Origin of the sequence: Pseudomonas serboccidentalis (assembly GCF_028830055.1) — a bacterium.
Lineage (GTDB): Bacteria > Pseudomonadota > Gammaproteobacteria > Pseudomonadales > Pseudomonadaceae > Aquipseudomonas > Aquipseudomonas serboccidentalis.
The window spans coordinates 629,594-741,825 of record NZ_CP101655.1; the positions used below are offsets into that span (position 1 = coordinate 629,594).

Annotated in this window: 110 protein-coding genes, 2 tRNA genes and 3 pseudogenes (1 of these 115 cut by a window edge); 64 read left to right on the plus strand and 51 right to left on the minus strand. The window is 59.7% G+C overall.

The genetic code is table 11. The annotated features are described in order from the left end of the window. Positions 1-130 precede the first annotated feature (130 nt). Complete coding sequence (locus NN484_RS02825; RefSeq protein ID WP_215501498.1) at positions 131-1,258, minus strand: branched-chain amino acid ABC transporter substrate-binding protein; 1,128 nt, start codon at positions 1,256-1,258, stop codon at positions 131-133. Between the two features lie 352 nt (positions 1,259-1,610). Here NN484_RS02825 and NN484_RS02830 point away from each other — a divergent pair, with 352 nt between their 5' ends. Next, on the plus strand, positions 1,611-1,916 hold the full coding sequence (locus NN484_RS02830; RefSeq protein WP_127649662.1) for a DUF2288 domain-containing protein: 306 nt from the start codon (positions 1,611-1,613) through the stop codon (positions 1,914-1,916). A 293-nt stretch (positions 1,917-2,209) separates the two neighbouring features. Here NN484_RS02830 and NN484_RS02835 read toward each other — a convergent pair whose 3' ends face one another. Further along, the gene (locus NN484_RS02835) at positions 2,210-4,408 is read right to left on the minus strand and encodes a hypothetical protein (RefSeq protein ID WP_274658547.1); all 2,199 of its coding nucleotides are present in this window, start codon (positions 4,406-4,408) and stop codon (positions 2,210-2,212) included. A 197-nt stretch (positions 4,409-4,605) separates the two neighbouring features. Between NN484_RS02835 and NN484_RS02840 the strand changes: the two genes are divergently transcribed. Next, a complete protein-coding gene (locus tag NN484_RS02840; RefSeq protein ID WP_215501500.1) occupies positions 4,606-5,502 on the plus strand; it encodes an NAD(P)-dependent oxidoreductase in 897 nt (298 codons plus the stop codon). On the opposite strand, the gene NN484_RS02845 is transcribed toward NN484_RS02840, so the two are convergent. Together NN484_RS02845 and NN484_RS02850 are read right to left on the minus strand one after the other, a co-directional pair. Next, positions 5,393-7,675: a putative bifunctional diguanylate cyclase/phosphodiesterase gene (locus NN484_RS02845; protein WP_215501501.1), complete on the minus strand. Its 2,283-nt coding sequence runs from the start codon at positions 7,673-7,675 to the stop codon at positions 5,393-5,395. The genes NN484_RS02840 and NN484_RS02845 overlap by 110 nt on opposite strands. 148 nt (positions 7,676-7,823) lie before the next feature. Further along, positions 7,824-8,192, minus strand: a complete 369-nt coding sequence (locus NN484_RS02850; RefSeq protein WP_215501502.1) for a YkgJ family cysteine cluster protein — start codon at positions 8,190-8,192, stop codon at positions 7,824-7,826. 301 nt (positions 8,193-8,493) lie between these two features. On the opposite strand from NN484_RS02850, the gene NN484_RS02855 reads away from it, so the two are divergent. After that, a complete protein-coding gene (locus tag NN484_RS02855; protein WP_215501503.1) occupies positions 8,494-9,843 on the plus strand; it encodes a spinster family MFS transporter in 1,350 nt (449 codons plus the stop codon). 149 nt (positions 9,844-9,992) lie between these two features. Here the strand turns inward: NN484_RS02855 and rapA are convergent, their stop codons facing one another. Further along, entirely contained in the window at positions 9,993-12,839 is a 2,847-nt protein-coding gene (rapA, locus tag NN484_RS02860) for an RNA polymerase-associated protein RapA (RefSeq protein WP_127649668.1), read from the minus strand. Positions 12,840-13,080: 241 nt separating this feature from the next. On the opposite strand from rapA, the gene NN484_RS02865 reads away from it, so the two are divergent. From NN484_RS02865 to ccoM, 3 genes are all read left to right on the plus strand, one after another. Further along, entirely contained in the window at positions 13,081-13,422 is a 342-nt protein-coding gene (locus NN484_RS02865) for a hypothetical protein (protein WP_003222394.1), read from the plus strand. A gap of 126 nt (positions 13,423-13,548) precedes the next feature. Then, entirely contained in the window at positions 13,549-13,710 is a 162-nt protein-coding gene (locus NN484_RS02870) for a hypothetical protein (protein WP_164747860.1), read from the plus strand. A gap of 148 nt (positions 13,711-13,858) precedes the next feature. Further along, positions 13,859-13,972: a cytochrome c oxidase subunit CcoM gene (ccoM, locus tag NN484_RS27250; protein ID WP_003222396.1), complete on the plus strand. Its 114-nt coding sequence runs from the start codon at positions 13,859-13,861 to the stop codon at positions 13,970-13,972. 1,814 nt (positions 13,973-15,786) lie between these two features. Here ccoM and NN484_RS02875 read toward each other — a convergent pair. Then, entirely contained in the window at positions 15,787-17,262 is a 1,476-nt protein-coding gene (locus NN484_RS02875; RefSeq protein WP_127649669.1) for an inorganic phosphate transporter, read from the minus strand. Positions 17,263-17,636: 374 nt separating this feature from the next. Further along, positions 17,637-17,837 carry a hypothetical protein gene (locus tag NN484_RS02880; RefSeq protein ID WP_003222398.1) on the minus strand — a complete coding sequence of 67 codons (201 nt, stop codon included), beginning with the start codon at positions 17,835-17,837 and terminating at the stop codon, positions 17,637-17,639. 647 nt (positions 17,838-18,484) lie between these two features. Here NN484_RS02880 and pcaR point away from each other — a divergent pair. The 11 genes from pcaR (at position 18,485) to pcaC (ending at position 29,558) form a co-directional block, all read left to right on the plus strand. Beyond that, entirely contained in the window at positions 18,485-19,327 is an 843-nt protein-coding gene (pcaR, locus tag NN484_RS02885) for a pca regulon transcriptional regulator PcaR (protein ID WP_127649670.1), read from the plus strand. A gap of 294 nt (positions 19,328-19,621) precedes the next feature. Then, the gene (gene pcaK, locus NN484_RS02890) at positions 19,622-20,968 is read left to right on the plus strand and encodes a 4-hydroxybenzoate transporter PcaK (protein WP_096797042.1); all 1,347 of its coding nucleotides are present in this window, start codon (positions 19,622-19,624) and stop codon (positions 20,966-20,968) included. A gap of 262 nt (positions 20,969-21,230) precedes the next feature. Next, complete coding sequence (locus tag NN484_RS02895) at positions 21,231-22,088, plus strand: CoA transferase subunit A (RefSeq protein ID WP_003222404.1); 858 nt, start codon at positions 21,231-21,233, stop codon at positions 22,086-22,088. Continuing rightward, positions 22,088-22,867: a CoA-transferase subunit beta gene (locus NN484_RS02900; protein ID WP_274658548.1), complete on the plus strand. Its 780-nt coding sequence runs from the start codon at positions 22,088-22,090 to the stop codon at positions 22,865-22,867. Before NN484_RS02895 ends, NN484_RS02900 begins: the two co-directional genes overlap by 1 nt. Next, positions 22,864-24,069 (plus strand): 3-oxoadipyl-CoA thiolase, encoded by a 1,206-nt coding sequence (pcaF, locus tag NN484_RS02905; RefSeq protein WP_215501506.1) that lies wholly within the window; start codon positions 22,864-22,866, stop codon positions 24,067-24,069. Before NN484_RS02900 ends, pcaF begins: the two co-directional genes overlap by 4 nt. A 37-nt stretch (positions 24,070-24,106) precedes the next feature. Beyond that, entirely contained in the window at positions 24,107-24,811 is a 705-nt protein-coding gene (pcaH, locus tag NN484_RS02910) for a protocatechuate 3,4-dioxygenase subunit beta (protein ID WP_127649673.1), read from the plus strand. Between the two features lies 1 nt (position 24,812). Beyond that, entirely contained in the window at positions 24,813-25,379 is a 567-nt protein-coding gene (gene pcaG, locus NN484_RS02915) for a protocatechuate 3,4-dioxygenase subunit alpha (RefSeq protein ID WP_127649674.1), read from the plus strand. A 265-nt stretch (positions 25,380-25,644) separates the two neighbouring features. After that, positions 25,645-26,940 carry an MFS family transporter gene (locus NN484_RS02920; protein ID WP_127649675.1) on the plus strand — a complete coding sequence of 432 codons (1,296 nt, stop codon included), beginning with the start codon at positions 25,645-25,647 and terminating at the stop codon, positions 26,938-26,940. Positions 26,941-26,986: 46 nt separating this feature from the next. Continuing rightward, positions 26,987-28,351 (plus strand): 3-carboxy-cis,cis-muconate cycloisomerase, encoded by a 1,365-nt coding sequence (locus tag NN484_RS02925; protein WP_274658549.1) that lies wholly within the window; start codon positions 26,987-26,989, stop codon positions 28,349-28,351. 12 nt (positions 28,352-28,363) lie between these two features. Next, on the plus strand, positions 28,364-29,155 hold the full coding sequence (gene pcaD / locus NN484_RS02930) for a 3-oxoadipate enol-lactonase (protein ID WP_274658550.1): 792 nt from the start codon (positions 28,364-28,366) through the stop codon (positions 29,153-29,155). A gap of 10 nt (positions 29,156-29,165) precedes the next feature. Then, complete coding sequence (pcaC, locus tag NN484_RS02935) at positions 29,166-29,558, plus strand: 4-carboxymuconolactone decarboxylase (RefSeq protein WP_127649678.1); 393 nt, start codon at positions 29,166-29,168, stop codon at positions 29,556-29,558. A 104-nt stretch (positions 29,559-29,662) separates the two neighbouring features. Here the strand turns inward: pcaC and NN484_RS02940 are convergent, their stop codons facing one another. From NN484_RS02940 to emhA, 7 genes are all read right to left on the minus strand, one after another. Further along, a complete protein-coding gene (locus tag NN484_RS02940; protein WP_215501511.1) occupies positions 29,663-30,481 on the minus strand; it encodes a methyltransferase domain-containing protein in 819 nt (272 codons plus the stop codon). Between the two features lie 21 nt (positions 30,482-30,502). Continuing rightward, positions 30,503-30,880: a DUF1641 domain-containing protein gene (locus tag NN484_RS02945; protein WP_215501512.1), complete on the minus strand. Its 378-nt coding sequence runs from the start codon at positions 30,878-30,880 to the stop codon at positions 30,503-30,505. Positions 30,881-30,906: 26 nt separating this feature from the next. Beyond that, positions 30,907-32,097, minus strand: coding sequence for an NAD(P)/FAD-dependent oxidoreductase (locus tag NN484_RS02950; RefSeq protein ID WP_274658551.1), 1,191 nt, complete (start codon positions 32,095-32,097; stop codon positions 30,907-30,909). A gap of 188 nt (positions 32,098-32,285) precedes the next feature. Then, positions 32,286-33,545 (minus strand): OprD family porin, encoded by a 1,260-nt coding sequence (locus NN484_RS02955; RefSeq protein WP_127649682.1) that lies wholly within the window; start codon positions 33,543-33,545, stop codon positions 32,286-32,288. Positions 33,546-33,914: 369 nt separating this feature from the next. Continuing rightward, on the minus strand, positions 33,915-35,375 hold the full coding sequence (gene emhC, locus NN484_RS02960; protein WP_127649683.1) for an efflux RND transporter outer membrane subunit EmhC: 1,461 nt from the start codon (positions 35,373-35,375) through the stop codon (positions 33,915-33,917). Continuing rightward, positions 35,372-38,536 carry an efflux RND transporter permease subunit EmhB gene (gene emhB / locus NN484_RS02965; RefSeq protein ID WP_127649684.1) on the minus strand — a complete coding sequence of 1,055 codons (3,165 nt, stop codon included), beginning with the start codon at positions 38,534-38,536 and terminating at the stop codon, positions 35,372-35,374. The genes emhC and emhB overlap by 4 nt, the downstream gene beginning before the upstream one ends. 3 nt (positions 38,537-38,539) lie before the next feature. Continuing rightward, a complete protein-coding gene (emhA, locus tag NN484_RS02970) occupies positions 38,540-39,697 on the minus strand; it encodes an efflux RND transporter periplasmic adaptor subunit EmhA (RefSeq protein WP_215501514.1) in 1,158 nt (385 codons plus the stop codon). A 267-nt stretch (positions 39,698-39,964) separates the two neighbouring features. Here emhA and emhR point away from each other — a divergent pair, with 267 nt between their 5' ends. Continuing rightward, positions 39,965-40,597, plus strand: a complete 633-nt coding sequence (gene emhR / locus NN484_RS02975) for an efflux system transcriptional repressor EmhR (RefSeq protein ID WP_127649686.1) — start codon at positions 39,965-39,967, stop codon at positions 40,595-40,597. A 307-nt stretch (positions 40,598-40,904) separates the two neighbouring features. Then, positions 40,905-41,377, plus strand: a pseudogene (locus NN484_RS02980) (DMT family transporter); the annotation flags it as partial. A 7-nt stretch (positions 41,378-41,384) separates the two neighbouring features. Here the strand turns inward: NN484_RS02980 and NN484_RS02985 are convergent. From NN484_RS02985 to NN484_RS03000, 4 genes are all read right to left on the minus strand, one after another. Then, positions 41,385-41,834 carry a hypothetical protein gene (locus NN484_RS02985; protein WP_215501515.1) on the minus strand — a complete coding sequence of 150 codons (450 nt, stop codon included), beginning with the start codon at positions 41,832-41,834 and terminating at the stop codon, positions 41,385-41,387. Positions 41,835-41,992: 158 nt separating this feature from the next. Further along, positions 41,993-43,042 carry an alkene reductase gene (locus tag NN484_RS02990; RefSeq protein ID WP_215501516.1) on the minus strand — a complete coding sequence of 350 codons (1,050 nt, stop codon included), beginning with the start codon at positions 43,040-43,042 and terminating at the stop codon, positions 41,993-41,995. A 28-nt stretch (positions 43,043-43,070) separates the two neighbouring features. Beyond that, positions 43,071-44,237, minus strand: coding sequence for an MFS transporter (locus NN484_RS02995; RefSeq protein WP_127649688.1), 1,167 nt, complete (start codon positions 44,235-44,237; stop codon positions 43,071-43,073). A 5-nt stretch (positions 44,238-44,242) separates the two neighbouring features. After that, positions 44,243-44,563: an ArsR/SmtB family transcription factor gene (locus NN484_RS03000; RefSeq protein ID WP_025110729.1), complete on the minus strand. Its 321-nt coding sequence runs from the start codon at positions 44,561-44,563 to the stop codon at positions 44,243-44,245. A gap of 169 nt (positions 44,564-44,732) precedes the next feature. On the opposite strand from NN484_RS03000, the gene NN484_RS03005 reads away from it, so the two are divergent. Beyond that, positions 44,733-45,305: an acyl carrier protein phosphodiesterase gene (locus NN484_RS03005; protein WP_215501518.1), complete on the plus strand. Its 573-nt coding sequence runs from the start codon at positions 44,733-44,735 to the stop codon at positions 45,303-45,305. A gap of 82 nt (positions 45,306-45,387) precedes the next feature. Here the strand turns inward: NN484_RS03005 and NN484_RS03010 are convergent, their stop codons facing one another. Both NN484_RS03010 and olsB read right to left on the minus strand, forming a co-directional pair. Continuing rightward, positions 45,388-46,182 carry a lysophospholipid acyltransferase family protein gene (locus NN484_RS03010; RefSeq protein WP_215501519.1) on the minus strand — a complete coding sequence of 265 codons (795 nt, stop codon included), beginning with the start codon at positions 46,180-46,182 and terminating at the stop codon, positions 45,388-45,390. Continuing rightward, a complete protein-coding gene (gene olsB, locus NN484_RS03015) occupies positions 46,182-46,937 on the minus strand; it encodes an L-ornithine N(alpha)-acyltransferase (RefSeq protein ID WP_127649691.1) in 756 nt (251 codons plus the stop codon). Before olsB ends, NN484_RS03010 begins: the two co-directional genes overlap by 1 nt. A gap of 153 nt (positions 46,938-47,090) precedes the next feature. Between olsB and NN484_RS03020 the strand changes: the two genes are divergently transcribed. The 5 genes from NN484_RS03020 to NN484_RS03040 all read left to right on the plus strand — a co-directional run bounded on the left by NN484_RS03020 (position 47,091) and on the right by NN484_RS03040 (position 51,393). Further along, complete coding sequence (locus NN484_RS03020; RefSeq protein ID WP_274658552.1) at positions 47,091-47,972, plus strand: acyl-CoA dehydrogenase family protein; 882 nt, start codon at positions 47,091-47,093, stop codon at positions 47,970-47,972. 137 nt (positions 47,973-48,109) lie between these two features. Beyond that, complete coding sequence (locus tag NN484_RS03025) at positions 48,110-49,189, plus strand: serine hydrolase domain-containing protein (protein WP_274658553.1); 1,080 nt, start codon at positions 48,110-48,112, stop codon at positions 49,187-49,189. Beyond that, entirely contained in the window at positions 49,186-49,491 is a 306-nt protein-coding gene (locus NN484_RS03030) for an amidase (RefSeq protein ID WP_215501522.1), read from the plus strand. The genes NN484_RS03025 and NN484_RS03030 overlap by 4 nt, the downstream gene beginning before the upstream one ends. A 152-nt stretch (positions 49,492-49,643) precedes the next feature. Continuing rightward, on the plus strand, positions 49,644-50,234 hold the full coding sequence (locus NN484_RS03035) for a YceI family protein (protein WP_127649695.1): 591 nt from the start codon (positions 49,644-49,646) through the stop codon (positions 50,232-50,234). A 1-nt stretch (position 50,235) separates the two neighbouring features. Beyond that, positions 50,236-51,393: a phospholipase D-like domain-containing protein gene (locus tag NN484_RS03040; RefSeq protein ID WP_127649696.1), complete on the plus strand. Its 1,158-nt coding sequence runs from the start codon at positions 50,236-50,238 to the stop codon at positions 51,391-51,393. A gap of 103 nt (positions 51,394-51,496) precedes the next feature. Here NN484_RS03040 and bglX read toward each other — a convergent pair whose 3' ends face one another. Then, positions 51,497-53,788 (minus strand): beta-glucosidase BglX, encoded by a 2,292-nt coding sequence (bglX, locus tag NN484_RS03045; RefSeq protein WP_274658554.1) that lies wholly within the window; start codon positions 53,786-53,788, stop codon positions 51,497-51,499. A gap of 258 nt (positions 53,789-54,046) precedes the next feature. Here bglX and NN484_RS03050 point away from each other — a divergent pair, with 258 nt between their 5' ends. The 4 genes from NN484_RS03050 (at position 54,047) to NN484_RS03065 (ending at position 57,574) form a co-directional block, all read left to right on the plus strand. Further along, entirely contained in the window at positions 54,047-54,655 is a 609-nt protein-coding gene (locus NN484_RS03050; protein ID WP_127649698.1) for a LemA family protein, read from the plus strand. A 115-nt stretch (positions 54,656-54,770) separates the two neighbouring features. Further along, a complete protein-coding gene (locus NN484_RS03055) occupies positions 54,771-55,529 on the plus strand; it encodes a TPM domain-containing protein (protein ID WP_274658555.1) in 759 nt (252 codons plus the stop codon). A 33-nt stretch (positions 55,530-55,562) separates the two neighbouring features. Further along, positions 55,563-56,180 (plus strand): TPM domain-containing protein, encoded by a 618-nt coding sequence (locus NN484_RS03060; protein ID WP_127649700.1) that lies wholly within the window; start codon positions 55,563-55,565, stop codon positions 56,178-56,180. 176 nt (positions 56,181-56,356) lie between these two features. Further along, positions 56,357-57,574, plus strand: a complete 1,218-nt coding sequence (locus NN484_RS03065) for a class I SAM-dependent methyltransferase (RefSeq protein ID WP_215501525.1) — start codon at positions 56,357-56,359, stop codon at positions 57,572-57,574. A gap of 158 nt (positions 57,575-57,732) precedes the next feature. On the opposite strand, the gene NN484_RS03070 is transcribed toward NN484_RS03065, so the two are convergent. Continuing rightward, positions 57,733-58,623, minus strand: a complete 891-nt coding sequence (locus tag NN484_RS03070; RefSeq protein ID WP_127649702.1) for a DMT family transporter — start codon at positions 58,621-58,623, stop codon at positions 57,733-57,735. Between the two features lie 292 nt (positions 58,624-58,915). Between NN484_RS03070 and NN484_RS03075 the strand changes: the two genes are divergently transcribed. The 3 genes from NN484_RS03075 (at position 58,916) to NN484_RS03085 (ending at position 60,347) form a co-directional block, all read left to right on the plus strand. Continuing rightward, positions 58,916-59,497, plus strand: coding sequence for a DJ-1/PfpI family protein (locus NN484_RS03075; protein WP_123465380.1), 582 nt, complete (start codon positions 58,916-58,918; stop codon positions 59,495-59,497). 13 nt (positions 59,498-59,510) lie between these two features. Next, entirely contained in the window at positions 59,511-59,816 is a 306-nt protein-coding gene (locus tag NN484_RS03080) for a ribbon-helix-helix domain-containing protein (protein WP_127649703.1), read from the plus strand. A gap of 186 nt (positions 59,817-60,002) precedes the next feature. After that, positions 60,003-60,347: a YegP family protein gene (locus NN484_RS03085; protein ID WP_215501526.1), complete on the plus strand. Its 345-nt coding sequence runs from the start codon at positions 60,003-60,005 to the stop codon at positions 60,345-60,347. Positions 60,348-60,478: 131 nt separating this feature from the next. On the opposite strand, the gene NN484_RS03090 is transcribed toward NN484_RS03085, so the two are convergent. After that, on the minus strand, positions 60,479-61,363 hold the full coding sequence (locus tag NN484_RS03090) for a dihydrodipicolinate synthase family protein (RefSeq protein ID WP_274659274.1): 885 nt from the start codon (positions 61,361-61,363) through the stop codon (positions 60,479-60,481). Positions 61,364-61,385: 22 nt separating this feature from the next. After that, on the minus strand, positions 61,386-62,168 hold the full coding sequence (locus NN484_RS03095; RefSeq protein WP_274658556.1) for an aldolase: 783 nt from the start codon (positions 62,166-62,168) through the stop codon (positions 61,386-61,388). 106 nt (positions 62,169-62,274) lie between these two features. On the opposite strand from NN484_RS03095, the gene NN484_RS03100 reads away from it, so the two are divergent. Continuing rightward, complete coding sequence (locus tag NN484_RS03100) at positions 62,275-62,817, plus strand: helix-turn-helix domain-containing protein (protein ID WP_127649707.1); 543 nt, start codon at positions 62,275-62,277, stop codon at positions 62,815-62,817. Positions 62,818-62,918: 101 nt separating this feature from the next. Here NN484_RS03100 and NN484_RS03105 read toward each other — a convergent pair whose 3' ends face one another. Continuing rightward, a complete protein-coding gene (locus tag NN484_RS03105; protein ID WP_274658557.1) occupies positions 62,919-63,938 on the minus strand; it encodes a DUF4917 family protein in 1,020 nt (339 codons plus the stop codon). A gap of 153 nt (positions 63,939-64,091) precedes the next feature. On the opposite strand from NN484_RS03105, the gene yiaY reads away from it, so the two are divergent. Continuing rightward, entirely contained in the window at positions 64,092-65,240 is a 1,149-nt protein-coding gene (gene yiaY / locus NN484_RS03110; RefSeq protein WP_215501529.1) for an L-threonine dehydrogenase, read from the plus strand. Between the two features lie 149 nt (positions 65,241-65,389). Here the strand turns inward: yiaY and NN484_RS03115 are convergent, their stop codons facing one another. Next, positions 65,390-65,875 (minus strand): DMT family transporter, encoded by a 486-nt coding sequence (locus NN484_RS03115; protein WP_215501530.1) that lies wholly within the window; start codon positions 65,873-65,875, stop codon positions 65,390-65,392. 77 nt (positions 65,876-65,952) lie between these two features. Here NN484_RS03115 and NN484_RS03120 point away from each other — a divergent pair, with 77 nt between their 5' ends. Further along, positions 65,953-66,867: a LysR family transcriptional regulator gene (locus tag NN484_RS03120; protein WP_274658558.1), complete on the plus strand. Its 915-nt coding sequence runs from the start codon at positions 65,953-65,955 to the stop codon at positions 66,865-66,867. A 7-nt stretch (positions 66,868-66,874) separates the two neighbouring features. Here NN484_RS03120 and NN484_RS03125 read toward each other — a convergent pair whose 3' ends face one another. Together NN484_RS03125 and relB are read right to left on the minus strand one after the other, a co-directional pair. After that, complete coding sequence (locus NN484_RS03125) at positions 66,875-67,159, minus strand: type II toxin-antitoxin system RelE/ParE family toxin (protein ID WP_274658559.1); 285 nt, start codon at positions 67,157-67,159, stop codon at positions 66,875-66,877. After that, positions 67,149-67,388, minus strand: coding sequence for a type II toxin-antitoxin system RelB family antitoxin (relB, locus tag NN484_RS03130; protein WP_215501533.1), 240 nt, complete (start codon positions 67,386-67,388; stop codon positions 67,149-67,151). The genes NN484_RS03125 and relB overlap by 11 nt, the downstream gene beginning before the upstream one ends. Before the next feature lie 108 nt (positions 67,389-67,496). Here relB and NN484_RS03135 point away from each other — a divergent pair, with 108 nt between their 5' ends. The 6 genes from NN484_RS03135 to NN484_RS03160 all read left to right on the plus strand — a co-directional run bounded on the left by NN484_RS03135 (position 67,497) and on the right by NN484_RS03160 (position 71,632). Beyond that, positions 67,497-68,213 carry a PA3715 family protein gene (locus NN484_RS03135; RefSeq protein WP_215501534.1) on the plus strand — a complete coding sequence of 239 codons (717 nt, stop codon included), beginning with the start codon at positions 67,497-67,499 and terminating at the stop codon, positions 68,211-68,213. 4 nt (positions 68,214-68,217) lie between these two features. Continuing rightward, entirely contained in the window at positions 68,218-68,634 is a 417-nt protein-coding gene (fos, locus tag NN484_RS03140; RefSeq protein WP_274658560.1) for a fosfomycin resistance glutathione transferase, read from the plus strand. 60 nt (positions 68,635-68,694) lie between these two features. Next, the gene (locus tag NN484_RS03145) at positions 68,695-69,333 is read left to right on the plus strand and encodes a LysE family translocator (RefSeq protein WP_086792039.1); all 639 of its coding nucleotides are present in this window, start codon (positions 68,695-68,697) and stop codon (positions 69,331-69,333) included. A gap of 80 nt (positions 69,334-69,413) precedes the next feature. After that, the gene (locus tag NN484_RS03150) at positions 69,414-70,763 is read left to right on the plus strand and encodes a sensor domain-containing protein (protein WP_274658561.1); all 1,350 of its coding nucleotides are present in this window, start codon (positions 69,414-69,416) and stop codon (positions 70,761-70,763) included. Between the two features lie 117 nt (positions 70,764-70,880). Next, the gene (locus tag NN484_RS03155) at positions 70,881-71,039 is read left to right on the plus strand and encodes a KGG domain-containing protein (RefSeq protein WP_003222499.1); all 159 of its coding nucleotides are present in this window, start codon (positions 70,881-70,883) and stop codon (positions 71,037-71,039) included. 74 nt (positions 71,040-71,113) lie between these two features. Then, positions 71,114-71,632, plus strand: coding sequence for a DUF4142 domain-containing protein (locus tag NN484_RS03160; protein WP_215501537.1), 519 nt, complete (start codon positions 71,114-71,116; stop codon positions 71,630-71,632). A 91-nt stretch (positions 71,633-71,723) separates the two neighbouring features. Here the strand turns inward: NN484_RS03160 and NN484_RS03165 are convergent, their stop codons facing one another. The 3 genes from NN484_RS03165 to NN484_RS03175 all read right to left on the minus strand — a co-directional run bounded on the left by NN484_RS03165 (position 71,724) and on the right by NN484_RS03175 (position 73,422). Beyond that, the gene (locus NN484_RS03165) at positions 71,724-72,134 is read right to left on the minus strand and encodes a low affinity iron permease family protein (protein WP_127649718.1); all 411 of its coding nucleotides are present in this window, start codon (positions 72,132-72,134) and stop codon (positions 71,724-71,726) included. Positions 72,135-72,254: 120 nt separating this feature from the next. Further along, on the minus strand, positions 72,255-72,794 hold the full coding sequence (locus NN484_RS03170; protein WP_274658562.1) for an AidA/PixA family protein: 540 nt from the start codon (positions 72,792-72,794) through the stop codon (positions 72,255-72,257). A gap of 124 nt (positions 72,795-72,918) precedes the next feature. Then, a complete protein-coding gene (locus NN484_RS03175) occupies positions 72,919-73,422 on the minus strand; it encodes an inclusion body family protein (protein ID WP_215501539.1) in 504 nt (167 codons plus the stop codon). A gap of 374 nt (positions 73,423-73,796) precedes the next feature. Between NN484_RS03175 and tam the strand changes: the two genes are divergently transcribed. Continuing rightward, positions 73,797-74,567 carry a trans-aconitate 2-methyltransferase gene (gene tam, locus NN484_RS03180; RefSeq protein WP_274658563.1) on the plus strand — a complete coding sequence of 257 codons (771 nt, stop codon included), beginning with the start codon at positions 73,797-73,799 and terminating at the stop codon, positions 74,565-74,567. A gap of 125 nt (positions 74,568-74,692) precedes the next feature. Here the strand turns inward: tam and NN484_RS03185 are convergent, their stop codons facing one another. The 8 genes and pseudogenes from NN484_RS03185 to NN484_RS03220 form a co-directional block, all read right to left on the minus strand. Further along, positions 74,693-75,421 (minus strand): class I SAM-dependent methyltransferase, encoded by a 729-nt coding sequence (locus tag NN484_RS03185; protein ID WP_274658564.1) that lies wholly within the window; start codon positions 75,419-75,421, stop codon positions 74,693-74,695. A 149-nt stretch (positions 75,422-75,570) separates the two neighbouring features. Then, a complete protein-coding gene (locus tag NN484_RS03190) occupies positions 75,571-75,978 on the minus strand; it encodes a type II toxin-antitoxin system HicB family antitoxin (RefSeq protein ID WP_047292246.1) in 408 nt (135 codons plus the stop codon). A gap of 43 nt (positions 75,979-76,021) precedes the next feature. Next, positions 76,022-76,195, minus strand: a pseudogene (locus NN484_RS03195) (type II toxin-antitoxin system HicA family toxin); the annotation flags it as partial. Between the two features lie 265 nt (positions 76,196-76,460). Then, a tRNA-Gly gene (locus NN484_RS03200) sits at positions 76,461-76,534 on the minus strand. A gap of 158 nt (positions 76,535-76,692) precedes the next feature. After that, positions 76,693-77,577 carry an alpha/beta fold hydrolase gene (locus NN484_RS03205; RefSeq protein ID WP_215501543.1) on the minus strand — a complete coding sequence of 295 codons (885 nt, stop codon included), beginning with the start codon at positions 77,575-77,577 and terminating at the stop codon, positions 76,693-76,695. A gap of 316 nt (positions 77,578-77,893) precedes the next feature. Beyond that, the gene (locus tag NN484_RS03210; protein ID WP_215501544.1) at positions 77,894-78,586 is read right to left on the minus strand and encodes a pseudouridine synthase; all 693 of its coding nucleotides are present in this window, start codon (positions 78,584-78,586) and stop codon (positions 77,894-77,896) included. A 33-nt stretch (positions 78,587-78,619) separates the two neighbouring features. Beyond that, complete coding sequence (locus tag NN484_RS03215; RefSeq protein ID WP_127649726.1) at positions 78,620-78,850, minus strand: cysteine-rich CWC family protein; 231 nt, start codon at positions 78,848-78,850, stop codon at positions 78,620-78,622. Then, a pseudogene (locus NN484_RS03220) lies at positions 78,843-80,330 on the minus strand (sensor domain-containing diguanylate cyclase). Before NN484_RS03220 ends, NN484_RS03215 begins: the two are co-directional and overlap by 8 nt. 330 nt (positions 80,331-80,660) lie before the next feature. On the opposite strand from NN484_RS03220, the gene NN484_RS03225 reads away from it, so the two are divergent. Beyond that, positions 80,661-80,924, plus strand: coding sequence for a hypothetical protein (locus NN484_RS03225; protein WP_127649728.1), 264 nt, complete (start codon positions 80,661-80,663; stop codon positions 80,922-80,924). Between the two features lie 179 nt (positions 80,925-81,103). Beyond that, positions 81,104-81,502, plus strand: a complete 399-nt coding sequence (locus tag NN484_RS03230) for a hypothetical protein (protein WP_274658565.1) — start codon at positions 81,104-81,106, stop codon at positions 81,500-81,502. Positions 81,503-81,568: 66 nt separating this feature from the next. Here NN484_RS03230 and NN484_RS03235 read toward each other — a convergent pair whose 3' ends face one another. Continuing rightward, complete coding sequence (locus NN484_RS03235; protein WP_274658566.1) at positions 81,569-82,681, minus strand: enoyl-CoA hydratase/isomerase family protein; 1,113 nt, start codon at positions 82,679-82,681, stop codon at positions 81,569-81,571. A 133-nt stretch (positions 82,682-82,814) separates the two neighbouring features. On the opposite strand from NN484_RS03235, the gene ung reads away from it, so the two are divergent. Further along, complete coding sequence (ung, locus tag NN484_RS03240) at positions 82,815-83,507, plus strand: uracil-DNA glycosylase (protein WP_007963257.1); 693 nt, start codon at positions 82,815-82,817, stop codon at positions 83,505-83,507. A gap of 99 nt (positions 83,508-83,606) precedes the next feature. On the opposite strand, the gene NN484_RS03245 is transcribed toward ung, so the two are convergent. The 5 genes from NN484_RS03245 to NN484_RS03265 form a co-directional block, all read right to left on the minus strand. Next, the gene (locus tag NN484_RS03245; RefSeq protein WP_127649731.1) at positions 83,607-84,641 is read right to left on the minus strand and encodes an AbrB family transcriptional regulator; all 1,035 of its coding nucleotides are present in this window, start codon (positions 84,639-84,641) and stop codon (positions 83,607-83,609) included. Beyond that, complete coding sequence (locus NN484_RS03250; RefSeq protein WP_127649732.1) at positions 84,634-86,148, minus strand: tripartite tricarboxylate transporter permease; 1,515 nt, start codon at positions 86,146-86,148, stop codon at positions 84,634-84,636. The genes NN484_RS03245 and NN484_RS03250 overlap by 8 nt, the downstream gene beginning before the upstream one ends. A 1-nt stretch (position 86,149) precedes the next feature. After that, a complete protein-coding gene (locus tag NN484_RS03255) occupies positions 86,150-86,608 on the minus strand; it encodes a tripartite tricarboxylate transporter TctB family protein (RefSeq protein WP_215501551.1) in 459 nt (152 codons plus the stop codon). 58 nt (positions 86,609-86,666) lie between these two features. Then, positions 86,667-87,644, minus strand: a complete 978-nt coding sequence (locus NN484_RS03260; protein WP_127649734.1) for a Bug family tripartite tricarboxylate transporter substrate binding protein — start codon at positions 87,642-87,644, stop codon at positions 86,667-86,669. A 106-nt stretch (positions 87,645-87,750) separates the two neighbouring features. Further along, positions 87,751-89,043: an OprD family porin gene (locus NN484_RS03265; RefSeq protein ID WP_274658567.1), complete on the minus strand. Its 1,293-nt coding sequence runs from the start codon at positions 89,041-89,043 to the stop codon at positions 87,751-87,753. A gap of 237 nt (positions 89,044-89,280) precedes the next feature. Here NN484_RS03265 and NN484_RS03270 point away from each other — a divergent pair, with 237 nt between their 5' ends. Beyond that, the gene (locus NN484_RS03270) at positions 89,281-89,952 is read left to right on the plus strand and encodes a response regulator (protein ID WP_274658568.1); all 672 of its coding nucleotides are present in this window, start codon (positions 89,281-89,283) and stop codon (positions 89,950-89,952) included. Continuing rightward, positions 89,945-91,330: a sensor histidine kinase gene (locus NN484_RS03275; protein WP_127649736.1), complete on the plus strand. Its 1,386-nt coding sequence runs from the start codon at positions 89,945-89,947 to the stop codon at positions 91,328-91,330. The genes NN484_RS03270 and NN484_RS03275 overlap by 8 nt, the downstream gene beginning before the upstream one ends. A 154-nt stretch (positions 91,331-91,484) precedes the next feature. On the opposite strand, the gene NN484_RS03280 is transcribed toward NN484_RS03275, so the two are convergent. Then, positions 91,485-92,306, minus strand: coding sequence for an HDOD domain-containing protein (locus NN484_RS03280; protein WP_127649737.1), 822 nt, complete (start codon positions 92,304-92,306; stop codon positions 91,485-91,487). 34 nt (positions 92,307-92,340) lie between these two features. Next, positions 92,341-93,282 (minus strand): CAF17-like 4Fe-4S cluster assembly/insertion protein YgfZ, encoded by a 942-nt coding sequence (gene ygfZ / locus NN484_RS03285; protein WP_274658569.1) that lies wholly within the window; start codon positions 93,280-93,282, stop codon positions 92,341-92,343. Positions 93,283-93,432: 150 nt separating this feature from the next. Here ygfZ and NN484_RS03290 point away from each other — a divergent pair, with 150 nt between their 5' ends. Then, positions 93,433-93,687 carry an FAD assembly factor SdhE gene (locus tag NN484_RS03290; protein ID WP_007963266.1) on the plus strand — a complete coding sequence of 85 codons (255 nt, stop codon included), beginning with the start codon at positions 93,433-93,435 and terminating at the stop codon, positions 93,685-93,687. Beyond that, a complete protein-coding gene (locus NN484_RS03295) occupies positions 93,671-94,123 on the plus strand; it encodes a protein YgfX (protein WP_215501553.1) in 453 nt (150 codons plus the stop codon). Before NN484_RS03290 ends, NN484_RS03295 begins: the two co-directional genes overlap by 17 nt. On the opposite strand, the gene nadB is transcribed toward NN484_RS03295, so the two are convergent. After that, entirely contained in the window at positions 94,092-95,708 is a 1,617-nt protein-coding gene (nadB, locus tag NN484_RS03300) for an L-aspartate oxidase (RefSeq protein ID WP_127649740.1), read from the minus strand. The two genes, NN484_RS03295 and nadB, sit on opposite strands and share 32 nt — an antisense overlap. Before the next feature lie 558 nt (positions 95,709-96,266). Here nadB and rpoE point away from each other — a divergent pair. From rpoE to NN484_RS03320, 4 genes are all read left to right on the plus strand, one after another. Continuing rightward, positions 96,267-96,848 carry an RNA polymerase sigma factor RpoE/AlgU gene (rpoE, locus tag NN484_RS03305; RefSeq protein WP_003172477.1) on the plus strand — a complete coding sequence of 194 codons (582 nt, stop codon included), beginning with the start codon at positions 96,267-96,269 and terminating at the stop codon, positions 96,846-96,848. A gap of 30 nt (positions 96,849-96,878) precedes the next feature. Then, entirely contained in the window at positions 96,879-97,466 is a 588-nt protein-coding gene (locus NN484_RS03310) for a sigma-E factor negative regulatory protein (RefSeq protein ID WP_127649741.1), read from the plus strand. Between the two features lie 8 nt (positions 97,467-97,474). Beyond that, positions 97,475-98,437 (plus strand): MucB/RseB C-terminal domain-containing protein, encoded by a 963-nt coding sequence (locus tag NN484_RS03315; RefSeq protein WP_127649742.1) that lies wholly within the window; start codon positions 97,475-97,477, stop codon positions 98,435-98,437. Positions 98,438-98,647: 210 nt separating this feature from the next. Then, positions 98,648-100,078, plus strand: a complete 1,431-nt coding sequence (locus tag NN484_RS03320; RefSeq protein WP_127649743.1) for a DegQ family serine endoprotease — start codon at positions 98,648-98,650, stop codon at positions 100,076-100,078. Positions 100,079-100,158: 80 nt separating this feature from the next. On the opposite strand, the gene NN484_RS03325 is transcribed toward NN484_RS03320, so the two are convergent. Further along, a complete protein-coding gene (locus tag NN484_RS03325) occupies positions 100,159-101,592 on the minus strand; it encodes a M48 family metalloprotease (RefSeq protein WP_274658570.1) in 1,434 nt (477 codons plus the stop codon). Between the two features lie 98 nt (positions 101,593-101,690). Here NN484_RS03325 and NN484_RS03330 point away from each other — a divergent pair, with 98 nt between their 5' ends. Both NN484_RS03330 and NN484_RS03335 read left to right on the plus strand, forming a co-directional pair. Continuing rightward, positions 101,691-101,930, plus strand: coding sequence for a sulfurtransferase TusA family protein (locus NN484_RS03330; protein WP_007963279.1), 240 nt, complete (start codon positions 101,691-101,693; stop codon positions 101,928-101,930). Positions 101,931-101,962: 32 nt separating this feature from the next. Next, the gene (locus NN484_RS03335) at positions 101,963-103,033 is read left to right on the plus strand and encodes an AI-2E family transporter (RefSeq protein WP_127649745.1); all 1,071 of its coding nucleotides are present in this window, start codon (positions 101,963-101,965) and stop codon (positions 103,031-103,033) included. Positions 103,034-103,119: 86 nt separating this feature from the next. Here the strand turns inward: NN484_RS03335 and NN484_RS03340 are convergent, their stop codons facing one another. Both NN484_RS03340 and NN484_RS03345 read right to left on the minus strand, forming a co-directional pair. Continuing rightward, positions 103,120-103,593 (minus strand): peroxiredoxin, encoded by a 474-nt coding sequence (locus NN484_RS03340; protein ID WP_274658571.1) that lies wholly within the window; start codon positions 103,591-103,593, stop codon positions 103,120-103,122. A 10-nt stretch (positions 103,594-103,603) separates the two neighbouring features. After that, positions 103,604-104,164: a glycine cleavage system transcriptional repressor gene (locus NN484_RS03345; RefSeq protein WP_007963284.1), complete on the minus strand. Its 561-nt coding sequence runs from the start codon at positions 104,162-104,164 to the stop codon at positions 103,604-103,606. Between the two features lie 329 nt (positions 104,165-104,493). Between NN484_RS03345 and dapA the strand changes: the two genes are divergently transcribed. The 9 genes from dapA to NN484_RS03390 form a co-directional block, all read left to right on the plus strand. Beyond that, positions 104,494-105,372 carry a 4-hydroxy-tetrahydrodipicolinate synthase gene (gene dapA, locus NN484_RS03350; protein ID WP_274658572.1) on the plus strand — a complete coding sequence of 293 codons (879 nt, stop codon included), beginning with the start codon at positions 104,494-104,496 and terminating at the stop codon, positions 105,370-105,372. Between the two features lie 17 nt (positions 105,373-105,389). After that, positions 105,390-106,505, plus strand: coding sequence for an NlpB/DapX family lipoprotein (gene bamC / locus NN484_RS03355; protein ID WP_127649749.1), 1,116 nt, complete (start codon positions 105,390-105,392; stop codon positions 106,503-106,505). Between the two features lie 4 nt (positions 106,506-106,509). Then, complete coding sequence (locus tag NN484_RS03360; protein ID WP_127649750.1) at positions 106,510-107,271, plus strand: MBL fold metallo-hydrolase; 762 nt, start codon at positions 106,510-106,512, stop codon at positions 107,269-107,271. Between the two features lie 28 nt (positions 107,272-107,299). Further along, positions 107,300-108,013: a phosphoribosylaminoimidazolesuccinocarboxamide synthase gene (purC, locus tag NN484_RS03365; protein WP_007963288.1), complete on the plus strand. Its 714-nt coding sequence runs from the start codon at positions 107,300-107,302 to the stop codon at positions 108,011-108,013. 84 nt (positions 108,014-108,097) lie between these two features. After that, positions 108,098-108,187: transfer RNA gene (locus tag NN484_RS03370), tRNA-Ser, on the plus strand. A gap of 563 nt (positions 108,188-108,750) precedes the next feature. Then, positions 108,751-109,071, plus strand: coding sequence for an RNA-dependent RNA polymerase family protein (locus NN484_RS03375; protein ID WP_274658573.1), 321 nt, complete (start codon positions 108,751-108,753; stop codon positions 109,069-109,071). 4 nt (positions 109,072-109,075) lie between these two features. Further along, positions 109,076-110,218, plus strand: coding sequence for a TIR domain-containing protein (locus NN484_RS03380; RefSeq protein ID WP_274658574.1), 1,143 nt, complete (start codon positions 109,076-109,078; stop codon positions 110,216-110,218). A gap of 35 nt (positions 110,219-110,253) precedes the next feature. Beyond that, positions 110,254-110,838, plus strand: coding sequence for a hypothetical protein (locus NN484_RS03385; protein ID WP_274658575.1), 585 nt, complete (start codon positions 110,254-110,256; stop codon positions 110,836-110,838). Between the two features lie 137 nt (positions 110,839-110,975). Then, positions 110,976-112,232, plus strand: partial view of a hypothetical protein gene (locus NN484_RS03390; RefSeq protein WP_274658576.1) — the 5' portion only. 414 nt of this gene lie beyond the right edge of the window; the window shows 1,257 of its 1,671 coding nt (coding positions 1-1,257); it begins with the start codon at positions 110,976-110,978; the stop codon falls past the right edge of the window.

A 112,232-nucleotide genomic window follows, 5' to 3' on the forward strand; every position in this document is an offset into this window, starting at 1 on the left:
GAACCGCTGATGACGGTTTTGAGATTTTCAGGTGGGGAGACTGGCGGATCACGCCAGCGCGGCCCATACATTCGTAAAACAAAGCCCACGGCACGCCGTGGGCTTTATTGGCAGTCAGTCAGGGCGCGCCTTACTGAGGCGAAACTTCAGTTTTTGGTTTGCCGAAGTGCCACTCGTAAACCACAAATTTGAAGTCCTTCAGGTCGCCCTTGGCGTCGAAGCTCAGGTCGCCAGTCGGGGTCTTGAAGGTGCCGGCGTGAATGGCTTCAGCCACTTTGGCAGTGTCTTCGGATTTGGCCGCGGCAATACCGCCGGCAATCACTTCAACCGCCGAGTAGGAAGGGAACACGAACGGGCCGCTCGGGTCTTCTTTCTTCGCCTTGAATGCATCTGCCAGGGCAACGTTGGCCGGATCCTGGTCAAAGGATTTCGGCAGGGTCACCAGCAGGCCTTCGGAGGCGTCTTTGGCGATCTGCGAAATGGAGTCGTTACCCACGCCTTCCGGACCCATGAACTTGGCTTTCAGGCCTTTTTCCTGGGATTGACGCAGGATCAGACCCAGCTCCGGGTGGTAGCCGCCGTAGTAAACGAAGTCGACGTTGGCTTGCTTGAGTTTGGCGATCATCGAGGAGAAGTCCTTGTCGCCGGCGTTGACGCCTTCGAACACGGCGACTTTCACGCCTTTCTTCTCCAGGGTGGCTTTGACAGCGGTGGCGATGCCTTCACCGTATTGCTGTTTGTCGTGCAGCACGGCAACGATTTTCGGCTTCACGTGGTCGGCGATGTAGTTACCGGCGGCAGGGCCCTGGGCGCTGTCCAGACCGATGGTGCGGAAGACCATTTTGTAACCACGGGTGGTGATGTCCGGGCTGGTGGCAGCCGGGGTGATCATGATCACGCCTTCGTCTTCGTAGATGTCCGAAGCAGGCTGGGTGGAGCTGGAGCACAGGTGACCGACCACGAACTTGACGCCGTCGTTGACGACCTTGTTCGCGACCGCTACGGCTTGTTTCGGATCGCACGCGTCATCGTATTCAACGGCTTCGAGTTTCTTGCCGTCGACGCCGCCCTTGGCGTTGATTTGCTCGATGGCCATTTTCGCGCCACTGAACTGCATGTCGCCGTATTGGGCTACAGGACCGGTTTTAGGGCCGGCGATACCGATCTTGATGGTGTCAGCTGCGAACGAATGGCTGGCAACCCCGGCCAGAACCATAGCGGCAAACAGTTTGGAAATCTGCTTAGTAGCCTTAGTCATAGTGCTCCACTCTTACTGTTGTATTTTTTTTGAGTTCTGGCGCCGTAGCAGCAGAACCGGGTCAGATATCTTTGCGATACCCTCCGGAAATGCCCCCGGCAACTGTACCGGTACAGTGTAGAGCGCCGGTTGTTGGCCTGGGAAGCTGGCGCCAGGGGGCAAAACTTGTGGGTGTCGCATTTTTGAATGAAAAAGACAGAATTGCGGCGGGGCTTTCGTGGGGCTTATGCCCCAAACAGCAGCATTCCTTGGCGTTCCTGCTCTTTTCGTTCGGTGAAGCCATTTGCAACCGGGTTTTGCTGCCGGACCACCGACGTTATCATTCGCGTCGATTTCTTTTCCGGACAGTCCCATGAATCAAGAACCTAGCACCCTCTATGCCAAGCTGCTTGGTGAAACCGCATCTATTACCTGGAAAGAGCTGGAGCCGTTCTTCGCCAAGGGTGCCCTATTGTGGGTCGACCCGGCCCTGGATTTGATCGCCGCCGCCGAAGCCGTGGCCTCGGATGATGGCGAGAAAGTCGCCGCCTGGCTGGCCGAAGACAAGGTCGCCAAGCTGTCTGAAACGCGGGCGCTGGATATTTTCGAACGCGATCCCGCGCTGTGGGCGGTGGTGGTCAGTCCGTGGATTCTGATCCAGGAAAGGGCGCAGGTCTGAGCGGTTGCACCTTGATGGTGCGTGCTTCGTCTGTAGGAAAGTGTGTAGCCGAGTAGCGTGATGGCACGTTGCCGTAGAGAAACGCCACAAGCGTGGGTGGCATAACGGTGACGTAAACGTAACGGGCACAGTTTATTGAGCAGCCTAACGGCTGCTTAATTGTTTCTGAATGCTGGATTGGTGGGATTTGCGCGGCCTGAAAGGGCCAATCGCGAGCAGGCTCACTCCTACAATGGAAATGCGTTCCCCTGTAGGCGTGAGCCTGCTCGCGATTGCCGCGACTCGGTCTGTGATCAGACCGAGTAAGTCTTGCCGGTATGGTTATTGAGGGAAATAACCTTGGTCTTGCCGATGCGGTGACGGTAGATCTCGCGCAGGTACTTGATCGCCTTCTTCACGCAATCACGCGACAGGCGAATGTCGTTGATCGAGACGAACTTGTCCTTGTCGTTGATCAGCTCGCGGTATTTCTTCTCGTACATCGGCTTGATCGCGTACCAGTTGGTGTCGAGGATTTTCGCCGGGTTCTCGAATTCGTTGAGCAGGTCGTCGATGCGCTCTTCGTCGAAGTCTTCATGAATGATGAAGTCGAGAATCGAATTGTCCAGGGTCTCGTCGAAACGGTACGGAGTCTTCGCAAAGCAGCGCTTGATGAACGCCACGATCAACGTCAGGAAGTCGTCCGACAGGCACGGGCTCTTGGCGATCAGGGTGGTCAGCGACAGGTTGGCCGACGCACCGATCACCAGCGCATAACGCTTGAGCGTGGTGTTGGGGAACAGGCTGTTGAGGTGGGTCTTCAACCGGTTCAGGTCCATGTACGACAGCTTGTAGTCTTTGGGCAGCGAGACGATCGACACCACCGACGAGCAGTTCTTGAAGAAGTGCAGGTCGTGCAGGGCGGCAGCGTCATAGCCGGAGTTCTTGTACTGCTCCAGCGACGCGCGATAGCGCTTGGATTCGATCGGCAGCAGGCTGATGCCTTCGATCGCCTGGGTGACCTTGTTGAAGTGCGGCAGGTCGATCGAGCGGAAGAACAGGTCGTCGATGTTCAGGCGCTGTGGTTCTTTGTCGAACACCTTGAACTTGTCGCTGCTCGGCGGCGGGGTTTCCGGCACCACCGATTCGGCGTAGGCGATCGCCACCGGGCCGGCCAGGCTCATGAACAGGTCGTTGGCATCCAGGCGAATGGTTTCGCCGATGTCGATGCCGGCGCGGCGGAAGTAGTTCTGGTCGTAATCGGTGGTCACCGCCTGCGCGGTCAGGATGTTGAAGATCTGCTGCGAGATGTACTGGTTGGCGTGCTTCTCCATCGCATTGACATCAATGTTCTGGATGTTGCCGTCATCGCTTTCTTCGGCGTAGCGCATGATGTCGTTGGAGATCAGCATCATCGCGTTCCATGGGCGGATGCGGCCCATGACGCTGGCTTCACTGCTGTCTTCATTGGCGAAGTTGTAGGAGAAATCCCATTCTTCCGACAGGTATTTGCACAGCAGGCGTCCGGCGTTGATGTGCAGCGCCTCGGACATTTCACTGCGGTGGTCGGAAATGTTCGGCAGCACGCAGATGCCGCTGGTGAAGATCGGCTCGAACACGAACGAATGCCCGCTCTTGCCGTCATGCTCGTCCATCGGCTTGGTGTCGAACGTCTTGTTCATGTACGAGTGCTGCTGGGCCAGACCGAATTCCGAGGCCATGCCCGAACCGGTACCACCGCCGGCACTGAAGATCGAGAAGTACAGGCGCGACTGGTTGGCCTTGATGCCGCAGCTGTCGATCAGGTACGAGTGGATCATTTTCCAGTCGGGGCTGGAAAAACGCTGGGTGTCCTTGTTGAGGATGATCTTGGCCAGGTACTGGCCGAGGATCGGCGCGTTACCGGCGCCACCGGCGTGGACTTCGGACAAGTCCATGATCTTCATTTTGCTGTAGTCGCGCAGAAAGCCGCTTTTCTCGCCCTTGCGCGAAAAACGGATGCGCCCGGCGATGTCCTTGTCGAGGTCGCCGAGCATCACCAGCGGTTCCACCAGGAACACGGGTTTGCTCGATTTGTTCGGGCCGATGCGCAGGTTGTGCTTGATCCACTGCGCCGGGCTGTAGCCCTTGTCGGCCAGACGCCGCTCCGTCGCACGGTCTTCGTTGTTGAATTCGTTGAGGTAGAACTTGCGGGCGTTGTACACCAGCTCCGCGACGTCGAGGGCGATGTTCGAACCGCAGCGACCGAGGCCGATCAGGCACACCGACGGAAACTCCTGATCGTTGTGCTGCTCGTTGTCACCTTCCAGGTGCGGCGGGCGCGGGAACACCAGATCACGCAGGCCGTCAAGGTTGTCGAGGATGCGGTCAGTGTTGGTTTCGGTGTAGTACAGATATTGGTGAGTGCCCAGCGGGCGCGAAGGAGGCAATGGCTTCATCGGAGCCGGGCTGTTCGCCGCAGGGCTCAGGGGCAGATCGGATACCGCGGTGGCCGGATTGTTTTTAGAAGTCATTGTGCGCCATATACCTGGACAGGGTTGGCTCGGCGACCGTTGTCATCGAGCCTCACGGAAAGAGAATCTCGCGTCTTTGACTGCGCGTATTTGGCCCGGGCGTCAGGGGCTTGGCCTGATCGTCGCGCGGGGGAATCCTTTCCTGATCGTTCATGAATCGGCCATCATTCGGTGATCTTTAATCGAAAAGAGGCAAAATGATGTCAACGCTACCTTCGTTGGGATTTGCCGGAATCGGCTTGATGGGACTGCCGATTTGCCGCCGTCTGCTGGCGGCGGGATACCCGCTGACCGTGTGGAATCGCAACCCGGACAAGTGCGCGCCACTGGTCGAAGCTGGCGCCCGGCAAGTAGCGACCCCGGCCCAATTGTGCGAACACGCGGAGGTGGTGATGCTCTGCCTGGCCGACACGGCGGTGGTGCGCGAGGTAGTGTTTGGCGCCGGCGGTGTCGCTGAAGGTGCGAAAAAAGGCCAGTTGCTGGTGGATTTCTCCAGCCTGGAACCGACCGCTACACGTGAAATGGCCGCCGAGCTGGCGCAGAACACCGGCATGAGCTGGCTCGATTCACCGGTGTCCGGCGGCGTGGTCGGCGCCGAGGCGGGCAGCCTGGCAATCATGGTTGGCGGTGAAACGGCGGATCTGGACCGGGTGCGCCCGGTGCTGCTCAACCTCGGTCAGCGTGTCACCCACATGGGCGGCATCGGCGCCGGACAAGTGACCAAGGCTTGTAATCAGATGATCGTCGCCTGCAATGCGCTGGTGATTGCCGAAGTGGTGGCGCTGGCCGAACAGGCCGGGGTCGATGCCAGCCTGATCGCTGAAGCGCTGGCCGGTGGTTTTGCCGATTCGAAACCGTTGCAGATCCTCGCCCCGCAAATGGCCGAGAGCCGTTTCGAACCGGTGAAATGGCATGTGCGCACGTTGCTCAAGGATCTCGATACGGCGGTTAAATTCTCTCGCGAACAGGGCTCGGCCACGCCGATCAGCGGATTGGCCGCACAACTGATGCGCCTGCATGGGGCGCAGGGCTTTTTGCAGAAGGATCCAGCGACACTGATACAAATGTACCGCGCGCCAGACTCAACGGATTGACCGCGTGGACGTGTTTGCGTTGGTTGATTTCTTCCAGCACGGGGCGTAATTCGTCCAGCGGCACCGGGCGGCTGAGCAGGTAACCCTGAATGAAGTCGCAGCCCGAGCGCTCAAGAAACTCGTACTGCTCCAGGCTTTCCACGCCTTCGGTCACCACCTGCAGATGCAGGGTGTGGGCCATGACGATGATCGCCTGGACGATCTCCATGTCGGCGGTTGCCGTGGGAATGTCGAGGATGAACGAACGGTCGATTTTCAACGTGTTCAGCGGCAGGCGCTTGAGGTAGGCAAGCGACGAATAGCCGGTGCCGAAGTCGTCGATCGACAACGACACACCGAGGGCGCGGATTTGCCGCAACAACACCAGGGTGTTGGCGATGTTGCCCATCAATGCGTTTTCGGTGACCTCCAGTTCCAGCCGTTCCGGCGCGACCCCGGCGCTGCGCAGCGCGCTTTCGATCTCATCGGCCAGCTCTTCCCGGGCGAGGTTGAGTGGCGAGCAGTTCCAGGCGATTTTCAGTTCGTCGCAGCCATGGCGCGTCAGTTCGCCAAGGTCCGCGCAGGCCCGGCGCAGCACCCAATTGTCCAGCTCGGCGATCAGGCCGTTGGTTTCGGCAATCGCAATGAAACGGTCCGGGGCCAGCAGGCCGTGCACCGGGTGCTGCCAGCGGATCAACGCTTCGAGTTTGGTCACCCGGCCGGTTTTCAGTTCGAAAATCGGTTGGTAATACAGGGTCAGCCCGTGTTCTTCGCGCAGGGCCTGGCGCAGTTCTTCTTCCAGTTGCAGTTCCAGGCTGGCGCGGGTCTTCATGTTTGAACTGAAAAAATGCAGGCCGTTACGTCCGGCCCCCTTGGACTGATACAACGCCAGATCCGCGTGCTTGAGCAGTTCTTCGCAAGTGGTGCCGTCGTCGGGAAACAGGCTGATGCCGATGCTGGTGGTCATCACCATGCGCCGTCCGGCCAGCTCGATCGGCTCCTTCATTTTCAGCATGATCCTTTGCGCCATGTTGCGCGCTTCCTCGCGCTCATGCAGGCCGATCAGGATGCAAAACTCGTCGCCACCGAACCGTGCGACCACGTCATCATGGCTGCGCACCGAGCTTTTGATGTGATTGGCGATGACTTTGAGCAGGGCGTCGCCGGCGTCATGGCCGAGACTGTCGTTGATTCGCTTGAAGTGATCGATATCGAGAAACATCACCGCGAGCATACCGCCTTCGCTGGTTTTCTGGTTGAGTTTCTCGGCGAAGATCTGGTTGAAACCGCGACGGTTGATCAGGTTGGTCAGGGCGTCATAGTTGGCCACTTGTTGCAGTGACATCCGCGCCTGATCAAGCTGGCTGAGCAGGGCATTGACCCGGCGCAGGTCGTGCTCCTTGCTCTGCAGTTTCTTGTCGGCCAGCGCCGCACTGATTGCGCTACCCAGAATCAGCAGGATGATCAGCGCGACCGTCAGGCCCAGTTGCAGGTGATTGGTTTCGGCACTCAGGGTCGGCGCGGCGCCTTCGGGCAACACCAGGCGCATTGCGGCCATGCCGGTGAAATGCATGCTGATGATGCCGGCGCCGAGGATCATCGCAGCGGTGTATTTGAGCAATTGATGAAAACGCCCGCTGCCTTCACGCAAGTAACCGGCGACCCACAGTGCGGCGAAGCTGGCACCGACCGCAATCACGATCGACAGGCAAAACAACAGTGGCTGGTAGTAGGCATTGGCCACCGAGTGCATCGCCGCCATGCCGACATAGTGCATGCCGGCGATGCCCAGACCGATGATGATGGCGGTTTTCAGGTAGTGCACCAGGCTGGGCTGCGGCCCACTCAAGGTGTGCATCGCCAGCCACGAGGCGAGCAGGGCGATCAGCAGGGAAAACAGGGTGATCGCCAGGTCGTAGTGGATTTCGATCGGCGCCTGGAACGCCAGCATGGCGATGAAGTGCATGGCCCAGATGCCGCTGGCCAGGCAGGTGGCGCCGATCCAGCGCCACACCCGTCGCGAACCCGGATCTTCGGCGTGACCGACCCGCTCGGCCATGTCGAGGGTGGCAAAACTCGCGGCGCAGGCGACCAGATAGGCCACCAGCACCAGCAAGGGATTATGTGTGCAATCGAGAATGACCTGCCCGCTCTCCGGCAGCTCGGTAACAAACTGCAAACCAAGCCACTCCATAGCATGCCCCGTCTCTGAAGTCGTCCCTACTGCGTCATCAACGCAGGCGAATGAAAGCAGTATAGAGGCGGTTTTTGCCGTGCAAGCGATAGTGGCATATTGCAGTCAACGATTTCGGCATGAGCCTAATAGCGATTGGTGCTAAGCGTCAGGCGCTCTGGTCGTAATGGATCTGGTTCCATTCCGGGTCGAGAGGTGGCAAGCCGAAGCGCGCCCGGGCGGCGTCGCAGTCGACGTTCTGTTCACCGTTCTCCCACGACGCCTCGAACTCGCGGCAGGGGCTGGAGCGCTGCTCATAAATCGAGCACTGCACGTTGCTGCCCACTTCACCGACCAACGCTGTACAACGCGGTGATTTGCAGTCGGTGCCGTTCATCGCCACCCGACTGGGGGTGATCTGTGTCACCAGTTCATCGGGCACCGTACCCCCGGAGGATGAGCATTCACCCCAGAAAAAAGACACACGAAAATGGGAACAGCAGGCACCGCAATTCAGACACGGACTGACTTCGGACATTAGGGAGGGTATCAAAGGGGTTGATCGGCGAATCCGGACGGATCCGGCGGCTATTCTAGACTTCGCCATGAACTTGGGAAGGGGGGCGCGAAAGTATTTTTTTGTAGCCGGGTTTTGCCGTGAAAGCCCCGGTTTATGGGGGATTTCAGTGTTATCAAGGGCTTACGTTTCGTTACAGTGCCATGGCCCGTCATCAGGCTGACGAATGATCACAGACAGCCCCGTCAGGCGTGTCTAGATTGCAGGTTCCGGGCTCGGATGCGACGGCAGTGAAGCCCTATAACAATAAAGAGACGGACCCATGCAGAACTCGACCCAAGCGGCGAATGCCTGGCGCATTCTGTTCCTGTTGTTCCTGGCCAACCTGTTCAACTTCTTCGACCGCACCATTCCGGCGATCATCATCGAGCCGATCCGCATGGAATGGCACCTCAGCGACTTTCAACTGGGGATCGTCGGCACCGCGTTCACCCTGGTGTATGCGATTGCCGGTCTGCCGTTGGGGCGCATGGCCGACACCGGTTCGCGCAGCAAACTGATGGGCTGGGGTCTGGCGACCTGGAGTGCGCTGACGGCGGTCAACGGACTGGTCGGCAGCTTCTGGAGTTTCCTGCTGGTGCGCATGGGCATCGGCATTGGCGAAGCCAGTTACGCACCGGCGGCCAACTCATTGATCGGCGACCTGTTCCCGGCGCACCGCCGGGCTCGGGCCATGGGCATTTTCATGCTCGGTCTGCCGCTGGGGCTGCTGCTGGCGTTTTTCACCATCGGCGCGATGGTCAAGGCGTTCGACAGCTGGCGCGCGCCGTTCTTTATTGCGGCGGTGCCGGGGCTGATCCTCGCGGTGTTCATGTTCTTCATCAAGGAGCCCAAACGCGGCGCGGCAGAAACCGTGCAGGTGTCCCAGGAGAAAGTCGACAAGCCGATCCGCCGCGTGCTCGCCGTGCCGACGTTCCTGTGGCTGGTGATGGCAGGTTTGTGCTTCAACTTCGCCACCTACGCCTGTAACTCGTTTCTGGTGCCGATGCTGCAGCGATATTTCCTGATGCCGTTGCAGGAGGCGGCGGTGGCGACCGGGGTGATTGTCGGTATCACCGGGTTGATCGGCCTGACCCTCGGCGGCTGGATCGCCGACAAGATCCATCAACGGATCGCCAACGGCCGGCTGCTGTTTGCCGGCTTCAGCCTGATCATTTCGACCCTGTGCACCGCGTGGGCACTGCATGCCGGGCGCGTCGAGATCGGCGTGTTCGTCGCGGTGTTCAGCGTCGGCTGGCTGTTTGCCTATAACTTCTACACCTGCGTGTACACGGCGATTCAGGACGTGGTCGAGCCGCGCCTGCGGGCCACGGCGATGGCGCTGTTCTTTGCCGGGCTGTACCTGCTTGGCGGCGGACTGGGGCCGGTGGTGGTGGGCGCCTTGTCCGATCACTTTGCCCAATCGGCAATGCTTTCGGCGGGAGCGGAACAGATGACCGAGGCGTTCAAGGCCGTGGGACTGCATGACGCCATGTACCTGATACCGGTGGCGCTGTTCTTTACCATGGTGTTTCTGTTTCTCGCGGCGCGGTGTTTTGTGCGCGATGCGCAGCGGATGAAGGAGGGACTGGTGGCGGTGGTTGAGCCTGATGTTGCAGCGGCGACTGCTTAAGATCAAAAGATCGCAGCCTTCGGCAGCTCCTACATTGGAATGCGATCCTCTGTAGGAGCTGCCGAAGGCTGCGATCTTTGTTTTTTGCCCTGAACAAAAAGGCCCGCATCACTGCGGGCCTTTTCATTTATAGCGGTGGAGCAGAGGGCTTAACCCGCCACCAACACCCGGATCGCTTCCAGGCGCAGCGCCGCTTTGTCCAGCATCGCCAGACCCTGTTCACGCTGCTTGCGCAACGCATCCAGTTCGCTGTCACGCACGGTCGGGTTGACCGCTTGCAACGCGGTCAGGCGTGCCAGTTCTTCGTCGGTGTCGGCGGCCAGACGACGACGGGCCTCGGCCACGCGTTCGGCGTGACGCGGGGTGATCTTGTCTTCACCGGCGTTGATCCGTGGCGTCAGCTGATCGCGCTGGGCCTGGATGAACTTGTTGGCGCTGGCACGCGGCACGCTTTCGAGTTGATCGTTCAGGGTTTCGAACGAGACCCGTGGCGACAGGTCGTTGCCGTTGGCGTCGAGCAGGCAGCGCAGGGCGGCCGGCGGCAGGTAGCGGCCCAGTTGCAGCGAACGCGGCGCGACCACTTCGCTGACGTAGAGCAGTTCCAGCAGCACGGTGCCCGGTTTCAGCGCCTTGTTCTTGATCAGCGCGACGGCGGTGTTGCCCATCGAGCCGGACAGAACGAGGTCCATGCCGCCTTGCACCATCGGGTGTTCCCAGGTGATGAACTGCATGTCTTCGCGCGACAGCGCCTGGTTGCGGTCGTAGGTGATGGTCACGCCTTCGTCGTCGCCCAGTGGGAAGCTGGCGTCGAGCATCTTCTCGCTCGGCTTGAGGATCAGGGCGTTTTCCGAATGGTCCTCGCTGTCGATGCCGAACGCGTCGAACAGGGTTTCCATGTAGATCGGCAGGGCGAACTGGTCGTCCTGCTCAAGGATCGCTTCGACCAGCGCGTCACCTTCGCCAGCGCCGCCGGAGTTGAGTTCCAGCAGACGGTCACGACCGGTGTGCAGCTCTTGTTCCAGGCGCTCGCGCTCGGTGCGTGCTTCGTCGATCAGCGCTTGCCACTCGCCATCATCCGCTTCTTCGAGCAGCGGCAGCAGGCGTGGGCCGAACTGATGCTGCAAGGCGTTGCCGGTCGGGCAGGTGTTGAGGAACGCGTTCAGCGCTTCGTGGTACCACTGGAACAGGCGCTCTTGCGGGCTGGTTTCCAGATACGGCACATGCAGCTCGATGATGTGCTTCTGGCCGATCCGGTCGAGACGACCGATGCGCTGCTCGAGCAGGTCCGGGTGCGACGGCAGATCGAACAGCACCAGGTGATGAGCGAACTGGAAGTTGCGACCTTCACTGCCGATTTCCGAGCAGATCAGCACCTGCGCGCCGAACTCTTCGTCGGCGAAGTAGGCGGCGGCGCGGTCACGCTCGAGGATGTTCATGCCTTCATGGAACACCGTGGCCGGGATGCCGGAACGTACGCGCAGAGCGTCTTCCAGATCCATCGCGGTTTCGGCGTGGGCGCAGATCACCAGCACTTTGGTGCGCTTGAGCATTTTCAGCTGATCGATCAGCCACTCGACGCGCGGGTCGAATTTCCACCAGCGCTCTTCTTCGCTGGCGTCCGGCTGGGCCTGGAAGCTGACTTCCGGGTACAGCTCGGCGTGATCGCCCAGCGGCAGTTCGAGGTATTCGTCCGGGCACGGTAGCGGGTACGGGTGCAGTTTGCGTTCCGGGAAACCCTGCACTGCGGCGCGGGTGTTACGGAACAGCACGCGGCCGGTGCCGTGACGGTCGAGCAGCTCACGCACCAGACGGGCGCTGGCTTCGGTATCGCCATCGTTGACCGCCGTCAGCAGGGCTTCGCCTTCGTTGCCGAGGAAACCGTGGATGGTCTTGTGCGCTTCCGGCGACAGGCGCCCCTTGTCGAGCAGTTCCTGAACGGCTTCGGCCACCGGGCGATAGTTGTCGCTCTCGGCGCGGAACGCGGCCAGGTCATGGAAACGGTTCGGGTCGAGCAAGCGCAGGCGGGCGAAGTGGCTGTCCTGACCGAGTTGTTCCGGGGTGGCGGTGAGCAGCAGCACGCCGGGAATCACTTCAGCCAGTTGCTCGACCAGCGAATACTCGGGGCTGGCTTTTTCTTCGTGCCAGACCAAGTGGTGTGCTTCGTCGACCACCAACAGATCCCAACCGGCGGCGAACAGCGCGTCCTGAGCCTTCTCGTCTTCGACCAGCCACTCCAGCGCGACCAGCGCCAACTGGGTGTCTTCGAACGGGTTGGTGGCATCGCTTTCGATGAAGCGTTCTTCGTCGAACAACGCCACTTGCAGGTTGAAGCGGCGGCGCATTTCCACCAGCCACTGGTGCTGCAGGTTTTCCGGAACCAGGATCAGCACGCGATTGGCGCGGCCCGACAGCAGTTGGCGATGGATCACCAGACCGGCTTCGATGGTTTTACCCAGACCCACTTCGTCCGCCAGCAGAACGCGCGGCGCGATGCGGTCGGCGACTTCACGGGCAATGTGCAGCTGGTGCGCGATCGGTTGCGCACGCACGCCGCCCAGGCCCCAGAGCGAGGACTGCAACTGGCGGCTGGTGTGTTCCAGGGTGTTGTAGCGCAGGGAGAACCACGCCAGCGGATCGATCTGCCCGGCGAACAGACGGTCGCTGGCCAGACGGAACTGGATGAAGTTCGACAGCTGGGTTTCCGGCAGGGTGACCGCTTCGTTCTGCCCGTTGAGGCCGTGATAGACCATCAGCCCGTCGACGTCGTCGACTTCGCGCACGGTCATCTTCCAGCCTTCGAAGTGAGTAATGGTGTCACCCGGCGAGAACCGCACGCGGGTGAGGGGCGCATTCCGTAGCGCGTACTGGCGGGTTTCGCCAGTGGCCGGGTAAAGCACGGTCAACAAGCGGCCGTCCTGTGCCAGAACGGTGCCTAAACCAAGCTCTGCTTCGCTGTCACTGATCCAGCGTTGCCCCGGTTGATACTGCTGCGCCATGCTGCCTGACTCCCACCTTGAAAAAGCGGGCTATCTTAACGGAATGAGGGCCCGAGGCCAAAGGATTAGGAGCAGTTGCGAGCTTTTAGCTGCAAGCTGCAAGTCGAGGCAGGTGGCGGTCATGCGTCGGTTTTTCGAAGGCGTGCGGCACCTGTGAGTGCCAACCCGGTCACAAGTTTGCGACCAGCGGCTCAAGCCAGCTTCGCCCAAGCCGATAGCCTGCTGACAGGAGACCCTTTATATGCTGCCACCGATGCTCCCCTTGAGCGCTGTGCCGATCACTTCCCAGCAGGATCCGATTCGCCAGCGGCCGGACATCCCTCCGGTGGTGCCGGTGCAGGAAAGCTCCAACGAAAGCACGATCGACCTGCAAAAACGCGATCCGGAAGAGGATCGACTGCTGGCGCGCGAAGAACAACGCCGCCAGCAGGAGCGTGATCGCCGCCGACGCGAAGCCGACGAAGACCCGGAAGAACACCTCGCCGTGCCTGGCACCGAACTCAATGCCGACAACACGGTGCCGGTGGTGCCGCTGATGGAAGATCAGCCGCGTCAGGGCTTGTGGGTCGATATCGAGATCTGAATCGGTTCATTTACATGAATTGTTGTAGAGCGGTGGCTGGTCAGCGCTGACGTCAGGCGGCATGATTGGCGCAGTCCTGCCGGCGATGCGGCAGTTGTGATTTCTTCAAGCGATGCGCCCAACGCCATGAGCCAAGATGACAAACTGATCGACCTCAGCACTGAACGCGCCAAGCGTGTGCATGACCTCAACGAGAAACGCCTGAACGAAGTGCGCAAGGCCTTCGAACAGGCCATGCCGCTGGGAAAAACCCAGAAAAAGCCGAAAAAGAAACCGAAAAAGCGTTGATCTCCCTCCGCATCCGTTGATGCAGGTCAGTTATTTTCCCGCCTTTACCTTCTGTGTTGACCGGACTTGATCCTGGTCAATTTCTGCGCCTGCGTGATTGGTTAACTTAGTTCCATCGCAGCAAAGCAGGGGCCGGGAGGCCACAGTCATGTTTTTCGATAACGTGGTGTTTGCCGGGGTTCTGACCGTGGGGCTCATGGTTCTGTTTTTTGCAGGGTTTGGATTTTTTATCTGGAAGGATGCGAATAAGCGCAAGAAGTAGGTCTTTCTGGATTTGATGAGCACGCAAGGCATTTTGGGCAACTTCGGTTGCCCTTTTTTTTGTCTTCTTGGCGGCCTTTGGGCCGACCAGGCTCTTGGGGTTCTGGGTGAATATCCGTTTTTGTGGGTGTTGCTGATTACGGTTCCGCCCTTACGGCGGGTCACCTTTTTCAAACGCCAAAAAGGTAACCGAAAAGGCTTGCTCCTGCGTTCGGCCCTCGCAGGCTCGGGTTCCTTCGCTGCGGGATCAATCCGGGCGCAGCGGCTCCGGTTTGCTTCGCTGCACCTCCTTCCGCTGTGTACGACTGCGTCGTACGGTCGCTGCGCTCCCACGCCCGGATCAATCCCTCCACTCAGCCTTCCGACGTCGCCTTACAGATCAAGAGCTGCAGCCGAGCTTGCGCTCATCCTGTTGAGTGGTGAAGAGCTTGCGTTCGGCTTTTGATCTTCTGTAGGAGTGAGCCTGCTCGCGATGGCGGCCTACGAGCCGACCAATTTCTTGGCGCTGAAAAATCTCCTGTAGGAGCTGCCGAAGGCTGCGATCTTTGGGTTTTGATCTCATGCCCCTTCGGCACACCGTAGCTCGGGAACCCCGAGCCCCAGCGAGCGGGTCGTACGCTGGGGCTTAAGATCAAGAGCTGCAGCCGAGCTAACGCTCATCCTGTTGAGTGGTGAAGAGCTTGCATTCGGCTTTTGATCTTCTGTAGGAGTGAGCCTGCTCGCGATGGCGGCCTACGAGCCGACCAATTTCTTGGCGCTGAAAAATCTCCTGTTGGAGCTGCCGAAGGCTGCGATCTTTGGCTTTGGTTTTTGACCTTCAGCCCCTTCGGCACACCGTAGCTCGGGAACCCCGAGCCCCAGCGAGCGGGCCGTACGCTGGGGCCTTAAGATCAAGAGCTGCAGCCGAGCTAACGCTCATCCTGTTGAGTGGTGAAGAGCTTGCGTTCGGTTTTTGATCTTCTGTAGGAGTGAGCCTGCTCGCGATGGCGGCCTACGGGCCGACCAATTTCTTGGCGCTGAAAAATCTCCTGTAGGAGCTGCCGAAGGCTGCGATCTTTGGCTTTTGATCTCATGCCCCTTCGACACACCGTAGCTCGGGAACCCCGAGCCCCAGCGAGCGGGCCGTACGCTGGGGCCTTAAGATCAAGAGCTGCAGCCGAGCTAACGCTCATCCTGTTGAGAGGGGCGGCTGCGCCGCATGGGCTTACACAAATCAAAACTGTAGGAGCCAGCCTGCTGGCGATGGCGGCCTGACAGCCGACCAATTTCTGGCAGGAATGCTCAATCTTTGTGGGAGCTGGCTTGCCAGCGATGGCGGTCTACGCTCCGACCAAGCTCTAACTGAGCGGCCTCATTCCAACTGTGGGAGCTTGCTCGCGAAGGCGTCCAATCTGCCAATTAATCTCTAACTGAATACGTCCAATCCCATGTAGGAGCTGCCGAAGGCTGCGATCTTTTGATCTGCTTTGGCTTTGGCTTTTGATGTGGCTTTTGATCTTCAGCCCCTTCGGCAGGCCGAGCGAAGGTGTTCATCAGGGGAGAGGCGCGCAGCCGCATACATCGAGAGCAGGTGCAGCGAAGCAAACCGTAGGCGATGCCCCCTGATGGACACCGTAGCGAGGTGCCGAACGCCGGGGCAAAGCCTTTTGGGTTATTTTTTCGCTGGGCCGGCATTCCGGCGTTTGGAAAAAGTGACTCGCTGTAAGAGCAAAACCGCCAGCGGCAACACCCACAGCAACGGATATGCTCATAAATCCAAACCCAAAAAAAAGCGCGATCCTTAAGAATCGCGCCTTTCTCATGTGCTGCGGTTTATCAACTACCCAACGCCTTCGACGCCAGCCAGAACAAACCAGCCGACAGCGCCACAGTCGCCGGCAGGGTCAACACCCAAGCCAGCAAAATGGTGCGCACGGTGCCACCTTGCAGACCGCTCTTGTTAGCAACCATGGTGCCCGCCACGCCCGAGGACAGGACGTGGGTGGTCGACACCGGCAAGCTGAAGATGTTGGCCAGGCCGATCATGCTCGCGGCGGTGATCTGGGCCGACATGCCTTGGGCATAGGTCATGCCTTGCTTGCCGATCTTCTCGCCGATGGTCAGTACCACGCGTTTCCAGCCGATCATGGTACCCAGGCCCAGGGCCAGGGCGACCGCCAGAATCACCCAGAACGGGGCGTATTCGGTGGTGGTGGTCAGGTCTTTGCGCAGTTTGTCCAGGTCAGCCTTTTCACGGGCTTCAAGGCCTGGCAGCTTGGCGACTTTCTTCGCGGTGTCGTCCAGGCACAGCAGGTAGCGACGGACTTCGATGCGGCTGTCGGCCGGCAGCGAGTGGTAGTCCGAGACACCTTTAAGCGTGTGCAGCAGGGCGGAAATGGTCGGTTCGGTCTGCTGCGGGTTGCAGCGGAATTTCTCCGGCAGGTCGCCTTCTACGCTTTTGCCCAAGGCCAGGAACTCGCCGAGGGTGGAGGCGTTGCGCTGGTAGAACTGGCTCAGGTGCAGGGTCGCATCGCGAGTGCGTTCGATCTGGTAAGTGGTGCTGTTCAAGTCGAGGACGAACTGCGCCGGCACGATGCCGATCAGTACCAGCATGATCAGGCCGATGCCTTTCTGACCATCGTTGGAACCGTGCACGAAGCTCATGGCCATCGCCGACATCACCAATACCAGGCGATTCCAGAACGGCGGGTGCTTCTTGTCGTCGATCTTGCGGCGCTGTTCCGGCGTCTTGTGCATCTTCGACAGCGGGCGCCACCATTTCAGGCCGATCAGCACCAGGGCCGCGACCAGAAAACCGGCCATTGGCGAGAACACCAGCGAGGCGCCGATGTCGATCGCTTTCTGCCAGTTCACGCCGTCGGCCAGCGGAATGTCGTTGATCAGGGCGTTGGCCAGGCCGACACCGAGGATCGAGCCGATCAGGGTGTGCGAACTCGACGCCGGGATACCGAAGTACCAGGTGCCCAGGTTCCAGGCGATGGCTGCGGCGAGCAACGAGAACACCATCGCCAGGCCATGGCCGGTGTTCACATTGATCAGCAGTTCCACCGGCAGCAGGTGAACAATGGCATACGCCACGCCAACGCCGCCCAGCAACACGCCGAGGAAATTGAACACACCGGAGAAGAACACCGCCAGGTGAGGCGGCATGGCTTTGGTGTAGATAACAGTGGCTACCGCGTTAGCGGTGTCATGAAATCCATTGATGAACTCGAAGGCGAGGACAAACGTCAGGGCGAGCAAGAGGCTCACAAGCACCCAAGCATCCAGTCCGCTGAATAAATCGATCATGAAGGTTTTCTGACCCGGTCATAAGGGGGCGCGATTATGCCAGAAAAGACTGGAAATCGATCCCCTACCTGCTCATCGGTTGCCTACTTCAACGAATTAAATTGTTGCAAGGTGCAATGGCCGAGTGTTTTGCAGGGTTTTGCAAGTGACTGATTAGCTTATAAAAACAGCGATCGACCGAGGGTTTTGCCGAGGCCGGAGACGGCTCAAACGCTTGTGTGAAATATCTCTGAAACCTGTACGACACGCTCCATTACCGTGCAGGACGGGGAATTGGCCGCTGCCCGCGGGTAGCGGGCGCGCAAGGCATCGTCGCGTCACCGCGCTTGTAACCGGTGCCGACGCAGACCCTCGAAAAACTCAGGATCGCCCGTTCATGGCTCTTCGGTTTTGAGTTCTTCTTCCATCTTTTTCAGTTCTTGCTGGAAAACCTGATCCTGAACAGTGGGGCGTTTGCGCCATGCCTTGCGTTCCGGTTCGGGTTGAGCGGCGTAGGTGGTGACTTCCCCGCCGTAAACTTCCTTGTAACGTTGTTCCTGGCGCTCAAGTTCCGCGCGCAGTTCGTCTTTCGTCACAGTGCTACCTGTTTGAGTTGAGATAAATGTCTGGTGAAACGCACTGCAACGAATCGATTGAGCGAGTCCACCGACAGGCAATACCCGGACAGGCATTGGTGTTATCGGCAGGGCGATCAAGACTTCCATGTTGCAGGCGGCTACGGCACCAGATTAAAACTGACGCAGCATCAGTTTCCTGTTTCAGCGAGTGCTGGATTTGCATGAATCATGCGCGTCAGCGCTGGCCGGGGCTGTCGGCGATTGGCATCGCGTCGGCGGGTGGCGGTCTCGGCGAATAAACCGGGCGCCACTGAGATGCATTATAGCGGTCGATTCGGGAATGACTATCTTTGCCAAGTTAAAAACGGTTCCGGATGTGTGATTGTTTTGTGACTGACGTTTTTTATCGGTAGTTGCAGTCGGGCCAAACCGTTATTGGCCCGGTGTTGTGTTTTTGGCGTCATTAAGTCGAACAACTAAGGATCGATTCAGCGGCTCGACAAAGTTGAGAAAATATTTCCTGGAGGCCGAGCGCGGTCGCAGCAGGCGATTGCGATAATCGGTCGGCGGTTCGATAATCGCCCAATCTTGGCGCTCCGGCCCTTGTGCATCTGCCGGTGAGCCGCTTGTATAGCCATTGATCCGTGCCGGAAAAAGGACAAGAAATGAACGATCAAATGCGCAACTCCTTCACCTCCGTGGCGCCGCCGATCGTCGCTTCACCGGCCAAGCGTATTCAGGCGCTGACGGGCGACCCGGATTTCATGACCTCGCTGGCCCGTGGCCTGGCGGTGGTGCAGGCGTTTCAGGAGCGCAAGCGGCACCTGACCATCGCACAGATCAGCCACCGCACGGAAATTCCCCGCGCTGCCGTGCGCCGTTGCCTGCATACGTTGATCAAACTGGGTTACGCCACCACCGATGGCCGCACGTACTCGCTGCTGCCCAAAGTGCTGACCCTCGGCCACGCGTATCTGTCCTCGACGCCGCTGGCGGTTTCCGCCCAGCCGTACCTCGACCGCATGAGCGAGCAACTGCACGAGGCCTGTAACATGGCGACGCTTGAAGGCGACGACATTCTTTATATCGCCCGTTCGGCGACCACCCAACGGTTGATCTCGGTGGACCTGTCGGTGGGCGGGCGTCTGCCGGCCTATTGCACGTCGATGGGCCGCATCTTGCTGGCGGCGCTGGACGACACCTCGCTGCGCGAATACCTCGACCATGCCGAACTGGTGGCCAAGACCAGCCGCACGCTGCACACCCCGCAATCCTTGCTCGAATGCCTGCAGGAAGTGCGGCAGCAGGGCTGGTGCATCGTCGATCAGGAACTGGAACAGGGCCTGCGTTCGATTGCGGTGCCGGTCTACGACGCCTCGGGCCAAGTGGTTGCGGCGCTGAATGTCAGCACCCATGCCGGTCGCGTCAGCCGCACCGAGCTGGAACAACGCTTCCTGCCGGGCCTGCTCAGTGCCAGTCGCGACCTCAGCGCGCAGTTGTTTGCCTGAGGAAGCTGTTCGATAAACGCACAGTGTTGCGTTTATCGAATTGACGCTAAAACCCTCGGATCATTAATGTCGCGGCAGCGTCATCCGGCGCTGATGCGAATGAGCCTGCCGGATTGTCGACTCCCATAATAATGACAAGAGGCAACTCACCATGCGCATGCTCCCCGACTGTCTCAGCCCCATTCTCTGTTGCCGGATTCACCGCAACGCCTGATCCAGACCTTCTATTCTTGTGACCGTGCCGCTCGTTGGCCGGCCGCTGTTCGACTGCGTTTTTTGCGTGGAATAAAAATAATGAACCAGCCTCAGTCCGCTGTAGGTAACTGCCTCGACGTGCAGACCTTCATCAATGCCCAACCGATCTCGCGCTATCAGTGGCGGGTGGTGATCCTGTGTTTCCTGATTGTGTTTCTCGATGGCCTCGACACCGCGGCGATGGGGTTCATCGCCCCGGCGTTGTCTCAGGACTGGGGCATCGACCGCGCCAGCCTCGGCCCGGTGATGAGCGCCGCGTTGATCGGCATGGTTTTCGGCGCACTGGGTTCCGGCCCTCTGGCTGACCGCTTCGGGCGCAAAGTCGTGCTGGTTGGTGCCGTCCTATTGTTTGGCGCCTTCAGCCTGGCCTCGGCGTACAGCACCAACGTCGAACAACTGCTGGTGCTGCGCTTCCTCACCGGCCTTGGGCTGGGCGCCGGCATGCCCAACGCCACCACGCTGCTCTCGGAATACACCCCGGAGCGCAAGAAGTCGTTGCTGGTGACCAGCATGTTCTGCGGCTTCAACCTCGGGATGGCCGGTGGCGGCTTCATTTCGGCGAAGCTGATCCCGGCGTTCGGCTGGCACAGCCTGTTGCTGATCGGCGGGATCCTGCCGTTGATCCTCGCCGTGGTGTTGCTGTTCTGGTTGCCGGAATCGGCGCGCTACCTGGTGGTGCGCAATCGCGGCACTGACAAAGTACGCAAGACCTTGTCACCGATCGATCCGGTTGCCGTGGCGCAGGCGTCGAGTTTCAGCGTGCCGGAGCAGAAAACCGTCAAGGCGCGCAACGTGTTCGCGGTGATTTTCTCCGGCACCTACAGCGCTGGCACCTTGTTGTTGTGGCTGACCTACTTCATGGGCCTGGTCATCGTGTACCTGCTGACCAGCTGGCTGCCGACCCTGATGCGCGACAGTGGCGCGAGCATGGAGCAGGCGGCGTTCATTGGCGCGCTGTTCCAGTTCGGCGGGGTGTTGAGCGCGGTCGCGGTGGGCTGGGCGATGGACCGCTTCAATCCGCACAAGGTTATCGGCACGTTCTACCTGCTGGCCGGGGTGTTTGCCTACGCGGTGGGGCAGAGCCTGGGCAACATCACCTTGCTCGCAACCTTGGTGCTGGTGGCCGGGATGTGCGTCAACGGCGCGCAATCGGCAATGCCGTCGCTGGCGGCGCGGTTTTATCCGACCCAGGGTCGGGCGACCGGTGTGTCGTGGATGCTCGGGATTGGTCGCTTCGGCGCGATTCTCGGGGCGTGGATGGGCGCGACGTTGCTGGGCCTGGGCTGGAATTTCGAGCAGGTGCTGACGGCGCTGGTGATTCCAGCGGCTTTGGCGACGACGGCGGTGGTGATCAAGGGCATGGTCAGTCATGCGGATGCCACCTGATATCGCGGTGTAAGCCGAAAAGATCGCAGCCTTCGGCAGCTCCTGCAAGGGACGAATTCCAAATGTAGGAGCTGCCGCAGGCTGCGATCTTTTGCTGACGATACGAAACGATAGGGAAGCAACAATCTGTTCGATAAACGAACACTCAGTCGATTATCGGATTGTTTGGCGATTTTCAGCGGCTTAATCTGCAGTGACTCCGGCGCTGAACCTCGCGCCTTTTTATCACTGGCGATTCACTACAAAAACGGGAGCCTGCTCCATGGCTGAGATCCTTTCGCTGCACGACGCGGTGAAGCAATTCGTCAACGACGGCGACACCGTCGCGCTCGAAGGCTTCACTCACCTGATCCCTACGGCGGCAGGTCATGAAATCATTCGTCAGGGCAAGAAAGATCTGACCCTGGTGCGGATGACGCCTGACCTGATCTACGACCAACTGATCGGTGCCGGTTGTGCACGCAAGCTGATCTTTTCCTGGGGCGGCAACCCGGGTGTGGGTTCGCTGCACCGTCTGCGCGATGCGGTCGAGAAGCAATGGCCGCATGCGCTGGAGATCGAAGAGCACAGCCACGCCGACCTGGCCAATGCCTACGTCGCCGGCGCTTCCGGCCTGCCATTCGCTGTGCTGCGGGCCTACGCCGGCTCCGACCTGCCGAAGGTCAATCCGCTGATCAAGTCCGTGACCTGCCCGTTCACCGGTGAAGTGCTGGCGGCAGTGCCGTCGGTGCGTCCGGACGTCACCGTGATCCACGCGCAGAAAGCCGACCGCCAAGGCAACGTGTTGCTGTGGGGCATTCTCGGGGTGCAGAAAGAAGCCGCGCTGGCGGCCAAGCGCTGCATCGTCACCGTCGAGGAAATCGTCGACAACCTCAACGCGCCGATGAACGCCTGCGTGCTGCCGACCTGGGCCCTGAGCGCGGTCTGCCACGTACCCGGCGGCGCGCATCCGTCCTACGCCCATGGTTACACCGAGCGCGACAATCGTTTCTATCAGGCGTGGGACCCGATCGCTCGCGACCGTGAGACGTTTACCGCGTGGATCAACGAATACATCCACGGCTGCGCTGACTTCAGCGAGTTCCAGGCCAAGTTGGCTGCTGCTTCGGAGGCCAAGTAATGACTTACACCACCAATGAAATGATGACCGTCGCCGCGGCCCGTCGCCTGAAGAACGGCTCGGTGTGCTTCGTCGGCATCGGCTTGCCGTCGAAAGCGGCGAACCTGGCGCGTCTGACCTCATCGCCGGACGTGGTGCTGATCTACGAATCCGGCCCGATTGGTGCCAAGCCGAGCGTGCTGCCGCTGTCCATTGGTGACGGCGAACTGGCGGAAACCGCAGATACCGTGGTGCCGACCGGTGAGATTTTTCGCTACTGGCTGCAGGGCGGGCGCATCGACGTCGGTTTTCTCGGCGCCGCGCAGGTTGACCGTTTTGGCAACATCAACACCACCGTGGTCGGCGACTATCACTCGCCGAAAGTGCGTCTGCCGGGTGCCGGTGGCGCGCCGGAAATCGCCGGTTCGGCGAAGAGCGTGTTGATCATTCTTAAACAGTCGGCGCGTTCGTTCGTCGACAAGCTCGACTTCATTACCTCGGTCGGACACGGCGAGGGCGGCGATTCGCGCAAGCGTCTGGGCCTGCCGGGTGCCGGGCCGGTCGGGATCATCACCGACCTGTGCATCATGGAGCCGGAAGCGGGCACCCATGAGTTCGTGGTCACTGCATTGCACCCCGGCGTGACCCGCGAGCAAGTGATCGCGGCCACCGGTTGGGCGATCCGTTTTGCTGACAATGTAGTCACCACCGCCGAGCCGACCGAGGTCGAGTTGACCGCGCTGCGCGATCTGGAAGCGCGCACCGCCGCGGCCCACGGCCAGGCACCGGGAGAAGCTTGATGCGTGACGTGTATATCTGCGACGCGATTCGTACCCCCATCGGCCGTTTCGGCGGTGGACTGTCCGCCGTACGCGCTGACGATCTGGCCGCCGTGCCGATCAAGGCGCTGATGGAACGCAATCCCTCGGTGGACTGGAACGCGATCGACGAAGTATTCCTCGGCTGTGCCAACCAGGCCGGCGAAGACAACCGCAACGTGGCGCGCATGGCGCTGCTGCTGGCCGGCCTGCCGGACAGCGTGCCGGGCGTGACCCTCAACCGTCTCTGCGCTTCGGGCATGGACGCGATTGGCACGGCATTCCGCGCGATTGCCAGCGGCGAGATGGAGCTGGCGATTGCCGGCGGCGTCGAGTCGATGTCCCGCGCACCGTTCGTGATGGGCAAGGCTGATGCGGCGTTCTCGCGCAACATGAAACTGGAAGACACCACCATCGGCTGGCGTTTCATCAATCCGTTGATGAAGGCGCAGTACGGTGTCGATGCGATGCCACAAACCGGCGACAACGTCGCCGACGACTATAAAGTGTCGCGCGCCGATCAGGACGCTTTCGCCCTGCGCAGCCAGCAACGCACTGCCGCCGCGCAGGCGGCGGGCTACTTCGCCGAGGAAATCGTCGAAGTGCGGATCGCCCACAAGAAAGGCGAAACCGTGGTCAGCCAGGACGAACATCCACGCGCAGACACGACGATTGAAGCGCTGAGCAAACTGAAACCGGTCAACGGCCCGGACAAGACCGTCACCGCCGGCAACGCCTCCGGGGTCAACGACGGTGCGGCTGCGCTGATTCTCGCTTCTGCCGACGCGGTGAAGAAACACGGCCTGACCGCCCGCGCCAAAGTGCTCGGTATGGCCAGCGCCGGCGTCGCGCCACGCGTCATGGGCATCGGCCCGGTGCCGGCGGTGCGCAAACTGATCGAGCGTCTCGGCGTGGCGGTCAGCGATTTCGATGTGATCGAACTCAACGAAGCCTTTGCCAGCCAGGGTTTGGCGGTGCTGCGCGAACTGGGGCTGGCCGACGATGCGGCACAGGTCAACCCGAACGGTGGCGCGATTGCCCTGGGTCACCCGTTGGGCATGAGCGGCGCGCGGCTGGTGCTGACCGCGTTGCATCAGCTGGAAAAGACTGGCGGCAAGAAAGGTCTGGCGACGATGTGCGTCGGAGTAGGGCAGGGTCTGGCCCTGGCGATCGAACGCGTCTGACGCAACGCGTCGACTGATAAGAACAGAGGAAAGCGAAATGACTGACAAGCCTGGCTACCGTCGTCCGCAGGAAGGCACCCAGCCCGAGTACCTGCACCCGACGTATCAATCCACCAACCTGCGCTCGCCGTCCAAGCCGTTGGTGTTTCTGCCGCATTCGTTGTCGGAGATCACCGGCCCGACCATCGGTGCCGAACGCGTCGCCGACAAGGATAACGACCTGACCGCGCAGCACGACGGCGAACCGTTGGGCGAACGGATCATCATTCACGGCCGTGTGCTCGACGAAAACGGCCTGCCGGTGCCGGGGATTCTGGTGGAGATCTGGCAGGCCAACGCCGCCGGCCGCTACAACCACAAACGTGACCTGCACGACGCACCGCTGGACCCGAACTTCACCGGCACCGGCCGCACCGTGACCGACGCCGACGGCTGGTATCAGTTCCAGACCATCAAGCCCGGCGCCTATCCGTGGGGCAACCACCACAACGCATGGCGCCCGGCGCACATCCACTTTTCGCTGTTCGGGCCGAGCATTCTCACGCGTCTGGTGACGCAGATGTATTTCCCCGGCGACCCGTTGCTGGCCTACGACCCGATCTACAACTGCGTGCCGGACACCTGCGCCAAGGAACGTCTGATCGCCGCTTTCGATCTGGAAAAAACCATTCCGTCCTACGCCCTCGGCTATCGCTGGGACATCGTCTTGCGCGGCCGCGATGCCACGCCGATGGAGAAATAAGATGACGCTGACTGCCACCACGTCCCACACCGTCGGGCCGTATTACCACATCGGCCTGACCTGGCTGAACCGCGAAAACCTTGCGGTCGAACAAACCCTCGGCGAGCGCGTGGCGATCACCGGCCAAGTCGTTGACGGCAATGGCGATGTGGTCAACGACGCGATGCTCGAAGTCTGGCAGGCCAACGCCGCCGGCAAGTACGCGCACCCGGAAGACGAGCAGGACAAACCGCTGGACCCGCATTTCGAAGGGTTCGGCCGGGTGCCGGTGGACGCTGAAGGGCGTTTCCGTTTCACCACGATCAAACCGGGCACGGTCGAAGGCCTGAAGGGCTCGACCCAGGCGCCGCATCTGGTGGTGCTGGTGTTTGCCCGTGGCCTGGTCAAGCACTTGCTCACGCGGATCTACTTTGAAGGCGAGTCGGCGAACGTTGATGATCCGTTGCTGGAGTGTGTACCGGCTGAACGTCGCAGCACATTGCTGGCCAAGCCGGACGCCTCGGGTGTTTACCAGTGGAATGTGGTTCTGCAGGGGACTGATGCAGAGACGGTGTTCTTCGATTACTGATTCAGCACAAAATCCTGGATCAGGAATCAACTTGTGGCGAGGGGGCTTGCCCCCGTCGGCTTGCGAAGCGAGCCTGAAACCTGCAAACGCATGTTGTCAGATGAATTGAGTGTGCTGGTTCGGCGACTGCTGCGCAGCCGTACGGGGGCAAGCCCCCTCGCCACAGGTCTGCGGTCTACAAGGGAACTGTGTTGGATGTATTCGTGGAACGGGAGTGTTGCGAAGTGTGTCTAGACTCTCACCTGTCCCCTCAGAGTAAAAAACAATGACAACTACCACCGCTCATTACACCGGCGAAGAGCGCAGCAAGCGCATCTTCGCCATTGTCGGTGCTTCGTCCGGCAACCTCGTCGAATGGTTCGACTTCTATGTCTACGCCTTCTGCGCGATCTATTTCGCCCCGGCGTTCTTCCCCTCCGATAACCCCACGGTGCAACTGGTCAACACGGCCGGGGTGTTCGCTGCCGGGTTCCTGATGCGCCCGATTGGGGGCTGGATCTTCGGTCGGCTGGCGGACAAGAAGGGCCGCAAGACCTCGATGATGATTTCGGTGCTGATGATGTGCTTCGGTTCGTTGCTCATCGCCTGCCTGCCGACCTATTCCAGCATCGGTGTCTGGGCGCCGCTGCTGTTGCTGTTCGCGCGGCTGCTGCAAGGTTTGTCGGTGGGCGGCGAGTACGGCACCACAGCGACCTACATGAGTGAAGTCGCGCTCAAGGGCCAGCGCGGGTTCTTCGCCTCGTTCCAGTACGTGACCCTGATCGGCGGACAACTGCTGGCGGTGTCGCTGGTGGTGATCCTGCAACAGTTCCTCAGCGAAGACGAACTGCGCGCCTACGGTTGGCGGATTCCGTTTGTGGTCGGTGCGGTGGCGGCGGTGATTTCGCTGTTCCTGCGGCGTTCGCTGAAAGAAACCACCAGCAAGGAAATGCGCGAGAACAAGGACGCCGGCAGCATCCGCGCGCTGTTTCGCGATCACAAGGCCGCGTTCATCACCGTGCTCGGTTACACCGCCGGTGGCTCGCTGATTTTCTACACCTTCACCACTTACATGCAGAAGTACCTGGTGAACACCGCCGGCATGCACGCCAAGACCGCCAGCTACATCATGACCGGCGCGCTCTTCCTGTATATGTGCATGCAGCCACTGTTCGGCATGCTCGCCGACAAGATCGGCCGACGGAATTCGATGCTCTGGTTCGGCGCGCTCGGCACGCTGTTCACCGTACCGATCCTGTTGAGCCTGAAAAGCGTCAGCAGCCCGATTCTGGCCTTTGTGCTGATCACCGTGGCGCTGGCGATCGTCAGTTTCTACACCTCGATCAGCGGCCTGGTGAAAGCCGAAATGTTCCCGCCTGAAGTGCGCGCCCTGGGCGTGGGACTGGCCTACGCGGTGGCGAATGCGATCTTCGGCGGTTCGGCCGAATACGTGGCCCTGAGCCTGAAAGCCGGGGGCATGGAAAACGCCTTCTACTGGTACGTCACGGTGATGATGGCGGTGGCGTTCCTGTTCAGCCTGCGCTTGCCGAAACAGGCGGCGTACTTGCACCACGATCTCTAAACCGATGTGCGCGGGCCGTGCAGGCCCGCGCCGGCAAGGACTGTTTATGACTCAGCGACCGGGCAATCAATTGTTCGATGCCTACTTCACTGCCCGCGATATGCGCGAAGTGTTCTGTGATCAGGGCCGGGTGCAGGCGATGCTCGACGTCGAAGCGGCGCTGGCCCGGGCCGAGGCGCGGCTCGGGGTGATTCCGGCGTCCGCCGTTGCACCGATTGCCGCTGCATGCAACGCCGGTCTGTATGACTTCGCCGCGCTCGGTGAAGCCATTGCCACGGCAGGCAATTCGGCGATTCCACTGGTCAAGGCGTTGGGCAAACAGATTGCCGCGACCGACGCTGAGGCCGAGCGTTATGTGCACCTGGGGGCCACCAGTCAGGACGTGATGGATTCCGGGCTGGTCCTGCAATTGCGTCAGGCGCTGGCGTTGATTGAGAGCGCTCTGGCAGCTCTGGCCGATTCGCTCGCCACTCAAGCCAAGCGTCATGCGGCGACGCCATTGGCCGGGCGCACCTGGCTGCAACACGCGACACCGGTGACCCTCGGGATGAAGATCGCCGGTTGGCTCGGTGCGGTGACCCGCAGTCGTCAGCGTCTGCGCGAACTCAAGCCACGTCTGCTGGTGCTGCAGTTTGGCGGTGCGTCCGGCACGCTCGCGGCGCTCGGCGAACAAGCATTGCCGATCGCCCAGGCATTGGCCGAAGAGCTGCAACTGACGCTGCCCGAGCAACCGTGGCACACCCAGCGTGATCGCATCGTCGAGTTCGGCGCCGTCCTCGGTTTGATCGCCGGCAGCCTCGGCAAACTCGGTCGCGACGTCAGCCTGTTGATGCAGACCGAAGCGGCGGAAGTGTTCGAGCCGTCGGCACCGGGCAAGGGCGGTTCGTCGACCATGCCGCACAAGCGCAACCCGGTGGGTGCGGCGGTATTGATCGGCGCGGCGACCCGGGTGCCGGGCCTGGTGTCGACGTTGTTCAGCGCCATGCCCCAGGAGCACGAACGCAGCCTCGGTCTGTGGCATGCCGAATGGGAAACCCTGCCGGAGATCTGCTGCCTGGTGTCCGGCGCATTGCAGCAGGCGCAATTGCTCGCCGATGGCCTGGAAGTCGACGCCACGCGCATGGCGCGCAATCTCGAATTGACCCAAGGGCTGGTGCTGGCCGAAGCGGTGAGCATCGTCCTGGCCCAGCGCGTCGGCCGCGACACCGCGCATCATTTGCTCGAACAATGCTGCAAACGTGCGGTGGCCGAACAACGCCATCTGCGCGCGGTGCTCGGCGACGAGCCGCAAGTGACTGCCGAATTGAGCAGCGCTGAACTGGATCATCTGCTCGACCCCGCGCATTACCTCGGCCAGGCACAAGCCTGGGTCGAGCGCGCAGTGGCCGAACACAACGCATTGTCTGTCTGAAAGGAGAGGGCTGTGGCTTTCGTTCAACTCGCCGATGGCGAACTGCATTACGTTATTGAAGGCCCGGTCGATGCGCCGGTGCTGGTGCTGTCCAACTCGCTGGGCACCGATCTGCACATGTGGGACGCGCAGATGCCAGCGTTCACCGAGCACTTTCGCGTGCTGCGTTTCGACACGCGCGGCCATGGCCAGTCGCTGGTGACACCGGGCCCTTACAGCATCGAGCAACTGGGCCGTGATGTACTCGGCTTGCTTGATGCGCTGCACATCGAACGCGCGCATTTCTGCGGACTGTCGATGGGTGGTCTGATCGGCCAGTGGTTGGGGATCAATGCCGGTCATCGTCTGCACAAACTGATCGTGTGCAACACCGCAGCGAAGATCGGCGACCCGTCGGTGTGGAATCCGCGCATCGAAACCGTGCTGCGCGACGGCCCGGTGGCGATGGTCGCACTGCGTGATGCGTCGATTGCGCGTTGGTTCACCCCGGATTTTTCGGCGGCCAATCCGGGCGCGGCGAAGAAAATCACCGACATGCTCGCGGCCACCTCGCCTGAAGGTTATGCGGCCAATTGCGCGGCGGTGCGTGATGCCGATTTCCGTGAGCAATTGGCCTTGATCAACCTGCCGTTGCTGGTGATTGCCGGTACTGAAGATGCGGTGACGCCACCGTCCGGCGGGCATTTCATTCAGGAGCATGTGCGCGGCGCCGAGTACGCCGAGTTCTATGCCGCGCACCTGTCCAACGTGCAGGCCGGTGCGGCTTTCAGTGATCGTGTGTTGGCGTTTCTGAACGCTCAGTGAGGGGAAGTCTGTGGACGAGAAACAACGTTACGACGAAGGCTTGCAAGTGCGCCGCGCGGTGTTGGGCGATGCTCACGTCGATCGCAGCCTGAATGCGCTGACCGAGTTCAACTCGGAATTCCAGGAGATGATCACCCGCCACGCCTGGGGCGACATCTGGACCCGCCCGGGCCTGCCACGGCACACCCGCAGCCTGATCACCATCGCCATGCTGATCGGGATGAACCGCGAGGCCGAGCTGAAACTGCATTTACGCGCAGCGGCGAACAATGGCGTGAGCCGCGGCGAGATCAAGGAAGTGATCATGCAGAGCGCGATTTATTGCGGGATCCCGGCGGCCAATGCGACGTTCCATCTGGCGGAGTCGGTGTGGGATGAGCTTGGGGTCGAATCCCGGGATTGATGATGCCTGAAGTGACGCCATCGCGAGCAGGCTCACTCCTACATTGGAACGCGTTCAACTGTAGGAGTGAGCCTGCTCGCGATGGCGATATTTGCGGTGACACATCACACTCTGGCGACTATGAAAATCCGCTTGAACGGAAACAACGTACGCCCGTTTTTTTCCTGCGGGTAATGCGCCTGCACCCGCATCAGGAAGTGGTAGATAAATCGCGCCTGTTCCTGTGACGTGAGTGCCTGCATCACCGGCCTCAGCGCCGAGACCTTCACCCAGTCATAGATCGGCGACTTGCCGTCGACCACCTGCAATTGCTCGGTTTCCCAGATGTCCAGCGACGTGGTCAGCGGCGCCAGCAAGCGGTAGTAATCCTCCAGCGCCAGCAACGACCGCGCTGCCATGCGCTGGCGCAGTTCAGGCGTGCCCAATGGCGTGCCTCCGTGCCCAGCGTTATCCAGCGTATTGAGCATCAGTCGATACCACAGCGCATCGCGCCAGTCGGGCATGTGCGCCGCCAGACAGCCGCCGGGACGCAGATGCCCGAGCAGGCGCGGCAGCAATTGTTGATGATCGCCAATGAAGTGCAACACCGCCGCCGCGAGCAGCAGATCGGCCGGTTGTTCGGGGTGCCAGTCGAGCAGGTCGCACTCTGTCCACTGGGCGCTGATTGGCAGGCATCGCGCTTGATCAAGCATCTGTCGCGAACTGTCGACCCCATGCAGTTGCGCACGCGGCCAACGCTCGGCCAGCAATTGCGTGGCGATGCCGGTGCCGCAACCCAGGTCATAAATGCGTTGGGGGTTGTCCAGGTCGACACGGTCGAGCAATTCATTGACCGGGCGTTGCCTGAGACGGGAAAACTGCTGGTACGCCTTGGCGTCCCAGTGGGTGCAGGCGTTCCCTGCCGTTTCGAGTCTTGCGCTCATGAGGAGGTCCTCTCTGGCGGATTACAGTTGTCGTCCAATGACGTTAAGGGTTTTGAGGGCAACGGCCACGCCTTTGCGTGTGTCCTCTTCATTCAACAGTTTGAGTAACGCCAAAAGGCCTGGCGCTGACGATTGTGCGGATACCTCGGCTTTGGCCACACGTACTGCATTGCTGACAGTCCAGATGGCGGCAGTGCCGTTCTCGAACAACTGCGCGAGTTTCTCCACCATGGCGGCGTCGAGCAAATCGACCGTGTCCGAGACCAGCGACAGCAGGTCGACCAGATTGTCCAGCCGACCGTTGTCGATCAGGGGCTGCAGTTTTTCCATCAAGTTGTTCAAACCCGGTGTGGCCGGTATCCCGTCCGCGCCGGCTGCGTTTCCATCAGGCGGGTTCATCGCTGTTCACTCCTCCCTGTGCAGGGTCAAAGCATGCCGCGGGCAACGGCCCAATACAGGCCGCGGTTGAAACCGTTTCTGAGCAGACCGCCGAGTTTGGTCGGGGGTGTCGGCAGAACGTCGTGCGCGTAGTCGTACCACAGCGGCATGCCGGCATTGAGCCCCATCTGCGCCACGGCTTGAACCCGTCCGTCATAAACGCTGACGGTCGATCCCAGACGAATTTCTCCGGCAATGTTGTTGGCAATGACCGGCGCCTGGTTATGGCAGGCGCCTCCCGCCTTGCTCACCGGCAGATCGACGGTGTCGCCAATCACGTAGACGTTCTCCAGGCCGTAAACCTGCAGGGTTTCGTGATGGGTCGGCAGCCAGCCTTCGTTGTTCGGCGCCTGTGAGGCACCCGATTGCAGTACCGCATCCACGGCACGGATCGGCGGGGTCGCCATCAGAATGTCGAAGGGCTGGGCATCGCCCTCGGCCGAATAGGCAATTTTCTGATCGGCATCGACATGGCTGAGGGTAAAGCCGCGTTGGTAGAGGATGTTCTTTTGTTCAAAGATGGCGGGGAGCACATTGCCGGTCGGGCGCTGCAGAAACAGGCAATTGCGCAGCAGTTGGGCAACGGTGGGGTAGGTGTAGACGATCTCCACGTGGTCACGGACGCCGCGCCGGCGCAGGAAGTCATCGAGCATCAGCGTGGTTTCCACCGGAGCGATACCGCATTGATGCGGGACATTGGGGGTCTGTGGAAACGAGACGGTGATGAAGATCCGGCCTTTCTTGATCGTACTCAAGCGCTGCGCCAATTGCCGGGCCGGCTCATATTGATAGAAGTGGTCGCCGGCTTCCTGCAACCCTTCGATGCGCTCCGGTGCCGGTACACAACCGGTGGCGATTACCAGGAAGTCGTAGCTGTAGCGCTTGCCGCTGCGGGTTTGCAAGCTCTGAGCGGGGAAATCGAAGCGCGTGACGTCTTCGACGGCAAAGGTAATTTCCGGGCGCAGCAACGATCGCTCGGGGCGTTTGAGTTCCTCGGCAAAGAATTGATTGAACGCCACGTACATGAACGCGGGTTTGTAATAGTGATCGGGGGAGTTGGACAGCAATGTAATCGTGACGTCGCCGCGTAGAACTTCGGGATACAACTTGCCGACCAGTTGATTGGCCAGCATGGTTCCCCCTACACCGCCACCGACGATAACTATTCGCTTGCTCATACCTGACCTCCGTGGCCAAGGCAGCTTCGCGTACAGCATCCGGAGATAACGGAAGAAAACTAAGGGCTCCTACATCAGGCTGGAGAATTTACACACCCTTTTGACTGTATCTGCGCCTCGACAAATCGCCAGTGCGGGCCGACCAGTGGTTGCGCCGGCACTGCTCATGCAGCGCCGGCGTCCGGTTTTCAGAGCAGGCTGATCGGATAGCTGATGATCAGGCGGTTCTCGTCGAACTCGTTGTTGCTGAAGTCGCGGCGCAGGGTCGAGTTGCGCCAGCGCACGTTCAGGTTGCGCAGGGTGCCGCTTTGCACGGTGTAGCCCAGTTCCGATTCGCGGCCCCATTCCTTGCCGTCGGTGGTGGTCCCGGAGTGCACGTTGTCGCCGCTGATGTAGCGGTTCATCAGGGTCAGGCCGGGGATGCCCAGAGCGGCGAAGTTGTAGTCGTGGCGCACCTGCCATGAGCGCTCTTGGGCGTTGTCGTAGCTGGCGTTGTAGCTGTCGTTGGCCAGGGTGCCGCCGCTGGTGCCGTTGACCCGCATCCAGGCGCTGTCGCCGGTGAGTTTTTGCAGGCCGACGTAGAAGGTGTTGCCGCCGTACCGGGCCGAAAACATCCCCGACCAGGTCTTGTTGTCCAGCTCACCGGCGCGGGCGCTGCCGTCATCCTTGCCGTAGAAGAACCCGAGGTTGGCGCCCAGGGTCCAGTCGCCGAGCGGCTGGCTGTGGATCAGGTTGACGTATTGCTGGCTGTAGATGTCCTTGAGTTCGGCGTTCCACAGGCCGATCTGCGTGCGTTTTTCGTTGAAAACGTATTCACCGCCCTGGAAGTTGAAGCGATCGGAGGTGAACGCCGATTTACCGAACATCGACATGTCGCTCATGCTGCTGTCGTCGCGCGGGCTGTTGGCGCGGAACTGCCCGCCGTACAGGGTCAGACCATCGATCTCCTTCGAGGTGATCTGGCCGCCACGGAAGGTTTGCGGCAGCGAACGCCCGTCATCCGAACGCAGGATCGGCAGCACCGGCATCCATTCGCCGACCTTGATCTCGGTCTGCGACAGCTTGGCCTTGAATGCCACATTGGTGCGGCCGAAGTTGTCCGCCGGACGACCGTCATGGTCCAGCGGCAACAACTGGGTGCCGCCCGTGCCTTTGCCGCCATCAAGCTTTACAGAATACAGGCCGAGCACGTCCATACCGAAACCGACGGTGCCTTGGGTGAAACCGGATTTGGCGTCGAGGATGAAGCTCTGCGTCCACTCTTCAGCCTTGCCCTGTGCCTTGGTCGGGTTGGTGAAGTTGCGGTTGATATAGAAGTTGCGCAGGTTCAGGTTGGCGCTGGCGCCTTCGACAAAACCCGCTTCTTCGGCGAGGGCGGGCAGGGCGGCACCGGTCAGGGCCAGGGCGATCAGGCCGGGAATTGCGTACGGCGCAGGGGAGGTGCTCATGGGCTCGGGGCTCTCTTGTTTTTGTAAGGCAAACGGGTTCGCTGCCGCCGCTTTCGGGGCGCAGACAGGTGTTGAAATTCAGGGAATGAAGCGGTGGCGATCAGCCGGACGGGGCAAGGCGCAGGGGCATAGTGTCGAACCTGTTGTTATTGGTTTTGTGGATCGAATGGTGCGGGGCGCGGTGGGCGGGATTCAATCGGGGAAAGCGGGTTTTGGGCGATTATCGAACAGCAAAAGATCGCAGCCTTCGGCAGCTCCTACATTGGGATGCGTTCCCTGTAGGAGCTGCCGAAGGCTGCGATCTTTTGATTCAATGCCTGAAAACAAAAAGCCCACCAATGAGGTGGGCTTGATGTGTTCACCGGACGATCAGAACAGCTTCATCTTCGGTGCTTCTTCTTTCAGCGGTTCGTTCTGCGCGGTCTGCGCATTCCAGCCACCACCCAATGCCTTGTACAGGTTGACCGCACTGGTCAGTTGCGCGAGGCGGTCGGTGATCAGTGCCTGTTGCGCGCTGAACAGCTGACGCTGGGCATCGAGGAAGGTCAGGTTGCTGTCGACACCGATGCGGTAACGACGCTCGGCCAGGCGGTAGTAATCCTGGTTGGCCTGCACGAAGTCACGCTGCGCTTGCAGCTGTTCGGTATAGGTCTGGCGCGCGGCCAGGCCGTCGGCAACTTCCTGGAAGCCGGTCTGAATCGCCTTCTCGTAGTTCGCCACGCCAATGTCCTTCTGGATCTTGGAGTAGTCGAGGCTGGCGCGCAGGCTGCCGGCGTTGAAGATCGGCAGGTTGATCTGCGGCTGGAACAGCCACGTCCCCGAACCACCCTTGAACAGGCCGGACAGGTCCGGGCTCAGGCTGCCCGCGTTGGCGGTCAGGCTGATGCTCGGGAAGAACGCTGCACGGGCGGCACCGATGTTGGCGTTGGCGGCCTTCAGGTTGTACTCGGCCTGCAGGATGTCCGGACGACGTTGTAGCAGATCCGACGGCAGACCGGCCGGTACGTCGCTGAGCAGGTCATCCGACAGCGGTCTGGCCGCTTGCAGGTTGGCCGGGATGCCGGTGCCGAGCAGCAGGGTCAGGCTGTTTTCGTCCTGAGCCACCTGACGGGTGTACTTGGCCAGTTGCGCCCGGGCGTTTTCCACCGAGGTGCGCGACTGCGCCAGGTCCAGCGCCGAGGCCACACCGACTTCGTTGCTGCGGCTGGTCAGCTTGTAGCTTTCTTCGAAGGCACCGAGGGTGTCTTGCGTCAGCTTGAGCAGTTCCTTGTCGGCCTGCCAGGTCAGGTAGGCGTTAGCCACGCTGGCCACCAGGCTGATCTGGGTGCTGCGCCGCGCTTCTTCGGTGGCGAAGTATTGTTGCAGCGCTTGTTCGCTCAGGCTGCGAACCCGACCGAACAGGTCGAGTTCGTAGGCGCTGATGCCGACGGTGGCGGAGTAGGAGCTGGTGATGCTCGATTCACCGGTCTGCGACGCACGGGCCGGAACCCGCTGACGGCTGCCGCTGGCGTTGGCCGATACCGCCGGGAACAGATCGGCACGCTGGATGCGGTATTGAGCCGCGTAAGCGTCGATGTTCAGCGCCGCGACACGCAGGTCGCGGTTGTTTTCCAGGGACACCTGGATCAGCTGTTGCAGCGCCGGGTCATGGAAAAACTGCTTCCAGCCTTGCTCGGCAGCGGCCTGCGCCGGGGCCTGGGCCGGCGAGTACGCTGGGCCCTGCGGGTATTGGCCCGCGACCGGTGCTTCAGGCTGCTGATAATCGGGTATCAGCGAGCAACCGCTCAGCACGAAGGCAGCGACTGCGATGGAGAGTAGCGACTTGCTCATTGGCCAGCCTCTTTAGGAGTTTCAGTCGTCTCGTCCTGGTCGGCGATTTTACGCTGGCCCATGGACGAAACCGTGACGAAGAACAGTGGGACCCAGAAGATCGCCAGGATCGTAGCCGTGAGCATACCGCCAATTACGCCGGTACCGATCGCGTGCTGACTGCCTGAACCGGCGCCGGTGGAGATCGCCAACGGTACTACACCGAGGACGAACGCCAGCGAGGTCATGATGATCGGTCGCAGACGCATGCGACACGCTTCGATCGCGGCATCGCGCAGACTGCGCCCTTGCTCGTGCAGCTCCTTGGCGAACTCGACGATCAGAATGGCGTTTTTAGCCGCAAGACCGATGGTCGTCAACAGACCTACCTGGAAGTACACGTCGTTGGACAGACCGCGCAGGCTGGTGGCCATCAATGCACCGATGATCCCCAGTGGCACCACGAGCATGACCGCGATCGGAATCGACCAGCTTTCATACAGCGCCGCCAGACACAGGAACACCATCAGCAGCGACAGGGCATACAGCGCCGGCGCTTGCGAGCCCGACAGACGTTCCTCGTAGGACAGACCGGTCCAGGAAATACCGACACCCGCCGGCAGCTTCTTGGCAATCGCTTCGACTTCGGCCATCGCTTCACCGGTGGAGTAACCCGGCGCCGGAGCACCCAATACCTCGACCGCTTCCACACCGTTGTAGCGCGCCAGTTTCGGCGAGCCGTAAATCCACTCGCCCTTGGCGAATGCGGAGAACGGAACCATGGTGCCTTGGGCGTTACGCACGTACCACTTCTTCAGGTCTTCCGGGCTCATGCGCGAATCCGGCTGGCCTTGCACGTACACCTTCTTCACCCGACCACGGTCGATGAAGTCGTTGACGTAGCTACTGCCCAAGGCAATCGACAGGGTGTTGTTGATGTCGCTGATGGTAATGCCCAGGGCACTGGCCTTCTCGTCATCGATTTCCAGCTGGAACTGTGGCTCATCGTTCAGCCCGTTGGGACGCACTTGCGTCAGGACTTTGCTCTGAGCGGCCATGCCGAGGAACTGGTTGCGAGCTTGCATCAGTTTTTCGTGGCCGATACCGGCACGGTCCTGCAGGAACACGTCGAAACCGGTGGCGTTACCCAGCTCCAGTACCGCTGGCGGGGCAAAGGCGAACACCATGGCATCACGGAAGCTGAAGAAGTGCTGCTGGGCACGGGCCGCCAGGTTGAACACGCTGTTGTCAGCGTTACGTTCGTCCCACGGCTTGAGCATGATGAACGCCATACCCGAACTCTGACCACGGCCGGCGAAGTTGAAGCCGGTGACGGTGAACACCGAGGCCACCGCATCCGCCTCACCGCCGTCCTTGTTCGGACGCAGCAGGTATTCACGCATTTCATCCACGACCACTTGAGTACGCTGGGCACTGGAGCCGGCCGGGGTCTGTACCTGAGCGAACAGTACGCCTTGGTCTTCTTCCGGCAGGAACGCGGTCGGAATGCGGGTGAACAGCCAGATCATGCCGACGACGATCAGCAGGTAGGCCAGCAGGTAGGGTGCTTTGCGCGACAGCATGTTGCCGACGCCGCGCTCATAACTCTGCACACCACGGTCGAAATTGCGGTTGAACCAGCCGAAGAAGCCTTTTTTCGGCGTGCCGTGCTCGCCTTTCGGAATCGGCTTGAGCATGGTGGCGCACAGCGCCGGGGTGAAGATCAAGGCGACCATTACCGACAAGGCCATGGCCGAGACGATGGTGATCGAGAACTGCTTGTAGATCACCCCGGTGGAGCCGCTGAAGAACGCCATCGGCAGCAATACCGCGGAGAGTACGAGGGCGATACCCACCAGCGCACCCTGGATCTGGCCCATGGACTTTTTGGTCGCCTCCTTCGGTGACAAGCCTTCTTCGCTCATCACCCGCTCGACGTTTTCTACCACGACGATGGCGTCGTCCACCAGCAAGCCGATGGCCAGCACCATGCCGAACATGGTCAGCGTGTTAATGCTGAAACCGGCGGCGGCGAGGATGCCGAACGTACCCAGCAATACCACCGGTACGGTCATGGTGGTGATGACGGTGGCGCGGAAGTTTTGCAGGAACAGGAACATCACCAGGAACACCAGCGCGATCGCTTCGACCAGGGTGTGAACCACACCTTTGATCGACTCGGTCACCACCGGAGTGGTGTCGTACGGGAATACGACTTCCATGCCTTGCGGGAAGAACGGCTTGAGGTCATCAATCGTCTTGCGCAGAGCCTTGGCGGTGTCGAGGGCGTTGGCACCGTTGGCCAGTTTCACTGCCAGACCGGAAGCCGGGCTGCCGTTGAACTGGGCGCTGATGGCGTAGTTTTCGCCACCGAGGCCAACGTCGGCGACGTCTTTGAGGCGAACCTGCGAGCCGTCCTTGTTGACCTTGAGCAGGATTTCCTTGAACTGTTCGGCTGTCTGCAGACGGGTCTTGCCGATGATCGTGGCGTTCAGTTGCTGGCCCTGTACCGCAGGCAAACCACCGAGCTGACCGGACGAGACCTGGACGTTCTGCGCCGCAATGGCGGTTTTCACGTCGACCGGGGTCAGGTTGAAGTTGTTCAACTTGGCCGGGTCGAGCCAGATGCGCATCGCGTACTGGGCACCGAAGACCTGGAAGTCACCGACACCGGCGGTCCGCGAGATCGGGTCCTGCATGTTCGACACGATGTAGTTGGACAAGTCGTCCTTGGACATGCTGCCGTCACGCGACACCACGCCGATCACCAAGAGGAAGTTCTTCACTGCCTTGGTCACGCGGATACCCTGTTGCTGCACTTCCTGCGGCAACAGCGGGGTGGCCAGGTTCAGCTTGTTCTGAACCTGAACCTGCGCGGTGTCGGAGTTGGTGCCTTGCTCGAAGGTCGCGGTGATGGTCATGCTGCCGTCGGAGTTACTTTCCGACGATACATAACGCAGGTTGTCGATACCGTTGAGCTGCTGCTCGATCACCTGGACCACGGTGTCCTGAACCGTTTGTGCCGAAGCACCCGGGTAGGTCACGGAGATCGCAATGGCCGGTGGCGCAATGCTCGGGTACTGGTTGATCGGCAATTTCAGGATCGATAGTGCCCCGACCAACATGATCACCAGGGCAATTACCCAGGCGAAAATCGGACGGTCGATGAAGAATTTTGACATGGGTTACTCCCCTTTGCCGCCGGCGGCTTTGTCAGCTGCCTGTGCGGGGGCCGGGTTCTTTGCGCCGACGTTGGTCGCCTCGCTTGGCTTGACTTCGATGCCCGGTTTGACGAATTGCAGACCTTCGGTGATCAGTCGGTCGCCGGCCTTCAGGCCGTCTTCGATCAGCCACTGGCTGCCGACGGTGCGGCTGGCCTTGAGCTGACGCAACTCGACCTTGTTGTCCGGGCCAACGACCAGCGCGGTCGGCGTGCCTTTGAGGTCACGGGTCACGCCTTGTTGCGGGGCGAGGATCGCCGCGCTGTTCACACCCGCCTGCAACTGGGCGTGGACGAACATACCTGGCAGCAGCGTGTGATCGGGGTTCGGGAATACCGCGCGCAGGGTCACGGAGCCGGTGGTCTGATCAACCGACACTTCGGAGAATTCCAGCTTGCCGTCAAGCTTGTACTGGCTGCCGTCTTCAAGGGTCAGCTTGACCGCTGCCGCATTGTCGCCGGCCTTTTGCAGACGACCGCTTTCCAGTTCGCGACGCAGTTCCAGCAATTCGACCGAAGACTGGGTCACGTCGACATAGATCGGGTCCAGTTGCTGGATCACCGCCATGGCGTCGGCCTGGCCATTGCTGACCAGTGCGCCTTCGGTCACCGAAGAGCGGCCGATACGGCCGGAGATCGGCGCGTAGACCTTGGTGTAACGCACGTTGATCTGCGCGCTCTGCAGCGATGCTTCCGATTGCAGGCGGTTGGAGACAGCGGTGTCGTATTCCTGACGGCTCACGGCCTGCTCATCGACCAGTTGCTTGTAGCGGTCGGAGATCGACTTGGTCGAACGCAGGCTGGCTTCGGCGCTTTTCAGGGTCGCTTCATAGACCGCCGGATCGATCTGATACAGCTGCTGGCCGGCTTTGACATCGCCGCCTTCCTTGAACAGACGCTTGAGAATGATGCCGTTGACCTGTGGTCGAACTTCAGCGATGCGGTACGCACTGGTGCGGCCCGGCAGTTCGGACGTGAGGGTGAACGCTTGTGGTTGCAGGGTGACGACGCCGACCTGAGGAGGCGGAGCGGCCGGGGCCGCTTCTTCCTTTTTACATCCGCTGAGCAGCGATGCCAGGGCGACGGCAGTGACCAGAGCGGTAACAGCTGGCTTGAATTGCATGAAGATCCTCGGGTCAGGCGCGCAAAATGCGCACAAGAAGTGTGGAAGGGTAAAAAAATCGGGTCGAGTGGATAAGTAGCTTGCTAAGTAATATACTTACGTTCATGGTTGTTTGTAAATACCTTGGCTTCGTACCTACCCTGTTACAAAATGCGTCGCAAGGTTTGAAATTGTAGGCCTGGGAGCCGATTCGTGAGAGATCGGCCCCTTCTTTATTCAGTGGATATTCAGCCATCCCTGAAACATCCTGTTTGAGGTTTTACTGCCATGGTCCGTCGTACCAAAGAGGAAGCTCAGGAAACGCGAAGCCAGATTCTCGAAGCGGCCGAGAAAGCGTTTTATGAAAGGGGCGTGGCCCGCACGACCCTGGCGGATATCGCGACGATGGCCGGCGTCACGCGCGGTGCCATCTATTGGCATTTCAGCAACAAGGCCGATCTGGTACAGGCCATGCTCGACTCTTTGCGTGAGCCACTGGATGAGCTGGCCCGGGCCAGTGAAAGTGAGGATGAGCTGGATCCGCTGGGCTGCATGCGCGAATTGCTGATTCATTTGTTTCATCAAGTTGCGCTGGACCCGAAGACCCGGCGTATCAACGAAATTCTGTTTCATAAGTGCGAGTTCACCGATGAAATGTGCGATCTGCGTCAGCAGCGCCGGGAAGTCAGTCTCGATTGCAACACGCGCATCGCTCTGACCCTGCGTAATGCGGTAAATCGCGGCCAGTTGCCGGAAGATCTCGACACTGCCCGGGCGGCCATCAGCATTCATGCTTATATCGATGGCCTCCTGTATGGATGGCTATTGGCGCCCGACAGCTTCCAACTGCATGCTGAAGCCGAGCGCTGGGTCGATACAGGACTGGATATGCTGCGCCTGAGCCCCAGCCTGCGCAAATGAAACAAAATGCGTAATTGGATCCGCTCGTGTCAAGGCTTGAAGCGAGGGAAATGTCCCTGCGTCGTTCGCCTTTCTGTAATGGGGTGCTTTTATATACGTACGTTTGCCAGGTTGATAGGTAGCGAGCTACGTATTTTGTAGGGGTTTTGTGTCGAGTGTGTGAATGAATGTTAACAACCCGGGCTACGAGGGCGCGAGCAGGCGATAAGTGTGTCGCGCTGATCTTCCTGGTGATTTTCGTGCCGCGCACTGGTTTTTAAGCGGTGGAACGCACCAACCGGCCCGGTTTGCAATTTCTGCGTGCCCTGTGCGGCCCGGCGGTGCGCTGTTCACCTCGGCGATCTTGTTGCCATTGTGCTCGGCATTATGGTTTGGCTTCTATCAATTGCTCTCCCGCCTGCTCAGCGGGATCGACAGCCCGACCACCAGCAACTTTCTCACCGGCATTCTCAACAGCCTGATCATGACTGCACGGGTGCCGTTCTTCTGGAGCACGCCGACGCTGTTGCATGGCCTGTTCATGATTGGCCTGGGCACTGCGACCTGCTCGGTCACCTGTCGCTGACCCAGGCTTTCCGCCATGCGGCACTGGCAATGCTGGCACCCTTCCGTTACGGGCAGATTCTGTTTGCCGGGATATACGGGTATTTGATTTTCGACCATACCCCGGACAGCTTTGGCGTGATCGGTGTCGCGGTGATTGGCCTCAGCGGTCTTACGGTCGCTTGGGATCAAGCAAGCGTCGTGGTTGATCCGACTGACTTCAGAACCTGCGGATAACCCTTCATCAGGCCGACGGCGTCATAAAAGCGATCATCTTATAGCTGTAAGGGTAAACCGGGTTTTCATTTTCCAGGGCCGCGCCGCAGGTGACGGGTTCGGCGCCAATAGAGAAAGCATTGGTTTCCCAGAAGAGTTCGACTGTTGGAATTCGGTGTCCCGCGATTTGTCTGTGACAATAACTGAGCGTGGTGTCGAACTGTACTTTTTGTTTGTAGTTGGTGTAGCAGATGTAAGTGGTGAATACCTCTTTTTTGATATCGTAATCAATATCGATGTCCTGCTTCAGATGAGGATCTCCTTCAAACACCATAAAGACGGTCTGGTAAGGGAGGATCTTGTCGATACGAGTCACGGGTGGGTGCGTTGGAGACGAATCGTCAAGCCAGAAAGTAGAATCCGTGGCATTGGTGATTTGCAGGATAAATGTAAGTTTGTTTGGGTCTATATCATTCATGTTTATATGTCGTTATTTAATTAAGTTGGTTGATTGGCAACTAATTGGTTGCTGAATCAAGCTTAGGTTTATATTGTTTGTGTGGCGACTTTTTAAATGTATGAAAATAAAAAAGCCCTGGCTCTTTCGAGGCAGGGCTTCTTGTTTGTTGATGTTGTTTACAGCGCTGGATAATCGATATAGCCGATCGGGCCTTTGCCGTAGAACAGCTCAGGGCGCGGATCGTTCAGCGGGGCATCGGCTTTCAGGCGTGCAGGCAGGTCCGGGTTGGCAATGAACGGTACGCCGAACGCTACAGCGTCAGCCTTGCCTTCAGCCAGCCACGTATTGGCGCTGTCCTTGGTGAAGCGTTCGTTGGCGATGTACGCGCCGCCGAAGGCTTCTTTGAGTTGTGGGCCGAGGCTGTCGGCGCCTTCTTTCTCGCGGGAGCAGATGAAGGCGATGCCACGCTTGCCCAGTTCGCGAGCGACATAGGTGAAGGTCTCGGCGAGGTTGTCGTCGCCCATGTCGTGGGAGTCGGCGCGGGGGGCCAGGTGCACGCCGACACGGCCGGCGCCCCAGACGTCGATCGCGGCGTCAGTCACTTCCAGCAGCAGACGCGCGCGGTTTTCCAGAGAGCCACCGTAGTTGTCGGTGCGCTGGTTGGTGCTGCTTTGCAGGAACTGGTCGAGCAGGTAGCCGTTGGCGCCGTGGATTTCCACGCCGTCGAAACCGGCGGCCTTGGCGTTCTCGGCGCCGGTGCGGTAGGCGTCGACGATTTCGGCGATTTCAGCGGTTTCCAGAGCGCGCGGGGTCGGGTAGTCGGCCAGTGGGCGAACCAGGCTGACGTGACCTTTAGGCTGGATCGCGCTCGGGGCGACCGGTGTTTCACCGTTGAGGTACGAGGGGTGCGAGATCCGGCCGACGTGCCACAGTTGCAGGACGATCTTGCCGCCGGCAGCGTGTACGGCCTTGGTCACGTTGGTCCAGCCGCGGACCTGGTCGTTGGACCAGATGCCCGGGGTGTCAGGGTAACCGACGCCCAGCGGGGTCACCGACGTGGCTTCGCTGAGAATCAGGCCGGCGGAGGCACGTTGCACGTAGTACTCGGCCATCAGCGCGTTCGGCACGCGGCCTTCGTCGGCGCGGCAGCGGGTCAGCGGGGCCATGATGATGCGGTTGGACAGCTCGAGGTCGCCCAGTTTGATCGGATCGAAAATAGTTGCCATGTGTACAACCCTCGTCAGTGAAAGTTAATCAGTTAGTTGCCGGGGCCAGATCGGCATTGCCGTTCTGACGGAAAGTGATCAGGGTCACCAGCAGGGCGAGCACCGCCAGAGCGGCGGCGGCCAGCGGCACGCGGGTCAGACCGTATCCGTGGGCGATGACGCTGCCGCCGACCCAGGCGCCGAGGGCGTTACCGACGTTGAACGCGCCGATGTTCAGGGTCGAAACCAGGTTCGGTGCCGCTTTGCCGAAGGTCACCACATTGACTTGCAGCGCCGGTACGGCGGCGAAACACGCAGTGGCCCAGAGGAACAGGGTGATTTCAGTCGGGATCAGCGCAACGCTGGTCCAGGTCAACACGGTGGAGACCACGGCCATGGCGATGAATACGCCGATCAGCGTGGCGGCCATGCCTTTGTCGGCGAGTTTGCCGCCGATGATGTTGCCGACGGTCAGGCCCAGGCCGATCAGCATCAGCGTCCAGGTCACACCACGCGGCGACACACCGGTGACTTCGCCGAGCAGGGGGGCGACGTAGGTGAACAGGGTGAATACGGAAGCGGCGAACAGCGCGGTCATGCTCAGCGACAGCCAGATACCGGCGCCTTTGAGGGCCGCGAGTTCGGCGCGCATGTCGAGTTTTTCCTCGTCACGCTTGGCCGGAAGAAAGCGGATCAGGCCAATCAGCGCGATCACACCGATCACGGTCACGGCCCAGAAGGTCGAACGCCAGCCAGCTTCCTGACCCAGCGCCGTACCCAGTGGCACGCCGAGCACGTTGGCCAGGGTCAGGCCGGTGAACATCAGCGCCACGGCCGAGGCCCGTTTGTTCGGCGCTACCAGCCCGGCGGCTACGACAGAACCGATACCGAAGAACGCACCGTGGCACAGCGCGGTGACGACACGGGCAAACATCAGCACGTTGTAGTCACTGGCGATGGCGCACAGCAGGTTACCGACGATGAAAATTCCCATCAGCGCTACCAGTGCCGCCTTGCGTGGCAGTCTGGCGGTGGCCAGTGCCATGAACGGTGCACCGATGGCCACGCCCAGGGCGTAACCGGTCACCAGCCAGCCGGCGCCCGGGATCGACACACCGAGGTCGGCCGCCACATCGGGCAGCAGGCCCATGATGACGAACTCGGTGGTGCCGATGGCGAAGGCGCTCAAGGCCAGGATGAGTAGCGAGAGGGGCATTTGAATCAATTCCTTGTGGGAGCGCTGAGCTCTTTGACGATGGCGTCGAGGAACGCCTGGATCACGTCCTCGTTGCGTTTGAAGAAGTGCCACTGGCCGGCTTTCTGGCTGCTGATCAGGCCTGCGCGTTGCAGGGTCGCCAGGTGGGCGGAGACGGTCGACTGCGACAGGCCGCAGCGTTGATCGATCTGCCCGGCGCAGATGCCGTACTCGTGGTTGTGCAACTGTTCCGGAAACTCGGCTTTGGGGTCTTTCAGCCAGATGAGGATGTCTCGCCGTACTGGGTGTGCCAGGGCTTTTATTATTTCGTCGAGGTCGAGGTTCATGGCTTTGTGCTCGTGATGTGTAGCGCTATATCGCGATGAAGCGAACTTTAAATCGGTATTTCGCGATATACCAATATGAATTTGATCTGACGACCGCATAAATCGGTATATCGGGTTATAACGATACGTGTGGTGTAACGATGAAAGCGCGCAGTGCTAAGCTGCGCCCATGAACTATCTCGCACATTTACACCTCGGAGGCCAGCGCCCCGAGCAATTACTCGGCAGTCTGTATGGCGATTTCGTCAAAGGACGGCTGCAGGGGCAGTTTGCTCCGCAGATTGAAGCGGCGATTCACTTGCACCGCCGAATTGATGTGTTCACCGATCGCCATCCTTTGGTGGACACGGCGCTCGGGCGCTTTTCGCAGACGCGTCGGCGCTACGCCGGGATCGTCCTCGATGTGTTTTTCGACCATTGCCTGGCGCGCGACTGGACGCTGTACGCCGATCAGCCGCTGGAGCAGTTCACCACCGACGTTTACCGCGTGCTGTCGAGTGAAAGGCAACTGCCCGAACGCCTGGCGATGATCGCGCCGCACATGGTCGCCAATGACTGGCTGGGTTCATATCAGGAGTTCGAAGTGCTGGAGCAGGTGTTGCGCGGGATCTCCCGGCGCCTGACCCGGCCTGAGGAACTGGCGGGGGCGATGCAGGAGTTGCGGCGCTTGTATGAGCCGCTGAGTGAGGATTTCCGCTTGTTCTACCCGCAACTGCAGGACTTTGCGGCTTCACAGGGATAGGCAAGATCAAAAGATCGCAGCCTTCGGCAGCTCCTACAGGGGATCAGTGTAGGAGCTGCCGAAGGCTGCGATCTTTTGCTTTTCAGGCAGCGATCAGTTCGCCGGCACGCCGTGGCTCGGCCGGTTTGGCGATATCACCAAACAACGCCTTCTGCACCGCCTGCTGCGCTTCGAACGCCAGTGCCGCACGCTCGCGACCCTGACAGGCGATTGGCTTGAGCAGATGCACTTCGACATCGCCGCAATCATTGCTGAACAGGCGCATCAGGTGCGACAGCAAGTCATCATCACCAATGAACGGCGCCAGCGTGTCGATTTCGCCATCACGCAGGTAACGGATCGCCACCGGTTGCAGCATCACCTCGGAATCGATTGCCGCCGACAGCAGGCGACCATGAAAGGTGCGCAGCGAGCGGCCATCGGTGGTGGTGCCTTCCGGGAACATCAGCAGCGGATGTCGGGTTTGCAAATGGCGGGTCATCTGTTTGCGGATCAACTGGCTGTCGCCCGAACCGCGACGGATGAACAGACTGCCAGCCTTGGCTGCCAGCCAACCGGCCACTGGCCAGGTGCGCACTTCGGCCTTGGACAGAAACGACAGCGGTGTGAGCATGCCCAGCAGCGGAATGTCGGTCCATGACACGTGGTTGCTGACCCACAGCATCGGCTGTTTCGGCAGCTCGCCATGCACGGTCACGCGAAAGGGCAGGGCATTGCTCAGGCGCGCCATGAAAAATCGCGACCAGCGCTGACGGCGTTGCATCGAATGCGCCAGGCCCAGACGCTCGAACACACCGAAGACGCTGGCCATGATCAGGCCCAGCGTCACCACCACCAACACCCGCGCGATTCGCGCGTACACGCGAAACCGGCTCATCACACGGCCGCCTTGAAGTGCTTGGCGTAGCGCGGGCAGAGTTCGTCGCGCTTGAGCAGGATGAACACGTCGGCGACCTGGAAGTCCTCGTCCCAGCACGGCTCGCCGCAGATCTTCGCGCCCAGGCGCATGTAAGCCTTGAGCAGCGGCGGCATTTCGGCGATCACGTTGGATGGAATATCCAGCGATGGCAGCGGATTCTTCGGTTCGGCGCGCAAGTGTTCGGTGCACAGGTAGCGTTCACGCAAGCGCTGCATGATCGCGTGGGCCTGCACGCCGCCGTCCTGCATCGGAATGCTCGCGCAACCCATCAGGTAGCTGTAGCCGCCCTGATTGAGCACTTCAGCCAATTCACCCCAGAGCACCGCAATAGTGCCGCCGTTGCGGTAGGCCGGGTCGACGCAGGTGCGGCCGATTTCGAGAATCGGGCCTTTCAGATGTGTCAGGCCATGCAGGCTGAATTCTTCTTCGCTGTAGAACTTGCCCAGGCTGCTGGCGGCGGTGTGATCAAGCAAACGGGTGGTGGCGACCAGACGCCCGGTGTTCAGGTCACGCACGCCGATGTGGCTGCAGTGAACATCATAGTCATCCATGTCCAGACCCAGTTCCGCGCCTTTCAGCTTGGCGTTGAACTCGCCGCTGAACACGTTGAAACGCAAGGCCTGGGCTTGCTGCAGGGCCTCGGCGCCGATCAGGCGTTCGGCTTGCAGGCGGCGTTCATTGCCGGTGTCGCTGATGCGGGCGATCTGAGTCATTTGAATCTCCGTACGGGCCTTGAACCCGTCGTGGGTTGCAGCCGATCGACTTTCTTTATGCAGCCATGTTGTGCAAAGTCAGGCTATGTAGCCCCGGTGTCATCGCCATGAACGTTTGGTGATGCTTGTATGACAGCCCACAAGGAGCCTCTTATGCCCTGGCCCAGCCTGCTCGAAAGCCGTGAACGCCTGCCCGCCGTTGCCGATCTTGCGGAGGGTTTCGCCGCGTTGCTGGATCAACTGGGCAACGTCACGCCGTTTGAACTGGCGGTGGCGGGAGGGCGGCGGATGGCGACACCGGGGCTGGCATTTCTGGTGGGTTATCAGGCGGCATTGCGCATGCTCTGGCCGAGCGCGCCGCCGAGCCTTGGCGCGTTGTGTGCGACCGAGCAGCGCAGCCTGCGCCCGGCGGACATGCAGACGCGCCTGAGCGATTTACGACTCAACGGGCAAAAGGATTTCGTCACGGCGGGGGATGCGGCGGACTGGCTGCTCGTCGCCGCACGCAGTGAAGAACCCGGCGAGGCACCGCGCCTGAGTCTGGCGGTGGTCTACCCCGGCGAGCCCGGCGTGCGGGTGGAAAAACTCCCGGCACTGCCGCTGATGCCGGACATCAGTCACGGTCGGCTGTACCTGGACGGCGCGCTGTGCGAGTTGCTCGCAGGGGACGGTTGGGATGCTTATGTGAAGCCGTTCCGCACCCTGGAAGATGTTTATGTATTGAGCGCGATGACCGCGTGGCTGTATGGCGTCGGTCAGGACAGTGGCTGGTCGCAGGCGCTGCAATTGCGCTTGCTCGCGCTGTTGGCCGGGTGCGCGGAGGCGAGCCGCCAGCCACCGAACAATCCGGCCGGGCATGTGTTGTTGGGTGGGTTGTTTGCGCAGTTTGATGCGCTCAAACCCGAGATCGATCAGGCGTTGGCCGAGAGTAGTCCGGAGTGGGTACAGATGTGGCAGCGTGATCAGGCGGTAATGCAGTTGGCGACCGGTGCGAGGGCCAAGCGCTTGGCCAAAGCCCTGCACATTCCCCTGTAGGAGCTGCCGCAGGCTGCGATCTTTTGATCTTTAAAAGCACAATCAAAAGATCGCAGCCTGCGGCAGCTCCTACAGTGATTGGGAGATTGTCATTTTTCTGGGCCATGATCTTCGCACCCGTCGGTTGAGACTTTTCCATGTGCAAAGGCCTGTCCCTGTTTCTGCTGCTGATCAGCTTCACGGTCCAGGCCGAGCAATGGCCCGGCGAACAATGGCCGAGCGGCGCCAGACTCAGCGGCCCTGCCGTCGAGGCGCTGGAAACCTACGCCTTCCCATCCCGCGATGACCACACCCGCCAAGGCATCCGCACCGACGCCTTGCTGATCATCCGCGACGGCCAGTTGGTCTACGAACGCTACGCCGTCCCGACCCGTGCCGAGACGCCGCACCTGACCTGGTCGATCAGCAAAAGTCTGATGGCCACGGTGCTTGGGGTGGCGTATGGCGAAGGCCTGTTCAAGCTCGAAGATCCGGCCGTGAGGTTTTACCCGACACTGGAAAAACACCCGGCCATAACAATCGCCGATCTGCTGCACTGGGCCTCGGGGCTGGACTGGCAGGAAGACTACGAATACGCGCCGCTGAAGTCGTCGGTGGTGGCGATGCTCTACACCCGTGGGCACCGCGACATGCCTGCGTTCAGCGCCGATCACGATGCCTACGCGCCGCCGGGGCAGGCGTTTCGGTATTCCAGTGGCGACAGCAATCTGCTGGCGGCGGCGCTGAAGAACATGGTTGGCCAGCAACGTTATCCCGACTATCCGTGGACGGCGCTGTTCGAGCCGCTGGGCATTCGTCATGCCGTGTGGGAAACCGATGCCGGCGGCACGTTTGTCGCCTCGTCGTATGCCTACCTCACCGCCCGGGATCTGGCCCGCGTCGGTTTGCTGATGGCTCGCGAGGGGCGCTGGCATGATCGACAGTTGTTGCCCAGGGATTGGGTGGCCTTCAACCGCGAGCCGTTTGCCGGCTACAAGGCGCATCAGGACGAAGCGGTACCCGGCGGCCAGTGGTGGCTCAATCGCCCGGCCGATGGCGCCGCCGCGCCGTGGCCCGACGCGCCGCCCGACACCTTCGCCGCCCTCGGTCACTGGGGCCAGGCGCTGTATGTGATCCCCAGCGAGAAACTGGTGATCGTGCGTTACGCCGATGATCGTGACGGCAGCTACCGCCACACCGAACTGCTCAAGCGCGTGCTCAAGGCGGTGCAGCCATGAAACGGCTCAAGCGGATGTTGCTGCTGGTGTTGATCGTGTTGCTCGGCTGGATCTGGCTCGAGCGGGAAAACCTCTGGGCGTTCCCGGACATCATCAGTGCTTACACGGCGAAGGAATATTGTTCGTGTCGCTACGTGATGAACAACGAGGCCGAGTATTGCCGGAGCTATGTCAAACAGTGGCTGCCCACCAGTGGGTTCAGCGATGACAGCGCGAGCAAAACCATCACCGTCAGCGGCATGGGCCGCAGCAACCGCGCGCAGTGGCTGAGCGAACGGCAAGGCTGCCGTTTACAGCCTTAAAAGATCGCAGCCTGCGGTAGCTCCTACAGAGTGGATGTGTGAACCAGATCCTGTAGGAGCTGCCGCAGGCTGCGATCTTTTGATCTTGATGTTTGCAATAAACCTATGGCCGGTTAAGGTTCGTGCAGGTTTATCGCCCCCACGAGTATTCAATGTTCAACCGCCCCCTCTATAAAGCCTTCGCCAGTCTGCTGCTGGCCGCTGCCGCGTTGCCGGCGCAGGCCAACTGGTATCTGGACGGCGAGTCGTCGCGGCTGTCGTTTGTCAGCACGAAGAATGCCCACATTTGCGAAGTGCAGCGCTTTCTGGTGCTGCACGGCAAGGTCGATCCCGGCGGTCGCGCCGAGGTCGAAGTCGAGCTGGACTCGATCAACAGTGGCATCCCGCTGCGCGACGAGCGCATGCGCAAGGAACTGTTCCAGATCGAGCAGTTCCCGGAAGCGACCATCAGCGCCCAGATCGACCTGCGCCCGATCAACGATCTGGCCCCCGGCGCGCAGCTTGAATTACGTCTGCCGCTGACCGTCAATCTGCACGGCAAACAACACGAGTACCCGGCGGAGTTGCTGGCCACGCGTCTCGATGACCGCCGTTTTCAAGTGGTGACACTGGAGCCGCTGGTGATCAACGCCGAGGATTTCGATCTGGCGCCGGGGCTGGAAACCCTGCGCAACCTGGCCGGGTTGTCGGCCATCAGTCTGTCGGTGCCGGTGGGTGCGGTGCTGATCTTCACGGCGCGCTGACATGCGCGGCGCGGTGTTCCCGTGGCGTGACGGCAACCGTTTCGAACTGTTGATCGACGGCCCGCAATTCTTCCCGCGCATGCTGGTGGAAATTGCCCGCGCTGAAGAGCAGGTCGAACTGGAGTTGTATCTGGTCGAGGCCGGCGCCTGCGCCGAAGCCGTGGTTCAGGCGTTGGTACAGGCCGCCGAGCGCGGTGTGCGGGTGCGCTGCCTGTTCGATGACTACGGCAGCCTCGCGTTTACCCTGCACCTGCGTCAGCGCCTGACAAAGGCCGGGGTCGAATTGCGTTTCTACAATCGCCTGAACTGGCGGCGCTGGGTCGGCAATTTCTATCGCGATCACCGCAAATTGCTGCTGGTCGATCAGCGTCTGGCAGTGGTCGGCGGCACGGGTGTCACCGATGAGTTCTGGACGCCGGGGCAGGACAGCAGCGAATGGCACGAAGTGATGGTGGAAATCACCGGCCCGCTGGTGCTTGACTGGCAAGTGCTGTTCGACCGCCAATGGATCGCCAACCGTCATCGCCGGGCGTGGAAACCTTCGGCGCATGTCGGCCTGCCGCGCCTGCCCAAGGTCCCGGACATGGGCGAGGGCATGGGCCGCGTGGCCTACGCCGATGCGCGCCAGCATCGCGACATTCTGCAATCACTGTTTCGCGCCTTGAACAGCGGGCAGAAACGCATCTGGATGGCCACCCCGTATTTCCTGCCCACCTGGAAAATCCGCCGCTCGCTGCGCAAGGCCGCTGCCCATGGTGTCGACGTGCGGTTATTGCTGACCGGGCCGCGCACCGATCACCCGTCGGTGCGATACGCCGGCCATCGCTACTACCCGCGCCTGCTCAAGGCCGGGGTGCAGATTTTCGAATACCAGCCGTGCTTCCTGCACCTGAAAATGGTCCTGGTGGACGACTGGGTGAGCATCGGTTCGTGCAACTTCGATCACTGGAATCTGCGCTTCAATCTGGAAGCGAATCTGGAGGCACTGGACCCGTCGTTGACGGCAGCGGTGGTGAAGAGTTTCGAGAAAGACTTCGGACTGAGCCAGTTGGTCAGTCTGGAGGAGTGGCAGCGCCGGCCATTGTGGCGGCGGGTGAAGCAGCGGGTTTGGGGCTGGGTGGATCGGTTGGTGGTCAACATTCTCGACCGCCGCGGATAAGGCAGAAGCAAGATCAAAAGATCGCAGCCTGCGGCAGCTCCTACATTGGGATGGTGTATTCCCTGTAGGAGCTGCCGCAGGCTGCGATCTTTTGCTTTAACGGTTACAGCAACTCAAAGCTCTGCTGCGTCACGTCCTGTGAATCCAGGCCGATCTGCACGTTGAACTTGCCAGGCTCCGCTGCGTACTTGAGCTGGGCGTTGTAGAACTTCAGGTCGTCTTCGGTGATGGTGAAGTGCACGACTTTCTGTTCACCGGCCTTGAGCATGACTTTCTGGAAGTTCTTCAGTTCTTTCACGGGGCGGATCATCGAGCCGGTGACGTCCTGAATGTACAACTGCACCACGGTTTCGCCGTCACGTTTGCCGGTGTTTTTCAGCGTGACACTGGCGTCAAGCTTGCCGGTGGCGTTCAGCGTGGTCGACGACAGCGCCATGTCGCTGAGGCTGAAGTTCGTGTAGCTCAGGCCATAACCGAACGGGAACAGCGGGCCGGTGGTGTCATCGAAATACTGCGAGGTGTAGTTGCCCGGTTTGCCCGGCGTGAACGGCCGGCCAATGCTCAGGTGGTTGTAGTAGGTCGGGATCTGGCCCACGGAGCGCGGGAAGGTCACCGGCAGTTTGCCCGACGGGTTGTAGTCGCCGAACAGCACGTCAGCGATGGCGTTGCCGCCCTCGGTGCCGCTGAACCAGGTTTCCAGAATCGCGTCAGCCGACTGGTTCTCTTCGAGAATGGTCAGCGGCCGGCCGTTCATCAGCACCAGCACCAATGGCTTGCCGGTGGCTTTCAGGGCACGGATCAGCGCGCGCTGGTTTTCCGGGATGTTCAGGTCGGTACGGCTGGAGGATTCGTGGGACATGCCACGGGACTCGCCGACGGCGGCGACGATCACGTCGGCGTCCTTGGCGGCTTTCACTGCTTCGTCGATCAGCACGTTGGCCGGGCGCGGGTCATCGACCACTTCCGGCGCATCGAAGTTGAGGAAGTTCAGGTAGTCGAGCACCTTCTTGTCGCTGGTGATGTTGGCGCCACGGGCGTAGATCAGGTTCGACTTGTTGCCGATCACCGAACTCATGCCATCAAACAGGGTGACCGATTGCGCCGGTCTGCCGGCCGCTGCCCAACTGCCCATCATGTCGATCGGCGCCTTGGCCAGCGGACCGACCAGCGCGACTTTCGCGTCTTTCTTCAGCGGCAGGGTATCGTTCTGATTCTTCAGCAGCACCAGGCTGCGACGGGCCACATCGCGGGCCTCGGTGCGGTGCAGACGGCTCTCGGCATAGGTGTCGGCCGGATCATCCTCGGCCTTGCCGATGCGCAGGTACGGGTCCTTGAACAGGCCCATGTCGTATTTGGCGGCGAGCACTTCGCGCACCGCGTTGTCGATGTCTTTCTGTTCGATCTCGCCGGACTTGAGCAGCCCCGGCAGCTCTTTGCCGTACAGGGTGTCGTTCATGCTCATGTCGATACCGGCCTTGATCGCCAGCTTCGCTGCTTCGCGACCGTCGCGGGCGACACCGTGCTTGATCAGTTCGAAGATCGCGCCGTGATCGCTGACGGCCAGACCTTTGAAGCCCCAGTCCTTGCGCAGCAGATCGTTCATCAGCCAGGTGTTGGCCGTGGCCGGAATACCATTGATCGAGTTCAGCGCGACCATCACCCCGCCCGCGCCGGCATCGATCGCGGCGCGGTACGGCGGCAGGTAGTCCTGGTACATCTTCACCGGGCTCATGTCGACGGTGTTGTAGTCGCGACCGCCCTCGACCGCGCCATACAGGGCGAAGTGCTTGACGCTGGCCATGATGCTGTCGGCCGCGCTCGGGGTCTCGCCCTGATAGGCCTTGACCATCACTTTGGCAATGCGTGAAGTCAGGTAGGTGTCTTCACCGAAACCTTCGGAGCTGCGGCCCCAGCGCGGGTCGCGGGAGATGTCGACCATTGGCGCGAAGGTGATGTCGAGGCTGTCGGCGGCAGCCTCTTTGGCGGCGATGCGCCCGGACTGGCCGATGGCGTCCATGTCCCAACTCGACGCCAGAGCCAGCGGAATCGGGAAAATCGTACGGTGACCGTGGATCACGTCGTACGCAAAAAACATCGGAATCTTCAGGCGGCTGCGCATCGCCGCGTCCTGCATCGGACGGTTTTCCGGGCGGGTGATCGAGTTGAACGTACCGCCGATGTTGCCGGCGGCGATCTCTTTGCGGATCAACTCGCGAGGCATTTCCGGGCCGATGCTGATCAGGCGCAACTGGCCGATCTTCTCGTCGAGGGTCATTTGCTTCATCAGATTGCTGATGAACGCGTCCTTGTTTTCCAGGGGTACCGGGGTCGTGGCGGCCAATACTTGATGACTGGCCAGGCTGACGAACAGACCCAGCAAACACAGCTTCTTCATGAATATTTTTCTCAAGGGCCCAAACGGCAATGCAATGCCGGCCAGCCAAAAGTTAGGGAGCGACTATTGTTGTTCGGGTGCAGGCTCAAAATGACCGAGCCAAAAACGCCCGCCGACCGTCGGCAGCGTTTGCGCAGGGCCTCTTTTTAGCCCATCGGCCCGTTGCAATCCAGTGGCGCGGCCGATTATGCCCCAACAGCCGACGCAGAAGGTTTCACGGTCGGTTTTTTATGAAATACGCCAGGGAGCATCACTCTGATGAATGTAAGTCCAACCAATCGCTCGCGCTTGCAGATCGCCACGTTGCTGGTGCTCGCCACGTTATTGACCGCGTGCGGCATCAACAATATCCCGACTCTCGACGAACAGGCCAAGGCGGCCTGGGGCCAGGTACAGAACCAGTACCAGCGCCGTGCCGACCTGATTCCCAATCTGGTGGAAACCGTCCGAGGCTACGCCAAGCATGAAGAGGCGACCCTGACCGCTGTGGTCGAAGCCCGGGCCAAGGCGACGTCGATCCAGGTCGATGCCAGCACCCTCGACAACCCGGAAAAACTCAAACAGTTCCAGCAGGCTCAGGATCAGTTGAGTGGTGCCTTGAGCCGTCTGATGGTGGTGTCCGAGCGTTATCCGGACCTCAAAGCCAACCAGAATTTCCTGGCCCTGCAATCGCAGCTCGAAGGCACGGAAAACCGGATTGCCGTGGCCCGGCGCGATTTCATTCTGGCGGTGCAGAAGTACAACACCGAGATCCGCACCTTTCCCGGTCGCCTCTGGCACAGCGTGATGTACAGCGATCTGCCGATTCGCGAAACCTTCGAAGCCACCACCCCCGGTGCGGAAAAGGCCCCGGAAGTGAAGTTCTGACAAAGCCTGTGTAGGAGCTGCCGCAGGCTGCGATCTTTTGACGTTGGTTTTTAAAAAACAAGATCAAAAGATCGCAGCCTGCGGCAGCTCCTACAGGGATTGGTGGGGGTAATAGATGCGTGTGTTGAAGATAGGTCTGGTGCTGGTGCTGATGCTGTGGCTGTTCGCCCTCAGCGCCCGGGCCGAGTTGACGTTCCCGGCGCTGAGCGGGCGGGTGGTGGACGAGGCGCAGATGCTCGAGCCCTCGGTGCGCGCCCAATTGAGCCAGCAATTGCAGGCACATGAGCAGGCGACCGGCGAGCAACTGGTGGTGGTGACGGTGCCTGATCTGCAGGGCACCACCATTGAGGATTACGGCGTACAACTGGGCCGGCACTGGGGCATCGGCCAGAAGGACAAGAACAACGGCGCGCTGCTGATCGTCGCCCGGGACGAGCGCAAGCTGCGCATCGAAGTCGGCTACGGTCTGGAGGATCGGCTGACCGATGCGCAGACCTCGGTGATCATCCATCAAGTGATCACCCCCGCGTTCAAGGCCGGCAATTTCAGCAAGGGCATCAGCGACGGCGTGGCGGCGATGTTGGTGGTGCTGGGCGGCAATCCGCTGGACGAGCCCTCGACGGTGTATGAGTCGAGCGGCGATCCGCAAAACGATTTTGTCTCGCGCCATCCGCTGTTATTCGTTTTTCTGGTGATGTTGTTCATCCTGACGGTGTTTGTCTGCCAGATGCTCGGTATCCTTCCCGCCGGCCGTGGTGGCTCCGGTGGCGGGGGCGGTTTCGGCGGAGGTGGTTTTGGCGGCGGCGGTGGAGGCGGGGGCTTCAGTGGCGGCGGGGGCAGTTTCGGCGGCGGCGGTTCGTCCGGCGGCTGGTGAACACACAACAATAATGATCAGGCACTTTTCGACATGGCATTACTGACCGAACACGAACAACGCAAAGTCGCCGAGGCGATTGCCCGGGTCGAGCGCGATACCGACGCCGAACTGGTAACGGTGCTGGCGGCCCGCGCCGACGACTACGCGTACATCCCGTTGCTGTGGGCCAGCCTGCTGGCGCTGCTGGTGCCGGGCATCGTTCACTATCTGACCGGCTGGCTGACGATGCACACCCTGTTGCTGGTGCAATGGGGGCTGTTCATTGTCCTGTGCCTGGTGTTTCGTCTGCCGAAGGTTACCACCCACCTGATCCCGCGCCGCGTGCGGCACTGGCGGGCATCGAACCTGGCGCGGCGGCAGTTTCTCGAACAGAACCTGCACCACACCGTCGGCAGCACCGGGATGCTGATCTTTGTCTGCGAGGCCGAGCGCTATGTGGAGATTCTGGTGGACGAGGGGATTTCCCGGCGGCTGGACAACAAGAGCTGGGACTCGATAGTCGCGGCGTTCACCGAGCAGGTGCGGCAGGGGCGTACGCTGGAGGGGTTCGTCACCTGCATCGAGGCCTGCGGTGAGCTGCTCAAGGTGCATGTGCCGGTGACGCAGGTACGCAATGAATTGCCCAATCGGTTGATTGTGCTGGGGTAAAGCAAAGATCGCAGCCTGCGGCAGCTCCTACAGGGGCGCGCGGTCCAGATGTAGGAGCTGCCGCAGGCTGCGATCTTTTGATTTGTGCCGTTGGGTAAATAAGAGCGTGTCCCCAACCCCCATCCCCCCTAAAATACCCGCCATTCCCGATTTCGCCCGTCCGAGGCCGCTTTTCCATGTCCGTTACCGCCCCTTCCATCAAGCCCGCGCCTGATCATCACGCCCAGTTCATCGAGCTGCTGCAAACCAGCCTCGAACAGAACGGCTTCATCAAACTGGTGCTGGCCAAGTACGTGGGTGAAGAGGCGGATCTGCAGCGGATCATCATCAAAGCGGTGACGGTCAAGGCTCAGCCAAACCTGTCCTTCGTCTATCGCTACAAGACCCGCGACATCACCAAGAACCTGCCGCTGAGCGAAGGCGTGGCGGTGATTGCCGAGCTGCTGCCGGCCGCATTCAAAAATGCGCATTTGCTGACCGTGACTGACGAAGCCCAGCTCGAATACAGCAAAAAGGGCAAGCCTTCGCTGTTCAAGAGCAAGCCTCAGCAATTGCGTGAAGCGCCATCCGCCGAGCACAACCGCGAGAAGAACCGCTTTCTGGACCTGAGCCGACCGTTCCTCAAGGACCTGGGTGTGACCAACGCGCAGCACGAGCTGATCCCGGCGATGTCGCGCAAGTGGAAGCAGATCAACAAGTTCATCGAAGTCTTCAGCCATGCCCTGACCTCGTCACCGCTGGCGCTGGACAGACCGGTGCGGGTGGCGGACTTCGGTTCGGGCAAGGGTTACCTGACGTTTGCCATCCACGATTACCTGCGCAACACGCTCAAGGCCGAAGGTGAAGTCACCGGCGTCGAGTTGCGTGAAGAGATGGTCAACCTGTGCAACGCCGCCGCAGCGAAACTGGAACACCCGGGGTTGGTGTTCAAGTGCGGTGACGTGCGCAGCGTGGCACCGAGCGAGCTGGACGTGATGATCGCCCTGCATGCCTGCGACATCGCCACTGACTACGCGATCCACACCGGCATCCGCTCGGGTGCGTCGATCATCATGTGCTCGCCGTGCTGCCACAAGCAGATCCGCCTGCAGATCCAGAGCCCGGCGCTGCTCAAGCCGATGCTGCAATACGGTCTGCACCTGGGCCAACAGGCCGAAATGGTCACCGACAGCCTGCGTGCGTTGTTCCTCGAGGCCTGTGGCTACGAGACCAAAGTCTTTGAGTTCATCTCGCTGGAACACACCAACAAGAACAAGATGATTCTGGCGGTCAAACGCGCCGAGCCGGTGGACCCGGCTCAGTTGCTGGTGAAAATTGCGGAGTTGAAGGCGTTCTACCACATCAGTGAGCACTGTCTGGAAACCTTGCTGCGCACTGATGGCTTCCTCGCCTGACACAAACCCTGATGCGCGCCATGGATTACTGATCCGACACAAAAACCTGTAGGCGCTGCGGCACGCTGCGATCTTTTGATGTTGCCTTCAAGATCAAAAGATCGCAGCGTGCCGCAGCTCCTACAGGGTCATGCGCTCGCCATCCGAGGGTGCGGTGGTCATGCCGTGGCCGGTTGAGCGGGGCGCACGGCGGTCTTGCGACCGAGCATCACCGTGGCAATCACCCCACAGGCAAACACCCAGGTGATCGGCTCGACATGTTCGCCAAAGAACAGCGCTGAAAACGCGATGGTGAAGAAGATCTGCAACAGCTGGATCTGACTGACCCGCGCAATGCCACCCATCGCCAGCCCGGCGTACCAGGCAAAGAAACCCAGAAACTGCGAGAACAGCGCCACATAACCGAAGGCCCACCAGGTTTTGGCCGAGACCGCGCCCTGATGTTGCAGCGCCAGGTACAACACCGGCCCGATCAGCAGCGGCGTCGACAGTACCAGCGCCCAGCAGATCACCTGCCAGCCGCCCATCTCTCTGGCCAGTCGGCCACCCTCGGCATACCCCAGCCCCCCCACGGCAATCGCGCCGAGCATCAACAAGTCCCCGGCCTGAATGCTGCCGGCACCGGTGTACAACGCATAACCGAGCACCAGCGCACTGCCCAGCGCGGCGCAGGCCCAGAAGGCTTTCGACGGCCGTTCATGGGACAGCCACGCCGCATACAGCGCCACGCACAACGGTTGCAGCCCGTTGACCAATGCGCCGTGGGACGCCGGCAAGGTCTGCATGGCCCACGCTGACAGCACCGGGAAGCCGAGAATCACCCCGGCAATCACCAGGCTCAGGCCTTTGACTTGCTGCCAGGTCGGCCACTTCTCCCGACGCCACAACAACAGCAGCGCTGCCGGAATCGCCGCGAACAACGCCCGGCCGAGGCCATTGAGCAATGGGTGAAGCTCCTGCACCACAATCCGGGTGAAGGGCAGGGTGAGGCTGAAAATCACAACCCCGAGCAGGCCCAGGGCCATGCCGGTGTTTTCGCGCGAAGACATGTGGGTGACCAGAATTGAAGGTGACAGGGAGGTGGCTTCATCTAGCCATAAACCGGGAGGGTCGGGCTGTTACAGCTGGGCACAGACTTAGGCGTACAGTTGGCGGTAACCCCTGTAGGAGCTGCCGAAGGCTGCGATCTTTTGATCTTCGCTTTTAAAGGCAAAATCAAAAGATCGCAGCCTTCGGCAGCTCCTGCACGGGACAGGTCGTAGTAGCCGGTTGTTACCTGTTCGAACGGATAAGGTCTACCTTGAATACTCCCGCAAGCCCATTCCCGAGGAGACTTCCCCCATGGCCGCGAAAAAAATCCTGATGCTGGTCGGCGATTACGTCGAAGACTACGAAGTGATGGTGCCGTTCCAGGCCCTGCAAATGGTCGGTCACACCGTGCACGCCGTGTGCCCGGACAAGGCCGCCGGCAAGACCGTGCGCACCGCGATCCATGACTTCGAAGGCGATCAGACCTACAGCGAGAAACCCGGTCACCTGTTTGCCCTCAACTTCGACTTCGCCAAGGTCGCCGAGGCGGACTACGACGCGCTGCTGATCCCGGGCGGTCGTGCGCCGGAATACCTGCGCCTGAACGAAAAAGTCCTGGAGCTGGTGCGCGCCTTCGACAAGGCCGGCAAGCCGATTGCGGCGGTCTGCCACGGCGCGCAATTGCTGGCGGCGGCGGGCGTTCTCGAAGGTCGCGAGTGCAGCGCCTATCCGGCCTGCGCCCCGGAAGTGCGCCTGGCGGGTGGTACGTACATCGACATCCCGGTGACGGACGGCCATGTTCAAGGCAATCTTGCCACTGCCCCGGCGTGGCCGGCGCATCCGAACTGGCTGGCCGGTTTCCTCGGCTTGCTTGGCACCAAAATCACCCTGTAACGAGGATTCGCCCATGTGCGAGCTCTACGTCAAGGCCGACCCGATTCTCTACGAATCACGCTCGCGCTCGCTGCGCATCTGCGGCGTGGTGACAACGCTGCGCCTGGAAAACCAGTTCTGGGACATCCTCAGCGAAATCGCCGAAGTCGATGGCATGACCACCAATCAACTGATTGCCAAGCTGTATGAAGAGGTGATGGATTATCGCGGGGAGGTGGTGAATTTTGCCTCGTTCCTGCGGGTGAGCTGCACGCGGTATCTGAGTCAGCGGCGGGTGAGTGCGCCGGAGTTGTCGGTGGTGCGGACGGGGGTGAAATAGCCGATTCCGGGTTGACCCCTTCGCGGGCAAGCCCCCACAGTTTTCTCTGGTGCTCACAAATTTTGTGTTCGCTGAAGAACCTTGTGTGCGAGCTTGCTCGCGAAGGCGCCGCTTCAGGCGACAGAAGTCTGAGACTGGTCTTTACTTCGAAGCGCGAAACCTCTCAATCGCCAAGGAGAAACGAGCATGTCCGGATGGTACGAAGTGAGCAAAAGCAGCAACGGTCAGTTCAGGTTTGTGCTGAAGGCCGCCAACGCCGAAACCATTCTCACCAGCGAGCTCTACACCACCCGCGCGGCAGCCGACAACGGCATTGCCTCGGTGCAGACCAACAGCCCGCTGGATGAACGCTACGAGAAAAAGACCACCAAGGATGGCCATCCTTACTTCAACCTCAAGGCCGCCAACCACCAGATCATCGGTAGCAGCGAATCCTATTCGTCGGAGGCGGCGTGCGACAAAGGCATTGCCAGCGTCAAGACCAACGGGCCGAGCAAAACGATCAAGGACAAGACGTTGCCGGTGCTCTGAATCCAGCACATCCCTCTGTAGGCGCTGCGGCACGCTGCGATCTTTTGATCTTTGATTGTAAAGATCAGGATCAAAAGATCGCAGCCTCGTTTCACTCGACAGCTCCTACAGGTTTTTTGTTTTGCCTGAGATCAGCGCAGGGTCTTGAGGATCGCTTGCAACTGACCTTGCCCTGCCTCACTCAACGGGAACACCGGCAAGCGTGGATCGCCCACTTCAAGCCCCGTCTGACACAATCCAGCCTTGATCGTCGCCGGCAAACCGCCCTTGAGAATGAAGTCCAGCAGCGGCAACTGGCGATAGAACAGTTCGCGCGCACGGTCCAGATCACCTGCCAACGATGCGGCGTACAGGTCAAGGTTCAGTTGCGGGATCAGGTTCGGCGCGGCGGTGCACCAACCCTTGGCCCCGGCGGCAAACGCCTCCAGCGCCAGCGGATTGCAGCCGTTGTAGAACGGCACCTGACTTTCGCCGAGCAATTGCAGCTTGTGCATGCGCTGAATGTCGCCGGTACTCTCCTTGACCATGGTCACGTTTTCCACGCCGTTGACGATGCGCAGAATCAGCTCCACCGACATGTCGGTGCCGCTGGTGGCCGGGTTGTTGTAGAGCATGATCGGCACGCCGATGCTGTCGCCGATCGCACGGTAGTGAGCAAGAATCTCCGCGTCGCTGAGCTTCCAGTACGAGGCTGGCAACACCATCACCACGTCAGCGCCGTGGGCTTCGGCGAAGCGTGCGCGGCGGATGGCTTTGGCGGTGGTCAGATCGGACACGCTGACGATGGTCGGCACCCGTTTGGCGACGTGCTTGATGCTGAACTCGGCGACTTGATCCCACTCGGCGTCACTCAGGTAGGCGCCTTCGCCGGTGCTGCCCAGCGGGGCGATGGCGTGGACGCCGCTGTCGATCAGGCGATCGATCGATTGGCCGAGGGCAGGCAGGTCGAGGCCTTCGCCGTTGGCGCCGAACGGGGTGATGGTGTAGCCGATGATGCCGTGAATGTTGGACATGATAAGTCTCCGGAAAAAGCTGAAATCAGTTCAGGCAATCGGCGTGTTGGCGCAGGTTCTGCCGAGCGTAGTAGTTGAAAGCGGCGGCGTGGCGTTTGGGCTTCGACACCCAGTCATGGGCCTCGCGCCCCAACGCCGGAATGATCGGCTTGATCTCGCCGGCCGCCATCGCCAGCAATTGCAGCCTGGCGGCGCGCTCGATCAGTTGGGCGATGACACAGGCTTCTTCAATCGTGGTGCCGGTCGACAGCTGGCCGTGGTGCGAGAGCAGAATCGCGCGCTTGTCGCCCAGTGCTCCAGCGATCAGTTCGCCTTCTTCGTTACCCACCGGTACCCCCGGCCAGCCTTCGAGAAACGCGCAGTCGTCGTACAGCGGGCACAGGTCCATGTGGGAAATCTGCAGCGGCACTTCCAGCATCGACAGCGCGGCAATGTGCGTCGGGTGCGTGTGGATGATGCAGTTCACGTCCGGCCGGGCGCGGTAGACCCAACTGTGGAAACGGTTGGCCGGGTTGGCCATGCCGTGCCCTTCGAGCACTTCCAGGTCTTCGTTGACCAGTAGCAGATTGCTCGCGGTGATTTCATCGAAACCCAGGCCCAGTTGCTGAGTGTAATAGGTGCCGGGTTGCGGGCCGCGCGCTGTGATCTGTCCGGCCAGACCGGAATCGTGACCGCATTCGAACAGGATCCGGCAGGTCAGCGCCAGCTTTTGCCGGTCAGTCCACGTATTATCCGCCAGGCTTTTTTGCATCTGGGTCAGCGCTTGCTTGACCAGTTGTTCTTTAGGTAGTGCTAATGTCTTGGCCATGTCTGTGTCCTTTGGGTGAGTGCAAATGACACGAAAGAGGCTATATGACACAAAGTGTCATTGGCAAGCACAAATCGTCGCTTCCTCGATGGAATAACCGCTGCGCATGTCTATCCGTTTGAAATTATTGAGAAAAAAACTTGGGGTAACGCTTGAGGCTCTGGCCGAAAAATCCGGCATGACCAAGAGTTACCTGTCGAAAGTCGAGCGTGGGTTGAACACCCCGTCGATCGCTGCCGCGCTGAAACTGGCGAAAGCACTGAACGTGAAGGTTGAAGAACTGTTCTCCGAGGACAACGTCAGCCTCGACAGCTACAGCCTGGTGCGCAGCCACGAACGCCAGTCACTGGCGGCCAACGATCAGAGCCCCGGGTATGCGGTGCTGGCGCATCAGGTCAGCGAACGCAACCTGCTGCCGTTCATCATCTACCCGCCGAGCGAATTCACCGACAAGACCTTCAAGGAGCATATGGGCGAGGAGTTTCTGTTCGTCCACGAAGGGCAGGTGGAAGTGGATTTCATGAACGAGCGGGTGCTGCTGGAGCGTGGCGATGCGCTGCACTTCAACGCGCAGAAGCCACACCGGATCAGGTCGGTGGGCGAGGTGCAGGCGCAGTTGCTGGTGGTGGTGCACAGCGCCGAAGAATGAAGCAACAAATCAAAAGATCGCAGCCTTCGGCAGCTCCTACAGGGGGAACGCATTCCAACTAATGTAGGAGCTGCCGAAGGCTGCGATCTTTTGATCTTGTTTTAAACCTCGACGGGAACCGAAAGCTCCGGATTCCCCAACGCATGCGTCTTCGAATCAAAGAACCGCAACGCAACCCCAGTCCCTTCAAACACCTTCGCGTAATGCCGCTTCTGATGCTGAATGAACGCCGCACTGCGCGGATAAATCGAGATCGCCACGGTCTTCGGTTTCGCCAACCGCAAGGCGCGCACAATATGAGCGTCCTGCTCGCCCAAGGCATGGCCGAAGATGCACAGACTGTCGCCATGCCCCAGTAACTGCTCATAGCAGAACGACAGATAATCCGAGCTGCGGATAGTCTTGAGCTTGTCTGCGCTCGGCCCTTCGTTGACGAACAGCGGCACATCGTCCAGCGTCTTGATCGTGTTGTTGATCGCGAAACTGCCGAGCAGGGTGCCCTCGGTCGAGGTCAGTTTGCGCGCGGTGCCGTCCTGATTGCGCACCAGGTGCAGGCCGCCGTGCAGGTACAGCAGACGCGGTTTGGCGCTGGTGTTTTCGCTCAGGTCGAAACTGGCGTCGGGACCGTTGAACAGGTCGTCGATGGCCTCGCTCTGGTGCTGGATCGCCCAGTAATTGAGCAGGTCGTAATTGGTGGTGAACACCGTGCGATAGCGCGCCAGTTCTTCGTTGAGCGTCGCCAGCGTTGTGGCCTGCACCAGCCGCCACGGGATGTGCACCGCGTGCACGGTGTTGATCAGCGCTTCCTTGATCGCGTAGTAGCGATTGCGCGGTGCGGCCGAGCTGACGGCCAGCGCCTTGTTGACCCGGCTGGTGGTTTTCAGCGCGCCGAGCACTTGCTCGAAGCTGCGTGTCTGCATCGCGTCGAACACGCTCAGTTCCGACGGGCTCAGCGGTTTCTCTTCCACCGTGCGCGCGTTTTCAAACAGCGAGTCGTAGCCGAAGTCGTCCCACACCGCGCGGCTGGCGCCATTGCCCACCAGCAGACCATTGAAGTCGGCGGTGGCGCGCAGGGCGCTCCAGTCTTCGAGGGTGGCGTCGACATCCAGAAAATCGGTCATTGCGTGGGCAGTCTCAAAACAAAGGGCGGATGGACGGCGACTTTATCACGAGCGGGCATTGAGCCAGATCAACATCGGACGTGACCGATCGGTCGATCCTGTGCACATCCGCCGTATCGGAGCAGTCGATTCGGCCCTTGTCAGGAGACGCGCATGAGCAGCACCTTTTTCATTCCGGCCGTAAACATCATGGGCAATGGATGCCTCGACGAAGCCATGGTTGCGATTCGCAACTACGGGTTTCGCAAGGCGCTGATCGTCACCGACACCGGGCTGGCCAAGGCCGGCGTGGCCACCATGCTTGCCGAGAAACTGGCGATGCAGGACATCGACTCAGTGATCTTCGATGGCGCCAAACCGAACCCGAGCATTGCCAACGTTGAGTCCGGGCTGGGGCTGCTCAAGGAAAGCCGCTGCGATTTCGTGGTGTCGCTGGGCGGTGGTTCGCCCCACGACTGCGCCAAGGGCATTGCGCTGTGTGCGACCAATGGCGGGCAGATCCGCGACTACGAAGGCGTCGATCAATCGAGCAAGCCGCAACTGCCGCTGATCGCCATCAATACCACCGCCGGCACCGCCAGCGAGATGACGCGTTTCTGCATCATCACCGACGAATCGCGCCACGTGAAAATGGCCATCGTCGACCGCAACGTCACGCCGCTGCTGTCGGTCAATGACCCGGCGCTGATGGTCGCCATGCCGAAAAGCCTGACTGCCGCCACCGGCATGGACGCGCTGACCCACGCCATTGAAGCCTACGTTTCGACTGCGGCCAACCCGATCACCGACGCCTGTGCGCTGAAGGCCATGACCTTGATCAGCAACAACCTGCGTTTGGCTGTGCGTGACGGCAGCGACCTCGCGGCGCGGGAGAACATGGCTTATGCGCAGTTCCTCGCCGGCATGGCGTTCAACAATGCGTCGCTCGGCTACGTGCACGCGATGGCGCACCAGTTGGGCGGTTTCTACGACTTGCCCCATGGCGTGTGCAACGCCGTGTTGCTGCCGCATGTGCAGACCTTCAACGCGCTGGTCTGCGCCGAACGCCTGACTGACGTGGCCCATGCGATGGGCGCGGACGTTCGCGGTTTCAGCCCGGAAGAGGGCGCACAGGCGGCGATCAACGCAATTCGCTGCCTGGCCAAGGATGTCGACATTCCTGGCGGCCTGCGCGAACTCGGCGCCAAGCTCAGCGACATCCCGGTGCTTGCCATCAATGCGCTGAAAGATGCGTGCGGCCTGACCAACCCGCGAGCGGCGGATCAGCGGCAGATCGAGGAGATTTTCCGCAACGCGTTTTGAAAGGGTACAGCCTCGACAAGTTCTGAGATTTGCGGCGTCACTTCTGACGCCATCGCGAGCAGGCTCACTCCTACAGGGGAACGCATTCCAACTGTAGGAGTGAGCCTGCTTGCGATGACTGACTTCCAGACATTGAGTCACTATCTGGATTAACCAACCGCCGCCTCCCTCTCAAACACCCCTCCAAACTGAATCAACACCACCCCGCCAATCAGCAACAACGCCCCCAACACCCGCGACACCGTCAGCTGTTTCTCCACCAGGCCGAACCACCCGAAGTGATCGAGCACCATCGACGCGATCACCTGCCCGGCCAACGCCAACGCGACAAACCCCGACGCGCCGAGCCTGGGCAGCAACATCACCGCCAGCGCGACAAAGCACACGCCAAACGCACCGCCAGCCCACATCCACAACGGTGCCTTGTTGATGGATTCCAGTGACGGCAGCGGCAGGCGCAACGCCAGAATCACCGGCAGCAGCACCAGAACACTCACCAGCAACGAGGCCAAAGTCGCCCACAGCGGATGCCCGAGCCCGCGCGCCAGATTGCTGTTGATCGCACTCTGGAACGGCACCACCGCCCCGGCAAACGCGGCCAGCAACAACAAACCGGTCCACTGCAACGTACTCATGGTCAATCTCCAACAGGTTTTGCTGGACTCTAAGGTATTCGTCGAGCAGATTTAAATTCCGTTTTGTCATTCAGAACATGCACAAGATGAATGATCTGCGCCGTATCGACCTCAATCTGCTGGTGATCCTCGACGCCTTGCTCAGCGAGCAGCACGTCACCCGCGCCGCCGAGCGTCTGCACCTGAGCCAGCCGGCGGTCAGTCATGCGTTGGCGCGATTGCGCGACGTGCTTGGCGATCCACTGCTGGTGCGTGCCGGCTCGACTCTGGTGCCCACGGCGCGAGCGCTGGAGCTGGTTGCGCCGCTGGCCGAAGCGCTGGCCCAAGTGCAATCGCTGCTGGCGCCGAACGCCTTCGACCCATCCAGCGCGCGGCGGACCTTTCGCATGGCGATGTCCGACTACGGCGCAGCGATCATCCTGCCCGGGCTGATTCGCACCCTGCGCCGCGAAGCCCCGGGCATCGACCTGCAAATCAGCCACGCCAGCCGCGAAGGCATGCTGGAAGGCGTGCTCAACGGCGATATCGATGTGGCCGCCGGCGTGTTTCCGGAAATGCCCAACGAGTTGCGCAGCACGCCGCTGTTCGAGGAGCGCTACGTCTGCCTGCTGGATCGCCGCACCTTGCCGGCCGATGGGGTTCTGGATCTGCCGACGTACCTGTCGCGCCCGCACGTCTTGCTGGAAATGCGCGGCAGCGGCACCCCGGAAATCGAACGGGCGCTGACCTCACTGCGCGAGCGCCGCCGCGTCGCCATCAGCCTGCCGCACTGGAACGTCGCGCCAGAGCTGATCAGCGGTACCGATTTGATCCTCACCGTGTCGTCGCGCAGTGTGCGTGAGATCGATCAGCAGGAACTGATTGTGTTGCCACCACCGTTCGAGATCGCGCCGTTCACCTTTGTGTTGGCATGGCACAAGCGACGAGGGGCGGATCAGGCGTTGAACTGGTTGAATCGCAGGATTGAGGAGGGGATGAGGAGTGATGCTTGAGTATCCATTACCACATGCTGGGAGGAAGCCGGCGAGTATGGAATATGCGCAGAACCTGGAGTCGGCCCTGACGAACCCGGTATGGAATCAGATAGGGGCGATCAGGTAGCGCCCATTCTCTTGTTCCGGCCAGACGCCCCTCGCGTCCGGAGGCAGGAAATCGGGCGAGATGATCGACGCAGTCGAGGATGGCTTGGACGAACTCTGAAGCAGCTTTCGGATTTTCAATCGCGATGTAGGCCGCTTCGTCATCGAGATTTTTTAGCGCGGTACGTAGCCACTCAACGCGCATTGGCATTCCATTTGTTGGCGATGGTGCTGACTTCATCGGCAGAAGCGAAGTCTCCGGCGTCGGCTTCTTTCAACGCTTGCTGGATCTCTTCGATTTGCCAGGCTTCCCGCGCGAGATACTCGCGAAGCGCATCCACTGCCAGATAAGACTTGCTACGCCCGGTCGCCTTGGCGAGGTTGGCGAGGGTGTCGGCAATTTCATCGGGAAGACGCAAAGACATGACGGACATGATGGTCTCGGTGTAGTGGTTTGTAGTGCAACATACTACAGCGTCATACTTGAACCTGGGTGCCATTCGTCTAACAGCCGCGCACCAGACATTTATCAAGGAAGAAACATGACCTTCAAAAACACGTTCCTCTTGGCTTTCACATTGCTGGCCATCACCACCCAAGCCCAGGCCGCGTGCACCACCAAGAGTTTCGACGGCAAATCCATGTCGCGCTGCAACGTCTGGCCGGCGTTCCCGAGTCAGGCGATCTCGGTCAAGTCCACCTACCTCGCCGATTCCGGTGGGGACGATGCCGGGGTGTTCGATCTGGATCTGGCGATACTCAATGCGAGCAACGCCAAACCGATCGCCACCTACCATAAGCCGGGCGCCTATAACTCCGATGCTGTGCAGCTGGACGATGTGCGCATTGATACGGCGCGCTACCGACTGACGCCGGACGTCCGGGCTTTTGGGTTGCGAGCGAAATTCGTGCACAGTTCCCATGCCATTCCCTACGAGAAGACTGATCTGGCGCTGTATGTGCGCGAAGGTGACAGCCTGCGCCCGGTGCTTGAAGGCCTGGTGGTGTTCAAGGACAACGGTGAGTTCATGAATGACTGCGAGGGCTACAGCAAAAAAATCCGCAGGACGCTCGAGATCGCTCCATCGAGCCACAATGGTTTCGCCGATCTGATCGTCACCACCAGCGGCAGCAAAATGAAAAACACTCAATCCGCAAGTCAGTGCGTTTCGAAAACCACCGAGCTGAAGAAAAAGCAGATCACCCTGACGTACGATGGCCAACAGTACAACGTCCCTGAAGACCTCAGAGGTTACTGACCCCATGCTCACCGGCCTCAACCACCTGACCCTCGCCGTCAGCGACTTGCCCCGCAGCCTGGCGTTCTATCGCGATGTGCTGAATCTGCGCGTCGAAGCCACGTGGGATGCCGGTGCCTACCTGTCGCTGCCGGGGCTGTGGTTGTGTCTGTCGCTGGATGCGCAGCGCGGCGCCGAACCATCCGTCGACTACACGCATTACGCCTTCAGCCTCGATCAGGCGGATTTTCCGGCGTTCACTCAAAAGCTGAAAGCGGCCAACGTGCGGGAATGGCGCGACAACCGCAGCGAAGGTGCGTCGTTCTACTTTCTTGACCCGGACGGGCACAAGCTCGAAGCCCACGTCGGCGATTTGGCATCGCGACTGGTAGCCTGTCGGTTGAAACCGTATGCGGGCATGCGTTTTTACGACGAGTCGTGAACAGACACATTGCGCTGATATAGACTGGCCATCATTTGTGCTGGCGCCTGCAGGTATTTCATGACTCCATCGCTGCTTATGGCCGTTCTGGCTTCGGGTTTCATCTATGGCATCACGCCGGGGCCGGGGGTGCTGGCGGTGTTCGGCATCGGCGCGGCGCACGGGCGGCGGGCCGGGGCGGGGTTTCTCTGTGGACACCTGCTCGGCGATGTGGTCTGGTGCAGCACCGCGTTGATTGCGATCGTCGGCGCCCGGGAGATCGGCAGCACCGCGTTCGATGTGCTCGGTGTACTCAGCGGCTTGTACCTGTTCTGGCTCGGCTGGCGGGCGGTGCGGGCCCAGCGGCGCAGCGATGATCAGCCGCAGGGCGCGGCGCGCCAGCCGTTCTGGCACGGCATCCTGTTCGGCCTGACCAATCCCAAGGCCTACCCGGTGGCGGTGGCGACCTTTACCGCGCTGCTGTCGAGCCGCGCCGAACTGCTCAACTGGTCGATGCTGCCAGCGCTGATCGCCCTGAGCTTTCTCGGCGGATTGCTGGCTTACGCTATTTTGATTGGGGTTGTCGGTGCCCGACGGGTGCGCACGCTGTATCAACGCCATGAACTCATGATCACGCGCCTGTGCGGGGTGATGTTCATCGGTTTTGCGATCAACGCGCTGGTGCATGCGCTGCCGGGATTGCTGCCGAACAAGGCTTGACGCTGGATGCATGGACGCGGGATCAAAAGGGTCAGGGATGGTGGATTATTGCTGCATAGCCCGGACACCCACGCTGAACCATGGAAAGCCGAAATTCCGCGCCGTTGGCAAGTTATATGGACCTGTTGCTGGACGCCGTCTGCGCCGTCGACAAGCAAGGCCGTTTCGTTTTTGTCAGTGCGGCTTGCGAGCGCATTTTCGGTTACACGCCTGACGAGTTGATCGGCCGGCCGATGATCGAACTGGTGCATCCGGCAGACCGCCAGCGCACCCTCGCCGCCGCCCGCGACATCATGGGCGGCGAGCCCAAGCACAACTTTGAAAACCGCTACGTGCGCAAGGACGGGCGCATCGTGCACATCCTGTGGTCGGCGCGCTGGTCCGAGGTCGATCAACTGCGCATCGCCGTGGCCCGCGACATCACCGAACGCAAGCAGGCCGAATCACGGCAGGCGGCGCTGTATGCGATTTCCGAAGCGGCGCACGTGGCCGAAGACCTGCTGGCGCTGTTCAAGCGTATTCACCTGATCATCGGCGAATGGCTGCCGGCGCTGAATTTCTCCGTGGCGCTGTACGACGAGCGCTGCGCGCAGCTGAAATTTCCCTATCACGTCGACGATCATGAGTTGCAGCCTGAGCAACCGGGCACCGTCACCGGCCGCCTGTGCGCGGAAGTCGTGCGCAGCGGCCAGCCGATTTTGCTGACGCCGGACAGCCCCGACTCCCCACCCGACTTCGCGGCGCTGGTGGCCGGACAGGATTCACCGTGCTGGCTCGGGGTGCCGCTGAACTCGAAAAACGGCACCATCGGCGCGCTGATCGTCAAAAGCCTGCCGGGCGGTGAGCGTTACACCGAACAGGACAAGGAACTGCTGCAATACGTTTGCGCCCAGGTCGCCACCGCCATCGAGCGTCAGCAGTTGCACGCGCGGCTCAAGCGCATGGCGCAGTACGATCAGTTGACCCAGTTGCCCAATCGCGAACTGCTGAAGGACCGCCTCAAGGCGGCGCTGACTTGCGCCCGGGATGCCTCGGGGAACATGGCGTTGCTGTACGTCGATCTGGATCGCTTCAAGCAGGTCAACGACACCTTCGGTCACGCGGTCGGCGACATGCTGCTGCAGACGGTGGCGAGTCGGCTCAAGGGCTGTGTGCGCGATACCGATACCGTGGCGCGCATTGGTGGCGACGAATTCGTGGTGCTGTTGCACAGCGTGCACGCCGCCGAAGACGCCGACAGCGTGGCGGCAAAGATCCGACAGGTGCTGGTGCAACCGATGCGCCTGGACGGCCATGACCTGCATATCGAGCCGAGTATCGGCGTGGCCCGCTACCCCGAACATGGCCGCGAGGAACAACAACTGTTCCGGCATGCCGACCAGGCGATGTATGCCGCCAAACGCCTCAACCATCGGGTGATGGATATCTGAAAATTGCGCGCCGTTCGTCGCGGCGCCGGCAACTTTTCTAAACCTTTGTCGGTCCGGCAATTCTCAATCTAGGCGGGCACTTGCTCGCCAACGATCAACTCCAAGAGGAAGAGAATCATGCCTAATTCAAGAAACTCGAACTCGGGAAACTTTGCCAACGATCGAACGAAGGCGTCTGAAGCCGGTCGCAAGGGTGGGAAAACCACCACCACGACGGTCGATAAAGAGCCTGCGAAAACCGAAATGGGTCGCAAGCCTGCGCAGAAATCGAAGTAGTCGGTGAGGTCGTTTTGATTGAGAGGCGGGGGCGCAAGCTCCCGCTTGAATTTGAAGAGAAGGAGGGCGCGACCATGAGCCGGATGGCCACCCAGGTACGTCGTTTCAGTTTTGTCACGTTGTTGGGACTGTTCGCCAGCAGTGCGTTCGCCAGCGGCGCCGCTGCCCAGTCGCCTGCCGATTTCATCAACGATGCTTCGGCCAAAGGCATGGCCGACATCGAAGCCAGTCGCCTGGCGCATCAGAAGTCCGAATCCAAAGAGGTCAAGGACTACACCATCGTCGTCATCAATGACCGCACCACGGCCAACCAGCATCTGGCGAAGATCGCGAAGAAACTCGACCTGCCGGTCGCTCCCCGTGAAGAAATCGCCGACAAGGCCAAAACCATGATCCCGCAGGTCAAGGACGGTGAAACCTTCGATCAGGCCTACGCCGCGAGCCAGGTGAAAGCGACCGAAGAAGCCATCCAGCAGATCCAGCAAGAGGCACAGACCACCGACGTGCCAGAGATCAAGGCATTTGCCGACGAAACCTTGCCGAAGCTGCAAAACCATCTGGAAATGGCTCGGGCGCTGCAAGCCAGCCGTTGATTCCACTCACAATCAAAAGATCGCAGCCTTCGGCAGCTCCTACACCGTTCTATGCAGGAGCTGCCGAAAGCTGCGATCTTTTGATCTGCTTCTAACAGTCATTCAGATCCTGCTTCGGCTTGCTCTTTTCCCCCAGCCCATCAAGGTTGAACACCTCGCTTTCGCCCAGGCTGCGGTAATGCTTGCGCAGCGCCTCCAGTTGCTTGAGGTCCAGCGATTCGAGGCCGAGCATCGCGTTCTGCGCTTCCTTGTTGACGCGCAGCAACTCATCGAGCTTGAGGTGCAGGATGTCGGTGTCGCGGTTCTGCGTGTTCTGGATCAGGAACACCATCAGGAATGTGATGATGGTGGTCGAGGTATTGATGATCAGTTGCCAGGTGTCGTTGTAATCAAATATCGGCCCGCTCAACCCCCACATCCCAATCAGGATCAACGCCCCCATGAAAGTCTTGGGGCTACCGGCCCACAGGGCGAGCTTCTGGGAAATCTTCGCGAATTTCATTGCCGTGTTCCTTATTGGATTTGCCTGAAATTCAGACAGTGACGGCGTTGCGAAAATTCTGTTTTTTGCAGGCGTGTCCCTCAAAAACCGGTCTTGCGACCGGCTTCGACATGAGTATGTTCAGGACGTCAGTTCAACCCCAACCTGCCACCGAAAGAACCCCGCCACCTCACACTGCTGATTGACCAGCATGAAGCCCAACTCGCACTGGGCGGTGCCGGGGGCTTTTGGGGTGCATGTCCAGAAGTGGTCGTCTGCCTTGTGGCTACCAGGCTCGGACGGAGATTCAGGGTTGGGTGCAGGGACGGTGAGGCCGGTGTGAACTTGCAGTTGGGGAGCAGAGAGTACGCTGCTGTTATCGACGGTCATGCGGTAGACAACCACGCTGTGCTCGGCGATCAGGCTGACGCTTCTTGCGCGAAAATGAATGTCACGGTCCATCTCGACAGGGACTTTAGTTGTACTGTCATTTGTAACTATTTTTTTTGGGTTGTTACCCATGGCCAAAAAAACAAATCCATCGTCAACGTCCGTGGGATTCTCCGGATCCTGGCTGGGTGTCGGATAGCGCGAAAGCAGTGATTCGGCATCGATGATCAGCAACACCTTTTGCGCGTTGGTGGCGGTAGTTGAGGGGGACGGGGTCGGTTCGGAAGTCATCATGGATTCCTTTCATGACGTCGCTACAAACGGGCGGCCGCTTCGGTCAAGGCAAGACATCCTGTTCCGGCCGGGGCGGCATCGGATCGGTGGAGCCCCTCGTTGCCAAGGGGCTCGCGCATCGTCAGTTGTGGATGGAAATGAACGGATCCCACGAGCAGCAGCCGATGATCTGGCAGTTGCGGTCGACGATCAGGAAGTGGAAGTGATAGGTCACGCGGCCACAGTCCAGAGTCTCGGATGACCAGTAATGGTTATCGACTTTCTGGCAGCTCGGCACGGATGGATTTTCGCGATTCGGCACTGCAACGCACGCTGTGGCCTTGCGCGGCGAGGGTGGGGAGATCAGTTCGGCCCCTGCGTTGCCGATGAACTTGTAGAAAATCACCGCCTGTTCGAAGCTCTGCGACAGGCTGGTTTCACGCCATCGGATCAGGTCGCCGACCTGCGCCTTGAGATCCAGTTCGCCACCGGCCTGTCCGCTGACGACGTTGTCCTGGTTGGTGACCATGTACACATGATGCCAGTCGATCAGCGTGGGGTTCTTCGGATCCTTGCTGATGTTTGGATACTTTTTCAGAATGGTTTCGGTGTCGATGGAAACCAGAATATCCGTAACTCGAGACATGGTAATGCTCCTTTTTCATAGTGAACGTCGGACTGCAATCCAGGCACGACGACGCTTGCTTGCCGTATGGCTTTTGCGAGCACACTACTGGGGGAACCCATCGGTCATGAGGGACGGGCAGGCCGCGCTCCTTGCACGAATGCATCTGTAATCGGGTTCCTTCCGACTGCCGCAAATTGACTATAGGTAGATTTTTTTAGCTGTCAAAAACGCTTTTGTCTGGCTCGACGGACGGTCGCAAATTACATGACAATCGACGAAACCGAGATAAGCAGGACGTTGGCTGACACCGTTTGCAATGAGTCACTGTGGAACTGCTCGCCGGGCTGCCTGTATCGTGACGAACCGCTGGAATGTCCCGACAGGAGAACGCCATGAGTTGGTCCGCCAAACAATACGTCGCTTTCGAAGATGAACGCACTCGCCCGGCCCGTGATCTGCTGGCAGCGATCCCCACGGCCGAAGCGCGAACGGTGGTTGATATCGGTTGTGGTCCCGGCAACTCGACAGAGCTATTGGTACAGCGTTTTGCGCAGGCAAAAGTCAGTGGCCTGGACAGCTCGCCGGACATGATCGACGCCGCGCGCAAGCGCTTGCCGCAGTTGCAGTTCGAGGTGGCCGAAATCGACCGTTGGGCTGATGCCGGTCCGTTCGATGTGATCTTTGCCAACGCAGTACTGCAGTGGCTGCCGGATCACGCGACGCTGCTGCCGGCGCTGGCCGGTAAACTGTCCCCCGGCGGCAGCCTGGCGATCCAGATGCCGGACAACCTCAACGAGCCTTCCCATCGACTGATGCGTGAAGTCGCCGCCAACGGCCCATGGGCCGCCAAACTGGCAGGCGCTGCCGGGCAGCGCACCGACATGGCGAGCGCCAGCGAGTACTTCTCGATGTTGCGCCCGCACTGTTCACGGGTCGATGTGTGGCGCACCACCTACCACCATCAATTGTCGGGCGGGGCGGCGGGAGTGGTGGAGTGGTTCAAGGGCAGTGGCCTGATTCCGTTTCTGAAGCCGCTGAGCGAAGACGAGCGGGGGCAGTATCTGCAGGAGTATCTGGCGGCGGTTGCCGAGGCGTATCCGGCGTTGGCGGATGGTTCGGTGCTGTTACCGTTTCCGCGGTTGTTCATCGTCGCGACACGCTAAAGACAAACACCTATCCTGTGGCGAGGGAGCTCGCTCCCGCTGGACTGCGTAGCAGGCCCAAGATCTTCGTAGTGCTTCGCCCCCAGCGGGAACAAGCGCCCTCGCCACAATGCGCATTCCGTGAGTTAGCGCTGCACCGCCACCAACATCATCATCGGCCGCTCCCGTTCTTCAGCCAGCGCCGGTTGCGCCGCCACCTCAGCATCGCTCGGGCCCCATTCGTTGACGTGGCGAATTGTGAACCCGGCATCAATCAGCGAATTCAACAGCGTGCCCATCGTGCGGTGCTGCTTGATCACCCCGTCGGCCAGCCAGTTGGTCACCCGCTCACCTTCCATCTGATAACTGTCCAGCGGCCAGCGCTTGCGCCCGTCACTGTCGATCAACCAGCCCGGATTGCGCGGGGCCATGAAGACCGGGTGCTCAATGGAAAACACGAAGTGTGAACCGGGTTTCAGCGCCGCGTACAGATGAGCGAACAGCCCCGGTAAATCCCTGATGTAGTGCAATGCCAGCGAGCTGTAGGCCAGATCGAAACTGCAGGCGGGCAAGTCGAGAAGTTCAAGGTCGGCGCGTTCGTAGCGAATGTTCGCAGCCGTGGTGGTTTCGCGCGCCCGCTCCAGCATCTTTTCCGATACATCCACCCCCAGCACATGGGCGGCGCCGTGTTCACTGGCCCAGCGGCTGAACCAGCCATACCCGCAGCCGAGGTCGACCACATTCAAGTCGTGCATCGATGGCAGCAACGCCTTGAGCGCCGGCCACTCCGGCGCGGCATCGAGGCCGCCGATGGAGCGATTCATCTGGCTGTAACCCTGGAAAAATTCGGGATCGTCATAAATGTTTTGCGTCATGGGAGAAGTGCTCTTTTGAGTTCGATCATCAGCGGCACAGTGGCCGCGTCATGGAGTCCCTCGAAAGTGAAAACGCGTATTCGTCGATGGCCGCGCAGGGGGAGGGTGGTGGGTGATGAGGAAATGCTAGCGGAGAGCCGGAGTCGCATTCAACCTTGCTGCAAGACCTTCAACGCTGCTGAAGCGAGAAATCCCGAACGGCTTTTCTCTTCCGGGTGATGAAGCACGTATTCATCAATGCGGTTGAGCAGATAGCCGGGCAGTGTGATGTTGAGTTTCTGCGCCTTGCCCAGGTATTTGGTGACGTCAATATCAACCACAGCCCAAGCACAGCCCGCGTATTGGGGGTTCGCTACATGCACGCCAAGCTTGCTCGCGGGTGGGATTGGTGCACCGTCCTCGGCCAAAATTTCGAAATGACCCTCAATGGCCTCGCGAGCCATCGCGACGGCATCATCCAGATCATCGCCGGCAGAAAAGCAGCCGGGAATGTCCGGTACTTCCACTCCCCAGGCGTGTTCTTCATCACCTATTGAAATTGCGATCGGGTAAAGCATGTTCGTAGTCCTCCTGGACGCTGTCGGCGGAGTGAGTGAAAGCCAGCGCCTGTTTCAAAATGCGGATGGCCGTTTTTTTGAGCAGATCCTTTTTCGGGTGCGGGACTGTAACCATCCCCGGTTTGATGGGATGTTTGAAGTGATGGTGACTGCCTCTGACCCGTACCAGATACCAACCGTCTGCGACGAATTGGCCGATTAAAAAACGGCTATTCACAACACCTCCTTGTGGTGTGCTTGGTGGGTGCTATAACCACTGATTCTTTTTGATCAACACTATAACCACCGAACGGTCATCGTCCTGTGTTCGGCTCGGTGGCAAGAACCAGTCTAGGTTGGGGCGGGGAGTCGGGATGATGGGTATGTTGCAGGTCTTGTCCGAGCCACTAGGTAAATCCCAGACACAAAAAAACCGGCCCTGAAGGCCGGTTTTTTCTGTTCCTGCATCCCCCGTCATAACCTCGACGTGAGACCCAATTGAGTGGAGCGGGTAGAGGGAATCGAACCCTCAACTAAAGCTTGGGAAGCTTTCGTTTTGCCACTAAACTATACCCGCTCAGAGCGGCTGACTTTGTACCAGAGTCGGGCGCGGATTTGAAGTTTTTCTTTTGCTCGCAGCGCGTTACAGCGTTGAAAACGGTCATTCGCGGGCGAGTCGGGCAGGGGCGATACGCTGATGTTCGAGCCTGCCGACTCGCTCGCGACGACACTTTTTCAAATGGCCAGTGCATGGTGATCCTGAACGAACGAGTAACGCGTTCGGCTCGACTGCTGGGACGGTTTCAGGAAACCGAGCAGGGCGTTCTGGCTATCGCGGCAAGCGGCCTTGTGCTCCATGTCGAGGAAGTGCCCGGTGGCCTGCAGCGTGGTGAAGGTGCTGTGTGCCACGTGGTTGCCGAATATCCGGGCGTCTTCGGCGGCGGTGTATTCATCCCATTCGCCGTTGAGAAACAGCACCGGCACGTTGATCTTCTTTGCCGCATTCAGGTAGCACAGGCGATCGCTGTGCAGTACGTCACTGATGTGGAAATGCATCTGCCCGTATTCGTGCTCGGCCAGGCTGCTGACGTGGCGATAGTTGAAGCGCTTGAACAGTGACGGCAGGTGTTTGCCAATGGTGCTGTTGACCAGGTGCCCGACGCGATCGCCGTCGCGCTGGCCGAGGTAATCGACACCGCGTTCCAGGTAATCCAGCATGTGTGCGTTGATCACTGGCGAGAACGAGCTGATCACGGCTTTCTCGATGCGCCGAGGCTGGTGGGCCAGGGCAACGAGGGTGGCCGCGCCGCCCCAGGAGAACGACAGCACGTGTTCCGCGCCGAAATGGTCGATCAGCTCCAGCAGGATCTGCCCTTCGACTTCCTTCGTCAGATGTTTCTCGTGATGGTTGTGGATTTTTGACCTGCCCGCGTAGGGCTGGTCGTAGCAAACCACGTTGAATTGCGGGTGCAGGTTTTTCACAGTCTGTGCAAACGACGCAGTCGTGGCCATCGAGCCGTTGACCAGGATGATGGTCTTTTCTGCGGCGTCTGCGCGATAGAACTCCGTGTAAACCCGATACTGACCCTGTATATCCAGCACAGCGATTTCTGGCCTCATGTCATAAGACTCCTGGCAAGCAAGCGGGTATGCGCGCAAATAGAGATTGCACGAGCTTTGTGACAGGTAGGCATACGCCTGGAATTTGCTTGGCCCATGTCGATCCATGACTGCGGTCGACGGGTATTGTTATTGGCGGGCAGTCTGCCGTTTGAGGCACAACCCAGAGGGCTGACAACCGGCAAAAAGTTTCTTGGATGTATGTTGTGACTCATCGGTCACAATTTGGCCGACGTCCTGATTCAAGCAGTGGGATGGGGATCGCGCAAGTGCCGTTGGTAAATTGTTCGACAACTTCTGCTGAGCGGTCGCCGGCTTAGAACAAATGAATCTCTTCGGTGCGCAAAGCACGGTACTCGCCCGGTTTTAGCGCGTCATCGAGCTGCAGCGGCCCCATGGATTCGCGGTGCAGGCGCAGCACTTTATTGTCGAAATAGCCAAACATGCGCTTCACCTGATGGTAGCGGCCCTCGACGATGCTCAGGCGCGCCGTCCTCGGGCCAAGCACGTCGAGCTGTGCCGGTTGCGTGGTCAGGTCTTCGAAAGCGAAGTAGATGCCTTCGGCAAACGTGATCGCATAGTCCGGCCCGATCTCCTGTTCGGTCTCGACGTAATAGACTTTTGGCAGTTTGGTCTGCGGCTGGGTCAGGCGTCGCGACCAGGCGCCATCGTTGGTGATCAGCATCAGCCCGGTGGTGTTGAAGTCCAGGCGACCGGCGATGTGCAGGTCATCCTTGTCCGGTTCATCGATCAGGTCGAGCACGGTGGGGTGCTGCGGATCGCGGGTGGCGCTGACGCAACCCGGCGGCTTGTGCAGCATGAAGTAGCGCGCCGGTTTGCCGAGCTGCAGGACTTCTTCGTCGACTTCGACGCGGCTGAACTCCAGCACTTCGCTGTGCGGGTCGCTGACGACTTTTCCGTCGATCCGCACGCGCTTTTCCACCAGCAACAGGCGAACCTGTTGACGGTTGTAGCGGGGCAGGTTGCTGAGGAAGCGGTCGACGCGCATGTTCAGGAATCAGTCGATGACGGGGCGCGCATCTTACGGGATCGGCCGAGCTGCTGCTTGTAGTTGCGCTTCGACCTGAGCGCAGCGCGGGCACAGGCAGGATTTGTCGCGCAGCGCCGCTGGCAGTGCTTCGAGCACCGCCGGGTCGATGCTCACGCCATAGCACCAGCAGGCTTGGTCGGCGGTGCGCGGGTCGGCCAGGCTGCAGTCGTTACGGGCGCCGCAGGCGGGGCAGAGGTCGGGTTTAGCGTCGGAATCAGGCATAAGTCGAGTGAGGCATTTCCACGCAGGTGCGGTTACGGCCAGTTTGCTTGGCCCGGTACATCGCATGATCGGCCCGGGACAGCAGGGTGTGCAAGGTGTCATCCGCTTACAGGGTGGTGACACCGATGCTTACGGTCAGACTCAGGCTGTGGTCATCGTAGGCATATTCGTGTTGCTCGACGTGCTGGCGGATCTTCTCGGCAATTTTCTGACCGGTGTCGCCGTCGGTGTCCTTCAGCAACACGATGAATTCCTCACCGCCCCAGCGGCAGACGATGTCGGAATGGCGCAGGCAACTTTGCAGGTCGCGGGCGAAACCGATCAGTACTTGATCGCCAGCCAGGTGTCCGTAGGTGTCGTTCAGGGTCTTGAAATGATCCAGGTCGAGCAGCAGCGCAGTCAGCGGCTTCGGCTCGCGGTGCGCTTCGTGCAGGGCTTGTGCGGCGAGCAGGTCGAAGCCACGACGGTTGGGCAGTTCGGTGAGGCTGTCGAGGGTGGCCTGCGCCTGGATCTTGCGCTGGTAACGGCGGATCACGCGATTGAGCAGGACCAGCACCCCCAGCGTCACCAGCAGACAGATCAACAGGTTGAGGTACAGCGACTGACGGATGTCACTGAGTGCACCGTCCTCGCGCTTGTCGACGAACAGGTACCAGTTCAATTCCGGAATAAACCGCACGTTGAGGAAATGCCCCTGACCGTGGGCGGAATACTCGTAACTGCCGCTGTGGGGTTTGGGCAACTGGCTGACCAGGCCCTTCATGCTCTCGAGTTCGCCGAGGCTCTGACCGATCTGCGCCCCCTGCGGCCCGCCCTCGGCACCAGTCAGTACCAGTCGGCCGAAGGTGTCGACAAAGTAAACACTGCGTTGATAGCGCTGTTGGTATTTGTCGATCAGCTTGATCACCGCGTCCACCGTCAGACCCACGCCGGCGGCGCCGATGAAGCGGTTGTCGTAGTCGTAGACCTTGTAGTTGATGAAGAACGTCAGGTTGTCCTTGTTGGCCAGATCCGGGTCGACGTTGATCTCATACGGGGTCTTCATGTCGCGTACGCGAAAGTACCAGGCGTCGCGCGGCTCATCGATCTTCACCTGCTTGAGCACACCCTTGGCGTGGTAGTAGGTGTGGCTGCTGTTGGAGACGAAGAACGCGGTGTAGGCACCGTAATGGGTCATGACCTCGTCGAGGTAGCGGGTCATCTGCAACGGGTCTTTTTCGCCGTTCACCACCCAGTCGCGCATGAAGGTATCGCGCGACATCATCGAGGAAATCAGGATCGGTCTGACGAGGTCTTTCTGGATTTCCGAATAGACCGTGTCGGACGTCAGCGGCAGTTCGGTGTTGACGATGTTGTCGCGGATCGACGCCCGCGAGGCGTAGTAGCTGAGCAGCGAAGTGGCGAGGAAGCCGGCGCCGAGCAGAGCAACCAGTGTCAGAACCAGCGAGCGTTGCGAGTACAGTGCAGATCTGTGCGGCATGGGCGATTCCGTTGGCAGATGAGCCGATGGCAGCATTCTAGTGGCACTGCCGGGAAATAACTGCTCCCTGTGCGGCGCTAATAGTCGTTCCTGTATTCCCCTGAAGTGGCCCCGCCATTTGTAGGAGTGAGTCCGCTCGCGATAGCGCTGGGAAATGCTCCGATGATGTGCGGAATAAATCGCCATCGCGAGCAGGCTCACTCCTACAGAAAGGGGGGAGCACCACTGATCTGAAGCCTGTCCGAATCCGGCACTTGCCCCGCACCTGACAGTCAAAACTGTGTCGGCTGCGCTGTCCTGCTGTGGCCGTGGGTCTTTCAGGAGGCCGTCATGAGTATTTCAAAACGGTTGCGTCGAGTGCTGCTGGGAGCCGTGCTCGGTCTGGGCTTGTCCGGTTGTTATTACTACGCCGGTCCCTACGATGCTTACCCCGCCACTTACTACTATCCCGGCTATTACTCGCCGTATTACCACGGTGGCTATTACGGACCGCGTTACTACGGCGGCGCTCGCTATTACAACGGTGGCTACGGCTATCGTGGCGGGTATGGGCGCGGTTATCACGGCGGCGGTTATCACGGTGGTCACCACTGATCGGCGGCTAAATGACAGTGTTTTCCAAATGAACAGGATTTCATCAATCACTTGTTTCAACTTGTTACGGAAACGCACCAGATACGGAAAACGCTGTCAGATATTTCGTCAGTCACCGAATAAACGACTGATGCCTGCCAGCGTCGCTGGTGTGGCTACCCGCGGTCCAGGAGGCCGCCATGTATCGACGAATTCTTCTACTTGCTGCGATGATGTTTTCCGTTGCCGGTTGCGCTCCCTACTCCTACGCAGACAGTTATTACAGCTCGCAGGTCTACACCTCACCCGCACCGGCGTACTACGGCGGTGGCGGCAATTACTACCGCGGTGGCAGCACCTATTACTCGGCCCCGCGCTATTACCAGGCGGCGCCACGCTACTACCAGCCGGCTCCGCGTTACTACTCGGCGCCCCGTTACTACCAGCCCGCGCCGCGCTACTACGAGAGCCGCCGCTGGCACGACAATGATCGTGGCCGTTGGGACGGCCACCGCGGGGGCGGTTGGGATCGCGACCGGGGCGGGCGTGATCATCACGGTAACCGCGGTGACCACGACGGGCGAGGCGGTCGCTGGTAATCATCCGCAAACAAAAAAGCGGCGCATTGAGCGCCGCTTTTTTTGTGCCTGCGATTTGCCGGGCAATCAGTAAACCGTCAGATCCGCCAACGGATGCCGGCCTTCCCACACCTTGTGAAAATGCGCCTCGACCACTGCGTCCGGAACGTTATTGATGTCCGGCCAATGCCAGTGCGGTTTCTGATCCTTGTCGATCAGCCGCGCCCGCACCCCTTCGCTGAACTCCGGGTGACGGCAGCAATTGAGGCTCAGGGTGTATTCCATCTGAAAGACTTCGGCGAGGGACATGTGCCGCGCGCGGATGATCTGTTCCCAGACCAGATGAGCGGTCAGCGGTGAACCTTCGCTCAGAGTCTTGGCCGCTCGGGCGATGAGCGGATCGCTGCTGTCACGCTGCAGACTGATGGCTTTCCAGGCGCAAGCCACATCGCTGACGTCGAGCAGTTCGTCGATTTGCTGACGACGCGGTAACCACTGCGCCTCGGGCAGTTGCGCCACGGCTTCCTGTTGCAAGGCCTTGAGCAGGCTGTTGAGCTGCATCGGCGTCTGTTCCTGCCAGTTCAACTGCAGCAGGCCCTCGATCAGTTCCGGCTGCTGTTCGTCGAGCAGGAAGCGGTCGGCCAGATCCAGATCGATCGCATCACGACCGTTCATGTGCGCACCGGTCAAACCGAGGAACAGCCCGAGCTTGCCGGGTAGCCGCGAGAGAAACCAACTGGCGCCCACGTCCGGATACAGGCCAATGCTGATCTCCGGCATCGCCAAACGGCTGCTCGGCGTGACGATCCGCGTGCTCGCGCCTTGCAGCAGGCCCATGCCGCCGCCGAGCACGTAACCGTGGCCCCAGCAGATCAGCGGTTTGGGGTAGGTGTGCAGGCTGTAGTCCAGCCGATATTCCGCGGCGAAAAACTGCGCGGCCAGTGGCGGGACTTCACCGGGGTGGGCGCGGCAGGCCTCCACCAGGCTGCGCACCTCGCCGCCGGCGCAGAACGCCTTGGCGCCATTGCCGCGCAGCAATACGCAGACGATTTGCGGATCCTTGGCCCAGGCGTTCAGTTTGTCGCTCAGGGCGTTGATCATCGGCAAGGACAGCGCGTTGAGCGACTTTTCAGCATCCAGGCTGGCGATCCCGAGGCGGGCGCCGTCTGTGCCGGTGAGTTCTTCGAAGTGCAGATTCATCGTGACCTCGATCGGGAATTTGAACGATCAGTATGATCGCTGTGTGGGAAAGTGCCGGATCTGCGTCAGATCAATTGACAAGCATGGGCGGGTTTCCTAGGGTTCGCCCCAATTGTTTTCGCCGGATGTAACCATGACTGCTGACGACCGTATCAAACTCGAACCGAGCTGGAAGGAGGCACTGCGTGCTGAGTTCGACCAGCCTTACATGGCAGAGTTGCGCAACTTTCTGCAGCAGGAGCGGGCGGCCGGCAAGGAAATCTATCCGCCGGGACCGCTGATTTTCAACGCACTGAACTCCACGCCGCTGGACAAGGTGAAAGTCGTCATCCTTGGCCAGGACCCGTATCACGGTCCGGGCCAGGCCCATGGCTTGTGCTTTTCGGTGCAGCCGGGTGTGCCGGCACCGCCGTCGCTGGTCAACATCTATAAAGAGTTGAAACGCGACCTGAATATCGACATCCCCAACCATGGCTACCTGCAGAGCTGGGCCGATCAGGGCGTGTTGATGCTCAACACCACCATGACCGTCGAGCGTGCCAACGCTAACGCACACAAGGACAAGGGCTGGCAGTTCTTCACCGACCGGATCATTGAACTGGTCAGCGAGCGGCAGCCGCATCTGGTGTTCATGCTGTGGGGCGCGCATGCGCAGAGTAAACAGAAGCTGATCGATGCGACCAAGCACCTGGTGCTGACCTCCGTGCACCCGTCGCCGCTGTCGGCTTATCGCGGCTTCTTGGGCTGCGGACATTTCAGCCGGACCAACAAGTTTCTGGAGCAGAATGGTGAGGCGCCGATCGAGTGGCGGTTGCCGCCCGTTTGAGTGTTGAACGGGTGGGCCTCATCGCGAGCAGGCTCACTCCTACATTGAAATGTGTTCTCTTGTAGGAGTGAGCCTGCTCGCGATGAAGTCGACTCGGTGTTACTCGGGATTACGGTTCCAGTACTTGAACAACGGCTCCGCCAGAAACAGCACAAACAGCAGCCGCATCACCTGCATCGCCGTCACCAGCGGCACCGACAGTTGCAGGGTTTCCGCCGTCAGGCTCATCTCGGCAATCCCGCCGGGCATCATGCCCAGCGTCAGCGAACGCAGATCCAGATGGGTCAGCGCGCTCAGGCCCAGCGCCGCCAGGGTCGCGATCAACATGGTCAGCGCCGTGCCGATCAACGTACGGCCCATGAATGAAGGCGCGCGGCGGAAAAACTGTCGGTTGAAGTGACAGCCCAGTCCGCTGCCGATCAGCCACTGGCCGATCTGGCTGCCGCCGTCGGGCAAGCCAATGTGCAAATCCCAGGCAATGCTCACCGTCGCACTGACCAGCAACGGCCCGAACAGCCAGGGATTGGGTTGACGCAGACGCTGCCAGAGCCAGGCGAGCAGGGCACCTGCAGGAAACAGAATCGCCAGCCAGCGCCAATCGACGTTGCCGGCGTGGGCAATCGGCGTGCCGTCGCCCAACAGGTACTTGAACGCAGCCGGCACGCACAGCACCACCACCAGCACCCGCAGACTTTGCCCCGCCGCCACATGGCTGAGCATCGCGCCATTGCGCGCGCCGAGGTTGACCATCTCCCCGGAGCCGCCGGGCATGCTCGAGAAAAATGCCGTAGCGCGATCCTCGCCGGTGCGGCGCATCAACCACACGCCGACGACTGCCGACAGGCTGGTGACCAGTGCACCGAAGAAGATCAAACCGAAATGACTCAGTACCTGTTCCATCACCAGCGGGGTGAAGTGCAGGCCGATGCCGATGCCGACGATCCATTGGCCGCATTTGCGGCCGCCGGGGATTTCCGTGAGTTGCCACGGGGTCAGGCAGCGCACCAGGATGATCGCCAGCAACGAGCCGACCATCCAGGGCAGAGGCCAGCCGATCTGGCTGGCGATAAAACCGCCAAGCAGACCGACCAGCGGTGTGGCCCACCAGCTTCTGAGGGAGGAGCGATCAGACATCGGCGATGGCGCGTTGCGCGGCCGCGCGTTTGCGCCAGATACGGATGATCGGCATCAGCAGCATGATCCCCGTCAGCACCCAGCAGCCGACGGTGATCGGGCTCGACCAGAGGATTTCCAGCGCACCGTTGGAGATCGACAGGGCGCGACGCAGGTTCTGCTCCATCAGTTCGCCAAGGATGAACCCCAGCAGCAGCGGTGACAGCGGGAAATCCAGCTTGCGCAGGATGTAGCCGAAGATGCCGATACCGATCATCAGGAACAGGTCGAACGTGGTGGCGTGCACCGCGTAGACGCCGATCCCGGTGATGATCGCGATGACCGGCACCAGTGCCCAGTTCGGCACGGCGAGGATGCGGGTGAAGATACGGATCATCGGGATGTTCAGGATCACCAGCATGATGTTGGCAATGAACAGCGACGCGATCAGGCCCCAGACGATGTCCGGTTGTTGCTGGAACAACAGTGGACCCGGGGTGATGTTGTACAGCGACAGGGCGCCGATCATTACCGCCGTGGTGCCCGAGCCGGGTACGCCGAGGGTCAGCATCGGCACGAGCGCACCGCAGGCGGCGCCGCCGATGGCGGTTTCCGGTGCGGCGAGGCCACGGGCGTCACCCTCACCAAACTTGCCGCTGGTGCCGGCAAGACGTTTCTCGGTCATGTAGGCCACGGCACTGGCAAGGGTCGCCCCCGCCCCCGGCAATACACCCATGATGAAGCCGAGTACGCCGCAACGCAGGTTCACGACGAACACCGACGCCGCTTCCTTGAAGTTGAACATCATCCGGCCGGTGGCTTTCACCGCTTCCTGGCCGTGGTGGGTTTTTTCCAGCAGCAGAAGAATTTCGCTGATCGAGAACAGGCCCAACACCAGCACGACGAACTGGATGCCGTCAGTCAGGTGAATGTTGTCGCCGGTGAAGCGGTATACGCCGCTGTTGGCGTCGATGCCGACCGTCGACAGGAACAGCCCGATCAGCGCCGCAATAAACGTCTTCAACGGTCGGTCACCGGCCATGCCGCCGAGGCAGACAATCGCAAACACCATCAACACGAAGTATTCCGCTGGCCCGAAGGCAATCGCCCATTTCGCCAGCAGCGGGGCAAACAGCACCATGCCGCAGGTGGCGATGAACGCGCCGATGAACGAACTCCACGCCGACAGCGACAGCGCAACACCGGCCAGACCTTTGCGGGCCATCGGGTAGCCGTCCAGGGTGGTCATTACGGTGGAGGCTTCGCCTGGAATGTTCAGCAGGATCGAGCTGATCCGACCGCCGTATTCGCAACCCAGATACACCGCTGCGAGCAGGATCAGCGCCGATTCCGGCGGCAGGCCGAGGGCGAATGCGATCGGGATCAACAATGCCACGCCGTTGATCGGGCCCAGGCCCGGCAGCAGGCCGACGACGGTGCCGATCAGCGTGCCGCACAGCGCGGTCACCAGGTTGTACGGGCTCAGCGCGACGCCGAAACCCTGACCCAAATAGCCAAGAGTATCCATATCAGTTCTCCAGAACGCTGAGCAGGCCCAGGGGCAGCGGAACGTCCATCAAACGGTCGAACAACAGGTAAAGACCGACGGCCATCAGGCTGATGATCACCACGCTCGGCAACCAGCGGCCGCCGTACAGGCGAGCCATCGGAACGCCGGTGATGATGCTGGCGACGATGAAACCCAGCGGTTCGAAAGTACCGGCGAACACCAGCAACAGGACGACGCAGATAGCGATCTTGGTCAGGGTTTGGCGATCCAGTGGTGGCTCGTCTTCACTGTGTTTGATGGGCGCCGGACGAAACACCATGTACAGCAGCGCCAGGCCCATCAGGCCGAGCATCAGCAGAGGAAAGGCGCGTGGGCCCACCGGTTCGTAGGAAAAAGCCGCTTGATACGGCCACGCCATCAGGGCCAGGCCGACGCAGGCCAGCAACAGCACCGAGGCGAAAATGCGTTGTAAGAGCATGGGGAACTCCTGTGCCGTGGCCTCGATGCGCGAGGCCACGGCCGCTAGACAGAGACGATCACTGAATCAGGCCGAACTCTTTGGCCAGCACCTTGTAGTCCGCGACCTGCTTCTTCACGTAGGTGTCCAGCTCCGGGCCGGTCATGGCGAACGGGAACAGTTCACGCTGATCGCGCAGCTTGGCGAAGTCTTCCGAGGCCAACAGTTTGTCGAAGGCGTCTTTCCACCAGGCGTAGTCTTCGTCGCTGACTTTTGGCCCGAGGTAGAAACCGCGCACCACCGGCCAGACGATGTCATAGCCTTGCTCGCGGGCGGTCGGGATGTCTTTCATTTCCGGCTCGTCCAGGCGTTTGTCGGCGAACACTGCCAACAGACGCATGTCGCCGCTCTGGATATGCGGCATGGAGTCGGAAATGTCGGTGCTGCCGACCTGGATGTGACCGCCAAGCAGGGCGGTGGCGATTTCGCCGCCACCTTCGAGGGCAACGTAACGCAGGTCACGCGGGTTGATCCCGGCGGCCTTGGCGATCAGTGCGGTCTGCATCCAGTCCTGGCTGCCGACGGTGCCGCCGGAACCGATCACCACGGAGCTCGGATCTTTCTTCAGTGCTTTGACGAGATCGTCGAGCGTCTTGTAGGGCGAATCGCTTTTCACCGCGATGGCGCCGTAGCTGGTGCCGACGGCGGCCAACCAGCGCACGTTGGTTTCATCGAAACGGCCGAACTTGCCTTGCGCCAGGTTCAGCAGCGAGCCGCTGGACCACGCCACCAGCGTGCCGGCGTCGGCCGGGCGCTGAGCGACGACTGCGTTGTACGCGACCGCGCCGACACCGCCGGGCATGTAGGTCACGCGCATTGGTTTGGTCAGCAGTTTTTCGTTGACCAGCGCGCTCTGCGCCAGTTTGCAGGTCAGGTCGAACCCTCCGCCGGGGGAGGCCGGGGCGATGCATTCCGGGCGTTTCGGCTCGGCCATCAGTTGGCCGGCAAACAGGATGCAACTGGCGGTCAGTGCAACTTTACGCAGTGACAAATTCATTGGTCTCTCCACAGTTTCTTGTTGTAGGGGCTTTGTGTAGGAGCTGCCGAAGGCTCGGGCCGCGATCGGATGATCTTTTGATCTTGGTCTTCGACGTTTCAATCAATTACCAAAGTGCAACGCTATAGCTCACCAGCAAACGCACTTCGTCTGCATCGCGAGCCGAGTAGTTGGAGCGGTAAGTGGCATTACGCAAACGCACGGCGACATCCTTCAAGGCGCCGCTTTGTACGACATATTTGATCTCGGTGTTGCGCTCCCACTCTTTGCCTTCTTCGCCATTCTTGAGCTTGATGTTGTCACCGCTCAGGTAACGGCTCATGAACGACAGGCCGGGAATGCCCAGGCGCGCGAAGTCGAAGTCGTAACGGGCTTGCCACGAGCGTTCTTCGGCGCCGGCGAAGTCGTTGATCTGTACGAAGTTGACCAGATACGGGTCGCTGCCGTCGACATACGGGAAGGCGCTGTCGCCGGACATGTGCTGATAACCGGCGCTGAACTTGTGGCCGCTCAAGGCGTAGCTGACCAGACCGTTGAGCGAGCGGTTGTCGATCTTGCCACCCCGGGCCGCGCCCTGATCGTCACTGACCGCAAAGCGCAGGTCGGTGGCGAACGTGCCCGGGCCCATCGGCCGCGAGGCGACCAGACCGAAGAAGTGCTGGTTGTAGACTTCATCGAGTTGGGCGAAGTGGTAACTGCCGGTGATCTTGTCGGTGAACTTGTAGTCCACGCCGGCAAAGTCGAAATGCTTGCCGGCCACGGTGCCAGCGAAGCGGCTGTTCTTGTTGTTGAGGGCGATGTCCTCGAAATCGGTGCTGTCGCGATCCTTGGCCTTGTCCAGACGGCCACCGGTGAAGGTCAGGTTCTTGATCTCTTTCGAGGTCAGCAAACCACCTTCAAAGGTCTGCGGCAGGATGCGCCCGTCGTTCGGTTTGAGGATCGGCAGCTCCGGAACCAGGCTGCCGATTTTCAGTTCGGTGGCGGAGATTTTCACTTTCCCGGTCAGGCCGACCTTGGAATATTCGTTGGCGGCGCGCCCGTCATCGTGGGTCGGCAACAGGCCGGTGCCGGTACGGTCCGGACTCGAATCAAGTTTGACCCCGAGCATGCCCAGTGCATCGACACCAAACCCCACGGTGCCGTCGGTGTAACCCGATTGCAGGTTGAGCATGAACCCCTGCGCCCATTCATCCCGCTTGCTTTGCTGGGCACTGGTGCCGTCGCGAAAGTCGCGGTTGAAGTACATGTTGCGGGTTTCGAAGGTGGCGGAACTGTCTTTGATGAAGTCGGCGTAGCTCAGCGGCGAAAAACCGGCGAGGGCGGCGGCACTGGCGAGGGCGGTGTGGCTGATACGCGAAGGGCGAGCGGGCGTGAGAGCCCTGGTCTGCAAGGACGGCATGCGCGGTGTACTCCGTTTATTGTTCTTATTGGTCGAAAACGCTTCGAGGCGTTTTTCGTATCGCTGTGTGGCAGCAGCGACGGCAGTCGAAACTGTCCGTGAGCCGACTCTAACGGGCTAACCTTTCACTAACCTTTCAGTTGTATTTCACGGTTTTCGGGCTTCACAGCGGCGGTTGCGGCTGTAAACTCCGCGGCAAAGAATGGCGTCGGCCATCCCTGAATGAGGTAGAGATCCATGCGTGTTCTGCTCGTCGAAGACCATCTGCAACTGGCCGAAAGTGTTGCTCAGGCGCTCAAGAGCACCGGTCTTACCGTGGACGTGTTGCACGATGGCGTGGCTGCCGACCTGGCCCTGAGCAGTGAGGAATACGCGATGGCGATCCTTGATGTCGGCCTGCTGCGCATGGACGGTTTCGAGGTGCTGGCGCGCCTGCGCGCGCGCGGTAAAAACCTGCCGGTATTGATGCTGACAGCGCGCAGCGACGTGAAGGACCGGGTCCACGGGCTGAATCTCGGTGCTGACGATTACCTGGCCAAACCGTTCGAATTGACCGAACTCGAAGCCCGGGTCAAAGCCCTGCTGCGGCGCAGTGTGCTCGGCGGCGAACGTCAGCAGCGTTGCGGCGTGCTGGCCTATGATCTCGACACCCGGCGCTTCAGCCTCGGCGAAGAACTGCTGACCCTGACCTCGCGCGAGCAGGCGGTGCTCGAAGCGTTGATCGCCCGCCCGGGCCGGGTGATGAGCAAGGAGCAACTGGCGGCTCAAGTGTTTGGCCTCGACGAAGAAGCCAGCCCCGATGCCATCGAAATCTACGTGCATCGCCTGCGCAAGAAACTCGACGGCCAGCCGGTGGCGATCGTGACGTTCCGCGGCCTCGGTTACCTGCTGGAAAGCCGCGATGCATAAGCCCAGCAGCCTGCGCTGGCGGTTGCTGTGGAACCTTGCATTGCTGCTGGTGGTGCTGATGCTCGCCAGTGGCTTGAGCGCTTACTGGAACGGACGCGAAGCCGCCGACACGGCTTACGACCGCACCTTGCTGGCCTCCGCCCGGACCATCGCCGCGGGCCTGTCGCAGCGCGACGGCACACTCAGCGCCGACGTGCCTTATGTAGCCCTCGATACCTTCGCCTATGACAGCGCCGGGCGGATTTATTACCAGGTCAACGACATTCATCAGAAGCTGATTTCCGGCTATGAAAACCTGCCCGGGCCGCCGCCCGGTACGCCACGCACCGACGATTACCCAGCATTGGCGCGTTTCTACAACGCGACGTACCGTGGGCAAAACGTGCGCGTGGTCAGCCTGCTCAAAGCCGTCACCGAACCGAACATGAACGGCATGGCGGAAATCCGTGTGGCTGAAACCGACGAGGCACGAGTCAGCATGGCCCGTAGTCTGGCGGCCGACACCCTGTTGCGCCTGGGCATGCTGGCCATCGGCGCGCTGTTGCTGGTGTGGTTTGCGGTCAGTGCCGCGCTGCGCCCGCTGGAGCGTTTGCGCACGGCGGTGGAGGAGCGTCAGCCTGATGATTTGCGGCCGCTGCCGCTGGTGGAAGTGCAACGGGAATTGTGGCCGCTGGTTCAGGCGCTTAACCATTTCACCGAGCGTTTGCGCGGCCAGTTCGAGCGTCAGGCGCAGTTCATTGCCGATGCTGCGCACGAGCTGCGCACGCCCTTGGCGGCGTTGAAGGCACGGCTGGAACTGGGACTGCGTTCCAGCGAACCGGAAATCTGGCGCAGTACCCTGGAGTCATCGGCACAGAGCACTGACCGGCTGACCCACCTGGCCAATCAACTGCTGTCGCTGGCGCGGGTGGAAAACGGTGCCCGGGCAATTGCCGAGGGCGGCGCGCAACTGCTCGATCTGAGCCAGTTGGCCCGTGAGCTGGGCATGGCCATGGCACCCTTGGCTCATGCGCGCGGCGTCGCGTTGGCGCTGGAGGCGGATGAACCGGTGTGGTTGCGCGGCGAGCCGACATTGCTCAATGAACTGCTGAGCAATCTGGTGGACAACGCGCTGGCGCATACCCCGCCGGGCGGTAACGTGATTCTGCGGGTGGCGGCACCGGCGGTACTTGAGGTCGAAGATGACGGCCCGGGGATTCCGCTGGAAGAGCGTGACCGGGTGTTTGAGCGCTTCTACCGGCGCAATCAACAGGTCGCGGGTTCCGGGCTGGGGTTGGCGATTGTGGGAGAGATCTGCCGGGCGCATCTGGCGCAGATCACCTTGCATGATGGCGAGCAGGCCGGTTTGAAGGTTCGGGTGAGTTTTATTGCCGGATAGCAGCCGAGATGGCTTTTGTGGCGAGGGAGCTTGCTCCCGCTCCGCTGCGCAGTAGTCGTGATCCCTGAGTGCACGGTTTGCCTGATGAAGCGAGGCCGCCTGGTTTTGGAGCCGCTTCGCAGCCCAGCGGGAGCAAGCCCCCTCGCCACGAGGATCAGTAAAACATCGTCCGCGACTCTTCCAGATCTGCACACAATTGCTTGTTCTCCGGATCGATCCCAAGTTTCCTGAACGCCGGCACACTGAGCGGATCGATCCGCGCAAACGGATGATCGCTGTCCTTGTGGCAATACAGGCTCGCCACTTGCACCAGATCGACGTAATCGATGTGCGCCGAGTCGCGTTTGAAATCCAGGTACAGCCCCGGCAACGCCACCAGTTGCTCGGGAAACTCCCAGACCCGCAGCAGCTTGTCGCCCAGCAGCGGGTGAATGTGGTCGATCACGTGGTTGAGGCTGACCGGGTCGGACAGCAGTTCGTAGTGATCTTCGGCGTAGGTCAGGATCGGCAGCACACCGATCTGATGCACCAGGCCGCCCAATGCCGCCTGGTCGGGTTTGAGTTGGGTATGCCGGCGGCACAGGGCGTAGCTGACGCCGGCGATTTCCAGGCTCTTGCGCCAGACTTCGCGCATCTTCTGTTCGACCACGTCGGAGCGGGCGTGGAAGATCTGTTCCATCACCAGGCCGATGGCCAGATTGCTGCTGTAATTCACGCCCAGCCGAGTGATGGCGGTGTGCAGGTCGGTGACTTCCTGCGTGGCGCGCAGCAGCGGGCTGTTGACCACTTTGATCAGGCGCGCCGACAGCGCCGTGTCTCGGCCGATGACTTTGCTCAGGGTGCTGACGCTGATCTCCGGGTCTTCGGCGGCCTTGCGAATTTGCAGGGCCACTTCCGGTAACGTTGGCAGAACCAGGTCATCGTTATCGATGGCCTCAACCAAATCCTGTTGGACCTTATCCGCCAGCTCGCTCATGTGGATTCTCTAGGGTGTTGCAACAAGGCTGCGATCAGCGCTGGATTTCGCGGTCGCGATCCAGTTCGTAGGGCAAGTCGAGCAAATGCAGCGCGGGGCCTTCGAGGGCGCCCAGGTGCAGATCACCCGCTTCGGCAGCTTCGGCCTGCAACACCGCCAGCAGTTCAATCTTTTCTTCGGCGCGGGCGGCCAGCACCACTTCGCCGATGGCACTGCTGTGGCTTGGAGCGAACAGCGGGGTGCCCGGCTCCGGCAGTTCAGTCGCGTCCAGTTGTACGCGATACAGGCGTCGTTTGAGCTTGCCCAGGTACTGCATGCGCGCGACGATTTCCTGGCCGGTGTAGCAACCTTTCTTGAAGCTCACGCCGCCGACGGCTTGCAGGTTGAGCATCTGTGGGATGAACAGTTCGCGGGTGGTCGGCATGACCTGACCGATACCGGCACGGATCTGGCCCAGCAACCATTGGTTCAGTGTGCCTTCAGGCAGGGTCGCGGCCAATTTGGCCTTGAGGGTATCGGCCTGATCGGCGGGTACCCAGAGTTCGGCGCGATTGGGCGAGACGCGAATGGCGATCAGGCCGGCGCTGCGCACCACGCTGTCGGTTTCGGCCGGCAGGTCCAGGCCGAGGCCGGCCAGGGCTGCGTCGCCGTGTTCCAGGCCAAAGCGCACCCAGGCGACGCTTTCGTCGGTCAATTTCGATTTGGAAAATACAGCGTACTTTTTCAGGTCCGCCAGTTGCGGCTCCAGCAGCTCGCTGGCCATCGCCAGCAGCACGCCGTCACCTTCGAGCAGAATGCGGAAGCTGGACTGCATCCGGCCTTTTTGCGTGCAGCGCGCGCCAAGGCTGGCCTGACTGTCACTGAGGTAATTGAGGTTGCAGGTCAATTGGCCTTGCAGGAATTTGCCGGCATCCACGCCGCGAACCGCGAGTACGCCTTCATGAGACAGGGTGCAGAAAAAAGCAGAATCGGCCATGGGTCATCGCAGGGTAAAAAAGTCTGGGGCACATCATAAGGGCGCGTTGTTGAAATGGGTAGTTGATAAAGGATCGGTGGTGCCCGACCAAAGCCGACTGTGCGACCCGCGCCGGGCCTGTATACTGCGCGCCTATTTGAGGAGGGCTCCATGGTCGAACAAGTTGAACTCAATCGCCTCTTCTGGCACAGCCGCCGCGGCATGCTGGAACTTGACGTGCTGCTGGTGCCGTTCGTGCAAGAGGTGTATCCGCACCTCAATCAGGTCGATCGCGATTTGTATGTCCGTCTGCTGACCTGTGAGGATCAGGACATGTTCGGCTGGTTCATGGAGCGCAGCGAATCCGAAGACCCTGAGCTGCAGCGCATGGTCCGGATGATTCTGGACCGTGTTCAGCCCAAGTAACACGTTCGAATGCCGCTGGCATGCCTCACGGCAGTTGCTGGCGGCGTATCTGTTGGCCCAGGCGTTCGCCCTGGGTGCCTTGTTTGTGCTTTCGATTCCACTCTGGGCCAGTCTGCTCGGGGTTTTTGCCTGTCTGACGCATGGGTTCTGGGTGCTGCCACGGCAGGTGCTGTTGACGCATTCCGACGCATTTTGCGGTTTGCGGCGTGATGCCGATGGCTGGCAGTTGTGGAGTCAGGCGGGTGGCTGGCAAGCCGCGCAACTGCGCCCCGACAGCCTGGCGCTGCCACTGATCGTGGTGCTGCGGTTTCGTTTGCGTGGGGAATGGCGCGTCAGATCGATCTGCGTACCACGCGACGCGCAGGCGGCGGATGTGCACCGACGCCTGCGAGTGCGGCTCAAATTCAGCCGGCGTAGGTGGGCGGCACCAGAATAGTGTCGAGTGCTTCGGGCAGCAGGTCCGGGTAGTCGAGGGTGTAATGCAGGCCGCGACTTTCCTTGCGTTCCATGGCCGAGCAGATCATCAGTTCAGCGACTTGCGCCAGGTTGCGCAGCTCGATCAGGTCGCGGCTGACTTTATAATTGCTGTAGAACTCGTCGATCTCATCCAGCAACAGACGCACACGGTGCTGCGCCCGTTGCAGGCGCTTGTTGGTGCGCACGATGCCCACGTAGTCCCACATGAAGCGCCGCAGCTCGTCCCAGTTGTGCGCGATGATCACGTCTTCGTCGGAGTCGGTCACCTGACTGGCGTCCCACTCCGGCAGGGCATGCGGGGCGGTGATGTCATCCAGTTGCGCAACAATGTCCGCCGCAGCCGAACGGGCATAGACGAAGCATTCGAGCAGCGAATTGCTGGCCATGCGGTTGGCGCCGTGCAAACCGGTGAAGCTGGTCTCACCAATCGCATACAGCCCCGGGACATCGGTGCGACCGTGCTGGTCGACCATCACGCCGCCGCAGGTGTAGTGCGCTGCCGGCACGACCGGAATCGGCTGTTTGGTGATGTCGATGCCAAAGCCCAGGCAACGCTCGTAGACGGTTGGGAAGTGGCTTTTGATGAAGGCCTCGGGCTTGTGACTGATGTCGAGATAGACGCAGTCGACGCCCAGACGCTTCATTTCATGGTCGATGGCCCGTGCAACGATGTCGCGCGGCGCCAGTTCGGCGCGTTTGTCGAAGCGCGGCATGAAGCGTTCGCCGTTGGGCAGCTTCAGATGAGCACCTTCGCCGCGTAACGCCTCGGTGATCAGGAAACTCTTGGCCTGCGGGTGATACAGGCAGGTGGGGTGGAACTGGTTGAATTCCAGGTTCGCCACCCGGCAGCCCGAACGCCAGGCCATGGCGATGCCATCGCCACAGGCGCCGTCGGGGTTGCTGGTATAGAGGTAGACCTTGGCCGCACCGCCGGACGCGAGGATCACGAAGCGCGCGCCGTAGGTATCGACTTCACCGGTTGCACGATTGAGTACGTAGGCGCCAAGGCAACGCTCGCCGTCCATGCCCAGGCGTCGTTCGGTGATCAGATCAACGGCGACCCGCTGCTCAAGCAACTCGATATTGGTGCGCTGCCTGGCCTGGGAGAGCAGGGTGGTGAAAATCGCGGCGCCCGTGGCATCGGCGGCGTGGATGATGCGCCGATGACTGTGACCGCCTTCGCGGGTCAGGTGAAACTCGAAACCACCGTCTTCGGTGCCGGACTGTTCGTCGCGGGTGAAGGGGACGCCTTGGTCGATCAGCCACTGAATGGCTTCGCGACTGTGTTCGACGGTGAAGCGCACCGCGTCTTCATGGCACAGGCCGCCGCCGGCGTTCAGGGTGTCGTCAACGTGGGATTCGACAGTATCGGTGTCGTCCAGCACGGCAGCGACGCCGCCCTGGGCCCAGTAGGTCGAGCCGTTGGCCAGATCGCCCTTGCTCAATACGGCAATGCGCAAATGACCCGGCAGGGTCAGCGCGAGACTCAAACCGGCAGCGCCGCTGCCAATCACCAGAACATCGTGTTGAAACTGTTGGCTCATTTCAGGATTCCGCTCAAAGCGACCCGGATCGGGGGTGGCGCAAGACAGCTGGATCGGCGAGTCAAGACAGCCACGCAGCCCACTAGTATATAGAGGGGTGGAGCGGCACAATAGCCGGGCTCGTATGGCATTGTGAAACTACTGTGACGACAAATGCTTGACGCTTCGTCGGGTGTTTTTTTCCGTCGTTTTGGGAAAAGGCGACTGTATCGAAGATGAAACACGCTTTTTCAACGCATGGTCGCTCAATGTCGCTTCAGCATGGCTATAAATAATTGGAACTTTTGCCAGAGGCCCAAGATCAATAGACAGTTGCCTGAAACACGGGACAGTGTCGGCTTCAATGCAGAACCTGCGATTGGGTTCTTGCCGGCGAACCGATGACAAGATTATTCGCGCAGCCGGTTTATCCCGCGCTGCGTTTTTCGTGCGTGCCAAATCAGAGCCCGCAGGAAACTTGCCTGGAGGGGGAGAACTTTTGCGAAAAGCCCGAGTCTATGTTTGCAAGTCTGGTCGTTTAGTTATGCAAGCCTCCTCCATGCTTATCGAGGAGTGTTCATGCTAACCCAGGAAGAGGATCAGCAGCTGGTCGAGCGCGTTCAGCGTGGCGACAAGCGAGCTTTCGATCTGCTGGTGCTGAAATATCAGCACAAAATTCTCGGGTTGATCGTGCGTTTCGTGCACGACACCCATGAAGCCCAGGATGTGGCTCAGGAAGCCTTTATCAAGGCCTACCGAGCGCTAGGAAACTTTCGCGGAGACAGCGCGTTCTATACGTGGCTTTACCGCATTGCCATCAACACGGCAAAAAACTATCTGGTTTCACGCGGCCGCCGGCCGCCGGATAGCGATGTAAGTTCTGAAGACGCAGAGTTCTACGATGGCGATCATGGCCTCAAGGATCTCGAATCACCGGAGCGCGCATTGCTGCGGGATGAGATCGAAGGCACCGTCCATCGAACCATTCAGCAACTGCCAGAGGATTTGCGTACGGCTTTAACTTTACGTGAATTCGATGGTCTGAGTTACGAGGACATTGCGAGCGTCATGCAGTGTCCGGTGGGTACCGTGCGCTCCCGGATCTTCCGCGCCCGGGAGGCCATCGATAAAGCCCTGCAGCCGTTGTTGCAGGAAAACTGAGACAGCGGCGACAGCCAAGAGAGGAACGCCATGAGTCGTGAAGCCCTGCAGGAATCGCTGTCCGCAGTGATGGATAACGAAGCGGACGAACTGGAATTGCGTCGAGTGATCAATGCACTGGACGATGTTGAAACCCGTGAGACCTGGGCTCGTTATCAGATCGCTCGGGCAGCCATGCACAAGGATCTGCTGCTTCCGCGTCTGGACATTGCTGCGGCAGTTTCTGCTGCGCTGGAAGACGAAACGGCTCCAGCCAAAGTATCCCGTGGTCCTTGGCGCAACTTGGGTCGTCTGGCCGTTGCGGCCTCGGTGACCGTTGCCGTATTGGCCGGTGTTCGCCTGTACAATCAGGACGAAATCGCCGGTGTCGAGCTGGCTCAGCAGTCCAATCAGCCATCCCTGACCGCTCCACAGGTCAAAGGTCCGGCTGTTCTGGCAGGCTATAAAGAGAGCTCGGAAACCACAGGCCCGATGGCTAATGGCGTACTGCAAGGCCAGCCAGGCTGGCATGACCAGCGTCTGCCAGGCTATCTGCGCCAGCATGCCCAGCAGGCTGCGCTGAAAGGTACTGAAAGCGCCTTGCCTTATGCGCGTGCAGCAAGCATGGAAAACCGTTAAGGAGGATCATGCGCGCCATACCTCTACTTTCGCTTCTGCTCAGTGGCTGGTTCATTGTTCCAGCCCATGCTGATGAAGCCCAGGACTGGCTGACCCGTCTGGGTCAGGCCGAGCAGCAACAAAGCTTCCACGGCACCTTCGTTTACGAGCGTAACGGTAGTTTTTCTACCCACAATATCTGGCATCGTGTCCAGAATGGCCAGGTCCGCGAGCGGTTGCTTCAGCTCGACGGCTCGGCACAGGAAGTCGTGCGCGTTGATGGGCATACTCAATGCGTCAGCGGCACCCTGATTGCGGGGTTGGGAGACTCTCCCAACTCGACCGCTCGTTCGCTTGATCCTCAAAAGCTGAAAAACTGGTATGGCCTTGCTGTCATCGGCAAGTCGCGCGTGGCCGGACGTGATGCGGTAATCGTATCGCTGACGCCTCGAGACCAGCATCGCTATGGTTTTGAACTGCACTTGGACAAACAGACTGGTCTGCCGCTCAAGTCACTGCTGCTCAATGATAAGGGGCAGTTACTCGAACGCTTCCAGTTCACCAGCCTTGATACCGCCGATGTTCCATCGGACAAAGACCTGCAAGCAGGCTCCGAGTGCAAGGCAATCACGCTCGACAGTGACAAGGCGTCTGCCGTGAAGACCGCTCAGGTCTGGCATTCCGACTGGCTACCGCCGGGCTTCGAACTGACCAGCAGCACCTCGCACAAAGATCCGGAAACCAAAACCCAGGTCAGCAGCCTGATGTATGACGACGGGCTGGCGCGTTTCTCGGTGTTCCTGGAACCACTCAACGGTGCGACAGTGACCGACACCCGCACGCAGTTGGGACCGACCGTTGCTGTTTCCCGTCGTCTGACAACGCCTGAAGGCGAGATGATGGTGACAGTCGTCGGAGAAATTCCAATCGGCACAGCGGAGCGGATCGCTCTGTCGATGCGCAACGATGGCGCTGCAACCAGCAAGCAATGAGCTGATTTCAGTCATTTCCACCTCTTCGTCGAGACGTAGATGAAATGTTTGCTCAGCATTTTCATTTGCAAATCACCCGAAAGTTTTTTATAGGTCAGAGCCTCACGGCTCTGGCCTTGTCTGTTGTTCCCGGAACAAAAATACCGGCCCGCGGTTCCCGGTGTTCCTTGCTCCATATCGCTTAACCCTGCTCGTCGTAACGGGAGCTGTATGTCGATACTTAGCTTGAAGTCTTATCTCTCCATTTTCGCCACCGTGCTGGTGCTCGGTCAGGCCGTCCCCGCTGCCCAGGCGGCTGACCTGCCGGATTTCACCCAACTGGTTGAACAAGCCTCGCCTGCGGTGGTGAACATCAGTACTACGCAGAAGCTGCCGGATCGCAAAGTGAACCAGCAGATGCCTGACCTGGAAGGCTTGCCGCCGATGCTGCGCGAGTTCTTCGAGCGTGGCATGCCGCCTCAGCAGCGTTCACCGCGAGGCGATCGTCAGCGTGAAGCGCAATCGCTGGGTTCGGGCTTCATCATTTCTTCGGATGGCTACATCCTGACCAACAACCATGTGATTGCCGATGCCGACGAAATCCTCGTGCGTCTGGCTGATCGCAGTGAAATGAAAGCCAAGCTGATCGGCACCGATCCTCGCTCCGACGTGGCCCTGCTGAAAATCGATGGCAAGGATCTGCCCGTGCTCAAGCTCGGCAAGTCCCAGGACCTGAAGGCCGGTCAATGGGTCGTGGCGATCGGTTCGCCGTTCGGCTTTGACCACACCGTGACCCAAGGCATCGTCAGCGCCGTCGGCCGCAGCCTGCCGAACGAAAACTACGTGCCGTTCATCCAGACTGACGTGCCGATCAACCCGGGTAACTCCGGTGGCCCGCTGTTCAACCTGAACGGTGAAGTGGTGGGGATCAACTCGCAGATCTACACCCGCTCCGGTGGCTTCATGGGCGTGTCGTTCGCCATCCCTATCGATGTGGCGATGGACGTTTCCAATCAGCTGAAGAGCGGTGGCAAAGTCAGCCGCGGCTGGCTGGGCGTGGTCATTCAGGAAGTGAACAAGGATCTGGCCGAGTCGTTCGGTCTTGAAAAGCCGGCCGGTGCGCTGGTGGCACAGATTCAGGATGACGGTCCGGCGGCCAAGGGTGGCCTGCAAGTGGGCGACGTGATTCTGAGCATGAACGGTCAGCCGATCGTCATGTCCGCCGACCTGCCACATCTTGTGGGTGCATTGAAGGCGGGTGCCAAGGCCAACCTCGAAGTGATTCGTGACGGCAAGCGCAAGAATGTCGAGCTGACCGTCGGTGCGATTCCGGACGAAGACAAAGAGCTGGCAGCACTGCCGAAGTCCGGCGCGGAAAGCAGCAGCAACCGCCTCGGTGTGTCGGTGGTTGAACTGACCGATGAGCAGAAGAAAACCTACGACCTCAAAGGCGGGGTGGTCATCAAGGATGTTCAGGACGGTCCTGCAGCCCTGATCGGTCTGCAGCCGGGTGACGTGATCACTCACCTGAACAACCAGGCCATTGGCTCTACCAAAGAGTTTGGCGAGATCGCCAAGGCGCTGCCGAAGAATCGTTCCGTGTCGATGCGGGTTCTGCGTCAAGGTCGTGCCAGCTTCATCACCTTCAAACTGGCTGAATAACCCGGTTGCGGTGAAATAAAAAACCGCCTCGAAAGAGGCGGTTTTTTTGTGCCTGAAACATTGACATGGCTGAAGCGCAGTCAGCCCATCATGTCCTTGATCATGCGCTCCTGCTCCATCAGCTCGCGTTGGCGGGCGTCGATGCGCGAGGACAGCGGGAAGTTGCTGCCCGCCTTGCGCTTGGCGAAATCGAGTTGCTGGATCGCCTGACGATAATCGCCCACCAGCGCGAAGTACTCGGCGCGGGCCTGGTGCAAGCCGATGATATTGCCGGACAGGCCGCGAGTTTCAGCGACCTGATACCACACGTCCGGATCGTTCGGGCGAGACTTGAGCAAGCCTTCGAGCGCTTTCTCCGCGTCGGCGGTGCGATTCTGTTTCAGCAGCAGATCGACACGAACCTGATTCAGCGGGTAGTTGCCCGGATATTGCGTGAGCATCCGGTCAACTCGCGCTTGCGCATCCGGCAGGCGGTTATTGGTGATGTCCAGGTCGATCTGCGCGAGGTTGTAAATGATCTCGTTCGGTGACTTGGCCAGCAGGGGCTTGAGGTTCTCTCGCGCTTCGTTCAACTGGCCGCCCTTGATCTGGGCGATCGCCAGGCCGTAGCGCGCCACGTCATTTTTCGGGTTCTCGTCCAGTTGTGCGCGGAAACGCTTGGCGCCCAGCCCTGGGGTTTCTTCGTAGATCAGCTGTACGCGGGCGCGAATCAGTTGATAACGCATGCTGTCTTCGATGCCGCCCGCAGGCGCCTGCTCTGCGCGGTTGCGGGTGTCGGCGATACGCGATTCGGTTACCGGGTGAGTCAGCAGGAATTCCGGTGGTTTGGCATCGAAGCGGTACTGGCGCATCAGGCGCTCGAACATGGTCGGCATCGAGCGCGGGTCGTACCCGGCCTTTTCCAGGTTGAGGATGCCGATACGGTCGGCTTCCTGTTCGTTCTGGCGCGAGAAGGTGCGTTGTGACTGAATCGCCGCGGCCTGAGAGCCGGCGATAGTTGCGATCCCTGCATCGCCGCCGCCGGCGGCCGCAATCACGATGCCGGCCAGCAGCGCGGCCATCATCGGTACCTGCATCCGCTGCGAAGCTTCTACACCGCGAGCGAAGTGACGTTGCGACAGGTGAGCCAATTCGTGGGCCAGTACCGAGGCGTACTCGCCTTCGGTCTGCGCATTGAGGAACAGCCCGCCGTTGACCCCGACCACCCCGCCGGGCGCGGCGAAAGCGTTGAGTTGCGGGCTGTTGATCAGGATGAACTCCAGGCGCCGGTCGGTCACCTGACTGGTTTCCACCAGCTTATAGACGCTGGACTCGACGTAATCCTTGAGCTGCGGGTCGTTGAGCTGTGCAACCTGGCTGCGCAGCATGGCCAGCCAGGCGCGGCCAAGCTGGTATTCCTGTTGCGGCGAGACAATGGCAGAACTGGCGTCGCCAAGTGACGGCAGATCGTCGGCAAAGCCCGGTGAGGCGAGCAGGCAAGCGAGCGTCAGCAGGGTAGGGCGCAGAAATGTCATGCACAAAGCCTTAGAAGACAAAGACCTTACTGTAGCCGGACACCGGGCTTGCGACCAGATATTCTAGGCAGCTCAACCACCTGAACCGGAGTGACGCAATGACTGACGCTGTAGCCCATGACTGTGAATTGGACGCCAGCGGCCTGAATTGCCCGTTGCCGTTGCTCAAGGCCAAAATGGAACTCAACAAGCTGCCCAGCGGCGCCGTGCTCAAGGTGATCGCCACGGACGCGGGTTCCCAGCGCGACTTCCGCACCTTTGCCCGTTTGGCCGGTCATACGCTGCTGCGCGAAGAAGACGAAGCGGGCGTTTACCGTTACTGGTTGAAAAAAGCCTGAAACCCACCGCGTAAAAGACCTGGGAATTATTGATGTTCAAAGTGTTACGCGACTGGATTCAGCGCTACTTTTCCGATGAAGAGGCGGTTGTGTTGGCGGTGCTGCTGTTCCTCGCCTTCACCGCGGTGCTCACCCTCGGCGGCATGCTCGCGCCGGTACTGGCCGGGATGGTGCTGGCGTATCTGATGCAGGGGCTGGTGCTCACCCTCGAGCGCTTGCGCGTGCCCGGTGGTGTGGCGGTGGGCCTGGTATTTGCGCTGTTCATGGGCGTGTTGCTGGTGTTTATCGTGGTGGTTCTGCCGCTGCTCTGGCATCAGTTGATCACGCTGTTCAACGAGCTGCCGGGCATGCTCGCCAAGTGGCAGTCGCTGCTGCTGTTGCTGCCCGAGCGTTATCCGCATCTGGTCTCCGATGAGCAGGTGCTGCAGGCCATCGAGGCGGCGCGTGGCGAGATCGGTAAGTTCGGGCAATGGGCGCTGACCTTTTCGCTGTCGAGTTTGCCGCTGCTGGTCAACATCATGATCTATCTGGTGCTGGTGCCGATCCTGGTGTTCTTCTTCCTCAAGGATCGGGCCATGATCGGTGAGTGGGTGCGTGGCTATCTGCCCCGTGAGCGGGCGCTGATCACCCGGGTCGCGCAGGAAATGAATCGGCAGATCGCCAACTACATTCGCGGCAAGGTCATCGAAATCGTGATCTGTGGCGGTGTGACCTACATCGCGTTCGTCGCCCTCGGCCTCAACTATGCGGCGCTGTTGGCGTTGCTGGTCGGAGTGTCGGTGGTGGTGCCGTACGTCGGCGCGGTGGTGGTGACCGTGCCGGTGCTGCTGATCGCACTGTTTCAGTGGGGCTGGAGCGATCAGTTCATCTATCTGATGGCGGTCTACGGGATCATTCAGACGCTGGATGGCAACGTGCTGGTGCCGTTGCTGTTTTCCGAAGCGGTCAACTTGCATCCGGTGGCAATCATCTGCGCGGTGTTGCTGTTTGGCGGATTATGGGGCTTCTGGGGCGTGTTCTTTGCGATCCCCCTGGCGACGCTGTTCAAGGCCGTTCTGGATGCCTGGCCGCGCAAGGAACCTGTTGTAGCTCCATTGCTATAAAAGCAAAAAGATCGCAGCCTTCGGCAGCTCCTACAGGAAATGCATCCCCAATGCAGGAGTCGCCGCAAGCTGCGATTTTTTGATCTTCAGGCCTTGTTCAGGGCCTGAGCCGCAGCCAGCACCGCATCCACATGCCCCGGTACTTTCACGCCGCGCCATTCCTGACGCAGTACACCGTTCTTGTCGATCAGGAACGTGCTGCGATCAACGCCCAGGTATTCCTTGCCGTAGAGTTTTTTCAGCTTGATCACGTCGAACAGCTGGCAGACGGCTTCGTCCTTGTCGCTGATCAGCTCGAACGGAAACGTCTGCTTGCACTTGAAGTTCTCGTGGGACTTCAGGCTGTCGCGGGAAATACCGAAGATTTCCGTATTGGCTGCCTGAAATGCGGCGTATTGATCACGAAAGCCCTGGCCTTCGGTGGTGCAGCCCGGGGTGCTGTCCTTCGGGTAGAAGTAGATCACCACTTGCTTGCCTTTCAGGGCAGACAGGCTGACGGTCTGCCCGCTGGTGGCAGGCGCTTCGAAATCTGCAACCGGTTGGTCGATGACAACGGCCATGAAAGCTTCCTTACATTGGGTTTTGTGGGCGCCAAGGCTCGATCAGCGCATCCAGGTTCATCGCGTCGGCGAAATCCAGGAACTGGTCGCGCAGCCAACTGATCTGGGTGCCGGCCGGCAGCGTCACGGTGAACGTGGCGTTGAGCATGGTGCCGCCGGTCTGCGGGGCCTGATAGGTATCACAGGTCAGGTTTTCCAGTTCGACATTGTGATCCATGAAGAACTGGCACAGCTCATTGATGATGTCCGGGCGATACGCCGAGCTGACATAAGCCACGTACGGCAGCGCTTGCGGGCGGTTTTCCAGCGCCGCGCTGCGCACCACGTTGACGGTGAAGGCGTGGCGCTTGGCCAGGGTCGGCAGGCTGCCTTCGAGGCGGGCCAGGGCGTCCCAGCTGCCGGAGATCTCCAGCACCAGGGCGCTGCACTCGCCGTGGCGGGTCAGGCGGGAGGTGACGACGGCGCAGCGATTTTCATGGCTGGCGCGGCACAGGACGTTAGTCAGCTCCATGGGGTTGGCGCCAAGGGCACTGATGACAAGGAATTGTTCGCGAACTGTGGGGGTGGACATGCAGCATTCCTAAAGCGATGAGCGGTCGGTAGGTCGATGGGCGTTGGGCGTCGGGATGCGTCCGCGCGTGCCGATTCAGAAAGCCCCGGGCCACGGCTCGCAATTCGCTCCAATATATAGTGGAGCGCGCAGCAGCGACGCTGGAACGGGACCTGGGAGGCCGAAAAGGGAGGCTGGAACCCGGCGTACAAGCTGATCTGTACCGATCAAAGTCTGAAGGGTAGCGAAAAGCGACGCCAAGGGGAATGGCGGCGGCGCAGTACTTCGCTTGTGCAAGCATCTTGGCGCCAGTACCATTACCGCTCTCTTTTTCCGGCAGGAGCGGTTTCATGATTGCGGGCAGTATGGTGGCACTGGTCACTCCCATGGATGCACAAGGGCGTCTTGACTGGGACAGCCTCAGCAAACTCGTGGACTTCCACCTCAAGAACGGCACCCATGCCATTGTCGCGGTCGGTACTACCGGCGAGTCGGCAACCCTTGATGTAGAAGAACACATTGCCGTCATCAAAGCCGTGGTCAAGCAGGTAGCAGGCCGCATTCCGGTGATCGCCGGGACTGGCGCCAACTCGACCCGCGAAGCCGTCGAACTGACTCGTAACGCCAAGGCAGCCGGCGCCGATGCCTGCCTGCTGGTTGTGCCGTACTACAACAAACCGACCCAGGAAGGTCTGTACCAGCACTTCAAGCACATTGCCGAAGCGGTCGACATTCCACAGATTCTCTACAACGTTCCCGGCCGCACCTCCTGCGACATGCAGGCCGAGACCGTGATTCGCCTGTCCATCGTGCCGAACATCATTGGCATCAAGGAAGCCACCGGCGACCTGAAACGCGCCAAAGCCATCATCGACGGCGTGAGCAAGGACTTCATCGTGCTGTCCGGCGATGATCCGACCGCCGTCGAGCTGATCCTGCTGGGTGGCAAAGGCAACATCTCCGTGACTGCCAACGTCGCCCCGCGCGAAATGGCAGACCTGTGCGAGGCCGCGCTGAAGGGCGATGCCGAGACCGCACGGGCGATCAACGAAAAACTGATGCCGCTGCACAAGGATCTGTTCATCGAAGCCAACCCGATTCCGGTGAAGTGGGCTTTGGTTGAAATGGGCCTGATGCACGAAGGCATCCGCCTGCCGCTGACCTGGCTGAGCGCACCTTGTCATGAAACGCTTCGCACGGCCCTGCGCCAGTGCGGCGTCCTGGTTTAATTGAGGAAGTACAACGCATGAAGCGAATGGCCGGACTTTCCGCACTTGCCTTGATTATCTCCAGCACCAGTGGCTGCGGATGGGTCTGGGGCCCGGAAGGTTATTTCCGTGACCGTGGTAGCGATTACCTGGAAGCGCAACAGACTGCACCGATGCAACTGCCACCGAATGTCAGCACCTCCAAGCGTCTGGATCCGCTGTTGCCGATCCCGCGCAACGTGGCTGATGACACTGCCAAGGGCGAATACGTGGTACCGCGCCCGCAACCGCTGACGGCCATTGCCGATGCGACCGATTATTCGCTGCAGAAGAGCGGTGACTCGCGTTGGGTCATGGCTCAGCACCCACCGGCCGAAGTCTGGCCAGTGGCGGTGCAGTTCTTCCAGGACAACGGTTTCCGTCTGGATGAACAGCGCCCGCAAACCGGCGAATTCACCACCACCTGGCAGCATTCCGACGAACTGTCCGCAGCCATGGCCAAGCGCCTGAGCGCGGCGGGTGTCGGCGCCGACAGCGAAACCCGCGTGCGGGTGCGTATCGAGCCGGGCGTGCAGCGCAATACCAGTGAAATCTACGTGGTCAGCGCCGAGCGTCCTGCCGGCAGCACCGCTGACGTCGACTTCACCAATCGTTCGGTCAACACTGGCCTGGACGCCGCGCTGGTCGACGACATGCTCGCGAGCATGAGCCGGACCTCCGAGAAGGGTGGTTCGGTGTCGATGCTGGCTTCGCGTGATTTCGATACCCCAAGCCGTGTCAGCCTCAGCGAAGACGGCAGCGGCAACCCGGTACTGAACGTCGGTCCGGACCTGGATCGTGCCTGGTCGAGCGTCGGTCGTGCGCTGGAGCAAGGTCAGTGGCGCGTTGAAGACATCAACCGCAGCCTGGGCCTGTACTACATCAACCTGGCCGAAAAAGCCGAGAAGAAAGACGACAAGCCTGGTTTCTTCAGCAGCCTGTTCGGCAGCGCGCCGACCAAGGAAGAAGTTGAAGCCCGCGCCGAGCGTTATCAGGTTCGCCTGAGCAAGGTCGGTGAAAACGTTCAGGTGACCGTCGAGAAAAACATCAACACCGTTGCGCCGGCCGATGTGGCCCGCAAAGTGTTGAGCGTGATTCAGGACAACCTGGGCTGATCACATGCGCTTTGCCGTTCTCGGCAGCGGTAGCCAAGGGAACGGCACGCTGATCGCCAGTGCTGATACGTATGTGCTGGTGGATTGTGGTTTTTCCCTGCGGGAAACCGAAAAACGCCTGTTGCGTCTGGGTGTGAACCCGGCGCAACTGAGCGCGATACTCGTAACCCACGAACATGCCGACCACGTGCATGGCGTGGGTTTGCTGTCTCGGCGCTACAATCTGCCGGTCTACCTCAGTCGCGGCACACTGCGCGGGATGCGCAAACCGATCGAACCCGCAGGCTTTCTGGCCGGCGGCGAGCAGCTGCAGATCGGCGCTCTGAACATCCGGGTCATTGCCGTGGCCCATGATGCGCAGGAGCCGACCCAGTATGTATTCAGCGATAACGAGCAGCGACGCTTCGGCTTGCTGACCGACCTGGGTTCCTACTGCGAGCGGGTGCTGGACGGCTATCGGGATCTCGATGCATTGATGATCGAGTCCAACCATTGCCGCGACATGCTGGCCCGTGGTCACTATCCGTACTTTCTCAAGCAGCGGGTGGGCGGCGAGCTGGGACATTTGAATAACCATCAGGCGGCATTCCTGGTGGCCGAGTTGGGGTGGCAGGGCTTGCAGCATCTGGTCCTCGCCCACCTGAGCAGCAAGAACAACCTGCCGCAGCTGGCCCGGCAATGTTTCGTCGACACCCTCGGGTGCGACCCGGACTGGCTGCAACTGGCCGATCAAGATTCAGGGCTCGACTGGCGCCATATCGCCTAGCCCATCTACTTAGCAAGCGGAGCCCATCATGGAAAAACGTGAAGAACTCTACCGCGGCAAAGCCAAATCGGTTTACAAGACCGACGACGCTGACCGCTTGATCCTGCTGTTTCGCAACGACACTTCGGCGTTCGACGGCAAACGCATCGAGCAGCTCGACCGCAAAGGCATGGTGAACAACAAGTTCAACGCCTTCATCATGCAGAAACTCGAAGCGGCCGGCATTCCGACCCAATTCGACAAACTGCTGGGCGACAACGAGTGCCTGGTGAAGAAGCTGGACATGATCCCGGTCGAGTGCGTCGTGCGTAACTACGCCGCCGGCAGCCTGGTAAAACGTCTGGGCGTCGAAGAGGGCATGAAGCTCAACCCGTACACCTTCGAGCTGTTCCTGAAGGACGACGCCAAGGGCGACCCGTTCATCAACGAATCCCACGTCGTGGCATTCGGCTGGGGCACCGCCGAGCAACTGGCGCGCATGAAGGAACTGTCGCTCAAGGTCAACGAAGTCCTGAGCAAACTGTTCGACGACGCAGGCCTCTTGCTGGTGGACTTCAAGCTTGAGTTCGGCGTGTTCAGCGACGGCTCCATCGTCCTGGGCGACGAGTTCAGCCCGGACGGCTGCCGTCTGTGGGACAAGGACACCAAGAAGAAAATGGACAAGGACCGCTTCCGCCAGGGCCTCGGTGACGTCATCGAAGCCTACGAAGAAGTCGCCAATCGTCTGGGTGTACCGCTTTAATCGACGCAAGCATCTGATAGCACGAAGAAATTTTGCGAAAGAGGGTTTGCTTTCGGCAAAAGTGTTGTTATGATGCGCGCCGTTGGAGAGATGCCAGAGTGGCCGAATGGGACGGATTCGAAATCCGTTGTACCTTCACCGGTACCTAGGGTTCGAATCCCTATCTCTCCGCCATATTTAAAAAACCTTTGTAAATCAATGAGTTACGAAGGTTAAGAAACAGCGATTTGTAGCAGTGGTTTGCAGCAGGTTTTGCAAAACACAGCGAATAAATCGCTGTTTTTTTTCGTCTGTCCTTTTTCGATTGAGTTATGAGTGTTAACGCCCTGTCCATCAGCCGTTACCCTCTGTGGCCGTCTATGGTTTGTGAAAGGGTGTCGACCGGGGAAGGTGCGTCCGGACCCGTTGAGACGTATTGGAGGATGTCTGGTGTGCCTGCTTGGCTGCCGGTGGTTGACTGGGTACACCCGGGGAGCCACTTGTCTATTTTGGCTTTTCTCTCTTTGTCCTAATGTCCTATTGCCATGTGTTTGCCTTTCGGGCATAAAGGGCGAGGGCACCCCTCCAAGCTTTAACTATGCAGTGCTACCACTGCAATGATCGTTAATGTAAGGACATATGCTACTGTGAGTTACGCTGAGACTATCGATTCGCAATGTTATGAGTCTCGCGGGGCGTAAGGTAAATAGCGGGGGGTGCCGCTTCTTACTCCGGTAGCGTACAGGCCGGAGGCTGCCTTGAAGCTACTGAATCCCCCAAGTCGATCTATCCATAAGCTCGATTCTCTTGATCTTCTTTGCAACCTTCTGGGTGTAAAAAAAGGACAACTTCTTTATATCTGCTACAAGCGAGCAGATGAACAAAAATATAAATCCTTTGAGATTCCCAAAAAAAATGGCGGTCTTCGTAAGATTGATTCACCTCAAAAGGGATTGAGGGTGGTTCAGCAAAAGTTGGCAGAGCTTTTGACTGAGAATTTAGAGTTCAAACCTTGCGTTCAGGGTTTTATTAAAGGAAGGGGCATACTTCAAAATGCCATTTTGCATAAAAAAATCTAACTGGGTGTTAAACGTAGATATTAAAGATTTTTTTGGTTCAATTAATTTTGGTAGGGTTCGTGCTGTTTTCATCGCCAAGCCTTTCGAAATTCATCCGGACGTAGCGACAGTTATTGCTCAAATCTGCTGTTTCAATAATTATCTTCCCCAAGGTGCTGCAACCTCTCCAGTTGTGTCGAATATTGTTGCCAGTATTTTGGATAATCGAATTATAAAACATGTTAGAAGCCATCGTCTTATTTATTCAAGATACGCTGATGATATAACACTTTCCGCGAAAAGGAATTTTCCCCGAGAAATCGCTCATGTTAGCGACGGACGAACAATCATTGGGGAAGATTTAGCCAATATTTTTTCGAGGGCCAGCTTTGAAATAAATGAAAAAAAGAGTCGGCTTCAATCAAAATATGATAGGCAGGAAGTGACAGGGCTAATAACAAATAAAAAAGTAAACATTCCTGCTGAGTATAAAAACAAAGTCCGTACCGCGATATACCACTGGATTCAAGACCCAAAAGAGGCGGAGCGTAAGTATTTCATTGATATACTAAAGCTTAATCCCGACGAAGTGGAGCTGACGGAAGATGGGCGAAAACTAAGGCATAACATATATGGTAGATTATCTTTTATCGCAATGGTGAAAGGAAAAGACGATCCAACATACGTTAAACTAATATTGAAAATGGCCGAGCATGATAAAACCCCTCCTAAATTTTTAAAATCCATTAAGGAAGAATATAAAATGTACGATGTTTTTCTCTGTCATGCATCAGAAGACAAAGCAGCCATTGTGGAGCCGTTGTATGAAGCACTTACGAAAATTGGTGTTCATGCATTTTATGACTCTAAGGAAATTGCGTGGGGTGATTCTCTTATCGAAACAATCAACAAAGCCCTTATTAAGTCGCAATATGTGATTGCGGTAATGACTGATAACTCTGTTGTGAAAGCGTGGCCGCAAAAGGAAATCAACGCCGTTCTCAATGGGGATATTTCTGGTGGAACCAAACGACTGCTGCCATTAATTCATGGAGATAAAGAAAAAATCCTCAATAATAATTTTTTGATGAGCGACAAGCTTTATGTTGTGTGGCAAGACAATCCAGACGAAATAGCACAAAAAATAAAAGCTTTGCTGGCATCATAATTTATAAAAAATTTTAACTCGTCGAGAAAAAAAACATGACTTATGTTCAGGTAAATCACGATTTTATAAAATTTATTGATCCAAGTTTGTATGCCGATGTTCTTAATAAAAGTGATGATGGAATTTGCGTGATAAGGCTGCAGCTGATATGTGAGCGGTTTTTAAGCGTCTATTTGAAAGAAAGGATTTCTCCAGAAAATATTGAGTTTTTCGTTAGTGGAAAAGGCAAGAGTGCTGAAATTCTCCGCCATTTTAATGAAAGACTAACTACATCGATAGCTTCTGGCTTGCCTGCTGAGTTGGCAAGGGCTTTGAAGCATATAAATAAAATTAGAAACCATTTTGCTCACAGCCTCGATCATAAAATCATGCAGTCTGATATGGATAAATATTTTGAGCTGGTGGATTTGTTTAAAGTGGATGTCGGTATGATCCACGGTTATGAAGGGCCAGTGAGGGAGGCAAAAATTAGTTCGGATGGCAAGGTAGTAAATGCCGTAGATAATTTTCAAGCTGGGTTTACTGCTGCTACTTACTTTTTAATGACAAAAGCCGGACTCTGGCTGGCCAATGATTTGCAAAAGCGAGGGCAGTTAAGCTTAGGTGAGCCATTGCAATAGAGGCTCGATCGGCTTGAGGTGTAGGCCTGTGAGCTAGGCGTTACTTTATAATCGGAATCAAATAGAGCGTCTTTGGTTTGCGTAAACATGCCAAGTAATTAACTGAAAGCCAGATTTAATCTTTACAAGGAGTTGGGGTGGCTAAGCTTAGCAAAGTTAAAATAAAGAATGACAAAGTCATCTTGGCGGATGGGTCGATTGTTGATATGCATCCACGCCATAATTTCGATAAGCCAACACGTTTGCTTTTGCAACATATGGCGGCAGGTGTCTGCTCCAACCCTGATTGCCTGAGTCACACCATAGGCTCGAATCTTAAGCGAAACGATTATGCAGGTAACGGTGTCGCCGCTCACATTTGTGCTGCCGCTCCCGGCCCCGGTGCTGCTCGCTACAATAAACATCAGACGAAAGAAGAGCGTAGCTCGTACAAGAATGGGATTTGGCTCTGCGGGTCTTGCTCCATCATCATCGATCGGGATGAGTCACGCTATCCGGTTGATCTACTCTGTGAGTGGAAGGCTAAGGCTGAAAAACGTGCAATGACTATGGTTGGAACCAAATCTCTGACCCAGTTTGAATTGGCTGATAGTATTCGTGCTGAAGTGGTTAGAGCTTTGACGTGCAATTTTAATAATATGGTCAATCCTTTCGAATTTCCTGTTCAGTCCATTCATCATTCTTATAGCGAAGCAATAGAGAAGCTTGATCCACGCTTCAGCGTTAAGACAGTAGTTGATGGTGCTATCACTCACGTACTGTCGGCCAAAAACATTTCTGATTCCCGGTTTTCAGTTGTTGCAACCGGTGAAGCTACGTCTGAATTACAGGACAAAATTGAAAATCATCGGCTGACAGGCCAAGGATTCAAAATTGACTCATCAAAAATAAATTTTATAAATAATGATATTTTTCAGGCGTTCAAACAATCACGTCCCGGTTCATATCTATATCTAAAGCCTGCTGTTTTAAAGGTTCAAAGCTCTTTGTATCTGGTGTCTGCGAATTCTCGTCATTTTCTTTGTACATTTGAAAGTAGTTATGTCGGTGGGGAGAAGGTGATAACGGTCGATGGTGAGACGCTAGATGGATTCTTAAGCTTTTGCTTTAAAGTTAACGCTATAGATTCAAATGTATTCATTGAATTTAGGACATCAATTGAGTCTTGGTTTGGGAATTTGGTTTCAGGGCTCAAGCATCTTCCAAAATACTTAGAGGCTAGTAGGTACCTTGACTCGGTTGCAGAATTCGGCTTTCTAATTGAATATGAAAATGCGGACACCCTTGTTCAGATTCCACCTGCCAAGGCTGAGTGCTATATACAAAATAATGAATCAACGATAAGTTTTAAGAAGTGTTTGAGTGCCCTGTGTGCGTTGCACGGATTTTCAAAA

Coding starts and splice junctions, on each gene's coding strand:
- NN484_RS02825 (WP_215501498.1), bottom strand. CDS start 1,258: ATGACTAAGGCTACTAAGCAGATTTCCAAACTGTTTGCCGCTATGGTT.
- NN484_RS02830 (WP_127649662.1), top strand. CDS start 1,611: ATGAATCAAGAACCTAGCACCCTCTATGCCAAGCTGCTTGGTGAAACC.
- NN484_RS02835 (WP_274658547.1), bottom strand. CDS start 4,408: ATGACTTCTAAAAACAATCCGGCCACCGCGGTATCCGATCTGCCCCTG.
- NN484_RS02840 (WP_215501500.1), top strand. CDS start 4,606: ATGATGTCAACGCTACCTTCGTTGGGATTTGCCGGAATCGGCTTGATG.
- NN484_RS02845 (WP_215501501.1), bottom strand. CDS start 7,675: ATGGAGTGGCTTGGTTTGCAGTTTGTTACCGAGCTGCCGGAGAGCGGG.
- NN484_RS02850 (WP_215501502.1), bottom strand. CDS start 8,192: ATGTCCGAAGTCAGTCCGTGTCTGAATTGCGGTGCCTGCTGTTCCCAT.
- NN484_RS02855 (WP_215501503.1), top strand. CDS start 8,494: ATGCAGAACTCGACCCAAGCGGCGAATGCCTGGCGCATTCTGTTCCTG.
- rapA (WP_127649668.1), bottom strand. CDS start 12,839: ATGGCGCAGCAGTATCAACCGGGGCAACGCTGGATCAGTGACAGCGAA.
- NN484_RS02865 (WP_003222394.1), top strand. CDS start 13,081: ATGCTGCCACCGATGCTCCCCTTGAGCGCTGTGCCGATCACTTCCCAG.
- NN484_RS02870 (WP_164747860.1), top strand. CDS start 13,549: ATGAGCCAAGATGACAAACTGATCGACCTCAGCACTGAACGCGCCAAG.
- ccoM (WP_003222396.1), top strand. CDS start 13,859: ATGTTTTTCGATAACGTGGTGTTTGCCGGGGTTCTGACCGTGGGGCTC.
- NN484_RS02875 (WP_127649669.1), bottom strand. CDS start 17,262: ATGATCGATTTATTCAGCGGACTGGATGCTTGGGTGCTTGTGAGCCTC.
- pcaR (WP_127649670.1), top strand. CDS start 18,485: ATGAACGATCAAATGCGCAACTCCTTCACCTCCGTGGCGCCGCCGATC.
- pcaK (WP_096797042.1), top strand. CDS start 19,622: ATGAACCAGCCTCAGTCCGCTGTAGGTAACTGCCTCGACGTGCAGACC.
- NN484_RS02895 (WP_003222404.1), top strand. CDS start 21,231: ATGGCTGAGATCCTTTCGCTGCACGACGCGGTGAAGCAATTCGTCAAC.
- NN484_RS02900 (WP_274658548.1), top strand. CDS start 22,088: ATGACTTACACCACCAATGAAATGATGACCGTCGCCGCGGCCCGTCGC.
- pcaH (WP_127649673.1), top strand. CDS start 24,107: ATGACTGACAAGCCTGGCTACCGTCGTCCGCAGGAAGGCACCCAGCCC.
- pcaG (WP_127649674.1), top strand. CDS start 24,813: ATGACGCTGACTGCCACCACGTCCCACACCGTCGGGCCGTATTACCAC.
- NN484_RS02920 (WP_127649675.1), top strand. CDS start 25,645: ATGACAACTACCACCGCTCATTACACCGGCGAAGAGCGCAGCAAGCGC.
- NN484_RS02925 (WP_274658549.1), top strand. CDS start 26,987: ATGACTCAGCGACCGGGCAATCAATTGTTCGATGCCTACTTCACTGCC.
- NN484_RS02940 (WP_215501511.1), bottom strand. CDS start 30,481: ATGAGCGCAAGACTCGAAACGGCAGGGAACGCCTGCACCCACTGGGAC.
- NN484_RS02945 (WP_215501512.1), bottom strand. CDS start 30,880: ATGAACCCGCCTGATGGAAACGCAGCCGGCGCGGACGGGATACCGGCC.
- NN484_RS02950 (WP_274658551.1), bottom strand. CDS start 32,097: ATGAGCAAGCGAATAGTTATCGTCGGTGGCGGTGTAGGGGGAACCATG.
- NN484_RS02955 (WP_127649682.1), bottom strand. CDS start 33,545: ATGAGCACCTCCCCTGCGCCGTACGCAATTCCCGGCCTGATCGCCCTG.
- emhC (WP_127649683.1), bottom strand. CDS start 35,375: ATGAGCAAGTCGCTACTCTCCATCGCAGTCGCTGCCTTCGTGCTGAGC.
- emhB (WP_127649684.1), bottom strand. CDS start 38,536: ATGTCAAAATTCTTCATCGACCGTCCGATTTTCGCCTGGGTAATTGCC.
- emhA (WP_215501514.1), bottom strand. CDS start 39,697: ATGCAATTCAAGCCAGCTGTTACCGCTCTGGTCACTGCCGTCGCCCTG.
- emhR (WP_127649686.1), top strand. CDS start 39,965: ATGGTCCGTCGTACCAAAGAGGAAGCTCAGGAAACGCGAAGCCAGATT.
- NN484_RS02985 (WP_215501515.1), bottom strand. CDS start 41,834: ATGAATGATATAGACCCAAACAAACTTACATTTATCCTGCAAATCACC.
- NN484_RS02990 (WP_215501516.1), bottom strand. CDS start 43,042: ATGGCAACTATTTTCGATCCGATCAAACTGGGCGACCTCGAGCTGTCC.
- NN484_RS02995 (WP_127649688.1), bottom strand. CDS start 44,237: ATGCCCCTCTCGCTACTCATCCTGGCCTTGAGCGCCTTCGCCATCGGC.
- NN484_RS03000 (WP_025110729.1), bottom strand. CDS start 44,563: ATGAACCTCGACCTCGACGAAATAATAAAAGCCCTGGCACACCCAGTA.
- NN484_RS03005 (WP_215501518.1), top strand. CDS start 44,733: ATGAACTATCTCGCACATTTACACCTCGGAGGCCAGCGCCCCGAGCAA.
- NN484_RS03010 (WP_215501519.1), bottom strand. CDS start 46,182: ATGAGCCGGTTTCGCGTGTACGCGCGAATCGCGCGGGTGTTGGTGGTG.
- olsB (WP_127649691.1), bottom strand. CDS start 46,937: ATGACTCAGATCGCCCGCATCAGCGACACCGGCAATGAACGCCGCCTG.
- NN484_RS03020 (WP_274658552.1), top strand. CDS start 47,091: ATGCCCTGGCCCAGCCTGCTCGAAAGCCGTGAACGCCTGCCCGCCGTT.
- NN484_RS03025 (WP_274658553.1), top strand. CDS start 48,110: ATGTGCAAAGGCCTGTCCCTGTTTCTGCTGCTGATCAGCTTCACGGTC.
- NN484_RS03030 (WP_215501522.1), top strand. CDS start 49,186: ATGAAACGGCTCAAGCGGATGTTGCTGCTGGTGTTGATCGTGTTGCTC.
- NN484_RS03035 (WP_127649695.1), top strand. CDS start 49,644: ATGTTCAACCGCCCCCTCTATAAAGCCTTCGCCAGTCTGCTGCTGGCC.
- NN484_RS03040 (WP_127649696.1), top strand. CDS start 50,236: ATGCGCGGCGCGGTGTTCCCGTGGCGTGACGGCAACCGTTTCGAACTG.
- bglX (WP_274658554.1), bottom strand. CDS start 53,788: ATGAAGAAGCTGTGTTTGCTGGGTCTGTTCGTCAGCCTGGCCAGTCAT.
- NN484_RS03050 (WP_127649698.1), top strand. CDS start 54,047: ATGAATGTAAGTCCAACCAATCGCTCGCGCTTGCAGATCGCCACGTTG.
- NN484_RS03055 (WP_274658555.1), top strand. CDS start 54,771: ATGCGTGTGTTGAAGATAGGTCTGGTGCTGGTGCTGATGCTGTGGCTG.
- NN484_RS03060 (WP_127649700.1), top strand. CDS start 55,563: ATGGCATTACTGACCGAACACGAACAACGCAAAGTCGCCGAGGCGATT.
- NN484_RS03065 (WP_215501525.1), top strand. CDS start 56,357: ATGTCCGTTACCGCCCCTTCCATCAAGCCCGCGCCTGATCATCACGCC.
- NN484_RS03070 (WP_127649702.1), bottom strand. CDS start 58,623: ATGTCTTCGCGCGAAAACACCGGCATGGCCCTGGGCCTGCTCGGGGTT.
- NN484_RS03075 (WP_123465380.1), top strand. CDS start 58,916: ATGGCCGCGAAAAAAATCCTGATGCTGGTCGGCGATTACGTCGAAGAC.
- NN484_RS03080 (WP_127649703.1), top strand. CDS start 59,511: ATGTGCGAGCTCTACGTCAAGGCCGACCCGATTCTCTACGAATCACGC.
- NN484_RS03085 (WP_215501526.1), top strand. CDS start 60,003: ATGTCCGGATGGTACGAAGTGAGCAAAAGCAGCAACGGTCAGTTCAGG.
- NN484_RS03095 (WP_274658556.1), bottom strand. CDS start 62,168: ATGGCCAAGACATTAGCACTACCTAAAGAACAACTGGTCAAGCAAGCG.
- NN484_RS03100 (WP_127649707.1), top strand. CDS start 62,275: ATGTCTATCCGTTTGAAATTATTGAGAAAAAAACTTGGGGTAACGCTT.
- NN484_RS03105 (WP_274658557.1), bottom strand. CDS start 63,938: ATGACCGATTTTCTGGATGTCGACGCCACCCTCGAAGACTGGAGCGCC.
- yiaY (WP_215501529.1), top strand. CDS start 64,092: ATGAGCAGCACCTTTTTCATTCCGGCCGTAAACATCATGGGCAATGGA.
- NN484_RS03115 (WP_215501530.1), bottom strand. CDS start 65,875: ATGAGTACGTTGCAGTGGACCGGTTTGTTGTTGCTGGCCGCGTTTGCC.
- NN484_RS03120 (WP_274658558.1), top strand. CDS start 65,953: ATGCACAAGATGAATGATCTGCGCCGTATCGACCTCAATCTGCTGGTG.
- NN484_RS03125 (WP_274658559.1), bottom strand. CDS start 67,159: ATGCGCGTTGAGTGGCTACGTACCGCGCTAAAAAATCTCGATGACGAA.
- relB (WP_215501533.1), bottom strand. CDS start 67,388: ATGTCCGTCATGTCTTTGCGTCTTCCCGATGAAATTGCCGACACCCTC.
- NN484_RS03135 (WP_215501534.1), top strand. CDS start 67,497: ATGACCTTCAAAAACACGTTCCTCTTGGCTTTCACATTGCTGGCCATC.
- fos (WP_274658560.1), top strand. CDS start 68,218: ATGCTCACCGGCCTCAACCACCTGACCCTCGCCGTCAGCGACTTGCCC.
- NN484_RS03145 (WP_086792039.1), top strand. CDS start 68,695: ATGACTCCATCGCTGCTTATGGCCGTTCTGGCTTCGGGTTTCATCTAT.
- NN484_RS03150 (WP_274658561.1), top strand. CDS start 69,414: ATGGAAAGCCGAAATTCCGCGCCGTTGGCAAGTTATATGGACCTGTTG.
- NN484_RS03155 (WP_003222499.1), top strand. CDS start 70,881: ATGCCTAATTCAAGAAACTCGAACTCGGGAAACTTTGCCAACGATCGA.
- NN484_RS03160 (WP_215501537.1), top strand. CDS start 71,114: ATGAGCCGGATGGCCACCCAGGTACGTCGTTTCAGTTTTGTCACGTTG.
- NN484_RS03165 (WP_127649718.1), bottom strand. CDS start 72,134: ATGAAATTCGCGAAGATTTCCCAGAAGCTCGCCCTGTGGGCCGGTAGC.
- NN484_RS03170 (WP_274658562.1), bottom strand. CDS start 72,794: ATGACTTCCGAACCGACCCCGTCCCCCTCAACTACCGCCACCAACGCG.
- NN484_RS03175 (WP_215501539.1), bottom strand. CDS start 73,422: ATGTCTCGAGTTACGGATATTCTGGTTTCCATCGACACCGAAACCATT.
- tam (WP_274658563.1), top strand. CDS start 73,797: ATGAGTTGGTCCGCCAAACAATACGTCGCTTTCGAAGATGAACGCACT.
- NN484_RS03185 (WP_274658564.1), bottom strand. CDS start 75,421: ATGACGCAAAACATTTATGACGATCCCGAATTTTTCCAGGGTTACAGC.
- NN484_RS03190 (WP_047292246.1), bottom strand. CDS start 75,978: ATGCTTTACCCGATCGCAATTTCAATAGGTGATGAAGAACACGCCTGG.
- NN484_RS03205 (WP_215501543.1), bottom strand. CDS start 77,577: ATGAGGCCAGAAATCGCTGTGCTGGATATACAGGGTCAGTATCGGGTT.
- NN484_RS03210 (WP_215501544.1), bottom strand. CDS start 78,586: ATGCGCGTCGACCGCTTCCTCAGCAACCTGCCCCGCTACAACCGTCAA.
- NN484_RS03215 (WP_127649726.1), bottom strand. CDS start 78,850: ATGCCTGATTCCGACGCTAAACCCGACCTCTGCCCCGCCTGCGGCGCC.
- NN484_RS03225 (WP_127649728.1), top strand. CDS start 80,661: ATGAGTATTTCAAAACGGTTGCGTCGAGTGCTGCTGGGAGCCGTGCTC.
- NN484_RS03230 (WP_274658565.1), top strand. CDS start 81,104: ATGTATCGACGAATTCTTCTACTTGCTGCGATGATGTTTTCCGTTGCC.
- NN484_RS03235 (WP_274658566.1), bottom strand. CDS start 82,681: ATGAATCTGCACTTCGAAGAACTCACCGGCACAGACGGCGCCCGCCTC.
- ung (WP_007963257.1), top strand. CDS start 82,815: ATGACTGCTGACGACCGTATCAAACTCGAACCGAGCTGGAAGGAGGCA.
- NN484_RS03245 (WP_127649731.1), bottom strand. CDS start 84,641: ATGTCTGATCGCTCCTCCCTCAGAAGCTGGTGGGCCACACCGCTGGTC.
- NN484_RS03250 (WP_127649732.1), bottom strand. CDS start 86,148: ATGGATACTCTTGGCTATTTGGGTCAGGGTTTCGGCGTCGCGCTGAGC.
- NN484_RS03255 (WP_215501551.1), bottom strand. CDS start 86,608: ATGCTCTTACAACGCATTTTCGCCTCGGTGCTGTTGCTGGCCTGCGTC.
- NN484_RS03260 (WP_127649734.1), bottom strand. CDS start 87,644: ATGAATTTGTCACTGCGTAAAGTTGCACTGACCGCCAGTTGCATCCTG.
- NN484_RS03265 (WP_274658567.1), bottom strand. CDS start 89,043: ATGCCGTCCTTGCAGACCAGGGCTCTCACGCCCGCTCGCCCTTCGCGT.
- NN484_RS03270 (WP_274658568.1), top strand. CDS start 89,281: ATGCGTGTTCTGCTCGTCGAAGACCATCTGCAACTGGCCGAAAGTGTT.
- NN484_RS03275 (WP_127649736.1), top strand. CDS start 89,945: ATGCATAAGCCCAGCAGCCTGCGCTGGCGGTTGCTGTGGAACCTTGCA.
- NN484_RS03280 (WP_127649737.1), bottom strand. CDS start 92,306: ATGAGCGAGCTGGCGGATAAGGTCCAACAGGATTTGGTTGAGGCCATC.
- ygfZ (WP_274658569.1), bottom strand. CDS start 93,282: ATGGCCGATTCTGCTTTTTTCTGCACCCTGTCTCATGAAGGCGTACTC.
- NN484_RS03290 (WP_007963266.1), top strand. CDS start 93,433: ATGGTCGAACAAGTTGAACTCAATCGCCTCTTCTGGCACAGCCGCCGC.
- nadB (WP_127649740.1), bottom strand. CDS start 95,708: ATGAGCCAACAGTTTCAACACGATGTTCTGGTGATTGGCAGCGGCGCT.
- rpoE (WP_003172477.1), top strand. CDS start 96,267: ATGCTAACCCAGGAAGAGGATCAGCAGCTGGTCGAGCGCGTTCAGCGT.
- NN484_RS03310 (WP_127649741.1), top strand. CDS start 96,879: ATGAGTCGTGAAGCCCTGCAGGAATCGCTGTCCGCAGTGATGGATAAC.
- NN484_RS03315 (WP_127649742.1), top strand. CDS start 97,475: ATGCGCGCCATACCTCTACTTTCGCTTCTGCTCAGTGGCTGGTTCATT.
- NN484_RS03320 (WP_127649743.1), top strand. CDS start 98,648: ATGTCGATACTTAGCTTGAAGTCTTATCTCTCCATTTTCGCCACCGTG.
- NN484_RS03325 (WP_274658570.1), bottom strand. CDS start 101,592: ATGACATTTCTGCGCCCTACCCTGCTGACGCTCGCTTGCCTGCTCGCC.
- NN484_RS03330 (WP_007963279.1), top strand. CDS start 101,691: ATGACTGACGCTGTAGCCCATGACTGTGAATTGGACGCCAGCGGCCTG.
- NN484_RS03335 (WP_127649745.1), top strand. CDS start 101,963: ATGTTCAAAGTGTTACGCGACTGGATTCAGCGCTACTTTTCCGATGAA.
- NN484_RS03340 (WP_274658571.1), bottom strand. CDS start 103,593: ATGGCCGTTGTCATCGACCAACCGGTTGCAGATTTCGAAGCGCCTGCC.
- NN484_RS03345 (WP_007963284.1), bottom strand. CDS start 104,164: ATGTCCACCCCCACAGTTCGCGAACAATTCCTTGTCATCAGTGCCCTT.
- dapA (WP_274658572.1), top strand. CDS start 104,494: ATGATTGCGGGCAGTATGGTGGCACTGGTCACTCCCATGGATGCACAA.
- bamC (WP_127649749.1), top strand. CDS start 105,390: ATGAAGCGAATGGCCGGACTTTCCGCACTTGCCTTGATTATCTCCAGC.
- NN484_RS03360 (WP_127649750.1), top strand. CDS start 106,510: ATGCGCTTTGCCGTTCTCGGCAGCGGTAGCCAAGGGAACGGCACGCTG.
- purC (WP_007963288.1), top strand. CDS start 107,300: ATGGAAAAACGTGAAGAACTCTACCGCGGCAAAGCCAAATCGGTTTAC.
- NN484_RS03385 (WP_274658575.1), top strand. CDS start 110,254: ATGACTTATGTTCAGGTAAATCACGATTTTATAAAATTTATTGATCCA.